105 protein-coding genes and 1 other annotated feature (1 of these 106 running past the window's edge) are annotated in these 115343 nt (G+C 53.2%); of the genes, 68 read left to right on the plus strand and 37 right to left on the minus strand.

Annotated elements, in window-relative coordinates; all coding sequences use genetic code 11:
- Positions 1 to 202: 202 nt before the first annotated feature.
- Positions 203 to 907 (plus strand): FadR/GntR family transcriptional regulator, encoded by a 705-nt coding sequence (locus OGW17_RS11380; RefSeq protein ID WP_012131112.1) that lies wholly within the window; start codon positions 203 to 205, stop codon positions 905 to 907.
- A gap of 11 nt (positions 908 to 918) precedes the next feature.
- Complete coding sequence (mdtD, locus tag OGW17_RS11385; RefSeq protein ID WP_058668330.1) at positions 919 to 2346, plus strand: multidrug transporter subunit MdtD; 1428 nt, start codon at positions 919 to 921, stop codon at positions 2344 to 2346.
- Here the strand turns inward: mdtD and rbsR are convergent.
- From rbsR to kup, 7 genes are all read right to left on the minus strand, one after another.
- Positions 2312 to 3310, minus strand: coding sequence for a ribose operon transcriptional repressor RbsR (gene rbsR / locus OGW17_RS11390; protein ID WP_080975464.1), 999 nt, complete (start codon positions 3308 to 3310; stop codon positions 2312 to 2314). The two genes, mdtD and rbsR, sit on opposite strands and share 35 nt — an antisense overlap.
- Before the next feature lie 3 nt (positions 3311 to 3313).
- A complete protein-coding gene (gene rbsK / locus OGW17_RS11395) occupies positions 3314 to 4243 on the minus strand; it encodes a ribokinase (protein WP_012131109.1) in 930 nt (309 codons plus the stop codon).
- Positions 4244 to 4383: 140 nt separating this feature from the next.
- A complete protein-coding gene (gene rbsB / locus OGW17_RS11400) occupies positions 4384 to 5274 on the minus strand; it encodes a ribose ABC transporter substrate-binding protein RbsB (protein WP_012131108.1) in 891 nt (296 codons plus the stop codon).
- A gap of 24 nt (positions 5275 to 5298) precedes the next feature.
- Positions 5299 to 6264, minus strand: coding sequence for a ribose ABC transporter permease (gene rbsC / locus OGW17_RS11405; RefSeq protein ID WP_012131107.1), 966 nt, complete (start codon positions 6262 to 6264; stop codon positions 5299 to 5301).
- A 5-nt stretch (positions 6265 to 6269) separates the two neighbouring features.
- Positions 6270 to 7775, minus strand: a complete 1506-nt coding sequence (gene rbsA, locus OGW17_RS11410) for a ribose ABC transporter ATP-binding protein RbsA (protein WP_012131106.1) — start codon at positions 7773 to 7775, stop codon at positions 6270 to 6272.
- 7 nt (positions 7776 to 7782) lie between these two features.
- Positions 7783 to 8202 carry a D-ribose pyranase gene (rbsD, locus tag OGW17_RS11415; RefSeq protein ID WP_058668327.1) on the minus strand — a complete coding sequence of 140 codons (420 nt, stop codon included), beginning with the start codon at positions 8200 to 8202 and terminating at the stop codon, positions 7783 to 7785.
- A 171-nt stretch (positions 8203 to 8373) separates the two neighbouring features.
- On the minus strand, positions 8374 to 10242 hold the full coding sequence (kup, locus tag OGW17_RS11420; protein WP_012131104.1) for a low affinity potassium transporter Kup: 1869 nt from the start codon (positions 10240 to 10242) through the stop codon (positions 8374 to 8376).
- A gap of 304 nt (positions 10243 to 10546) precedes the next feature.
- On the opposite strand from kup, the gene ravA reads away from it, so the two are divergent.
- Together ravA and viaA are read left to right on the plus strand one after the other, a co-directional pair.
- Positions 10547 to 12043, plus strand: a complete 1497-nt coding sequence (gene ravA / locus OGW17_RS11425) for an ATPase RavA (RefSeq protein ID WP_024130087.1) — start codon at positions 10547 to 10549, stop codon at positions 12041 to 12043.
- Positions 12037 to 13488 carry an ATPase RavA stimulator ViaA gene (viaA, locus tag OGW17_RS11430; RefSeq protein ID WP_071259078.1) on the plus strand — a complete coding sequence of 484 codons (1452 nt, stop codon included), beginning with the start codon at positions 12037 to 12039 and terminating at the stop codon, positions 13486 to 13488. The genes ravA and viaA overlap by 7 nt, the downstream gene beginning before the upstream one ends.
- A gap of 4 nt (positions 13489 to 13492) precedes the next feature.
- Here viaA and asnA read toward each other — a convergent pair whose 3' ends face one another.
- Positions 13493 to 14485, minus strand: a complete 993-nt coding sequence (gene asnA / locus OGW17_RS11435) for an aspartate--ammonia ligase (protein WP_024130086.1) — start codon at positions 14483 to 14485, stop codon at positions 13493 to 13495.
- 151 nt (positions 14486 to 14636) lie between these two features.
- Between asnA and asnC the strand changes: the two genes are divergently transcribed.
- The 20 genes from asnC (at position 14637) to phoU (ending at position 34853) form a co-directional block, all read left to right on the plus strand.
- Positions 14637 to 15095: a transcriptional regulator AsnC gene (asnC, locus tag OGW17_RS11440; protein ID WP_012131100.1), complete on the plus strand. Its 459-nt coding sequence runs from the start codon at positions 14637 to 14639 to the stop codon at positions 15093 to 15095.
- An 88-nt stretch (positions 15096 to 15183) separates the two neighbouring features.
- The gene (mioC, locus tag OGW17_RS11445; RefSeq protein WP_012131099.1) at positions 15184 to 15633 is read left to right on the plus strand and encodes an FMN-binding protein MioC; all 450 of its coding nucleotides are present in this window, start codon (positions 15184 to 15186) and stop codon (positions 15631 to 15633) included.
- Positions 15634 to 16005: 372 nt separating this feature from the next.
- Complete coding sequence (gene mnmG / locus OGW17_RS11450; protein ID WP_071259081.1) at positions 16006 to 17895, plus strand: tRNA uridine-5-carboxymethylaminomethyl(34) synthesis enzyme MnmG; 1890 nt, start codon at positions 16006 to 16008, stop codon at positions 17893 to 17895.
- Positions 17896 to 17997: 102 nt separating this feature from the next.
- Positions 17998 to 18621 carry a 16S rRNA (guanine(527)-N(7))-methyltransferase RsmG gene (gene rsmG, locus OGW17_RS11455; protein ID WP_047460080.1) on the plus strand — a complete coding sequence of 208 codons (624 nt, stop codon included), beginning with the start codon at positions 17998 to 18000 and terminating at the stop codon, positions 18619 to 18621.
- A 615-nt stretch (positions 18622 to 19236) separates the two neighbouring features.
- On the plus strand, positions 19237 to 19617 hold the full coding sequence (atpI, locus tag OGW17_RS11460) for a F0F1 ATP synthase subunit I (RefSeq protein ID WP_012131096.1): 381 nt from the start codon (positions 19237 to 19239) through the stop codon (positions 19615 to 19617).
- 8 nt (positions 19618 to 19625) lie between these two features.
- Complete coding sequence (atpB, locus tag OGW17_RS11465; RefSeq protein WP_047460083.1) at positions 19626 to 20441, plus strand: F0F1 ATP synthase subunit A; 816 nt, start codon at positions 19626 to 19628, stop codon at positions 20439 to 20441.
- A gap of 47 nt (positions 20442 to 20488) precedes the next feature.
- Entirely contained in the window at positions 20489 to 20728 is a 240-nt protein-coding gene (gene atpE, locus OGW17_RS11470; RefSeq protein WP_000429386.1) for a F0F1 ATP synthase subunit C, read from the plus strand.
- A 59-nt stretch (positions 20729 to 20787) separates the two neighbouring features.
- On the plus strand, positions 20788 to 21258 hold the full coding sequence (atpF, locus tag OGW17_RS11475) for a F0F1 ATP synthase subunit B (protein ID WP_003827022.1): 471 nt from the start codon (positions 20788 to 20790) through the stop codon (positions 21256 to 21258).
- Between the two features lie 14 nt (positions 21259 to 21272).
- A complete protein-coding gene (atpH, locus tag OGW17_RS11480) occupies positions 21273 to 21806 on the plus strand; it encodes a F0F1 ATP synthase subunit delta (RefSeq protein WP_012000833.1) in 534 nt (177 codons plus the stop codon).
- 12 nt (positions 21807 to 21818) lie between these two features.
- Positions 21819 to 23360 (plus strand): F0F1 ATP synthase subunit alpha, encoded by a 1542-nt coding sequence (gene atpA, locus OGW17_RS11485; protein ID WP_012000831.1) that lies wholly within the window; start codon positions 21819 to 21821, stop codon positions 23358 to 23360.
- Positions 23361 to 23410: 50 nt separating this feature from the next.
- On the plus strand, positions 23411 to 24274 hold the full coding sequence (gene atpG / locus OGW17_RS11490) for a F0F1 ATP synthase subunit gamma (protein ID WP_047460091.1): 864 nt from the start codon (positions 23411 to 23413) through the stop codon (positions 24272 to 24274).
- A 26-nt stretch (positions 24275 to 24300) separates the two neighbouring features.
- Positions 24301 to 25683, plus strand: coding sequence for a F0F1 ATP synthase subunit beta (gene atpD / locus OGW17_RS11495; protein ID WP_012000829.1), 1383 nt, complete (start codon positions 24301 to 24303; stop codon positions 25681 to 25683).
- A gap of 20 nt (positions 25684 to 25703) precedes the next feature.
- Complete coding sequence (locus OGW17_RS11500) at positions 25704 to 26123, plus strand: F0F1 ATP synthase subunit epsilon (protein WP_012000828.1); 420 nt, start codon at positions 25704 to 25706, stop codon at positions 26121 to 26123.
- Between the two features lie 312 nt (positions 26124 to 26435).
- Positions 26436 to 27806, plus strand: coding sequence for a bifunctional UDP-N-acetylglucosamine diphosphorylase/glucosamine-1-phosphate N-acetyltransferase GlmU (glmU, locus tag OGW17_RS11505; protein ID WP_058668322.1), 1371 nt, complete (start codon positions 26436 to 26438; stop codon positions 27804 to 27806).
- A gap of 240 nt (positions 27807 to 28046) precedes the next feature.
- Positions 28047 to 29876 carry a glutamine--fructose-6-phosphate transaminase (isomerizing) gene (gene glmS, locus OGW17_RS11510; RefSeq protein WP_071259083.1) on the plus strand — a complete coding sequence of 610 codons (1830 nt, stop codon included), beginning with the start codon at positions 28047 to 28049 and terminating at the stop codon, positions 29874 to 29876.
- A 319-nt stretch (positions 29877 to 30195) separates the two neighbouring features.
- Positions 30196 to 31236 (plus strand): phosphate ABC transporter substrate-binding protein PstS, encoded by a 1041-nt coding sequence (gene pstS / locus OGW17_RS11515; protein ID WP_024130085.1) that lies wholly within the window; start codon positions 30196 to 30198, stop codon positions 31234 to 31236.
- 144 nt (positions 31237 to 31380) lie between these two features.
- Positions 31381 to 32340, plus strand: a complete 960-nt coding sequence (gene pstC / locus OGW17_RS11520; protein ID WP_012000823.1) for a phosphate ABC transporter permease PstC — start codon at positions 31381 to 31383, stop codon at positions 32338 to 32340.
- Positions 32340 to 33230 carry a phosphate ABC transporter permease PstA gene (gene pstA / locus OGW17_RS11525; protein WP_012000822.1) on the plus strand — a complete coding sequence of 297 codons (891 nt, stop codon included), beginning with the start codon at positions 32340 to 32342 and terminating at the stop codon, positions 33228 to 33230. Before pstC ends, pstA begins: the two co-directional genes overlap by 1 nt.
- Positions 33231 to 33340: 110 nt before the next feature.
- Complete coding sequence (pstB, locus tag OGW17_RS11530) at positions 33341 to 34114, plus strand: phosphate ABC transporter ATP-binding protein PstB (protein ID WP_012000821.1); 774 nt, start codon at positions 33341 to 33343, stop codon at positions 34112 to 34114.
- 13 nt (positions 34115 to 34127) lie between these two features.
- A complete protein-coding gene (gene phoU, locus OGW17_RS11535; RefSeq protein ID WP_012000820.1) occupies positions 34128 to 34853 on the plus strand; it encodes a phosphate signaling complex protein PhoU in 726 nt (241 codons plus the stop codon).
- A 121-nt stretch (positions 34854 to 34974) separates the two neighbouring features.
- Here phoU and yieH read toward each other — a convergent pair whose 3' ends face one another.
- The gene (gene yieH / locus OGW17_RS11540; RefSeq protein WP_071259086.1) at positions 34975 to 35640 is read right to left on the minus strand and encodes a 6-phosphogluconate phosphatase; all 666 of its coding nucleotides are present in this window, start codon (positions 35638 to 35640) and stop codon (positions 34975 to 34977) included.
- A gap of 164 nt (positions 35641 to 35804) precedes the next feature.
- On the opposite strand from yieH, the gene adeP reads away from it, so the two are divergent.
- Complete coding sequence (gene adeP / locus OGW17_RS11545; RefSeq protein ID WP_012000818.1) at positions 35805 to 37142, plus strand: adenine permease AdeP; 1338 nt, start codon at positions 35805 to 35807, stop codon at positions 37140 to 37142.
- Positions 37143 to 37267: 125 nt separating this feature from the next.
- On the opposite strand, the gene OGW17_RS11550 is transcribed toward adeP, so the two are convergent.
- From OGW17_RS11550 to rpmH, 9 genes are all read right to left on the minus strand, one after another.
- Positions 37268 to 37834: an NADPH-dependent FMN reductase gene (locus OGW17_RS11550; RefSeq protein ID WP_071259089.1), complete on the minus strand. Its 567-nt coding sequence runs from the start codon at positions 37832 to 37834 to the stop codon at positions 37268 to 37270.
- Between the two features lie 40 nt (positions 37835 to 37874).
- Positions 37875 to 38627: a 4'-phosphopantetheinyl transferase family protein gene (locus OGW17_RS11555; RefSeq protein WP_071259092.1), complete on the minus strand. Its 753-nt coding sequence runs from the start codon at positions 38625 to 38627 to the stop codon at positions 37875 to 37877.
- Between the two features lie 147 nt (positions 38628 to 38774).
- Positions 38775 to 39734 (minus strand): HTH-type transcriptional regulator YidZ, encoded by a 960-nt coding sequence (gene yidZ, locus OGW17_RS11560; protein WP_012000814.1) that lies wholly within the window; start codon positions 39732 to 39734, stop codon positions 38775 to 38777.
- The gene (locus OGW17_RS11565; RefSeq protein ID WP_012000813.1) at positions 39703 to 40875 is read right to left on the minus strand and encodes an MFS transporter; all 1173 of its coding nucleotides are present in this window, start codon (positions 40873 to 40875) and stop codon (positions 39703 to 39705) included. Before OGW17_RS11565 ends, yidZ begins: the two co-directional genes overlap by 32 nt.
- Before the next feature lie 180 nt (positions 40876 to 41055).
- Positions 41056 to 42420 (minus strand): tRNA uridine-5-carboxymethylaminomethyl(34) synthesis GTPase MnmE, encoded by a 1365-nt coding sequence (gene mnmE / locus OGW17_RS11570; protein WP_024130083.1) that lies wholly within the window; start codon positions 42418 to 42420, stop codon positions 41056 to 41058.
- 101 nt (positions 42421 to 42521) lie between these two features.
- Positions 42522 to 44168: a membrane protein insertase YidC gene (yidC, locus tag OGW17_RS11575; RefSeq protein WP_012000810.1), complete on the minus strand. Its 1647-nt coding sequence runs from the start codon at positions 44166 to 44168 to the stop codon at positions 42522 to 42524.
- A gap of 2 nt (positions 44169 to 44170) precedes the next feature.
- Positions 44171 to 44428, minus strand: a complete 258-nt coding sequence (gene yidD / locus OGW17_RS11580) for a membrane protein insertion efficiency factor YidD (RefSeq protein ID WP_001307474.1) — start codon at positions 44426 to 44428, stop codon at positions 44171 to 44173.
- Entirely contained in the window at positions 44392 to 44751 is a 360-nt protein-coding gene (gene rnpA, locus OGW17_RS11585) for a ribonuclease P protein component (protein ID WP_012000809.1), read from the minus strand. The genes yidD and rnpA overlap by 37 nt, the downstream gene beginning before the upstream one ends.
- A gap of 17 nt (positions 44752 to 44768) precedes the next feature.
- Positions 44769 to 44909, minus strand: a complete 141-nt coding sequence (gene rpmH / locus OGW17_RS11590) for a 50S ribosomal protein L34 (protein ID WP_000831330.1) — start codon at positions 44907 to 44909, stop codon at positions 44769 to 44771.
- A gap of 608 nt (positions 44910 to 45517) precedes the next feature.
- On the opposite strand from rpmH, the gene dnaA reads away from it, so the two are divergent.
- The 5 genes from dnaA (at position 45518) to yidA (ending at position 52569) form a co-directional block, all read left to right on the plus strand.
- Entirely contained in the window at positions 45518 to 46921 is a 1404-nt protein-coding gene (gene dnaA / locus OGW17_RS11595; RefSeq protein WP_024130081.1) for a chromosomal replication initiator protein DnaA, read from the plus strand.
- 4 nt (positions 46922 to 46925) lie between these two features.
- Positions 46926 to 48026: a DNA polymerase III subunit beta gene (dnaN, locus tag OGW17_RS11600; RefSeq protein WP_012000806.1), complete on the plus strand. Its 1101-nt coding sequence runs from the start codon at positions 46926 to 46928 to the stop codon at positions 48024 to 48026.
- Positions 48026 to 49099, plus strand: a complete 1074-nt coding sequence (gene recF, locus OGW17_RS11605) for a DNA replication/repair protein RecF (RefSeq protein WP_012000805.1) — start codon at positions 48026 to 48028, stop codon at positions 49097 to 49099. The genes dnaN and recF overlap by 1 nt, the downstream gene beginning before the upstream one ends.
- A gap of 28 nt (positions 49100 to 49127) precedes the next feature.
- Positions 49128 to 51542 (plus strand): DNA topoisomerase (ATP-hydrolyzing) subunit B, encoded by a 2415-nt coding sequence (gyrB, locus tag OGW17_RS11610; protein WP_012000804.1) that lies wholly within the window; start codon positions 49128 to 49130, stop codon positions 51540 to 51542.
- A 214-nt stretch (positions 51543 to 51756) separates the two neighbouring features.
- Positions 51757 to 52569 (plus strand): sugar-phosphatase, encoded by an 813-nt coding sequence (gene yidA, locus OGW17_RS11615; protein WP_012000803.1) that lies wholly within the window; start codon positions 51757 to 51759, stop codon positions 52567 to 52569.
- A gap of 113 nt (positions 52570 to 52682) precedes the next feature.
- On the opposite strand, the gene senB is transcribed toward yidA, so the two are convergent.
- The 4 genes from senB to OGW17_RS11635 form a co-directional block, all read right to left on the minus strand.
- A complete protein-coding gene (senB, locus tag OGW17_RS11620) occupies positions 52683 to 53858 on the minus strand; it encodes an enterotoxin production-related protein TieB (RefSeq protein WP_024130080.1) in 1176 nt (391 codons plus the stop codon).
- A 68-nt stretch (positions 53859 to 53926) separates the two neighbouring features.
- Positions 53927 to 56188, minus strand: coding sequence for a TonB-dependent receptor domain-containing protein (locus OGW17_RS11625; RefSeq protein ID WP_058668315.1), 2262 nt, complete (start codon positions 56186 to 56188; stop codon positions 53927 to 53929).
- Between the two features lie 163 nt (positions 56189 to 56351).
- Positions 56352 to 57140 carry an energy transducer TonB family protein gene (locus OGW17_RS11630; RefSeq protein WP_071259094.1) on the minus strand — a complete coding sequence of 263 codons (789 nt, stop codon included), beginning with the start codon at positions 57138 to 57140 and terminating at the stop codon, positions 56352 to 56354.
- Between the two features lie 7 nt (positions 57141 to 57147).
- Positions 57148 to 58026: a ChaN family lipoprotein gene (locus tag OGW17_RS11635; protein ID WP_071259096.1), complete on the minus strand. Its 879-nt coding sequence runs from the start codon at positions 58024 to 58026 to the stop codon at positions 57148 to 57150.
- A gap of 335 nt (positions 58027 to 58361) precedes the next feature.
- Here OGW17_RS11635 and OGW17_RS11640 point away from each other — a divergent pair, with 335 nt between their 5' ends.
- Entirely contained in the window at positions 58362 to 59588 is a 1227-nt protein-coding gene (locus OGW17_RS11640; protein WP_071259097.1) for a YidR family protein, read from the plus strand.
- Between the two features lies 1 nt (position 59589).
- Here the strand turns inward: OGW17_RS11640 and OGW17_RS11645 are convergent, their stop codons facing one another.
- The gene (locus tag OGW17_RS11645) at positions 59590 to 59922 is read right to left on the minus strand and encodes a YceK/YidQ family lipoprotein (protein ID WP_058668313.1); all 333 of its coding nucleotides are present in this window, start codon (positions 59920 to 59922) and stop codon (positions 59590 to 59592) included.
- 240 nt (positions 59923 to 60162) lie between these two features.
- Positions 60163 to 60235 (plus strand) — a sequence feature (ROSE (Repression Of Heat Shock gene Expression) occurs in the 5'-region of heat shock genes and acts as an RNA thermometer to modulate expression.).
- On the opposite strand from OGW17_RS11645, the gene ibpA reads away from it, so the two are divergent.
- The 3 genes from ibpA to OGW17_RS11660 all read left to right on the plus strand — a co-directional run bounded on the left by ibpA (position 60229) and on the right by OGW17_RS11660 (position 63079).
- Positions 60229 to 60642 carry a small heat shock chaperone IbpA gene (gene ibpA / locus OGW17_RS11650; RefSeq protein WP_006687722.1) on the plus strand — a complete coding sequence of 138 codons (414 nt, stop codon included), beginning with the start codon at positions 60229 to 60231 and terminating at the stop codon, positions 60640 to 60642. It overlaps the preceding feature by 7 nt.
- A 112-nt stretch (positions 60643 to 60754) precedes the next feature.
- Positions 60755 to 61183 carry a small heat shock chaperone IbpB gene (gene ibpB / locus OGW17_RS11655; protein ID WP_071259100.1) on the plus strand — a complete coding sequence of 143 codons (429 nt, stop codon included), beginning with the start codon at positions 60755 to 60757 and terminating at the stop codon, positions 61181 to 61183.
- Between the two features lie 234 nt (positions 61184 to 61417).
- Positions 61418 to 63079, plus strand: a complete 1662-nt coding sequence (locus OGW17_RS11660; RefSeq protein WP_071259103.1) for a putative transporter — start codon at positions 61418 to 61420, stop codon at positions 63077 to 63079.
- On the opposite strand, the gene OGW17_RS11665 is transcribed toward OGW17_RS11660, so the two are convergent.
- Positions 63076 to 63798 (minus strand): GntR family transcriptional regulator, encoded by a 723-nt coding sequence (locus tag OGW17_RS11665; RefSeq protein ID WP_071259106.1) that lies wholly within the window; start codon positions 63796 to 63798, stop codon positions 63076 to 63078. The genes OGW17_RS11660 and OGW17_RS11665 overlap by 4 nt on opposite strands.
- Before the next feature lie 222 nt (positions 63799 to 64020).
- Here OGW17_RS11665 and OGW17_RS11670 point away from each other — a divergent pair, with 222 nt between their 5' ends.
- The gene (locus OGW17_RS11670) at positions 64021 to 65640 is read left to right on the plus strand and encodes an alpha-glucoside-specific PTS transporter subunit IIBC (protein ID WP_071259109.1); all 1620 of its coding nucleotides are present in this window, start codon (positions 64021 to 64023) and stop codon (positions 65638 to 65640) included.
- A complete protein-coding gene (locus OGW17_RS11675; RefSeq protein WP_047460135.1) occupies positions 65637 to 66959 on the plus strand; it encodes a 6-phospho-alpha-glucosidase in 1323 nt (440 codons plus the stop codon). The genes OGW17_RS11670 and OGW17_RS11675 overlap by 4 nt, the downstream gene beginning before the upstream one ends.
- Here the strand turns inward: OGW17_RS11675 and OGW17_RS11680 are convergent.
- Positions 66956 to 67849: a helix-turn-helix transcriptional regulator gene (locus tag OGW17_RS11680; protein WP_049008749.1), complete on the minus strand. Its 894-nt coding sequence runs from the start codon at positions 67847 to 67849 to the stop codon at positions 66956 to 66958. The two genes, OGW17_RS11675 and OGW17_RS11680, sit on opposite strands and share 4 nt — an antisense overlap.
- 167 nt (positions 67850 to 68016) lie before the next feature.
- Between OGW17_RS11680 and OGW17_RS11685 the strand changes: the two genes are divergently transcribed.
- The 5 genes from OGW17_RS11685 to OGW17_RS11705 all read left to right on the plus strand — a co-directional run bounded on the left by OGW17_RS11685 (position 68017) and on the right by OGW17_RS11705 (position 73493).
- The gene (locus tag OGW17_RS11685; RefSeq protein ID WP_071259403.1) at positions 68017 to 69732 is read left to right on the plus strand and encodes a solute:sodium symporter family transporter; all 1716 of its coding nucleotides are present in this window, start codon (positions 68017 to 68019) and stop codon (positions 69730 to 69732) included.
- Entirely contained in the window at positions 69729 to 71222 is a 1494-nt protein-coding gene (locus OGW17_RS11690) for a sulfatase-like hydrolase/transferase (RefSeq protein ID WP_071259111.1), read from the plus strand. The genes OGW17_RS11685 and OGW17_RS11690 overlap by 4 nt, the downstream gene beginning before the upstream one ends.
- 462 nt (positions 71223 to 71684) lie before the next feature.
- Positions 71685 to 72032: a YidH family protein gene (locus OGW17_RS11695; protein ID WP_012000784.1), complete on the plus strand. Its 348-nt coding sequence runs from the start codon at positions 71685 to 71687 to the stop codon at positions 72030 to 72032.
- Entirely contained in the window at positions 72022 to 72384 is a 363-nt protein-coding gene (locus OGW17_RS11700; RefSeq protein WP_071259114.1) for a DUF202 domain-containing protein, read from the plus strand. Before OGW17_RS11695 ends, OGW17_RS11700 begins: the two co-directional genes overlap by 11 nt.
- Complete coding sequence (locus OGW17_RS11705) at positions 72381 to 73493, plus strand: anaerobic sulfatase maturase (protein ID WP_165383398.1); 1113 nt, start codon at positions 72381 to 72383, stop codon at positions 73491 to 73493. Before OGW17_RS11700 ends, OGW17_RS11705 begins: the two co-directional genes overlap by 4 nt.
- A 12-nt stretch (positions 73494 to 73505) precedes the next feature.
- Here the strand turns inward: OGW17_RS11705 and dsdA are convergent, their stop codons facing one another.
- Positions 73506 to 74834, minus strand: a complete 1329-nt coding sequence (gene dsdA, locus OGW17_RS11710; protein ID WP_012000781.1) for a D-serine ammonia-lyase — start codon at positions 74832 to 74834, stop codon at positions 73506 to 73508.
- A gap of 17 nt (positions 74835 to 74851) precedes the next feature.
- Positions 74852 to 76189, minus strand: coding sequence for a D-serine transporter DsdX (dsdX, locus tag OGW17_RS11715; protein ID WP_047460149.1), 1338 nt, complete (start codon positions 76187 to 76189; stop codon positions 74852 to 74854).
- Between the two features lie 227 nt (positions 76190 to 76416).
- Between dsdX and dsdC the strand changes: the two genes are divergently transcribed.
- Positions 76417 to 77343 (plus strand): DNA-binding transcriptional regulator DsdC, encoded by a 927-nt coding sequence (gene dsdC / locus OGW17_RS11720; protein WP_024130072.1) that lies wholly within the window; start codon positions 76417 to 76419, stop codon positions 77341 to 77343.
- 89 nt (positions 77344 to 77432) lie between these two features.
- A complete protein-coding gene (locus OGW17_RS11725) occupies positions 77433 to 78494 on the plus strand; it encodes a cellulase family glycosylhydrolase (protein WP_225622034.1) in 1062 nt (353 codons plus the stop codon).
- Here the strand turns inward: OGW17_RS11725 and emrD are convergent.
- The 3 genes from emrD to tisB form a co-directional block, all read right to left on the minus strand.
- On the minus strand, positions 78421 to 79605 hold the full coding sequence (gene emrD, locus OGW17_RS11730; RefSeq protein ID WP_071259123.1) for a multidrug efflux MFS transporter EmrD: 1185 nt from the start codon (positions 79603 to 79605) through the stop codon (positions 78421 to 78423). The two genes, OGW17_RS11725 and emrD, sit on opposite strands and share 74 nt — an antisense overlap.
- 246 nt (positions 79606 to 79851) lie before the next feature.
- A complete protein-coding gene (locus OGW17_RS11735; RefSeq protein WP_071259126.1) occupies positions 79852 to 80685 on the minus strand; it encodes an EamA family transporter in 834 nt (277 codons plus the stop codon).
- A 119-nt stretch (positions 80686 to 80804) separates the two neighbouring features.
- A complete protein-coding gene (gene tisB / locus OGW17_RS11740) occupies positions 80805 to 80894 on the minus strand; it encodes a type I toxin-antitoxin system toxin TisB (protein WP_047460159.1) in 90 nt (29 codons plus the stop codon).
- 530 nt (positions 80895 to 81424) lie between these two features.
- Here tisB and ivbL point away from each other — a divergent pair.
- The 8 genes from ivbL (at position 81425) to uhpT (ending at position 90006) form a co-directional block, all read left to right on the plus strand.
- Positions 81425 to 81523 (plus strand): ilvB operon leader peptide IvbL, encoded by a 99-nt coding sequence (ivbL, locus tag OGW17_RS11745; protein ID WP_047460165.1) that lies wholly within the window; start codon positions 81425 to 81427, stop codon positions 81521 to 81523.
- Positions 81524 to 81630: 107 nt separating this feature from the next.
- Complete coding sequence (gene ilvB, locus OGW17_RS11750) at positions 81631 to 83325, plus strand: acetolactate synthase large subunit (RefSeq protein ID WP_071259129.1); 1695 nt, start codon at positions 81631 to 81633, stop codon at positions 83323 to 83325.
- 3 nt (positions 83326 to 83328) lie between these two features.
- Complete coding sequence (gene ilvN / locus OGW17_RS11755) at positions 83329 to 83619, plus strand: acetolactate synthase small subunit (RefSeq protein WP_012000771.1); 291 nt, start codon at positions 83329 to 83331, stop codon at positions 83617 to 83619.
- Between the two features lie 251 nt (positions 83620 to 83870).
- A complete protein-coding gene (locus OGW17_RS11760; protein ID WP_071259132.1) occupies positions 83871 to 84872 on the plus strand; it encodes a glycosyltransferase family 52 protein in 1002 nt (333 codons plus the stop codon).
- 167 nt (positions 84873 to 85039) lie between these two features.
- Positions 85040 to 85630 carry a response regulator transcription factor UhpA gene (gene uhpA, locus OGW17_RS11765; RefSeq protein ID WP_024130070.1) on the plus strand — a complete coding sequence of 197 codons (591 nt, stop codon included), beginning with the start codon at positions 85040 to 85042 and terminating at the stop codon, positions 85628 to 85630.
- Entirely contained in the window at positions 85630 to 87132 is a 1503-nt protein-coding gene (gene uhpB, locus OGW17_RS11770; protein ID WP_071259134.1) for a signal transduction histidine-protein kinase/phosphatase UhpB, read from the plus strand. Before uhpA ends, uhpB begins: the two co-directional genes overlap by 1 nt.
- Positions 87133 to 87141: 9 nt before the next feature.
- Positions 87142 to 88470 carry an MFS transporter gene (locus OGW17_RS11775; protein ID WP_071259136.1) on the plus strand — a complete coding sequence of 443 codons (1329 nt, stop codon included), beginning with the start codon at positions 87142 to 87144 and terminating at the stop codon, positions 88468 to 88470.
- Between the two features lie 144 nt (positions 88471 to 88614).
- Positions 88615 to 90006, plus strand: coding sequence for a hexose-6-phosphate:phosphate antiporter UhpT (gene uhpT, locus OGW17_RS11780; RefSeq protein WP_071259139.1), 1392 nt, complete (start codon positions 88615 to 88617; stop codon positions 90004 to 90006).
- A 43-nt stretch (positions 90007 to 90049) separates the two neighbouring features.
- Here the strand turns inward: uhpT and OGW17_RS11785 are convergent, their stop codons facing one another.
- From OGW17_RS11785 to OGW17_RS11805, 5 genes are all read right to left on the minus strand, one after another.
- Positions 90050 to 90664 carry a 2-dehydro-3-deoxy-6-phosphogalactonate aldolase gene (locus OGW17_RS11785; RefSeq protein ID WP_071259142.1) on the minus strand — a complete coding sequence of 205 codons (615 nt, stop codon included), beginning with the start codon at positions 90662 to 90664 and terminating at the stop codon, positions 90050 to 90052.
- Positions 90651 to 91553: a 2-dehydro-3-deoxygalactonokinase gene (locus OGW17_RS11790; RefSeq protein WP_049008034.1), complete on the minus strand. Its 903-nt coding sequence runs from the start codon at positions 91551 to 91553 to the stop codon at positions 90651 to 90653. Before OGW17_RS11790 ends, OGW17_RS11785 begins: the two co-directional genes overlap by 14 nt.
- A 54-nt stretch (positions 91554 to 91607) precedes the next feature.
- Positions 91608 to 92843: an MFS transporter gene (locus tag OGW17_RS11795; protein WP_230031916.1), complete on the minus strand. Its 1236-nt coding sequence runs from the start codon at positions 92841 to 92843 to the stop codon at positions 91608 to 91610.
- Between the two features lie 138 nt (positions 92844 to 92981).
- The gene (locus OGW17_RS11800; RefSeq protein WP_024130069.1) at positions 92982 to 94499 is read right to left on the minus strand and encodes a UxaA family hydrolase; all 1518 of its coding nucleotides are present in this window, start codon (positions 94497 to 94499) and stop codon (positions 92982 to 92984) included.
- Positions 94500 to 94520: 21 nt separating this feature from the next.
- Entirely contained in the window at positions 94521 to 95420 is a 900-nt protein-coding gene (locus OGW17_RS11805; protein WP_024131072.1) for a dihydrodipicolinate synthase family protein, read from the minus strand.
- Between the two features lie 243 nt (positions 95421 to 95663).
- Here OGW17_RS11805 and OGW17_RS11810 point away from each other — a divergent pair, with 243 nt between their 5' ends.
- From OGW17_RS11810 to nepI, 3 genes are all read left to right on the plus strand, one after another.
- Positions 95664 to 96419, plus strand: a complete 756-nt coding sequence (locus OGW17_RS11810) for an IclR family transcriptional regulator (RefSeq protein WP_012135815.1) — start codon at positions 95664 to 95666, stop codon at positions 96417 to 96419.
- Positions 96420 to 96430: 11 nt separating this feature from the next.
- The gene (locus OGW17_RS11815; protein ID WP_012135814.1) at positions 96431 to 96883 is read left to right on the plus strand and encodes a DUF1198 domain-containing protein; all 453 of its coding nucleotides are present in this window, start codon (positions 96431 to 96433) and stop codon (positions 96881 to 96883) included.
- 152 nt (positions 96884 to 97035) lie between these two features.
- Positions 97036 to 98229: a purine ribonucleoside efflux pump NepI gene (gene nepI, locus OGW17_RS11820; RefSeq protein ID WP_024131071.1), complete on the plus strand. Its 1194-nt coding sequence runs from the start codon at positions 97036 to 97038 to the stop codon at positions 98227 to 98229.
- 39 nt (positions 98230 to 98268) lie between these two features.
- Here the strand turns inward: nepI and OGW17_RS11825 are convergent, their stop codons facing one another.
- Positions 98269 to 98562: a YicS family protein gene (locus OGW17_RS11825; RefSeq protein ID WP_024131070.1), complete on the minus strand. Its 294-nt coding sequence runs from the start codon at positions 98560 to 98562 to the stop codon at positions 98269 to 98271.
- 188 nt (positions 98563 to 98750) lie between these two features.
- On the opposite strand from OGW17_RS11825, the gene dagR reads away from it, so the two are divergent.
- The 14 genes from dagR (at position 98751) to OGW17_RS11895 (ending at position 114453) form a co-directional block, all read left to right on the plus strand.
- Positions 98751 to 101549, plus strand: a complete 2799-nt coding sequence (gene dagR / locus OGW17_RS11830) for a transcriptional regulator DagR (protein ID WP_071259145.1) — start codon at positions 98751 to 98753, stop codon at positions 101547 to 101549.
- 259 nt (positions 101550 to 101808) lie between these two features.
- Positions 101809 to 102234 (plus strand): PTS sugar transporter subunit IIA, encoded by a 426-nt coding sequence (locus tag OGW17_RS11835; protein WP_024131069.1) that lies wholly within the window; start codon positions 101809 to 101811, stop codon positions 102232 to 102234.
- An 11-nt stretch (positions 102235 to 102245) separates the two neighbouring features.
- Positions 102246 to 102731: a PTS sugar transporter subunit IIB gene (locus OGW17_RS11840; RefSeq protein ID WP_042323421.1), complete on the plus strand. Its 486-nt coding sequence runs from the start codon at positions 102246 to 102248 to the stop codon at positions 102729 to 102731.
- Between the two features lie 23 nt (positions 102732 to 102754).
- Positions 102755 to 103504 carry a PTS mannose/fructose/sorbose/N-acetylgalactosamine transporter subunit IIC gene (locus OGW17_RS11845; RefSeq protein WP_012135807.1) on the plus strand — a complete coding sequence of 250 codons (750 nt, stop codon included), beginning with the start codon at positions 102755 to 102757 and terminating at the stop codon, positions 103502 to 103504.
- Positions 103501 to 104361 (plus strand): PTS system mannose/fructose/sorbose family transporter subunit IID, encoded by an 861-nt coding sequence (locus OGW17_RS11850; protein ID WP_012135806.1) that lies wholly within the window; start codon positions 103501 to 103503, stop codon positions 104359 to 104361. The genes OGW17_RS11845 and OGW17_RS11850 overlap by 4 nt, the downstream gene beginning before the upstream one ends.
- A gap of 3 nt (positions 104362 to 104364) precedes the next feature.
- A complete protein-coding gene (gene dgaE / locus OGW17_RS11855) occupies positions 104365 to 105474 on the plus strand; it encodes a D-glucosaminate-6-phosphate ammonia lyase (protein WP_071259148.1) in 1110 nt (369 codons plus the stop codon).
- Positions 105461 to 106204, plus strand: a complete 744-nt coding sequence (dagF, locus tag OGW17_RS11860; protein WP_071259151.1) for a 2-dehydro-3-deoxy-phosphogluconate aldolase — start codon at positions 105461 to 105463, stop codon at positions 106202 to 106204. Before dgaE ends, dagF begins: the two co-directional genes overlap by 14 nt.
- A gap of 160 nt (positions 106205 to 106364) precedes the next feature.
- The gene (nlpA, locus tag OGW17_RS11865; RefSeq protein WP_049008078.1) at positions 106365 to 107183 is read left to right on the plus strand and encodes a lipoprotein NlpA; all 819 of its coding nucleotides are present in this window, start codon (positions 106365 to 106367) and stop codon (positions 107181 to 107183) included.
- Positions 107184 to 108084: 901 nt separating this feature from the next.
- Entirely contained in the window at positions 108085 to 108642 is a 558-nt protein-coding gene (locus OGW17_RS11870) for a fimbrial protein (protein ID WP_012135801.1), read from the plus strand.
- Positions 108643 to 108694: 52 nt separating this feature from the next.
- Entirely contained in the window at positions 108695 to 109441 is a 747-nt protein-coding gene (locus tag OGW17_RS11875; protein ID WP_049008079.1) for a fimbria/pilus periplasmic chaperone, read from the plus strand.
- A 94-nt stretch (positions 109442 to 109535) separates the two neighbouring features.
- Positions 109536 to 111956: a fimbria/pilus outer membrane usher protein gene (locus OGW17_RS11880; protein ID WP_235424135.1), complete on the plus strand. Its 2421-nt coding sequence runs from the start codon at positions 109536 to 109538 to the stop codon at positions 111954 to 111956.
- A 14-nt stretch (positions 111957 to 111970) separates the two neighbouring features.
- Positions 111971 to 113056 carry a fimbrial protein gene (locus OGW17_RS11885; protein ID WP_081353210.1) on the plus strand — a complete coding sequence of 362 codons (1086 nt, stop codon included), beginning with the start codon at positions 111971 to 111973 and terminating at the stop codon, positions 113054 to 113056.
- A gap of 10 nt (positions 113057 to 113066) precedes the next feature.
- Positions 113067 to 113798 carry a fimbrial biogenesis chaperone gene (locus OGW17_RS11890; protein ID WP_012135797.1) on the plus strand — a complete coding sequence of 244 codons (732 nt, stop codon included), beginning with the start codon at positions 113067 to 113069 and terminating at the stop codon, positions 113796 to 113798.
- A gap of 16 nt (positions 113799 to 113814) precedes the next feature.
- Complete coding sequence (locus OGW17_RS11895; protein WP_012135796.1) at positions 113815 to 114453, plus strand: helix-turn-helix domain-containing protein; 639 nt, start codon at positions 113815 to 113817, stop codon at positions 114451 to 114453.
- A 44-nt stretch (positions 114454 to 114497) separates the two neighbouring features.
- Here the strand turns inward: OGW17_RS11895 and OGW17_RS11900 are convergent, their stop codons facing one another.
- A protein-coding gene (locus tag OGW17_RS11900) for a carboxylate/amino acid/amine transporter (protein WP_024131066.1) crosses the window boundary here: on the minus strand, positions 114498 to 115343 show its 3' portion. 57 nt of this gene lie beyond the right edge of the window; the window shows 846 of its 903 coding nt (coding positions 58-903); its start codon lies off the right edge, out of view; its stop codon occupies positions 114498 to 114500.

Consider the following 115343-nt stretch of genomic DNA (forward strand, 5'->3'; position numbering starts at 1 on the left):
TTGTTCCGTGTCAGTGGAGGCGCATTATAGGGAGTTATTCCGGCCTGACAAGGGGAAATTTAAAATTATTTTCCGACTGCTTTCTTTTTAAGCAAAACCACTATTAACATGCCATAAAATAAGCAATTTGCCGTTTTTACAACCTTAATCACACTTCCTGATGGCATACTAATGAATAAGAAAAGAGAAAGGACAAACATTTATGCCTTTAAGCGCACAACAGTTAGCTGCACAGAAAAATCTTTCCTACGTTCTGGCTGAGAAGCTGGCGCAGCGAATCTTAAAGGGTGAATACGCGCCCGGCACCATTCTTCCCGGAGAAATCGAACTGGGCGAGCAATTTGGCGTGAGTCGCACGGCGGTACGTGAGGCAGTGAAGACGCTAACAGCAAAAGGCATGGTGTTGCCCCGTCCTCGTATTGGTACGCGGGTTATGCCGCAGGCAAACTGGAACTTCCTCGATCAGGAACTGCTCACCTGGTGGATGACAGAAGAAAACTTCCATCAGGTTATTAATCATTTTCTGGTGATGCGTATCAGTCTCGAACCGCAGGCATGTTCACTGGCAGCGACGATCGGATCAGCGGAACAGAAAGCGCATCTGAATACCTTAATGGAAGAGATGGTGGCGTTGAAGAAGAACTTCAGACGCGAACGCTGGATTGAAGTCGATATGGCGTGGCATGAGCATATTTATGAAATGAGCGCGAATCCGTTCTTAATCTCTTTTGCCTCGCTGTTCCATTCGGTCTATCACACCTACTTCACCTCTATTACCTATAACGATGTGGTGAAGCTGGATTTACACCAGGCTATTGTAGATGCCATAGCCGACAGTGATGGCGATCGCGCCTTTAAAGCGTGCCAGGCATTGTTGATAGCGCCGAACGAACAACCGGACAAGTAACGGGATACCGAATGTCAGAGAAAAAAGCGCGCAGTATGGCCGGGTTGCCGTGGATAGCGGCTATGGCTTTTTTTATGCAGGCGCTGGATGCCACCATTCTTAATACCGCTCTACCCGCTATCGCGCACAGCCTCAACCGTTCTCCTCTTGCCATGCAGTCCGCTATTATCAGTTATACCCTGACGGTCGCGATGCTGATTCCGGTAAGCGGATGGCTGGCCGATCGCTTTGGCACCCGTCGCGTCTTTATTATTGCCGTCAGTCTGTTTACGCTCGGCTCGCTGGCATGCGCGCTTTCTGGCTCATTAGCTGAATTGGTTGTTTTCCGCGTGGTGCAGGGGATCGGCGGCGCAATGATGATGCCGGTCGCCCGTCTGGCATTATTACGCGCTTACCCCCGAAGTGAACTGCTTCCGGTTCTGAATTTTGTGACGATGCCAGGCCTGGTCGGCCCCATCCTCGGCCCGGTATTGGGGGGCATACTGGTGACATGGGCAAGCTGGCACTGGATCTTCCTGATTAATATTCCCATTGGCATTGTCGGTATCCTGTATGCCCGTAAGTACATGCCAAACTTCACCACGCCGCGACGCCGTTTCGACATGACCGGCTTCTTCCTCTTTGGTTTGAGTCTGGTGCTGTTCTCCAGCGGAATGGAGCTTTTCGGCGAGAAGATCGTCGCAACCTGGATAGCATTAACCATTATTCTGAGCAGTATCGTGCTGCTGCTGGCCTATATTCGCCATGCGCGTCGACACCCAACGCCGTTGATTTCACTTTCGCTGTTCAGAACGCGCACGTTCTCCGTTGGGATAGCTGGAAACCTCGCCACGCGTCTGGGAACGGGATGCGTTCCCTTCCTGATGCCGCTGATGATACAGGTAGGATTTGGATACCCGGCGCTGATAGCCGGCTGCATGATGGCCCCGACGGCGCTGGGTTCTATTCTGGCGAAATCAGCGGTCACTCAGGTGCTGCGCAAACTGGGGTACAAGACGACGCTGGTCGGTATTACGGTATTTATTGGCCTGATGATTGCGCAGTTCTCTTTGCAATCCCCCGCCATGCCGGTATGGATGTTGATTCTGCCGCTGTTTGTTCTGGGTATGGCGATGTCCACACAGTTTACCGCCATGAACACCATCACCCTTGCGGACCTGACCGATGATAACGCCAGCAGCGGCAACAGTCTGCTGGCCGTCACGCAGCAGCTTTCCATCAGTTTAGGGGTAGCGATCAGCGCCGCCGTATTGCGTCTCTATGAAGGGATTGAGGGAACCAATACGGTTGAACAGTTCCACTATACCTTTATTACGATGGGCGCTATTACGGTGGTATCCGCGCTGATGTTCATGTTGCTGAAAGCCAAAGATGGCCGCAATCTGATCAAAGAACGGCACAAACCTAAACCGACCCCCGCGCCATCAGAACAGGAGTAAGTTGCAGACGCTGCTGTTGTAGCGTGGGTTGTGCCATACGGTGAATCAACACGTCGATGGCCAACTCACCCAGTTCATCTTTCGGTTGATGAATCGTCGTCAGCGGCGGCGTCATGTAGCGCGCCAGTTCAATATCATCATAGCCAATCACCGCCATATCCTGCGGGATGCGCAACCCTACCTGATAAAGCGCCTGATACGCACCGACGGCCATTGCATCATTGCCGGCAAATACCGCCTGTGGGCGTTGTTTATGGGACAGCAGCATTTGCATGGTTTCAAATCCGCCGCCAAACTCGAAATCTCCTGTGATCTCATACCCTTCAGGAATTTCCAGCCCCGCGCGTTTCATGGCCTCCCGATACCCTTCCAGCCGCAAACGCGCGGGCGTTTTGTCCAGCGGGCCGGTAATGCAGGCTATTCGGGTAAAACCTTTATCAATCAGGTATTGCGTCGCTAAATCGCCGCCCAGAAGGGAGTTGTCCTGGATCAGATCGCAATCCCCTTCGTCATCAAAGGGCGACCAGTCCATCATCACGGTAGGAATAGAGGGATAACGCTGCATGATCTCCCGGGAGGGTTGATGCGTCTCCGTACAGAGCAGCAATAGGCCATCGACCCGCTTTTGCATCAACGTTTCCAGATTGCGGTTCATTCGCTGCTCATCGCCTTCGGTATTACACAATACCAGGCTGTAGCCCCGCTCAAAGCAGCTACGTTCAACGCCGCGCACCAGTTCTGAATAAAAAGGATTGGTACTGGCAGTGATCAGCATGCCGATTGTGCGGGTCTGATTTAATTTCAGGCTACGCGCCAACGCTGAAGGCGCGTAGTTTAACTCTTTAATCGCCGCTTCCACTTTCCCGGTGATAGCTTCACTGACAAAGCGATCTTTATTAATAACGTGCGAAACAGTTGAAGTGGAAACGCCCGCCAGACGGGCAACATCCTTCATTGTAGCCAAACGTTACCTCTGCTGACCTAAAAACGCCTCTATCTCTTCACGCCACGGAACAGAAGGTTGCGCACCTTTGCGTGTCACCGCAATCGCAGCAGCGGCATGGGCAAAGCGAATGGCCTCCGGCAGCGGCGTCTCTTCCAGTAAGGCGGTAACTAACGCACCATTAAAAGTATCCCCGGCGGCTATCGTATCAACGGCGTTCACTTTAAACCCCGGCACACGACGGCCTTCGCCCTTCACGCTGGCCCACACGCCGCGGCTGCCTAACGTAATCAGTACGGTATGAATGCCTTTATCATGCAGCACCTGCGCTGCTTTAGCGGCATCTTCATCACTTTCGACGCGAATTCCCGTGAGCTTTTCCGCTTCGGTTTCATTTGGCGTAATGATGTCCACCAGCGCCAGCAGCTCATCAGACAGTTCACGCGCCGGAGCCGGGTTAAGCGCAACGGTAGTGTTGTTCTGATGCGCAATTTTTGCCGCCGCCAGCACGCTTTCAATCGGCGACTCGAGCTGCATCAATAGCGCAGAAGCCCCGGCGATACGCTCGCGTTGCGCTTCCACCAGCGCTGGCGACAATGCGGCATTGGCGCCAGCATGAATGCCGATGACATTTTCCCCTTCGCCATTAACAAAAATCAGCGCGACTCCGGTAGATTCCCCGTTAATCACGCTGACCGGAACAATATCAATGTTATCGCTGGCTAACTGTTTACGCACGCTCTCGCCAATATCGTCATCGCCAGTACAGGCAATAAACGCGATATTTGCGCCGCTGCGCCCTGCGGCCACCGCCTGATTCGCGCCTTTACCGCCGAATGCCACCTGATATTGGGTGCCCGTTACGGTTTCGCCTGGCGCAGGAAAAGATTCGAGGTTGAGGATGTGATCGGCATTAATACTGCCAAGGACGACAAGGTTGCCTGCGGTTTTCATGTTCGGGATGTCCAGTAAAGTGCGCCACCGGGTTAGGGTGGCGCGTGCCCTGCTTTTCTTTTTACGCTTTCATCTTCAAACAACTCTCTGAGGATGGCGTATTTATGTCGCCATCAGACCGCGAACGGCCTGAGCCGTTATTACTGCTTGATGACAAGTTTCAGGTCAACCGGATATTTGGCCTGAACTTTCTCGCCTTTCAGTACTTTATCAGCGGTTTCAACGCCTTTAGCGCCAATCTGATCCGGCAACTGAGCGATAGTCGCAGCCAGTTTGCCATCATTTACCGCCTTCTCGCCATCCGGCGTACCATCAAATCCAACCACCATCACATCAGATTTACCTGCGGTTTGCAGAGCGCGCAGCGCACCCAGCGCCATTTCGTCGTTCTGTGCGAATACCGCCTGCACATCAGGATGCGCAGTCAGCAGGTTCTGCATGACGTTCAGACCTTTGGTGCGGTCAAAGTCAGCAGGCTGGCTGGCCAGTACATTAAATTTGTGTGCCGCAACGGCCTGCTGGAAGCCTTCGCCACGCTCACGCGCTGCGGATGTTCCGGCGATGCCTTGCAGTTCAATCACTTTCGCGCCTTCACCTGCTTTCTTCGCAATGTAATCACCGGCGATTTTGCCGCCCAGCACGTTATCGGAAGCAATGTGGCTGACAACGTCGCCTTTGGTTGCCTGGCGATCAAGGGTGATAACCGGAATCTTCGCCTGGTTAGCCATCTTAACCGCGTTGCCTACCGCGTCGGAATCGGTTGGGTTGATCAGCAGAATTTTAGTGCCGCGAACGGTTAAATCCTGAACGTTAGCCAGCTCTTTCGCCGGGTTGTTCTGGGAGTCCAGCACGACCAGGTTATAGCCCAGTTTATCCGCTTCTTTCTGCGCCCCCTCTTTCAGGGTGACAAAGAACGGGTTGTTGAGCGTGGAGATCACCAGAGCAATGGTGTCTTTCGCCATCGCATTCGCGCTCACGGTGGCGCTCAGCGCAACAGCAGAAACCAGGGTAGCCAGTTTTTTCATGTTCATATTTAAGATGTCCTGTAGTCGTTGTTACTGCTTTTTGTTGTCTACCAGTACCGCCAGCAAAATCACCACCGCTTTGACGATCATCTGGTAATAGGAGGAAACACCTAACAAATTCAAACCATTATTAAGGAAACCGAGAATCAATGCGCCGATCAATGTCCCAACAATGCGCCCTTTACCGCCCGCCAGGCTGGTGCCGCCTAACACAACCGCTGCGATGGCATCCAGCTCATAACCCGTACCCGCCGTTGGCTGCGCGGAGGAGAGACGAGCCACTTCGATGATGCCCGCCAGCGAGGCCAGCAGACCACAAAGCGAATAGACGATGATTTTGACTTTACTGACGCTGATACCCGACAGACGCGTTGCCGCTTCGTTGCCGCCCAGCGCATAGATATAGCGGCCCAGGCGAGTATGATGCAACATGTACCACGCCGCCAGGAAGACGATGCCCATAATCCAGACCGGCGTCGGAACGCCCAGCGGGCGGCCAATCCCGAACCAGCCGAAGAGATCGGCGTTATCCGTAAAGCCGGTATTCACCGGGCTTCCGTTGGTGTACACCATCGTGACGCCGCGCAGCAGAAGCATCATCACCAGCGTGGCGATAAACGCCTGTACGCGACCTTTCGCCACGATCACGCCGGTCACCGCGCCAATGGCGGCGCCTAACGCCAGCGCCGCCGCAACGGCCACCAGCGCATTCACTTCAATCCCTACAATTGAAGCGGCAACCGCGCCGGTAAGCGCCAGCAGGGAACCAACGGACAGATCGATGCCTGACGTCAGGATAACCAGCGTCATCCCGACGGCCATGATAGCGTTGACGGACGTTTGCTGGAGAATGTTAAACAGGTTATTAACGGTAAAAAAGTTGGGACTCATGGTAGAAACAATCGCGATCAGCACCAGCAGAGCGATGAGCGATTTCTGCTCCATCAGCCACGCTTTAGTGAAATAACGGCGACCAGAAACAGCCTGGATAGTCATCTTTTTTACTCCTGATTCACGCGATTAAGCTTGCCCACAGCGGCAGCCATTAACACTTCCTGGGTGGCCTGCTCGCGAGTGAATTCACCGCCGAGATGCCCTTCATGCATGACGATAATGCGATCGCTCATACCCAATACTTCTGGCATCTCAGATGAGACCAGAATGATGCTCAGGCCATCGGCCTTAAACTGGTTGATAAGCTGATAAATTTCTTTCTTCGCGCCAACGTCCACACCGCGGGTTGGCTCATCGAGGATCAGCACTTTGGGGCGGGTCATCAATCCACGCGCAATGGCGACTTTCTGCTGATTGCCGCCAGAGAGCAACCCGATAGCCTGCTCCATCGACGGCGTTTTCACATTGAACAGACGGATAAAGTCACTCACCGCCTGCTGTTCATCTTTATGTTTCAGGTTGCCGCCAGCGCGGCTGAAATAACGCAGCGCGGTGAGCGACATATTCTCTTTTACCGACATGCCGAGCACTAAGCCGTCACGTTTACGGTCTTCAGAGATATAAACAATACCGTTCGCCAGGCCATCCTGCGGTGAGCGGGTAATCACTTCATGCCCGTCGAGCGTGACGTAACCGCTGGTGCGCGGCAGCGCGCCGTACAGCACTTTCATCAGTTCTGTACGCCCGGCGCCCATCAAACCGGAGATCCCCAGAATTTCCCCTTTGCGCAGAGTAAAGGAGACATTATTAACGCCGGGACCGCACAGGTTATCGACTTTCAGGCGTACCTCGCCTGGCGCTTTATCCAGACGCGGGTACTGATCTTCAAGCTTACGTCCTACCATCATTTCAATCAGCGAATCTTCGGTCAGCGATGCCACTTCACGCTCGGCAATAAACTGCCCGTCGCGGAAAACCGTCACGTCATCGCAAATCTCGAAGATCTCTTTCATGCGGTGGGAGATATAGACAATGCCGCGCCCCTGCGATTTCAACTCGCGGATGACGCGGAACAGCGATTCCGTTTCGGTATCAGTGAGCGCATCCGTGGGTTCATCCATAATGATGACTCGGGATTCGAAGCTCAGTACCTTGGCGATTTCGACCATCTGCTGATCGCCGATAGAGAGTTCGCCCACCAGCCTGTCGCTTTTGAAGCGCAGGTTAAGTCTGGCAAGCAGAACATCCGCTTCGGCATACATCTTTTTCCAGTCGATTTTGCCAAAGCGATTTACAAACTCACGCCCCAGAAAGATATTCTCGGCAATCGTGAGCTGTGGGATCAGGTTCAGTTCCTGGTGAATGATGCCAATCCCGGCTTCCTGCGAGGATTTTGGGCCATTGAAGGTCGTTTCTTTACCCAGCCACAATAACGATCCCGCATCACGGGTATAGATACCAGTCAGGACTTTCATCATGGTGGATTTGCCCGCGCCATTTTCGCCCACCAGCGCCATTACGCGGCCTGGATAGACATTTAACGCGGCGCCAGATAGCGCTTTCACGCCCGGGAACGCTTTATCGATCCCTTTGAGTTGCAGTAATGCGTCCATGATGGCCTCAGAACGTGACGCCGGCACAGAGAATAATATTCGCATACGGGGAGCACTCCCCGCTGCGAATCACCGCCTGACTGTCTGCGGTTAGTTTTTTAAAATGTTCATGCGTGGTGTAACGAATTTCTATGGTGTTTCCCTGGTGTTGTTGCAGTTGCTCAATATGGCTGAGCAACGTTTCGTGGAGTTGCGGATTATGTTCTTTGATTTCCGTCGCGAGAATAGCCGCCTCAACCTGCATTTCACGGGTCACGACATCCAGTACCTGCATAAAAGAAGGTACGCCCTGGGTTAACGCCATATCGATACGCGTTGTACTGGATGGAACAGGTAAACCTGCGTCACACACTACCAGCGTATCAGTATGCCCCAGACGGGAGATGACCGATGAAATATCAGAATTAAGTACCGCGCCTTTCTTCATTTTCTTTCCCCACTAGCGAAACGTTTCGCTGGTAATAAGTTTACTCCCGGAAGTGAGCAGAAAACCATCATGACGTAACGGAATTGTGATCGGGGTCGAAACGTTTCGCTAAGTGAAATGCGATGGGAATAATTGCCCGGCGACGCTGCGCCGCCCGGCATTTTAAAAGGCTTAAATCTCGACCTGCGTTCCCAGTTCGATAACCCGGTTCGGCGGGATTTCAAACTGATCCGGCGCACGCAGCGCATTACGCTGCAACAGCAGATAGAGCTTGCCGCGCAAACGCAAATACCACGGGCGTTTGCCGAGGATCAGCGATTCATGCGACATAAAGAAAGAGGTTTCCATCATCCGGCAGCTCAGCCCTTCCAGCCCGCAGCGGTGGAACACTTCCTCAACGTTCGGCGTTTCGCGCCAACCGTAGCTGGCCACCACGCGCCAGAAGGTTGGCGACAGTTGCTCAATCTGCACCCGGCGAACATTGTGTACGTATGGCGCGTCTTCCGTGCGTAGCGTCAGCAGAATCACGCGTTCATGCAGCACCTTGTTGTGCTTGAGGTTATGCAGCAACGCAAACGGAATGACGTTCAGCGCGCGGGACATATACACCGCCGTACCGGGGACGCGTACCGGAGGCGATTTCTCCAGCGAGGCGATCAGGGCTTCCAGGGAGTTACCGTGCTCATGCATACGACGCAGCAGACGGAAACGCTCGCTCTTCCAGGTCGTCATAATGATGAACATCACGATCCCCAGCGTCAGCGGCAACCAGCCGCCCGACAGCAGCTTGTCGAGGTTTGCCGAGAACAGCGGAACATCAACGCACAGGAACGCCACCAGGATCAGCGCGACAAAATACTTATTCCAGTGCCAGTTTTTACGCGCCACGGTGGTAGAAAGAATCGAGGTCAGCACCATCGTACCGGTAACGGCAATACCGTATGCCGCCGCCAGGTTGCTGGAACGCTCAAAGCTGACAATAACAATAACCACCGCAAAATAGAGCATCCAGTTCACGAACGGAATATAGATCTGCCCGGACTCCATTTCGGAGGTGTGGATAATGCGCATGGGCGATAAATATCCCAGCCGCACCGCCTGGCGCGTCAGCGAGAAGACACCGGAAATCACCGCCTGAGAGGCGATAACCGTCGCCAGCGCGGCAAGAATCAGCAGCGGGATCAGCGCCCACTCCGGCGCCAGCAGGAAGAACGGGTTCTTAATCGCTTCCGGGTGTTTGAGCAGCAATGCGCCCTGACCAAAGTAGTTTAACGTTAATGAAGGAAGAACAACCGAGAACCAGGCCAGACGAATCGGCAGCTTGCCGAAATGCCCCATATCCGCATATAGCGCCTCAACCCCGGTAATCGAAAGCACCACGGCGCCCAGCGCAATAAACGACACCGTTTTGTACTCAAGGAAGAACTTCGCCGCCCACATGGGATTGAGGGCATGAAGCACATCCGGGTTAGCGATGATACTGCGCAGGCCGAGTCCGGCCAGAATCAAAAACCACGTCAGCATAATCGGCGCAAACAGCTTACCGACCATCCCCGTTCCGTGTTTCTGAATCATAAACAGCAGAGTAAGCACAATAATAGAAAGCGGGACGACCCAGGTATCCAGTTCCGGCGCCACAATTTCCAGACCTTCAATAGCCGACATGACTGAGATCGCGGGTGTAATTACCACTTCGCCGTAGAAGAAGCTACCGCCAATTAACCCCATAATGACCAGCGTGGACGTCATTCTCGCCGACGTATTACGCCCGGCTAGCGACATTAAGGTCAGAATCCCGCCCTCGCCGGCGTTATCTGCACGCATGACAAAAGTCAGATACTTGATGGAAACAACAAAGATCAGCAGCCAGAAAATCAGCGACAGAAAGCCAAATACGGCATCACGTTCAACACCAAAACCAAACTGACCGGACAAGCATTCACGAAGTGTATAAAGTGGGCTGGTACCAATATCACCATAGACAACCCCAATCGCTGCGAGAGTGATCGCAGACAATGATTGTTTATTATCAGTGCTCATAGACTCGTCTTTCGTTTATACATGGCATCTTTCAAACGACAAGGCTCCCGAGGATCCACTCCTTTGCCACCTTGATGCAGTTTGAATGATTTAGTGTATATATATGAAATGTGTGCGTAGTCCCTTGGCCCACAAAAAAGGCGCACAGTATGCACGATTAATCGCAAAATCGTACCCCTAATCGACGTCAGATTAACCTGGCGCAAAGAAAAAGAAACGATGCTTCAGTCTATTATTGCTTCGTGGCGAAACGTCTATACTCGCTGTTAACATGATACATCTGGCGGAAGGACGCCACCTTATTATGGCTCACCCACATTTATTAGCGGAAAGAATTTCCCGTCTGAGCAGCGCCCTGGAAAAGGGACTTTATGAACGTAGCCACGCCATTCGCCTTTGCCTGCTGGCAGCGTTGAGCGGTGAGAGCGTCTTTTTACTTGGCCCGCCAGGCATTGCCAAAAGCCTGATAGCCCGTCGTCTGAAGTTCGCCTTTCAGCACGCCCGCGCCTTTGAGTATCTGATGACGCGTTTCTCCACGCCCGAGGAGGTTTTTGGTCCTCTCTCCATTCAGGCGCTAAAAGATGAAGGTCGCTATGAGCGTCTGACCACGGGTTATCTTCCTGAAGCGGAAATCGTCTTTCTGGATGAGATCTGGAAAGCGGGCCCGGCAATCCTGAACACTCTGCTGACCGCCATTAACGAACGCCATTTCCGTAACGGCGCGCACGAAGAAAAAATTCCGATGCGCCTGCTGGTGGCGGCCTCAAACGAGCTTCCCGAAGCAGACAGCAGTCTGGAGGCGTTATACGACCGTATGCTCATTCGTCTGTGGCTGGATAAAGTACAGGATAAGGCGAATTTCCGCTCCATGCTGGTAAGCCAGCAGGACGAAAGCGACAACCCGGTGCCAGCCTCATTACAGGTGACTGATGAAGAGTATTATCAGTGGCAGAAGGATATTTCCGCCATTACGCTGCCCGATCATGTATTTGAACTGATTTTCACGCTGCGCCAGCAGCTTGATGCACTGCCGGACGCCCCCTATGTTTCCGACCGTCGCTGGAAAAAAGCCATTCGTCTGTTACAGGCCAGCGCGTTCTTTAGCGGACGCGACGCCGTTGCGCCAATCGATCTTATCCTGCTGAAAGATTGCCTGTGGTATGACGCGCAAAGCCTGAATCTGATGCAGCAACAGCTTGAAATATTGATGACCGGGCACGCCTGGCAGCAACAGGCAATGCTGACGCGCCTCGGCGGCATTGTGCAACGTCGCCTCCAGTTGCAACAGCAACAAAGCGATAAAACAGCCTTTACCGTTGTTCGTCAGGGTGGAATGTTCAGCCGCCGTCCCCATTACGATCTGCCGCCAGAGGCGAGCGCGCCAGTGCTAACCTTGCTTTTGCAACAACCGCTTAAACTGCATGATATGGAAGTCATTCATATCGCTTTTGAACGCAGCGCCCTTGAGCAGTGGCTGGCAAAAGGCGGAGAGATCCGCGGCAAACTCAACGGGATCGGTTTTGCCCAGACGCTGAATATGGAAGTTGATAGCGCTCAGCATCTGGTGGTGCGCGACGTCAGCCTACAGGGCAGCCGTCTGGCGCTACCGGGCAGTTCAGAAGAGGGAATGCCCGGCGAAATCAAACAGCAGCTTGAGGCGCTGGACAGCGAATGGCACCAGCAGCACAGCCGGTTCAGCGAACAGCAAAAATGTCTGTTTATCCATAGCGACTGGTTAGGTCGTATTGAAGCCAGCCTACAGGATGTTGGTGCGCAGATCCGCCAGGCGCAGCAATGCTGACACTGGACACGCTGAATGTCATGCTGGCGGTCAGTGAAGAGGGGATTATCGAAGAGATTATCCTCACTTTGCTGGCCTCCCCGCAGTTGGCTATCTTCTTCGAGAAATTTCCCCGATTAAAGAGAGCCATTTCCGACGATCTTCCCCGCTGGCGCGAAGCGCTGCGCAGCCGTCTTAAAGACGCGCGCGTGCCGCCGGAACTCACGGAAGAGGTGATGTGCTATCAACAAAGCCAGCTTCTCGGAACAACGCAGTTTATTGTGCAATTGCCGCAGATATTAGCGTTGCTGCACCGGCTACATTCGCCCTATGCCGGGCAAGCCCAGCAACTGGTGGACAGTAACGCCACTTTTACGCCAGCGCTGCACACGCTTTTTCTGCAACGCTGGCGTTTAAGCCTGATCGTGCAAACCACGGCCTTAAATCACCAGTTGCTGGAAGAGGAGCGCGAGCAGTTGCTGAGTGAAGTGCAGGAACGCATGACGCTCAGCGGGCAACTGGAGCCGGTCCTGGCGGAAAATGACCATGCAGCCGGCCGCCTGTGGGACATGAGCACAGGGCAACTCAAACGCGGCGATTATCAGCTGATCGTAAAATATGGCGACTTCCTGGCAGAACAACCCGAACTGAAACGCCTGGCGGAACAGTTAGGCCGCTCCAGGGAAGCCAAATCGGTGCCGCGCAAAGATGCGCCGATGGAGACGTTTCGTACGCTGGTGCGCGAGCCGGCGACCGTTCCAGAACAGGTTGACGGCATTCAGCAAAGCGACGACATTCTGCGCCTGCTGCCGCCTGAGCTGGCAACGCTCGGCATTACCGAACTGGAATATGAATTCTACCGACGGCTGGTGGAAAAACAGCTGCTCACGTACCGTCTGCACGGCGAAGCGTGGCGTGAGAAAGTGACTGAGCGCCCGGTCGTTCATCAGGATTTTGACGAACAGCCGCGCGGGCCATTCATTGTTTGCGTGGACACCTCCGGCTCAATGGGCGGATTTAACGAGCAGTGCGCAAAAGCCTTTTGCCTGGCGCTGATGCGCGTCGCGCTGGCGGATAACCGTCGCTGCTTCATCATGCTGTTTTCCACAGAGGTCGTGCGCTATGAACTGTCTGGTCCAGAAGGCATCGAGCAGGCCATCCGCTTTTTGAGCCAGCGCTTTCGCGGCGGCACGGATATCGCCAGCTGTTTTCGCGCCATCATTGAGCGGATGCAGGGGCGAGAATGGTTTGATGCGGATGCGGTAGTCATTTCAGATTTTATCGCCCAGCGCTTACCTGACGATGTTGTGAATAAAGTAGGGGAGTTACAGCGGGTACACCAGCACCGTTTTCATGCGGTGGCGATGTCGGCACATGGCAAACCCGGCATCATGCGCATTTTCGACCATATCTGGCGCTTTGATACCGGGATGCGAAGCCGCCTGCTACGACGCTGGCGGCGTTAGAGAATTACAGCAGGGAAGCGACGCTTTCACGAACCTGCGCAGGCCACACGCCGCACTGAACCTGACCAATGTGCGGCAGTTGCAGTAGCAGCATCGTCAGGCGAGACTGACCAATACCGCCGCCGATCGTTTGCGGCATCTCGCCGCGCAGCAGCGCCTGGTGCCACTCCAGACTCAGGCGATCTTCATCTCCGGTCAGAGCAAGCTGGCGTTTCAGCGCATCGGCGTCGACACGGATCCCCATTGAGGAAAGCTCAAACGCATCTTCCAGTACCGGGTTCCAGACCAGGATATCGCCGTTCAGACCAGCATGGCCCAGATCAGAAGCAGAACTCCAGTCATCATAATCCGGCGCACGCACGTCGTGGCGTTTACCGTCACTCAGCTTCCCGCCGATACCGACCAGGAAAACGGCGCCAAGCTCTTTCGCGATCGCGCGTTCGCGCCCTTTCGCATCCAGATCCGGGTAACGGGCCAGCAACTCCTGGCTGTGAACAAAGTGGATCTGCTCCGGCAGGAACGGCGCCAGACCAAATTCTTTGCTTACCGCGGCTTCGGTTGCCTTAATGCCTTCCCAGATAGCCTCTACCGTGCTTTTCAGGGTGGCGAATTGACGCTCACCGTCGCCCATAACGCGTTCCCAGTCCCACTGATCGACATAGACGGAGTGGAGCGGGGAGAGGCGGTCTTCGTCAGGGCGAAGGGCTTTCATGTGCGTGTACAGCCCTTCACCCGCGCTGAAGTCGTGTTGTCCCAGCGTCTGGCGTTTCCACTTTGCCAGTGAATGCACCACTTCAAACTGGGCATCCGGCAACGCTTTCACTTTTACCTGTACCGCTTTTTCACAGCCCGACAAGTTATCCTGCGTGCCATCTCCTACGCGGCTAAGGATCGGCGCCTGAACTTCAATCAGACCCAGACGCTCCTCCAGTTGACGAGAGAAGTGAGATTTCACGAAGCTAATTTGACGTTGTTTGGCGATGTAAGCGGTTTTCATTTTGTATACTCCTGCGTCCTGTTGCCTATGATTAAGCAACAGATTGAGGGTGATATTCAATAATCCACAAACAAAAAGCCGACTTCACTTTTGATTCGATAAAATAAGACGCTAAAATAGAGTGAATCACTAATCTACATAAGAAAAACCTATGGAAAATTATCAGATCGACAATCTGGATCGCGGCATCCTGGAAGCGTTAATGGCAAATGCGCGTACGGCATACGCTGAACTGGCCAAACAATTTAGCGTCAGCCCGGGGACGATTCACGTTCGCGTAGAAAAAATGAAGCAGGCGGGGATCATTACCGGCGCGCGGATTGACGTCAGTCCAAAACAGCTCGGATACGACGTCTGCTGCTTTATCGGCATTATTTTAAAAAGCGCGAAAGACTACCCATCCGCGCTGGCGAAGCTCGAAAGCCTGGACGAAGTGACCGAAGCGTATTACACCACCGGCCACTACAGCATCTTTATTAAGGTTATGTGTCGATCCATCGATGCCCTGCAACAGGTACTTATCAACAAGATCCAAACAATTGATGAAATTCAGTCCACCGAGACATTGATCTCCCTGCAAAACCCGATCATGCGTACTATCCGGCCGTGATCGGCTTTTTTAATCCCACATTTTTCCACAGGTAGATCCCAGCTCGCTCACAGCGTACAATAGCCCCTCTTTATAAGGATGGGTTCGTATGGCAGACATTACTCTTATCAGCGGCAGCACCCTTGGCGGTGCCGAATATGTTGCAGAACATCTGGCTGAAAAGCTGGAAGATGCAGGTTTTTCAACCGAAACCTTGCACGGTCCGCTATTAGAGGATCTGTCAGCGTCAGGAACCTGGCTGGTTATCAGTTCCACGCATGGCGCGGGCGATATCCCGGATAACCTTGCTCCTTTCTATGAAGCGCTTCAGTCGCAGAACCCCGATCTTTCTCAGGTTCGTTTCGGCGCCATCGGCATCGGAAGTCGTGAATATGACACATTCTGCGGCGCCATCGATAAAATAGAGGCCGCGCTCAAGACATCAGGCGCAAAACCGATCGGGGAAACCCTCAAGATCAACATCCTTGAACACGATATTCCTGAAGATCCGGCAGAGGTTTGGCTGGGATCCTGGATTAATTTACTCAAAATAGTGTAAAGATCGTGCGATCGAGTGTGGATAACTCTGGTAAGAAGCTTGGATTAACCAGTAGTTATCCAAAGAACAATCGGTGTTCAGTTTTTGAGTTGTGCATAACCCTTCATTCTGATCCCAGCTTATACGGGCCAGGATCACCGATCATTCACAGCTAATGATCCTCAACAACTTGTTGATCTTATTCAGCGGATCCTGGTTATCCACAGACAATCGCGATCCTAATAAGAGATCACAATAAAACAGATCTCTAAATAAAAAGATCTTCTTTTTAATACCCAGGATCCCGGGACTTTCTCCAGCGGCTAAAGTTGAGTAGAATCCACGACCCGGGCTTCAATCCACTTTCACACCGCCGTATGCGAGGCAATTACCATGTTTTATCCGGATCCTTTTGACGTCATCATCATTGGCGGGGGTCATGCAGGCACTGAGGCCGCAATGGCCGCAGCGCGTATGGGGCAACAGACCCTGCTTTTGACACACAATATCGACACGCTGGGGCAAATGAGCTGCAACCCGGCCATTGGCGGTATTGGGAAGGGACACCTGGTAAAAGAAGTGGATGCGCTCGGCGGGCTGATGGCGAAAGCGATCGACCAGGCGGGTATCCAGTTTAGGATACTAAACGCAAGCAAAGGTCCGGCCGTTCGTGCGACTCGCGCACAGGCGGATCGAGTGCTATATCGCCAGGCGGTGCGTACTGCGCTGGAGAATCAGCCGAACCTGATGATCTTCCAGCAGGCGGTTGAAGATCTGATTGTTGAAAACGATCGCGTCGTGGGCGCAGTTACCCAGATGGGCCTGAAATTCCGGGCTAAAGCGGTGGTTCTCACCGTCGGGACTTTCCTTGACGGCAAAATTCATATTGGTCTGGATAACTACAGCGGCGGCCGTGCAGGCGATCCGCCATCCATTCCACTGTCTCGCCGCCTGCGTGAACTTCCGCTGCGCGTCAGCCGTCTGAAAACCGGTACGCCGCCGCGTATTGATGCGCGCACCATTGATTTTAGCGTACTGGCGCAGCAGCACGGCGATAACCCGATGCCTGTGTTCTCGTTCATGGGCAACGCGTCCCAGCATCCGCAGCAGGTGCCGTGCTACATCACGCATACCAACGAAAAAACCCATGATGTGATCCGCAACAACCTCGATCGCAGTCCGATGTATGCCGGTGTGATCGAAGGGATCGGCCCGCGTTACTGCCCGTCGATCGAAGATAAAGTCATGCGCTTTGCCGATCGCAACCAGCATCAGATCTTCCTTGAACCGGAAGGACTGACCTCTAACGAAATTTACCCGAACGGTATCTCCACCAGCCTGCCGTTCGATGTGCAGATGCAGATCGTCCGCTCAATGCAGGGGATGGAAAACGCGAAAATCGTGCGTCCTGGTTATGCCATTGAGTACGATTTCTTCGATCCGCGCGACCTGAAACCAACGCTGGAGAGCAAATTTATCCAGGGATTGTTCTTCGCCGGGCAAATCAACGGGACGACAGGTTACGAAGAAGCGGCCGCGCAAGGTTTGCTCGCCGGTCTGAACGCCGCCCGTCTGTCTGCGGACAAAGAAGGCTGGGCGCCTGCGCGTTCTCAGGCTTACCTCGGCGTGCTGGTGGACGATCTTTGCACGCTGGGCACCAAAGAACCGTACCGCATGTTTACCTCCCGCGCGGAATACCGCCTGATGTTGCGTGAAGATAACGCCGACCTGCGTCTGACCGAAATGGGCCGCGAGCTGGGCCTGGTGGATGATGAGCGCTGGGCGCGCTTCAACGAGAAACTGGAGAATATCGAACGCGAACGTCAGCGTCTGAAATCCACCTGGGTAACGCCGTCGGCGGAATCGGCCGGCGAAGTGAACGCTCACCTGACTGCGCCGCTGTCGCGTGAAGCCAGCGGTGAAGATCTGCTGCGTCGCCCGGAAATGACCTACGCGCAGCTGACTTCGCTGACACCGTTCACTCCGGGTCTTGATGATGCGCAGGCCGCTGAGCAGGTTGAGATTCAGGTAAAATACGAAGGCTATATCGCCCGTCAGCAGGATGAGATCGAAAAACAGCTGCGTAACGAGAACACATTGCTGCCTGCAACGCTGGATTATCGCCAGGTTTCTGGTCTGTCGAATGAAGTTATCGCCAAGCTGAACGATCACAAACCGGTCTCTATCGGTCAGGCGTCGCGCATTTCCGGCGTTACGCCCGCGGCGATTTCAATTTTGCTGGTGTGGCTGAAGAAACAGGGAATGCTGCGTCGCAGCGCTTGATAACACTAATTTGGCGGGGGCGCTTCGCTTGCCCGCCCTACAAATTTGTAGGCCCGATAAGCGAAAGCGCATCGGGCATTTGATTATTAACAGGTAACGACCGTGCTTAACAAACTCTCCCGTCTGCTGGATGAAGCAGGCATTTCGCTTACCGATCACCAGAAAAATCAGCTGATTGCGTATGTCGATATGCTGCACAAATGGAACAAAGCCTACAACCTGACGTCGGTGCGGGATCCTAACGAGATGCTGGTACGCCATATTCTGGACAGCATCGTTGTGGCGCCGCACCTGCAAGGGGAGCGTTTTATTGACGTCGGTACGGGACCGGGGCTGCCGGGGATCCCGCTCTCCATTGTCCGTCCTGAATCGCATTTCACGCTGCTGGATAGCCTGGGCAAGCGGGTACGCTTTCTGCGCCAGGTTCAGCACGAACTCAAGCTGGAAAATATTACGCCAGTGCAGAGCCGCGTTGAAGAGTTCCCTTCTGAGCCGCCGTTTGATGGCGTGATCAGCCGTGCATTCGCCTCTCTCGATGACATGTTGAGCTGGTGTCGCCACCTGCCGGGGGAAAATGGCCGCTTTTATGCGTTAAAAGGTCAACTGCCGGAAGAGGAAATCGCCTCGCTGCCTGCGGCGTTCAGCGTCGAGTCCGTGGTTAAACTGCGTGTCCCGCAGCTGGAAGGCGAACGTCATTTGGTGGTCATTAAGCCAAACAAAATTTAATTTTTATCAAAAAAAATAGAAAAAAAACGGGCGCTCGCGTGTTAACAATCGCGAGGTAACGAATAGTTATACCTTGTTACTGTTAACCATGAGTTCACCGTTTTGTATCATTGCTACAACGTAGCTCTTTTTATTAAAAAATGAATTAATCAACATTGAAAATATCAGGTTGCTAAAAATTGAACCTAAGAATCACTCAGGTATGTTGAATTTTTATTATAAATGTCAATGAATGGTTTTTAGCTTGTAACCGGGTGTTTTTTAAATAGTGAGTGATTTTAGGCTTAAATATCAGAAAGATGAAAAGGCATCATTTGCCAAGTAAATAAATACTGCCGGGGCGAATATGCTCAATATGTGATCCGAAGCACGCTTTATCACCAGTATTTACGCGCCATTTGCAGTTTTGCATGATCGTTCACAGTTTGATGAAAAGTGATAAATGTGCACCAGGGAAAAATATTTAAACATTTATTCACCTTTTAGCTACTTATTGTTTGAAATCACGAGGGCGCACCGTATAATTTGACCGCTTTTTGATGCTTGACTCTAAGCCTTAAAGAACGTTTTATACGACACGCGGCATACCTCGAAGGGAGCAGGAGTAAAAACGTGATGTCTGTGTCGCTCTTGAGTCGAAACGTTGCTCGTAAGCTTCTGTTCATTCAGCTTCTGGCGGTAATAGCAAGTGGATTGCTGTTTAGCCTCAAAGACCCCTTCTGGGGCGCTTCCGCCTTATGCGGAGGCCTGGCAGTGTTGCTGCCTAACATGTTGTTTATGATATTTGCCTGGCGTCACCAGGCGCATACACCTGCGAAAGGCCGCGTGGCCTGGTCATTCGCCTTCGGCGAAGCCTTCAAGGTGTTAGCGATGCTGGTTCTACTGGTGGTGGCGTTGGCGGTTTTTAAGGCGGTATTTTTGCCGCTGATCGTTACGTGGGTTTTGGTGCTGGTGGTTCAGATACTGGCGCCGGCTGTAATTAACAACAAAGGGTAAAAGGCATCATGGCTTCAGAAAATATGACGCCGCAGGATTACATAGGACACCATCTGAACAACCTTCAGCTGGACCTGCGTACATTCTCGCTGGTGGATCCGCATAACCCCCCAGCCACCTTCTGGACGCTCAATATTGACTCCATGTTCTTCTCGGTGGTGCTGGGTCTGTTGTTCCTGCTTATGTTCCGCAGCGTAGCCAAAAAGGCGACCAGCGGCGTACCAGGTAAATTTCAGACCGCGATTGAGCTGGTCATCGGCTTTGTGCATGGTAGCGTGAAAGACATGTACCATGGCAAAAGCAAGCTGATTGCGCCGCTGGCCCTGACGATCTTCGTCTGGGTATTCCTGATGAACCTGATGGACTTACTGCCTATCGATCTGCTGCCGTATATCGGCGAGCATATCTTCGGTCTGCCGGCACTGCGTGTCGTTCCGTCCGCTGACGTGAACATCACCCTGTCGATGGCGCTGGGCGTATTTATCCTCATTCTGTTCTACAGCATCAAAATGAAAGGCATCGGCGGCTTCACGAAAGAGTTGACGCTACAGCCGTTCAATCACTGGGCGTTCATCCCTGTCAACTTAATCCTTGAAGGGGTAAGTCTGCTGTCCAAACCGGTATCACTCGGTCTGCGACTGTTCGGCAACATGTATGCCGGTGAGCTGATTTTCATTCTGATTGCTGGTCTGTTGCCGTGGTGGTCACAGTGGATTCTGAATGTGCCGTGGGCCATTTTCCACATCCTGATCATTACGCTGCAAGCCTTCATCTTCATGGTTCTGACGATTGTCTATCTGTCGATGGCGTCTGAAGAGCATTAATTTTACCAACACTACTACGTTTTAACTGAAACAAACTGGAGACTGTCATGGAAAACCTGAATATGGATCTGCTGTACATGGCTGCCGCTGTGATGATGGGTCTGGCGGCAATCGGTGCTGCGATCGGTATCGGCATCCTCGGGGGTAAATTCCTGGAAGGCGCAGCGCGTCAACCTGATCTGATTCCTCTGCTGCGTACTCAGTTCTTTATCGTTATGGGTCTGGTGGATGCTATCCCGATGATCGCTGTAGGTCTGGGTCTGTACGTGATGTTCGCTGTCGCGTAGTAAGCGTTGCTTGAATTAAGAGCAATATCAGAACGTTAACTAGATAGAGGCATTGTGCTGTGAATCTTAACGCAACAATCCTCGGCCAGGCCATCGCGTTTGTCCTGTTCGTTCTGTTCTGCATGAAGTACGTATGGCCGCCGTTAATGGCTGCCATCGAAAAACGTCAAAAAGAAATTGCTGACGGTCTTGCTTCCGCAGAACGAGCACATAAGGACCTTGACCTTGCAAAGGCCAGCGCGACCGACCAGCTGAAAAAAGCGAAGGCGGAAGCTCAGGTAATCATTGAGCAGGCGAACAAACGTCGCGCTCAGATCCTGGATGAAGCCAAAACTGAAGCAGAGCAGGAACGTACTAAAATCGTGGCCCAGGCGCAGGCGGAAATTGACGCCGAGCGTAAACGTGCCCGTGAAGAGCTGCGTAAGCAAGTTGCTATCCTGGCTGTTGCTGGCGCCGAGAAGATCATCGAACGTTCCGTGGATGAAGCTGCTAACAGCGACATCGTGGACAAACTTGTCGCTGAACTGTAAGGAGGGAGGGGCTGATGTCTGAATTTGTTACGGTAGCTCGCCCCTACGCCAAAGCAGCTTTTGACTTTGCCGTCGAACACCAAAGTGTAGAGCGCTGGCAGGACATGCTGGCGTTTGCCGCCGAGGTAACCAAGAACGAACAAATGGCAGAGCTTCTCTCTGGCGCGCTGGCGCCGGAAACGCTCGCTGAGTCGTTTATCGCAGTCTGCGGTGAGCAACTGGACGAAAACGGTCAGAACCTGATTCGGGTGATGGCTGAAAATAATCGTCTGAACGCGCTCCCGGATGTTCTGGAGCAGTTTATTCACCTGCGCGCCGCGAGTGAGTCCACCTCTGAAGTTGAGGTAACTTCCGCCACCGCATTGAGTGAAGAACAGCTTGCGAAAATTAGCGCTGCGATGGAAAAACGTCTGTCACGCAAAGTTAAGCTGAATTGCAAAATCGATAAGTCTGTAATGGCAGGCGTTATCATCCGAGCGGGTGATATGGTCATTGATGGCAGCGTACGCGGCCGTCTTGAACGCCTTGCAGACGTCTTGCAGTCTTAAGGGGACTGGAGCATGCAACTGAATTCCACCGAAATCAGCGAACTGATCAAGCAGCGCATTGCTCAGTTCAATGTTGTGAGTGAAGCTCACAACGAAGGTACTATTGTTTCTGTAAGTGACGGTGTTATCCGCATTCACGGCCTGGCCGATTGTATGCAGGGTGAAATGATCTCCCTGCCGGGTAACCGTTACGCTATCGCACTGAACCTGGAGCGCGACTCTGTAGGTGCGGTTGTGATGGGTCCGTACGCTGACCTTGCCGAAGGCATGAAGGTTAAATGTACTGGCCGTATCCTGGAAGTTCCGGTTGGCCGTGGCCTGCTGGGCCGTGTGGTTAACACCCTGGGCGCGCCAATCGACGGTAAAGGTCCGGTTGAGCACGACGGCTTCTCTGCTGTTGAAGCTATCGCGCCGGGCGTAATCGAACGTCAGTCCGTTGATCAGCCTGTTCAGACGGGTTATAAAGCCGTTGACTCCATGATCCCAATCGGTCGTGGCCAGCGTGAATTGATCATCGGTGACCGTCAGACCGGTAAAACCGCTCTGGCAATCGACGCCATCATCAACCAGCGTGATTCCGGCATCAAGTGCGTCTACGTGGCTATCGGCCAGAAAGCGTCCACCATCTCTAACGTGGTTCGTAAGCTGGAAGAACACGGCGCGCTGCAAAATACCATCGTTGTGGTTGCAACCGCATCTGAATCTGCCGCACTGCAATACCTGGCGCCGTATGCCGGTTGCGCAATGGGCGAATACTTCCGCGATCGCGGCGAAGATGCGCTGATCATCTACGATGACCTGTCCAAACAGGCTGTTGCTTATCGTCAGATCTCCCTGCTGCTCCGTCGTCCGCCAGGACGTGAAGCATTCCCGGGCGACGTATTCTACCTCCACTCTCGTCTGCTGGAGCGTGCTGCGCGTGTTAACGTTGAATACGTTGAAGCCTTCACTAAAGGTGAAGTGAAAGGGAAAACCGGTTCTCTGACTGCGCTGCCGATTATCGAAACCCAGGCGGGTGACGTTTCTGCGTTCGTTCCGACCAACGTAATTTCTATTACCGATGGTCAGATCTTCCTGGAAACCAACCTGTTTAACTCTGGTATTCGTCCTGCGGTTAACCCGGGTATCTCCGTATCCCGTGTTGGTGGTGCGGCGCAGACCAAGATCATGAAGAAACTGTCCGGTGGTATCCGTACCGCGCTGGCGCAGTATCGTGAACTGGCGGCGTTCTCCCAGTTTGCATCTGACCTTGACGATGCAACCCGTAAACAGCTTGACCACGGTCAGAAAGTGACTGAACTGCTGAAACAGAAACAGTATGCGCCGATGTCCGTTGCGCAGCAGTCTCTGGTTCTGTTCGCGGCAGAACGTGGTTATCTGGCGGATGTAGAACTGGCGAAAATCGGTAGCTTCGAAGCCGCTCTGCTGGCTTACGTCGACCGTGATCACGCTCCGTTGATGCAAGAGATCAACCAGTCCGGTGGCTATAACGACGAAATCGAAGGCAAGCTGAAAGGCATCCTCGATTCCTTCAAAGCAACCCAGTCCTGGTAACGTCTGGTGGCCTGCCTTAAGGCAGGCCGCAAGGCATTGAGGAGAAGCTCATGGCCGGCGCAAAAGAGATACGTAGTAAGATCGCAAGCGTCCAGAACACGCAAAAGATCACTAAAGCGATGGAGATGGTCGCCGCTTCCAAAATGCGTAAATCGCAGGATCGCATGGCGGCCAGCCGTCCTTATGCAGATACCATGCGCAAAGTGATTGGTCACCTTGCGAACGGTAATCTGGAATATAAGCACCCCTATCTGGAAGAACGCGACGTTAAGCGCGTGGGCTACCTGGTGGTGTCGACCGACCGTGGTCTGTGCGGTGGCTTGAACATTAACCTGTTCAAGAAACTGCTGGCGGATATGAAAGCATGGTCCGATAAAGGCGTTCAGTGCGACCTCGCAATGATCGGCTCTAAAGGCGTGTCTTTCTTTAGTTCCGTAGGTGGCAATGTTGTCGCCCAGGTGACGGGTATGGGGGATAACCCATCCCTGTCCGAACTGATCGGCCCGGTAAAAGTGATGTTGCAGGCCTATGATGAAGGCCGTCTGGACAAGCTTTACATTGTCAGCAACAAATTTATTAACACCATGTCTCAGGTTCCGACTATCACTCAGCTGCTGCCGTTACCGGCTTCAGAGGATGATGAACTGAAACGTAAAACCTGGGATTACCTGTACGAACCCGATCCGAAAGCGCTGCTGGATACCCTCCTGCGTCGCTATGTGGAATCTCAGGTTTATCAGGGCGTGGTAGAAAACCTGGCCAGCGAGCAGGCCGCACGTATGGTGGCGATGAAAGCCGCGACCGACAATGGCGGCAGCCTGATTAAAGAGTTGCAGTTGGTATACAACAAAGCTCGTCAGGCCAGCATTACTCAGGAACTCACCGAAATCGTCGGTGGTGCATCCGCGGTATAACCAGGTTAATTCGTAGAGGATTCAAGATGGCTACTGGAAAAATTGTCCAGGTAATCGGCGCCGTAGTTGACGTCGAGTTCCCTCAGGATGCCGTACCGCGCGTGTACGACGCCCTTGAGGTGCAGAATGGTAATGAACATCTGGTGCTGGAAGTTCAGCAGCAGCTCGGTGGCGGTATCGTACGTACCATCGCCATGGGTTCTTCCGACGGCCTGCGTCGTGGTCTGGATGTGAAAGACCTTGAGCACCCGATCGAAGTCCCGGTAGGTAAAGCAACGCTGGGTCGTATCATGAACGTACTGGGCGAACCAGTAGACATGAAAGGCGAGATCGGTGAAGAAGAGCGTTGGGCTATCCACCGTGCGGCACCGTCCTACGAAGAGTTGTCAAACTCTCAGGAACTGCTGGAAACCGGTATCAAAGTTATCGACCTGATGTGTCCGTTCGCGAAGGGCGGTAAAGTGGGTCTGTTCGGTGGTGCGGGTGTAGGTAAAACCGTAAACATGATGGAGCTGATCCGTAACATCGCGATCGAACACTCCGGTTACTCCGTGTTTGCAGGCGTAGGTGAACGTACTCGTGAGGGTAACGACTTCTACCACGAAATGACCGACTCCAACGTTATCGACAAAGTATCCCTGGTTTACGGCCAGATGAACGAGCCGCCGGGAAACCGTCTGCGCGTTGCGCTGACCGGCCTGACCATGGCGGAGAAATTCCGTGACGAAGGTCGTGACGTTCTGCTGTTCGTCGACAACATCTACCGTTACACCCTGGCCGGTACGGAAGTATCCGCACTGCTGGGTCGTATGCCTTCAGCGGTAGGTTACCAGCCGACCCTGGCGGAAGAGATGGGTGTTTTGCAGGAACGTATCACCTCCACCAAAACCGGTTCTATCACCTCCGTACAGGCGGTATACGTACCTGCGGATGACTTGACTGACCCGTCTCCAGCCACCACCTTTGCGCACCTTGACGCAACCGTGGTACTGAGCCGTCAGATCGCGTCTCTGGGTATCTACCCGGCCGTTGACCCGCTGGATTCCACCAGCCGTCAGCTGGACCCGTTGGTTGTTGGTCAGGAGCACTACGACACTGCGCGTGGCGTACAGTCTATCCTGCAACGTTACCAGGAACTGAAAGACATCATCGCCATCCTGGGTATGGATGAACTGTCTGAAGAAGACAAACTGGTGGTAGCTCGCGCACGTAAGATCCAGCGCTTCCTGTCCCAGCCGTTCTTCGTGGCAGAAGTATTTACCGGCTCTCCAGGTAAATATGTCTCCCTGAAAGACACCATCCGTGGCTTTAAAGGCATCATGGAAGGCGAATACGATCACCTGCCGGAGCAGGCGTTCTACATGGTCGGTTCCATCGACGAAGCCGTGGAAAAAGCCAAAAAACTTTAACGCCTTAATCGGAGGGTGATATGGCAATGACTTACCACCTGGACGTCGTCAGCGCAGAGCAACAAATGTTCTCTGGTCTGGTCGAAAAAATCCAGGTAACGGGTAGTGAAGGTGAACTGGGTATTTACCCGGGCCACGCGCCGCTGCTCACCGCCATTAAGCCTGGTATGATCCGCATCGTTAAACAGTTCGGTCATGAAGAGTTTATCTACCTGTCTGGCGGCATTCTTGAAGTGCAGCCTGGCAGCGTGACCGTACTGGCTGATACCGCGATTCGCGGCCAGGATCTCGACGAAGCGCGAGCTCTGGAAGCGAAACGTAAGGCTGAAGAGCGCATTAAGAGCTCTCATGGTGACGTGGATTACGCTCAGGCATCTGCGGAACTGGCCAAAGCGATCGCCAAACTGCGCGTTATCGAGTTGACCAAAAAAGCGATGTAACACCGGCTTGAAAGCATAAAAACCAGTCTGAAATCAGGCTGGTTTTTTTTTGCCTGAATGTTATTCCGTGCTCTTTCATCTTTATTCATGGGTCAAAAAAATAGCAAAAACATTAACCTAAGCCTTTAATGAAAGGTAAGTCTGACTTTTCTGAAGACAAAAGGCAGGGCGATGAACGAAAATATCCCATTAACAAGCGGTGAAAACCCCGCATTGAGCGTTTTCTCTTCTGCCCATTTCACGATGAAAAAAATGTAGTATTTTCAATGTGAAACGGTATAAATTCGTTCTCAAATTACAGTCAGGACGCGTATGTTGAATAGTGCTATGAGCGTAGTGATCCTTGCCGCAGGCAAAGGCACGCGTATGTATTCCGATCTTCCTAAAGTGCTGCATACCCTTGCGGGAAAAGCGATGGTTCAGCATGTCATTGATGCCGCTAATGAATTAGGCGCATCTCAGGTGCATCTGGTCTATGGCCACGGCGGCGATCTGCTTAAAAACACCCTTAAAAATGACAACCTGAACTGGGTTTTGCAGGCAGAGCAACTGGGAACGGGTCATGCGATGCAGCAGGCGGCGCCGTTCTTTAGCGATGACGAAGACATTTTAATGCTCTATGGCGATGTGCCGCTGATCTCTGTGGAAACCTTACAGCGTCTGCGTGACGCCAAACCGCAGGGCGGCATTGGTTTGTTAACCGTGAAGCTGGACGATCCGAGCGGTTACGGTCGTATTACGCGTGAGAACGGTAAAGTGACCGGCATCGTTGAGCATAAAGATGCCACCGACGAACAGCGTCAGATCCAGGAAATCAATACCGGTATCCTGATCGCTAATGGTGCGGACATGAAGCGCTGGCTGGCGAAACTGACCAACAATAATGCTCAGGGTGAATATTACATTACCGACATCATTGCGCTGGCATATCAGGAAGGCCGCGAAATCGCTGCTGTACACCCGGATCGTTTAAGCGAAGTGGAAGGCGTAAACAACCGTCTGCAACTCTCTCGTCTGGAACGCGTTTATCAGTCCGAGCAGGCCGAAAAGCTGCTGCTGGCCGGTGTGATGCTGCGCGATCCCGCGCGTTTTGACCTGCGCGGCGCTCTCACCCACGGGCGCGATGTTGAAATTGATACTAACGTTATCATCGAAGGCAACGTCACGCTGGGTCACCGCGTGAAGATTGGCGCGGGTTGCGTTATTAAAAACAGCGTGATTGGCGATGACTGTGACATCAGCCCGTACAGCGTGGTGGAAGATGCGCACCTGGAAGCGGCCTGTACTATTGGTCCGTTTGCCCGTCTGCGCCCTGGCGCAGAACTGCGGGAAGGCGCTCATGTCGGCAACTTCGTTGAAATGAAAAAAGCGCGTCTGGGGAAAGGTTCGAAAGCGGGCCACCTGAGCTATCTGGGTGATGCGGAAATTGGCGACAACGTGAATATCGGCGCGGGCACCATTACCTGCAACTACGATGGCGCAAATAAATTCAAAACGATTATTGGCGATGATGTGTTTGTCGGTTCTGATACTCAGTTGGTGGCGCCAGTTACCGTGGGTAAAGGTGCGACCATCGCCGCCGGCACAACCGTTACCCGCAATGTCGCGGATAACGAACTGGTGTTAAGCCGCGTGCCGCAGGTGCATAAGCAGGGCTGGCAGCGTCCGGTGAAGAAGAAGTAAGTCTTTTTGCCGGATGGCGGCTTTGCCTTATCCGGCCTACGTTCGATGACGTTCTGTAGGCCGGATAAGCGTAAGCGCCATCCGGCAGATGAGGGATGAGGCGATAAAGATATATCGCTCGCCCAAAAGCAGTACCTATAAAAATAACCCCACTCTCTACAAGGCTCGGGGCGCCCGAAAATACGGGTATACAGGTCGGCGACAACGACAGGCATAATGCCAAAATCGGAATTAAATACTATGTGTGGAATTGTTGGCGCTATCGCGCAACGTGATGTAGCTGAAATCCTTCTCGAAGGTTTACGTCGTCTGGAATACCGTGGTTATGACTCTGCCGGTCTGGCCGTGGTTGATGCGGAAGGTCACATGACCCGTCTGCGTCGCCTTGGTAAAGTACAGATGCTGGCCCAGGCAGCGGAAGACCATCCTCTGCATGGCGGCACCGGTATTGCTCACACCCGCTGGGCGACCCACGGAGAACCTTCGGAAGCAAACGCGCATCCGCATGTTTCTGACCACATTGTGGTGGTGCATAACGGCATCATCGAAAACCATGAACCACTGCGTGAAGAACTGAAAGCGCGTGGTTATACCTTCGTTTCTGAGACCGACACCGAAGTGATTGCTCACTTAGTGCACTGGGAGCTGGAACAGGGCGGGACGCTGCGTGAAGCGGTTATGCGTGCGATTCCGCAACTGCGCGGCGCGTACGGCACGGTAATCATGGATACCCGTCACCCGGATACGCTGCTGGCGGCGCGCTCTGGCAGCCCGCTGGTTATCGGTCTGGGTATGGGCGAAAACTTTATCGCTTCCGACCAGCTGGCGCTGCTGCCGGTAACCCGTCGCTTCATCTTCCTGGAAGAAGGCGATATTGCGGAAGTGACCCGTCGTTCGGTCTCCATTTTCGATAAATCCGGCGCGGAAGTGAAACGTCAGGATATCGAATCCAGTCTGCAATATGATGCGGGCGATAAAGGTATTTACCGCCACTACATGCAGAAAGAGATCTACGAACAGCCGAATGCGATTAAAAATACGCTGACCGGGCGTATCAGCCACGGTGAAGTGGATTTAAGCGAGCTGGGGCCAAAAGCGAATGAACTGCTGTCTCAGGTTGAACATATTCAGATTATCGCCTGCGGCACGTCGTATAACTCCGGTATGGTTTCTCGCTACTGGTTTGAATCGCTGGCCGGTATTCCGTGCGACGTCGAAATCGCCTCTGAATTCCGCTACCGCAAATCCGCCGTGCGTCGTAACAGCCTGATGATCACCCTGTCTCAGTCTGGCGAAACGGCAGATACCCTGGCTGGTCTGCGCTTGTCGAAAGAGCTGGGCTATCTGGGTTCTCTCGCCATCTGTAACGTTCCGGGTTCTTCTCTGGTGCGTGAATCCGATCTGGCGATGATGACCAACGCCGGGACGGAAATCGGCGTGGCCTCCACCAAAGCGTTTACCACTCAGCTGACCGTTCTGCTGATGCTGGTGGCGAAGCTGGCGCGTCTGAAAGGTCTGGATGCGTCTATCGAGCACGACATCGTTCACGGTTTGCAGGCGCTGCCGAGCCGTATTGAACAGATGCTGTCTCAGGACAAGCGTATCGAAGCGCTGGCGGAAGATTTCTCTGACAAACACCATGCCCTGTTCCTGGGCCGTGGCGATCAGTATCCGATTGCGCTGGAAGGCGCGCTGAAGCTGAAAGAGATCTCTTATATTCACGCAGAAGCGTATGCGGCAGGTGAGCTGAAACATGGCCCGCTGGCGCTGATCGACGCAGATATGCCGGTTATCGTGGTGGCGCCGAACAACGAACTGCTGGAAAAACTGAAATCCAACATCGAAGAAGTCCGCGCCCGTGGCGGCCAGTTGTACGTCTTCGCCGACCAGGATGCCGGTTTTGTCAGCAGCGACAACATGCACATCATTGAGATGCCGCATGTGGAAGAGGTGATTGCACCGGTCTTCTACACCGTTCCGCTGCAACTGCTGGCGTATCACGTTGCGCTGATCAAAGGCACCGATGTGGACCAGCCGCGTAACCTGGCGAAATCAGTTACCGTTGAGTAATCGTGACGATGCCCTGCGAAAGTGGGGCATTTTTTTCTGCGCTGTTCTGTTTTTAATCAATTCTCCCATCGTTTTAATGTGACAAACCGTCATCTTCAGCTACTGTTTTCAGTGTCATAAAAAGAAAATTTTCATGAAATCGCATTGTCATGAAGTGAATTAACTGATTGTTTATAAATTGTTTTTTCTGTGATTTATTTCATCAGTTTCCGTTGTCATAAAACTGTCATATTTCGTACATTTAACTGTCACCTGTTTGTCCTATTTTGCTCATCGTAGCCACTTAACAATGATTTACGAAAATCTTGCAGGAGACATTATGAAAGTCATGCGTACCACTGTCGCAACTGTTGTCGCCGCGACCTTATCCATGAGCGCGTTCTCTGCTTTCGCAGCAGCGAGCCTGACAGGTGCAGGTGCAACTTTCCCTGCGCCGGTGTATGCCAAATGGGCTGATACCTATCAGAAAGAGACCGGTAGCAAAGTAAACTACCAGGGTATCGGCTCCTCCGGTGGTGTAAAACAAATTACGGCTAACACCGTTGATTTCGGTGCATCCGACGCTCCGCTGTCTGACGAAAAACTGGAGCAGGAAGGTCTGTTCCAGTTCCCGACCGTCATTGGCGGCGTAGTGCTGGCGGTGAATATCCCGGGTCTGAAGTCTGGCGAACTGGTGCTGGATGGGAAAACCCTGGGTGACATCTACCTGGGTAAAATTAAGAAGTGGGATGATGAAGCCATCACCAAACTGAACCCGGGTCTGAAACTGCCTTCTCAGAACATCGCCGTTGTGCGTCGTGCAGATGGTTCCGGCACCTCCTTCGTTTTCACCAGCTACCTGGCGAAAGTGAACGAAGAGTGGAAATCTAAAGTCGGCGCTGGCTCTACCGTTAACTGGCCGACCGGTCTGGGCGGTAAAGGTAACGACGGTATTGCCGCATTCGTACAGCGTCTGCCGGGCTCTATCGGCTATGTTGAATACGCTTATGCGAAGCAGAACAACCTGGCTTACACCAAACTGATTTCAGCGGATGGTAAACCCGTAAGCCCGACCGAAGAGAGCTTTGCTAACGCCGCGAAAGGCGCTGACTGGAGCACCTCTTTCGCTCAGGATCTGACGAACCAGCAAGGTGACGATGCGTGGCCAATCACTTCCACCACCTTCATCCTGGTCCACAAAGAGCAGAAGAAACCTGAGCAGGGCGCTGAAGTGCTGAAGTTCTTCGACTGGGCATACAAAAATGGCGGCAAACAGGCGAATGACCTGGATTACGCCAGCCTGCCGGACAGCGTTGTTGAGCAGGTTCGTGCAGCATGGAAGACCAATGTGAAGGACAGTAGCGGTAAAGCGCTGTACTAATAGAATATCTTTAACGAACTGGCGGATGGCGCTACGCTTATCCGCCCTACAGTTCCGACTGTAGGCCCGATTTGTAGGCCGGATAAGCGTAGCGCCATCCGGCATGGGCAACTTCGTAAACGCGTTTAATGGAAAGAGTAATTTATGGCTGCAACCAAGCCTGCTTTTAACCCGCCGGGTAAAAAGGGTGACATGATATTCAGCGCGCTGGTAAAACTGGCTGCGCTGATTGTGCTATTGATGTTGGGTGGCATTATTGTCTCGCTGATTATCTCCTCCTGGCCAAGCATTGAGAAGTTTGGCTTCTCGTTCCTGTGGACTAAAGAGTGGGATGCGCCAAACGATATCTACGGCGCGCTGGTTCCCATTTATGGCACGCTGGTTACCTCGTTTATCGCTCTGCTGATCGCCGTTCCGGTGAGCTTCGGTATTGCCCTGTTTCTGACGGAACTGGCGCCGGGCTGGCTGCGTCGCCCGCTGGGCATCGCCATCGAACTGCTGGCGGCTATCCCCAGTATCGTCTACGGCATGTGGGGCCTGTTTATCTTCGCGCCGCTGTTTGCCACCTGGTTCCAGGAACCGGTCGGGAATATTCTTTCCAACATTCCGTTTGTTGGCGCACTGTTCTCCGGCCCGGCATTTGGTATCGGTATTCTGGCGGCGGGCGTCATTCTCGCCATTATGATCATTCCTTACATCGCGGCAGTTATGCGCGATGTCTTCGAACAAACCCCGGTGATGATGAAAGAGTCGGCCTACGGCATCGGCTGCACCACCTGGGAAGTTATCTGGCGTATCGTCCTTCCGTTCACCAAAAATGGGGTGATCGGCGGCGTTATGCTGGGACTGGGTCGTGCGCTGGGAGAAACCATGGCGGTGACCTTTATCATCGGTAACACCTACCAGCTCGACAGCGTTTCGCTGTACATGCCGGGCAACAGTATCACCTCTGCGCTGGCGAATGAATTTGCCGAAGCGGAGTCTGGTCTGCACGTTGCCGCGTTGATGGAACTGGGTCTGATTCTGTTTGTGATTACCTTCATTGTGCTGGCGATTTCTAAGCTGATGATTATGCGTCTGGCGAAGAATGAGGGGGCACGCTAATGGCTACGCTTGAAATGCAAACGACCGCAGAACTGGCGGAATCCCGCCGTAAAATGCAGGCTAAGCGCCGCACGAGAAACCGCATCGCATTGACGCTCTCAATGGCGACGATGGCGTTTGGGCTGTTCTGGCTCATCTGGATCCTGATGTCCACCATTACGCGTGGTTTCGACGGCATGTCGCTGGCGCTGTTTACTGAAATGACGCCGCCGCCGAATACCGCTGGCGGTGGTCTGGCGAACGCCCTGGCGGGGAGCGGACTGTTAATTTTGTGGGCGACGGTATTTGGTACGCCGCTTGGCATCATGGCGGGGATCTACCTGGCGGAATATGGCCGTAAATCCTGGCTTGCGGAAGTGATCCGTTTCATTAACGACATCCTGCTTTCCGCGCCGTCTATCGTGGTCGGTCTGTTTGTTTACACCATCGTGGTGGCGCAAATGGAGCACTTCTCCGGTTGGGCGGGCGTGATTGCGTTGGCGCTGCTACAGGTGCCTATCGTCATTCGTACCACAGAGAACATGCTGAAACTGGTGCCGGATAGCCTGCGTGAAGCGGCCTATGCGCTGGGGACGCCGAAATGGAAAATGATCTCGGCGATTACCCTGAAAGCCTCGATTTCCGGGATCATCACTGGCGTACTGCTGGCGGTTGCCCGTATTGCGGGTGAAACCGCGCCGCTGCTCTTTACTGCGCTTTCCAACCAGTTCTGGAGCACCGACATGATGCAGCCTATCGCTAACCTGCCGGTCACTATCTTTAAATTTGCGATGAGTCCGTTTGCGGAGTGGCAGCAACTGGCCTGGGCTGGGGTGTTGATCATTACCCTGTGCGTATTGTTGCTGAATATTCTGGCGCGCATCATTTTTGCGAAGAGTAAACACGGTTAATTTCAGGTGCCGGATGGCGGCGTAAACGCCTTATCTGGCCTACAGATGTGAACAGCGGTTAATTTTTTACGGCGCGGCCAACGGCGACGCCGAATGAGGAAGAGATTGAAATGAGTATGGTTGATACTGCTCCGGGTAAGATTCAGGTTCGTGATTTGAACTTCTACTACGGCAAATTCCATGCCCTGAAGGATATCAACCTGGATATCGCGAAGAACCAGGTCACGGCGTTTATTGGGCCGTCTGGCTGTGGTAAATCCACACTGCTGCGTACCTTTAACAAAATGTATTCGTTGTATCCAGAGCAGCGTGCGGAAGGCGAGATCCTGTTGGATGGCGATAATATCCTTACCAACACCCAGGATATCGCTCTACTGCGTGCCAAAGTGGGGATGGTGTTCCAGAAGCCGACGCCGTTCCCGATGTCTATCTATGACAACATCGCTTTTGGCGTGCGCCTGTTTGAGAAACTGTCTCGCGCCGATATGGACGAACGCGTTCAGTGGGCGTTGACCAAAGCCGCATTATGGAACGAAACCAAAGATAAATTGCACCAGAGCGGGTACTCTCTCTCGGGTGGTCAGCAGCAGCGTCTGTGCATTGCGCGTGGTATCGCCATTCGCCCGGAAGTTCTGTTGCTGGATGAGCCGTGTTCAGCGCTGGACCCGATTTCCACCGGGCGTATTGAAGAGCTGATCACTGAGCTGAAGCAGGACTACACCGTGGTGATCGTAACGCACAACATGCAGCAGGCTGCGCGTTGTTCCGACCACACGGCGTTTATGTATCTGGGTGAGTTGATTGAGTTCAGCAACACGGACGATCTGTTCACTAAGCCCGCTAAAAAGCAAACCGAAGATTATATTACTGGCCGCTACGGTTGATTTGGAGCTAACCATGGACAACCTAAACCTTAACAAACACATTTCCGGCCAGTTCAACGCAGAACTGGAAAGCATCCGCACCCAGGTGATGACCATGGGCGGCATGGTGGAGCAACAGCTTTCTGATGCGATCACCGCGATGCATAATCAGGATAGCGAACTGGCGAAACGCGTTATTGACGGCGATAAGCACGTCAACATGATGGAAGTGGCGATCGATGAAGCGTGCGTGCGCATCATTGCCAAACGCCAGCCGACAGCGAGCGACCTGCGCCTGGTGATGGCTATCATCAAAACCATCGCTGAACTGGAGCGCATTGGCGACGTGGCGGACAAAATTTGTCGCACCGCGCTGGAGAAATTCTCCCACCAGCACCAGCCGCTGCTGGTGAGCCTGGAGTCGCTGGGGCGTCACACCGTACAGATGCTGCATGATGTGCTGGACGCGTTCGCGCGAATGGATATTGACGAAGCGGTGCGTATCTACCGTGAAGACAAGAAAGTTGACCAGGAATACGAAGGTATCGTGCGTCAGCTGATGACCTACATGATGGAAGATTCGCGCACCATTCCAAGCGTGCTGACCGCGCTGTTCTGCGCACGCTCCATTGAGCGCATCGGTGATCGCTGCCAGAATATCTGCGAATACATCTTCTACTTCGTGAAGGGGCAAGACTTCCGTCACGTCGGCGGTGATGAACTGGATAAGCTGCTGGCGGGGAAAGATCCGAAGGAATAAGCGGCTTGTTGCGTTCGCCGGGATCCCCCGGCGTCGCTATTGTAGGCCGGATAAGGCGTTACGCCGCATCCGGCATTCTGCGCCATTCGCCTGATGGCGCTTTGCTTATCAGGCCTACGGTTTAATCGACGATATTCCAACCCCGCGCCTTCCACAATTCCGGCAACTGCGCCAGATCGGTAAACGTCGTTACTTTTGGATGATCGATCGGTTTGTTGTGCGGATCGGCGCAGAAGTAGAACACCTCCATTCCCGCATCGATTCCCGACCGGGCGCCGGCACTGGAATCATCCACCAGAATGCAATTCTCCACGTTAACGTTCATGGCTTTTGCCGCGTGGAACATCAGAGCCGGATCGGGCTTCCAGCGTTGAATGTCATAGCCGCTGAACAATTTTTCTGGAAAATGATGCAACATGCCCAGCTTGCCCAGTGAATGCTGCATTTTGCTGACCGGGCCGTTAGAGACGACGCACATCGGCACCGTCATGCTGTCCAGCAGCGCATTCGCCCCTGCGATCACCTCCAGTTCTGAGTCGAACAGGCGTGCGACCTCGGCGCGGTAAACGGGTTCTAAATCCGCTTTTGCTAACGACACACTCTGTTCCTCGTTAATGATATCGATGATTTCGTAGAGTTTTACGCCTTTAAAGCGTTTGAACACCTCTTCGAGATCGAGCGTGATGCCGAATTCCTGGAACATCGCGACATACGCGCGGGAGCAAATGACTTCACTGTCGACCAGCGTACCGTCGCAGTCGAAAAATACCGCTTGAATCTGGGACATGCTTTCTTTTCTCGCTAGTTTAACGTTTTCGTAATGCCTTATTGTGCGACGCAATCGTTGCCGTATAAGCAAATTCAATGAAAAAAGTGTCTCACAACTGCCCTTATTGTCGCATTTTGGTATAGGATAGCGACGAATTTTCCCTCCTTGTTCGGAAATAGATAATGAGTCAACAACACACCACCCAGACTTCTGGTCAGGGTATGCTGGAACGCGTGTTTAAACTGCGCGAACATGGCACGACGGCACGAACCGAAGTGATCGCCGGTTTTACCACCTTCCTGACGATGGTTTACATCGTTTTTGTTAACCCGCAGATTCTTGGCGTTGCTGGCATGGACACCAGCGCCGTCTTCGTTACCACCTGTCTTATCGCGGCGTTCGGCAGCATTCTGATGGGGCTGTTTGCTAATTTACCGGTCGCGCTGGCGCCGGCTATGGGTCTGAACGCGTTTTTCGCCTTCGTGGTCGTTGGCGCGATGGGGCTGTCCTGGCAGGTTGGTATGGGCGCAATCTTCTGGGGAGCGATCGGCCTGCTGCTGCTGACCATCTTCCGCGTGCGTTACTGGATGATTGCTAACATTCCGGTCAGTCTGCGCGTGGGCATCACCAGCGGTATCGGCCTGTTTATCGGCATGATGGGGCTGAAAAACGCAGGCGTTATCGTCGCGAACCCGGAAACCCTGGTGAGCATCGGTAATCTGACCTCCCACAGCGTACTGCTCGGCGTGCTGGGCTTCTTCATCATCGCTATTCTGGCATCACGTAACATTCATGCCGCCGTGCTGGTCTCTATTATTGTAACGACGCTGCTCGGCTGGATGATGGGTGATGTGCATTACAACGGCATTGTCTCTGCGCCGCCAAGCGTTAGCTCTGTGATCGGGCATGTGGATCTGGCGGGCTCGTTTAACATTGGTCTGGCTGGCGTGATTTTCTCCTTCATGCTGGTGAACCTGTTCGACTCCTCCGGTACGCTGATTGGCGTTACCGACAAAGCCGGTCTGGCTGATGAGAAAGGTAAATTCCCGCGGATGAAGCAGGCGCTGTTCGTCGATAGCGTCTCTTCTGTGACCGGGGCGTTTATTGGAACCTCGTCGGTTACCGCCTATATCGAGTCCTCATCCGGCGTATCCGTCGGCGGGCGCACGGGCCTGACCGCCGTTGTTGTCGGTCTGCTGTTCCTGCTGGTTATCTTCCTGTCGCCGCTGGCGGGAATGGTGCCGGGTTATGCCGCTGCCGGGGCGCTGATCTATGTTGGCGTACTGATGACTTCCAGTCTGGCGCGCGTGAAATGGCAGGACCTTACCGAGTCTGTTCCGGCGTTTATTACTGCCGTGATGATGCCGTTCAGCTTCTCGATTACCGAAGGTATCGCGCTGGGCTTTATCTCTTACTGTGTGATGAAAATCGGCACCGGACGTCTGCGTGAGCTGAGCCCTTGCGTGGTGGTTGTGGCGTTGTTGTTTGTGCTGAAGATTGTGTTTATCGACGCGCACTAATTGCCGCTGATACGGCGCTGCGCGAGGTGTCCTGGCCTGATAAGCGTAGCGCCATCAGGCAAATTTGATAGCCGGATGGCGGCCAAACGCCTTATCCGGCCTGCGGCTCTACGCGCGCGCTGTTATCACGCTTTAACGCGCTGAATGTAATCGCCAAACGCGGTTAGCTGGCCGGTAAGATGATCAATCGTGCTTTGATCAACCACTTCCCCGGTTTGCGGGTCAACTTTGTTCTGAATCACGCCGCCCATAAACTCCGGTTTGTTCATTACCATCGCATCAAGGAATACCAGAATCTGGCGCAGATGATACTGACAGCGAGCGCCGCCGATTGCCCCCATTGAGCTGGTCTGGATCAGCACCGGTTTCCCGGCTAACGGCTGTTCTGGCAGGCGGGACAGCCAGTCGATCGCGTTTTTCAGTCCGCCAGGCACCGAGTAGTTGTATTCCGGTGTGACGATGACGACGCCGTCCGCTTTACGGATTTGCTCCGCCAGCGCTTCAACGCTCGCCGGGAACCCCTCTTCCTGCTGCACGTCAGCGTCATACAGCGGAATATCGCCAATCGAAGGTAATGCGCTGACCTCCATGCCTGCCGGGGCAATTTTCGGCAGCGTGCAGGCGACCATACCGTTAAATGAACCTTTGCGCAGGCTCCCCAGTAACGTAACAACATTCAACGTTTCGGACATGATTACTCCTTTTCATCATGGCGGCCGGGACAGGGCCGAATCAGCTAAGTGTATAAGATGACTTTGCTGTGGATAATTGAGCGAATCGCATCAGGCGACCGGTGGGTTCATTCGCCCGGGTCTGGATATCGGCCAGGCTTTTCCATCCTTGCTTACTATCAAACTCCCAAACATTCAGTTTTTCAATGGCTGGCGTAACCGCCACCGACCAGACCAGAATATCTTCCGCGTCGCATATTGCCTCTACCTGCGTAACGTGGGCGCATTTCAGGCGGCCTGCGCCGGGAAGGAGCTGGAGTTCACGCGGATCGTCATTCAGTACGTCACCGGTTAGCTTTAGCACGCTCTGGCGTAAGGTGATCAGTTGCGCGCGCGCTTCGTTGGGATCGCTCTGATTGTTGATCCACAGATTTTCGTTGCTGGAGAACGCCGGACTCTCGGCTGAAAGTGGGCTATGGAAGCCTCGTATGGCTCGCTGTAATTCCATATCCAGGCCGCATTCCCCCTCCGTTGTCAGCGCTACGCCCACCATATTCCCGGCATATGAGATGGAGAACGCGGGCAGATTTTTATCGCGAAAGACAGGCTTCCCTTTGGCCTGAATAGCAATTTCCGGCAGCTCGCTGGTTCCGTAGAGCATAAACATCAGTTCAGCGAGTAAGCCGCGTGAAGCCAAAAAACGTGTCCGGCGGTGAGCGGGAAGGTTTCTGGCTTCGATGTGGCATGGAGAAGGCAGACGGACTGAAATCAGGTGTCCCTCCGTAAGAATCCCTCTGGCAAAATGTGTCGCCATTTTTCGCTCCGTGATTAATGGTCCGTGATTATTACGAGAGTAACATTTACGTAGATTATGGACAGGTTTTACTGGTCAAAAGTTCGACAAAAACAGCGGCGCTTACGCGACTTTTACATTTCTGACGCGGTCGTGGTTAATTTACCGTCAGGAGAGGTGGCTATAGAGTGTTTTAATGGTCTCTTTTAACCAGATAATTTTAGGGTTATGGCTGTTACGTTTATGCCAAAGGAGGGTAAAAGGCACCATCAGTTTTTCTCGCTGGGCGGCGTCAAAAGGGAGAGGACGCGCGACCAACGGGAGCTGGTGGAGCTGGTTATAACGCTGGCAGTAGAGAGGCGCGGTCGCCAGCAGCGAGTGGTTCGGCTGGGCGGCCATAAACAGCGATTGTTCAAACCCCGGTAAACTTAAGGCGATGTTGCGTTTGCGGCCCATCTCCTGCAATACATCATCCAGCGCCCAGGTGTCGCTTTGCTCCCAGCAAATGCTGATATGCGGATAGCGTAAAAATGTTTCCAGATTCCACTCTTCTTGTAGCGCCGGGTGATCTTCCCGCAGCCAGACCCAGGGGAGGTCGCTGAACAGGACTTCAAAATCGATAGACAGCGGCAGCAGGCTGAGAAGCTCCCGCGAACGGGGATGGCTCTCCCTTCCGGTAAAGCCGAGATCCACCTCGCCGCGTGTGATGGCATCCAGCGAGTCGTAATCCCAGTTACGCACCTTGATTGTGGCCTGCGGATAGCGCTGATAAATCTGCTGCGACAGAGAATTGAACATGATCATTACCAGCGGCGACTCTGCCGCCAGTTCAAATTTCAGGCCGCGTGGCGATTCGTGATGCGGTTTATCAAGCAGCTGATTGCTCATCTGCATCCAGTCCGCCAGGCTTTGCTCCATATTGACCATCAGCGGCGTCGGCGTCAGCCCCAGCGGCGTGTTCACAAACAGCGGGTCATCAAACCATGTTCGCAGCTTTGACAGCGACTTACTCACCGCCGAGGGCGTGACGTTCATCCGCTTCGCCGCTTTGGTGACGCTGCGCTCCTGCATCAGAAGCTGCAAACATAACAACAGATTAAGATCGAGACTGGTGATGGATTTTTTCATAATGCGCTGCGGGCTGTATGGTCATCAGTAACAGGATACAGACCATGCTACAGCCAATCAGAATCCCGATCAGCATATTCAGGGCGTTAAAGCCAATGACTGCCGCCAGCCATATCCACAGCGATGACCCGCAGACCTGTGCAATGCCGAGTACAGAGCTTGCGACGCCAGCACGCAGTGAGAATGGGCCTAATGCCTGGCTCATCGCCACGCCAAAGCCAACTGAAAAACCTGCGCAGATGAGCGTCAGGCCAAAGAGCGTGACGGCGTGAGAGGATGAGAGGCTGAGTACGATGCCCGCAGCCAGAAACAGCCCTTGCGACGTGAGCATCAGCGTGCGCGGTTTAAATACGCTCAGCGCAAAGGGCGTTGAGAACGACACCGCCATGCTGATGCCTGCCGTCAGCGCCATTGTGGTGGCGTATTCACCGCGATCAAAGCCCATCATTTCCATGAGCAACACCGGCGAGGTGTTTACAAATGTGAGGATCACCGACACGCTCAACGTAGTGATCGCCAGACGGCTGAGGAAAAAGCGGTTGAGCAGCGACTCTGCATTTTGCTGAGGGCGCGAGGTCGATGAGCATGTTGCCGGGCGCGTTTCTTTCAGGATAAACACCGAGAGCAGGCATACCGCGATACCCATCGCTATCATCGTGTAAAACAGACTTTGCCACGGGAATTTAAGCATAATCAAATGCCCTAACACTGGCGCTAATACCGGCACAATGCAGGTAATTCCGTTTAATAGCGATAACACCTTCGCCCGGCGGCGATCGTCCAGCGTGTCGCGCAAAATCGCAAACGCCACCACATAACAGCACCCCGCCCCGATGCCCTGAATAAAGCGCCCGGTCAGGAACAGCGACCCGTCCGTTGCTCGTGAGCAAAGCATGGAGGCGATGATGAATATCACCGCGCCCGCTATCGCCACCGGTTTGCGCCCTGACTGGTCTGCAACTTTACCCGCAAACAGCATTGCGGTAGCCATCCCGGCCAGGTATACCGAAAACGCGATGTGCAGCTGCGCCTCGCTGGCGTTCAGATCGGCGGCAATACGGGGTAAACCGACCAGATACATGTCGATACCGGCTGGGTAGAGTAAAACAAGGGCAAAACTACAGATTAGAAAGCGGGTCATAGCGTCCTCACAATAAGCGTGGCGCTAAGAATACGGGGAGCTTTTCAGTGACGCGAGTTGCCATTTGGACAACGGTGATTTCCTGTGAGGAAATTTATTATTGCCGGATGGCGGCTTTGCCTTATCCGGCCTACAGATTTAGTCGGCCCGGTAAGCGTAGCGCCACCGGGCAAAACAACATCACTTGCCAATACAGAAGCTGGAGAAAATACGGCCCAGCAGATCGTCGGAGGTAAACTCGCCGGTGATCTCACTCAGCGCCTGCTGCGCCAGACGCAGCTCCTCCGCCAGCAGTTCGCCAGCCCAGGCGCCAAGCAGCTGTGATTTGCCCTGCTGGAGATGTTCTGCGGCTTCTGCCAGCGCCTGAAGATGGCGACGGCGGGCAAGGAAGCCGCCTTCCATATTGGTGTCAAAGCCCATGCTTTGTTTGAGATGGTTACGCAACACATCCACGCCTTCGCCGGTACGGGCGGAAAGACGGACAAGTGAGTGACCATTCACCTCGCTGATACCCAGCGTCTCGCCAGTGATGTCAGCTTTGTTGCGCACAACGGTGATCGGCAGTTTCGCCGGTAAACGGGCGATAAAGTCCGGCCAGATTTCCGCCGGATCAACGGCATCGGTGGTTGTGCCATCCACCATAAACAGCACGCGGTCGGCCTGTTCTATCTCCTGCCAGGCGCGCTCAATCCCAATACGTTCCACTTCATCGCTGGCATCGCGCAGACCGGCGGTATCGATGATGTGCAGCGGCATTCCGTCGATGTGAATATGCTCGCGCAGCACGTCGCGGGTGGTGCCAGCGATATCGGTGACAATGGCGGCCTCACGGCCCGCCAGGGCGTTCAGCAGGCTCGATTTCCCGGCGTTAGGGCGTCCGGCAATGACCACCTTCATCCCTTCACGCAGCAGGCTGCCCTGACGCGCTTCGGCGCGTACCGCATCGAGATCGGCGATCACGCCGTTGAGCTGGGCTTCAATTTTGCCGTCGGAGAGGAAGTCGATCTCCTCGTCCGGGAAGTCAATGGCCGCTTCCACATAGATGCGCAGGTGAGTGAGTGCTTCCACAAGATGATTCACACGCGCGGAAAATGCCCCCTGTAGCGAGTTCAGCGCCGAGCGTGCCGCCTGCTCGGAACTGGCGTCGATCAGGTCGGCAATCGCTTCTGCCTGGGCTAAGTCGAGCTTGTCATTGAGGAACGCGCGCTCGGAGAACTCGCCCGGTCTGGCAATGCGCAGGCCGGGGAGCGTCAGAATACGTTTTAACAGTAGGTCGAGAATGACCGGGCCGCCATGCCCTTGCAGTTCCAGTACGTCTTCACCAGTGAACGAGTTCGGGCCGGGAAACCACAGCGCGATCCCCTGATCCAGCGCCGTGCCATCGGCATCTTTAAACGGCAGGTAATCGGCGTAACGCGGTTTTGGTAGCTTGCCCAATACGGCTTCGGCCACCTCGCGCGCCTTGAGGCCGGAAATGCGCAGGATACCGACGCCACCGCGTCCCGGTGGGGTAGCCTGGGCGACGATAGTGTCGTTATGGCTCATGATCTTCTCTTTTTTGCTAATAAAAAAGGCGGTCAATTGACCGCCCTGTCATCGCTGTTCTGATTGCCGGGTGGCGCTACGCTTACCCGGCCTACATGGAATCAGGAGCTTTTCTTCTCGCGGCTATGCAGGCCACGTTTCTCCAGACCACGGTAAATCAGCTGCTGCTGGATGATGGTTACTAGGTTGCTGACGATATAGTACAGCACCAGACCTGACGGGAACCACAGGAAGAATACCGTGAAGATGACCGGCATAAAGGTCATGATCTTCTGCTGCATCGGGTCGGTCACGGTAGTCGGAGACATCTTCTGGATGAAGAACATCGTCACGCCCATCAGGATCGGCAGGATGTAGTACGGGTCCTGTGCGGACAAGTCATGGATCCACAGTGCGAACGGCGCATGACGCAGTTCAATGGAGCCCATCAGCATGTAGTACAACGCCAGGAAGATAGGCATCTGGATGATCAGCGGGAAGCAGCCGCCCAGCGGGTTAACCTTCTCAGCTTTGTACAGGGCCATCATTTCCTGGCTCTGACGCTGTTTGTCATCGCCCAGACGCTCGCGCATAGCCTGAATCTTCGGCTGTAGCATACGCATCTTCGCCATGGAGGTGTACTGCGCTTTCGTCAGCGGGTACATGATGCCACGAACGATAAAGGTGATAACGATGATGGAGAAGCCCCAGTTACCCAGGAAGCTATGAATCCATTTCAGCAGTTTGAACAGCGGCTGAGAGATGAACCACAGCCAACCGTAATCAACGGTCAGATCCAGGTGCGGTGCAACGGCCGCCATTTTATCCTGAATTTCCGGGCCAACCCACAGGGTGCTGGTCATTGCGCCAGTCTGACCCGGCTGTACCAGAACCGGCTGAGATTTATAGCCGATAGCGGCAATGCCGTTACCCAGATTAGCGGTATAGAAGTTATTGGTGCCGTCGTTACGCGGAATCCATGCCGTTGCGAAGTACTGCTGCAACATGGCGACCCAACCGCCGTTGGAGCTGACGTTCAGGTTTTCGTTATCGGCAATGGTGTCGAATTTGTATTTTTCGTACTTCTCATCCGGCGTGGAGTACGCCGCGCCACGGAAGGTATGCAGTGCAAAGTTGCTGCTACCGGTGTCGCGATGAGACGGCAGATTGATGGATTGCTTCAACTGACCAAAGGTGGAGATCTCCAGCGGTTTCTCACCGGCGTTCTGCACGCTGTAGTTGACGTTGACCGCATATTCACCGCGTTTGAGGACAAACGTTTTGGTGAAGGTGTTGCCAGCGGCGTCAGTCCAGGTCATCGGAACATGCAGTTCGTTCTGGCCATCCGCGAGGACAAACGTGTCGTTATCGACGCTGTACAGCGGACGCGGGCCGTTAGCCGGGTTATCCGGGCCATCACGACCGGTCAGGCCGCTTTGCGCCTGGTAGATAAACTGCGGAGTCGTTTCCAGCAACTGGAACGGTTCTTTAGAACCCAGCTCTTTCGGGTAAGTTGGCAGCAAGGCCTGCTCAACATCACCGCCACGGGTGTTGATGGTCAGATCAAGCACGTCGGTCTTAACCGTAATCAGTTTCCCCTGGCCACTGGCCGGTACGCCCTGGTCGGCGGCGCTACCCGCTGCGGTGGTCGTTGTCTGCGTGGTCTGTTGGGTCTGAGGCTGCGGATTTTTATCCTGCTCCCAGGCTTGCCAGATCATGAAAGACACGAACAGCAAAGCGATGACTAAAAGATTGCGTTGCGAATCCATCGTTAGTGTTCTCTGGTATCAAATGGTCCGGGCGGGACGGGATCGTCACCACCAGGGTGTAAAGGGTGGCATTTTAATACGCGTTTCACCGTCAACCAACTGCCTTTTATCACTCCAAACCTGCGCAATGCCTCAATTCCGTAGCTTGAGCAGGTTGGCGTGAAACGGCAATGCGGCCCAAGCAGCGGACTGATCAGGCGTTGATAGACCCGTATAAGGGCTATCAGGACCCGCGAGCCAGGCGACAGTGGCGGCGCCATAATTTTTCCAACGCTTCCGAGAGAGCACGGTTATCGAGGTCGGCAACCCCTTTTTTCGCCACCACCACGAAATCCATTGCAGGGAGTTCATGTTGACGCAGACGGAAGCTTTCACGCGTCAGACGTTTAATCCGATTGCGTTCATGCGCGCGTCGAACGTTTTTCTTGGCGACGGTTAGACCGATGCGGGGATGCCCCAGCGAATTCAGGCGGCCGAGAATGGTGATTTGCGGCGTGCCAGCCCGTTGTGGCTGCTGGAAGACAAATGTGAAATGACTGGGAGTTAACAAACGTAACTCCCTGGGAAATGCGAGCTTAACCACTCAGGGGTTAGCTTTTATTACTTGGAAACGGTCAGACGAGCGCGGCCTTTAGCACGACGACGTGCCAGAACCTGACGACCATTTTTAGTAGCCATACGAGCACGGAAGCCGTGAGAACGGTTGCGCTTCAGTACAGACGGTTGAAAAGTGCGTTTCATGGCGATTTCTACCTAAACTTGAATAAATTCACTGACTTTTGCGTATACCCGAACGATTATCGAACGACTTACGCCTCAGCGTGGGTGATTAAAGAGGCCGGATTGTAATAATTGTACACTCCAGAGTCAATTCTCTTTCCTTAAAACCCTGCGTTTTTCCGCACCTTTTCGCGCGAAAAACAAGCAGCGCTAACGCCGTACGATGGGCATTGTACAACGGGTGGAGGATTATACGGACTGCCGGGCAAAGCGCAAGGATCGCACGGGATCTTTATTAGATCGTTTATGCAGTATAGCGTCTTTACTCATTAATTTTTTCAATATGCGCGCGAAATCGTGCAGCACTTCGCCTGGATCGTTTACACTTACCCGGTTCTGGATCATCCTGTGGATAAATCGGGAAGAATCTGTGAGAAACAGAAGATCTCTTGCTCAGTTTAGGCTATGATCCGCGGTCCTGATCGTTTCAACGGATCCTGATCGGGTAAAATTGCAGATAGCAATTCGCACGTCACCCTTTTATGCACAGGGTCTTTTCGACGTGCGTCAACAATCATGAATGTTTCAGCCTTTGTCATTTATCGACTTTTGTTCGAGTGGAGTCCGCCGTGTCACTTTCGCTTTGGCAGCAGTGTCTTGCCCGATTGCAGGATGAGTTACCAGCCACAGAATTCAGTATGTGGATACGCCCGTTGCAGGCGGAACTGAGCGATAACACGCTGGCTTTGTATGCGCCAAACCGTTTTGTGCTCGATTGGGTAAGAGACAAGTACCTCAATAATATCAATGGACTGCTGAATAATTTCTGCGGAGCGGATGCCCCACAACTGCGTTTTGAGGTCGGGACGAAGCCTGTCACTCAAACGCTCAAAACGCCGGTCAACAATGTTGTTGCGCCTGCGCAGGTCGCTCAGGCGCAGCCACAGCGTGCGGTGCCAGCCGCAGCGCGCCCGGGCTGGGATAACGTGCCGGCTCCGGCAGAACCGACCTACCGCTCTAACGTCAACGTGAAACACACGTTTGATAACTTCGTCGAAGGTAAATCCAACCAACTGGCGCGCGCGGCGGCGCGTCAGGTGGCGGACAACCCCGGCGGCGCCTACAATCCCTTGTTCCTCTACGGCGGCACCGGTCTGGGTAAAACTCACCTGTTGCATGCGGTGGGCAACGGTATTATGGCGCGCAAACCGAATGCGAAAGTGGTGTATATGCACTCCGAGCGCTTTGTGCAGGACATGGTTAAAGCCTTGCAAAACAACGCGATCGAAGAGTTTAAACGCTACTACCGTTCCGTTGACGCACTGCTTATTGATGACATTCAATTCTTCGCCAATAAAGAACGATCCCAGGAAGAGTTTTTCCACACCTTTAACGCCCTGTTAGAAGGTAATCAGCAGATCATTTTGACGTCGGATCGTTATCCAAAAGAGATCAACGGCGTTGAAGATCGTCTGAAATCCCGCTTCGGTTGGGGGTTGACGGTGGCGATCGAACCGCCTGAGCTGGAAACCCGCGTGGCGATCCTGATGAAAAAAGCGGACGAAAATGATATTCGTTTGCCTGGCGAGGTGGCGTTCTTTATTGCCAAGCGACTACGCTCTAACGTGCGTGAGCTGGAAGGGGCGCTGAACCGCGTGATCGCTAACGCTAACTTTACCGGACGCGCTATCACTATCGACTTTGTGCGTGAAGCGCTGCGCGATCTGCTGGCGTTGCAGGAAAAACTGGTCACCATCGACAATATCCAGAAGACGGTGGCGGAGTATTACAAAATTAAAATCGCGGATCTGCTTTCCAAGCGTCGATCTCGCTCGGTAGCGCGCCCGCGTCAGATGGCTATGGCGCTGGCAAAGGAGCTCACCAACCACAGTCTGCCGGAAATTGGCGACGCGTTTGGTGGACGTGACCACACTACCGTACTTCATGCCTGCCGTAAGATTGAGCAGTTGCGTGAAGAAAGCCATGATATTAAAGAAGATTTCTCAAACTTAATCAGAACATTATCTTCGTGACGCTATGAAATTTACCGTTGAACGTGAACATTTATTAAAACCGCTTCAGCAGGTCAGTGGCCCGCTGGGCGGTCGTCCTACGCTGCCCATTCTCGGTAACCTGCTGTTGCAGGTGGCTGACGGTACGCTGTCGCTGACGGGCACCGATCTTGAAATGGAAATGGTGGCGCGCGTTGCGTTGATTCAACCTCATGAACCAGGCGCAACTACCGTCCCGGCGCGGAAATTCTTTGATATCTGCCGTGGCTTGCCGGAAGGGGCTGAAATTGCCGTCCAGCTGGAAGGCGATCGGATGCTGGTGCGCTCCGGGCGTAGCCGTTTCTCGCTTTCCACGCTTCCTGCCGCCGATTTCCCTAATCTGGATGACTGGCAGAGCGAAGTCGAATTCACCCTGCCGCAGGCAACGATGAAGCGCCTGATTGAAGCCACCCAGTTCTCAATGGCGCATCAGGACGTTCGTTACTACTTAAACGGCATGCTGTTTGAGACTGAAGGTGAAGAGTTGCGTACCGTCGCGACCGACGGTCACCGTCTGGCGGTCTGCTCTATGCCGGTCGGGCAATCTCTGCCTAACCATTCGGTGATTGTGCCGCGTAAAGGCGTGATTGAGCTGATGCGTATGCTCGACGGCGGCGAAACCCCGCTGCGCGTACAGATCGGCAGTAACAACATCCGTGCCCACGTCGGTGATTTTATCTTTACGTCCAAGCTGGTTGATGGTCGTTTCCCGGATTATCGCCGCGTATTGCCGAAGAACCCGGACAAAACGCTGGAAGCGGGTTGCGATATTCTCAAGCAGGCGTTTGCCCGCGCGGCGATTCTCTCCAACGAGAAATTCCGTGGCGTACGCCTGTATGTGAGCGAAAACCAACTCAAAATCACCGCCAACAACCCGGAACAGGAAGAAGCGGAAGAGATTCTGGACGTCACCTACGGCGGTACTGAGATGGAGATCGGCTTTAACGTCAGCTACGTGCTTGATGTGCTGAACGCGCTGAAATGTGAAACCGTGCGTATTCTGCTGACAGACTCCGTTTCCAGCGTACAGATTGAAGATGCGGCGTCTCAAAGTGCTGCGTATGTTGTGATGCCAATGAGACTGTAATGTCGCTCACCCGCCTGTTGATCCGCGACTTTCGCAATATTGAAAATGCGGATCTCGCTTTATCCCCCGGCTTTAACTTCCTGGTTGGCGCAAACGGTAGCGGCAAAACCAGCGTGCTGGAGGCTATCTATACGCTCGGCCACGGCCGGGCGTTTCGCAGTTTGCAGATTGGCCGCGTCATTCGTCACGAGCAGGAGTCGTTTGTCCTCCACGGACGTTTGCAAGGGGAAGAGCGCGAAACCGCCATCGGCCTGACGAAAGACAAGCTGGGCGACAGCAAAGTGCGTATCGACGGCACCGACGGTCACAAAGTGGCGGAGCTGGCGCACCTGATGCCGATGCAGTTGATTACCCCTGAGGGGTTTACTTTACTCAACGGCGGCCCCAAATACAGAAGAGCGTTCCTTGACTGGGGATGCTTTCACAACGAAGTCGGTTTTTTTACCGCCTGGAGCAACCTGAAGCGGTTGCTCAAGCAGCGCAACGCGGCGCTGCGCCAGGTAAGCCGTTATGAACAATTGCGTCCGTGGGATAAGGAGTTGATTCCTCTCGCGGAACAAATCAGTACCTGGCGTGCTGAGTACAGTGCTGGTATTGCGCAGGATATGGCGGATACCTGCCAGCAATTTCTACCGGAGTTCTCCCTCACCTTCTCTTTTCAGCGCGGTTGGGAAAAAGAGACGGATTATGCCGAGGTGCTGGAGCGGAGCTTCGAACGCGATCGCATGTTGACCTACACCGCGCATGGCCCGCACAAAGCGGATTTCCGCATTCGTGCTGACGGTGCGCCGGTGGAAGATACCTTATCGCGTGGGCAGCTTAAACTGCTGATGTGCGCTTTACGACTGGCGCAAGGGGAGTTCCTCACCCGTGAAAGCGGGCGGCGGTGTCTCTACCTGATAGATGATTTTGCCTCTGAACTTGATGATGCGCGTCGCGGGCTGCTGGCCAGCCGCTTGAAAGCGACGCAATCACAGGTCTTTGTCAGCGCAATCAGCGCTGAACACGTTCTGGACATGTCGGACAAAAATTCGAAGATGTTCACCGTGGAAAAGGGTAAAATAACGGATTAACCCAAGATAAATTGAGCGAGAAACGTTGATGTCGAATTCTTATGACTCCTCCAGTATCAAAGTCCTGAAAGGGCTGGATGCGGTGCGTAAGCGCCCGGGTATGTATATCGGCGACACGGATGACGGCACCGGTCTGCACCACATGGTATTCGAGGTGGTAGATAACGCTATCGACGAAGCGCTCGCGGGTCACTGTAAAGACATTATCGTCACCATTCATGCCGATAACTCCGTATCCGTGCAGGATGACGGGCGTGGCATCCCGACCGGTATTCACCCGGAAGAGGGAGTTTCTGCTGCGGAAGTGATCATGACCGTGCTGCACGCGGGCGGTAAATTCGACGATAACTCCTATAAAGTGTCCGGCGGTCTGCACGGCGTGGGTGTTTCCGTGGTTAACGCCCTGTCCCAGAAACTGGAACTGGTTATCCAGCGCGATAACAAAATCCACCGTCAGATCTATGAACATGGCGTACCGCAGGCGCCGCTGGCGGTGACCGGTGAAACTGATAAAACCGGTACGATGGTGCGTTTCTGGCCGAGCCTGGAAACCTTCACCAACGTCACCGAATTTGAATACGAAATTCTGGCTAAGCGTCTGCGTGAGCTGTCCTTCCTGAACTCCGGCGTCTCTATTCGTCTGAAAGACAAGCGCGACGGCAAAGAAGACCATTTCCACTACGAAGGCGGCATCAAAGCGTTTGTTGAGTACCTCAACAAGAACAAAACGCCGATCCACCCGAATATCTTCTACTTCTCCACCGAAAAAGACGGTATCGGCGTGGAAGTGGCATTGCAGTGGAACGACGGTTTCCAGGAAAACATCTACTGCTTTACCAACAACATTCCGCAGCGTGACGGCGGTACGCACCTTGCAGGCTTCCGTGCGGCGATGACCCGTACCCTGAACGCCTATATGGATAAAGAAGGCTACAGCAAGAAAGCCAAAGTCAGCGCCACCGGCGACGATGCGCGTGAAGGCCTGATTGCCGTGGTTTCCGTGAAGGTGCCGGACCCGAAATTCTCCTCCCAGACCAAAGATAAACTGGTCTCTTCCGAGGTGAAATCGGCGGTGGAACAGCAGATGAACGAGCTGCTGAGCGAATACCTGCTGGAAAACCCGTCCGACGCCAAAATCGTGGTCGGCAAAATTATCGATGCGGCGCGTGCGCGTGAAGCCGCGCGTCGTGCGCGTGAAATGACGCGTCGTAAAGGCGCGCTGGATCTGGCGGGTCTGCCGGGTAAACTGGCGGATTGTCAGGAACGCGACCCGGCGCTGTCTGAACTGTACCTTGTGGAAGGGGACTCCGCGGGCGGCTCTGCTAAACAGGGTCGTAACCGCAAGAACCAGGCGATTCTGCCGCTGAAGGGTAAAATCCTCAACGTGGAGAAAGCGCGCTTTGACAAGATGCTCTCTTCCCAGGAAGTGGCGACGCTGATCACTGCACTGGGCTGCGGCATCGGTCGTGACGAGTACAACCCGGATAAACTGCGCTATCACAGCATTATCATCATGACCGATGCGGACGTCGATGGCTCGCACATCCGTACGCTGCTGTTGACCTTCTTCTATCGTCAGATGCCGGAAATCGTCGAGCGCGGTCACGTCTACATTGCGCAGCCGCCGCTGTACAAAGTGAAGAAAGGCAAGCAGGAACAGTACATTAAAGACGATGAAGCGATGGATCAGTACCAGATCTCCATCGCTCTGGATGGCGCAACGCTGCACACCAATGCCAGCGCACCGGCACTGGCGGGCGAAGCGTTAGAAAAACTGGTTTCTGATTACAACGCGACGCAGAAAATGATTGGCCGTATGGAGCGTCGCTTCCCGAAAGCGCTGCTGAAAGAGCTGGTTTATCAGCCGACACTGACGGAAGCCGATCTTAGCAACGAACAGGCTGTCACCCGTTGGGTGAACGCGCTGATTACCGAGCTGAACGAGAAAGAGCAGCACGGCAGCCAGTGGAAGTTTGACGTTCGCGAGAACGCCGAACAGCAGCAGTTCGAACCGATTGTTCGCGTGCGTACCCACGGCGTGGATACCGACTATCCGCTGGATCACGAGTTTGTTACCGGCGGCGAATACCGTCGCATCTGCACGCTCGGTGAGAAGCTGCGCGGTCTGATCGAAGACGATGCGTTCATTGAACGCGGCGAGCGCCGTCAGCCGGTTGCGAGCTTCGAGCAGGCGCTGGAGTGGCTGGTGAAAGAGTCCCGTCGTGGCCTGGCGATTCAGCGCTATAAAGGTCTGGGCGAGATGAACCCGGATCAGCTGTGGGAAACCACGATGGACCCGGAAAGCCGTCGTATGCTGCGCGTCACCGTGAAAGATGCGATTGCCGCCGACCAGCTGTTCACTACGCTGATGGGCGATGCCGTTGAACCGCGTCGCGCCTTTATCGAAGAGAACGCCCTGAAAGCGGCAAACATCGATATCTAATCAGCTTGTAGGCCTCTCCTGTAGGCCTGATAAGCGAAGCGCCATCAGGCAGTTCATCAGCCTAAGCTGCCGGATGGCGGCTTAGGCCTTATCCGGCCTACAACCGATCTGCAAAAGGGGAATCCCGGTTCCCCTTTCCATCCCCCTTTTCGTTGCTGTTTTTTGAGCGGAATCGCGTTAGCATGAGGACGGACTCATTTAATCCGGGGAACTCATGGCTATCAAACTCATTGCTATCGATATGGATGGCACCCTTTTGCTGCCCGATCACACCATTTCACCTGCGGTAAAAACGGCGATTGCCGCCGCGCGCGCCCGTGGCGTTAACGTGGTGCTGACCACTGGCCGTCCGTATGCGGGTGTCCATAGCTATCTGAAAGAGCTTCACATGGAACAACCCGGCGACTACTGCATCACCTACAATGGCGCGCTGGTGCAGAAAGCGGGCGATGGCAGTACCGTTGCGCAAACGGCGCTGAGCTATGACGATTACCGCTTTCTGGAGAAGTTGTCCCGCGAAGTCGGCTCACACTTCCACGCGCTGGATCGCAACACGCTGTACACCGCAAACCGTGATATCAGCTACTACACCGTACATGAATCCTATGTCGCCACCATTCCGCTGGTGTTCTGTGAAGCGGAGAAAATGGACCCGGCAACGCAGTTCCTGAAAGTGATGATGATTGATGAACCCGTCATCCTTGATCAGGCCATTGCGCGTATTCCGGCGGAAGTAAAAGAGAAATATACCGTGTTAAAAAGTGCGCCGTACTTCCTCGAAATCCTGGATAAACGCGTCAATAAAGGCACTGGCGTGAAGTCGCTGGCCGATGCGCTGGGGATCAAGCCGGAAGAAATCATGGCGATTGGCGATCAGGAAAACGACATCGCGATGATCGAATATGCAGGCATGGGTGTGGCGATGGACAACGCGATTCCGTCGGTGAAAGAGGTGGCTAATTTTGTCACCAAATCCAACCTGGAAGACGGCGTGGCATACGCAATTGAGAAATTTGTACTGAATTAAGTGGCTGGCCTGGATTAAGAGAAACCGCCATCCGGGAACCCACTGACGCGGCGGACTACAGTACTTCGCTGGTTTGCCGTTCCCCCGGCCAGTTTGACGGGGGAACGGTCCGATCACGACTTATTCAAATCAATGCTCAGAATGCGTTCTTTAGCCCCTTCTACAAACACATCTGGATCCCAGTCGCGGTTAAAGCCTTCTTTGATGCCAATGTAAAGGGTATCCATGTCGTCCGATAACACCATCTGGTTTGGGTAGACCGGCATGTTAAATTCACGGGTGATGCTGTATTTGGTGGCATCCACTACGCTGATGGTGCCGCTGGTGAAGTTGGTGACATACAGTTCGTTATATTTCGGATTGTATTTCACCGCGTTAGCTCCGGCTCCTGTGTGCACATAGCCAAGCTGTTTACCGTCGCGTAAGTCAAAAATATAGAGTCCATCTTTTGTACCGGAGCGATCGTCATGGTCGAATACCACCACAAAGGCACGGTCAGAAGCGGAGTCCACCGCCAGATTCTGCACACTTGTGATTTGTGGTCTCGGATCTTTCAACGGGATGGTACGCAGCAGCGTCTGATTTTTCGCATCAATTTCGTTGATGTAATCTCTTCCGCCAACGTAGATTTTCTGTGTTTTTTCATCCATCGTCAGACCATACGCTGTACCTTTGTAAGCATCCTTAACCTCGCCTTTTAAGGCAAGCGTCGTCCCGTCGAGCATTAACAGCTTATGCAGAGGCTTCATGCCCTCGGCCGTTTTCAGCATATTGCTATAACTCACAAACAGGGTATCGGAATCCTGGCTGTAAACCATATGGCGCAAATGCTCAAAACGCGAATCTGCAGCGTTTGCCGCTTTAAAACTTAACCTGTCACTGGTTCTTACCAGTTTGCCGGTTGAGGTGTCAAACATACTGATACGCAGGGACGCTGACTGGGTGTGTCCGATATAGAGCTGATGTTTATCCTGATTTATCGCCAGCGAAAATGCCCGGTATGGCATCGTGTATTTATTTTCGACTTTCAGCGAATCTGAATTAAACGAATACAGATAGCCTTTATTGGCTTCACGATTTACACGATCGGTGACTGCTGCAAACACCTTTTTACTGGCATTATCAAACGCCAGTTCATAGACGCCTTCATCAGGGGACTGAAGGTAATTCGTTTTCAGGGCAAATCGCGAAAGTTCGCGTTCAGGTGGATCGATAGCCATGGCCATCGTGGGTAAAAATAGTGAAATTAACAGGTATAGCGGTGCTTTGGATAAAGTGAAAATATTCATTTTTCGTTCCTGCAATAAAATTGACATAAGAGAGAAAACGTACTGTCTGAACCTCGCGGAAATTGTCATCAGAAACGAATGTCCCCGCCAAATATCCATGTTCTGCCACGCGCGGAATTGGCCGGGTGGGTCTCGTCACCAAGACCCGGCATCATGTTGAGCTTATTCAGCGCCTCCGAATAATCTCTGTTCATCAGGTTTTGTACCGAAAGTTTCAGTGTCAGATTGCGGTTGTACTCGTAAGTACCATAGAGATCGATAATCGTTGGAATCTGCGGCAAATCCTGTTTGATTATTGCGCCGGTATGTTCGTCCTGCTCAAAATCAGGCGACAGGCGACGAGCTTTGCCTGTGTATTTTATGATAGTGCCCAGGGTCAACGCGTTATCGAAGAAGCGAACACCGGTATCCAGCGTCATGTATTTTCTGGGCAGTTCGGTCATATCCCCTGCGCCAAAGTAGGTGCTGGCGATGGAGGTTGGCTGGTCTGTTTGCTGCTGGCTGAAAGAGAGTCGGCCAAAGGCAAAACCTGCATCATAATCCATCTCCAGTTCGAAGCCCTTTGCGATAACGTCGCTTGCCGAGTTAACGTAGATGTACATATTGTCGCTGTATTCATCGCTCATGCCCTCCCAGTCATTGCCAATCACCTCAGCCATACTGCATTTACGACCTCCAGAACAAACCAGATAAGACTCGCTGTAGATGTAGTTCTGGATCCTGCTGCGGTACGCCAGAGCCTTAAAGCGCAGGGCATCCTGTTCGACCAGTAAATCTCTGGTATCAATGTTAAAACCCGCCTGCCAGGTTTCTGCACGTTCAGGCTTCAGGAATGGGTTCATGGATGCGCCTCCTGAATTAGAGAAGAACATCTCCTGGATGTTCGGGGCGCGCATGGATTTGCTGTAGCCAATGAACGGCTGAAGCCATGGTGTTACCTGAGCAGAAAGCTGAACTGAAGGGTTGAAGCCACCCTCCTTATCGTCAATATCGTAGCTACCCTGTGGCACGCAGATAACGCGTGAATCGCAGGCGGGCTTGTACCCTGTGATCCTGTTACGTGTGTAGTTGAGATTGAAATCTGCCTCCCAGATGCCGCGCGTAACCTTCAGCCCGGTATACAGCGCTGAAATATCCTGCTGACCGGAGGGTGCGAACGGATTGTTCTCGATCGCTTCCTGATTCGCTTTCGGGTCGCCCGCCGCTGAGTGAATGGTTCGGTCATAGCGGGTACGCATCAGTTTGCTGCCCAGCATAAACTCCAGGTCATTGTCCGCGACAGTGAACCGGCTGGTATTGTTGATATCCAGCGCGTCAGAACGATTTTGCGCTGAGGTTTTGTAGAAAGTATACAGCGAGCCATCACGATACTTTTGATTACCGCGGCTGGTACTGGCCGTTACGTTAAAGTCAATTAATTCAGAAAAAGGGGTGTAATGATATTTAATGTAATAGTCGTCACTGGTTATATCACGACGTGTAAATTTATTTTCATAGGTTCGAGCGGAAAGTTCGAAGCTGTTAAATTCGTCTGGTCTGATATCCATTTTATACAGTTGGGATTTTGGGTTCTGCTTCATATATTTATCATAACCAAACTCTTTGCTGTTAATTCCAGAGCCATTTGAGAAATTAGAGTAAACAGAACTGCCGCTCACAGCGGCCATAACGCCAACGCTGCCTGTATCCGTAAAAGCGTCGGTTTTTCCACCGACGGCGATCATTCCGCTGCGCCCAAGCCCATTGCTGCCAACTGAGAAACGTGAACGAAGGCCATATGTATTACCGTTAAATATCACATCGTCAACGCCAATAGTACGCATGTTTGCACTACCGGCCAGGGCGTTGACTCCTGCCGGGCCACTGCTGTCGCCGCGCGTAACATCAACTGCTACCAGAAAATTAGGGTCGATAAGTACGCCAGCCATATTGTTGGTTGAGCCATGTGCAGTGGTACCGGAGGTTGAGGAGCCGTAAAAACTTTGGGTGATACCGTCCACCATAGTGTTTACGCGGCCAAATCCGCTCATGCCGCGAATATTCACACTTACTGCTCCCTGGCCTGGATCGATTTGGGTATAAGTACCGGGCATGCTGCGCAGCGTTGCGTCGAGTGATTGCAGGTTTTTGTCCGTTGTCCGGGAACTGGTCGCGCCTGTTTTCTCAAGAGCCTCCTGCTCACTGGTCGTCTTCCCGATAGAAACGTTGAGCGGGCTGAATTCTGCCGCTCCTTTTTTATCGGTACCTGTTTTTTCACTGATGGATTGTGCGTAAGCGCCGCAGCTGAGCAATAATATGCCTGAGCCGATGGCCAGTTTAATAACGTTCATAAATATCCTTAGAAGTATCGTAATAAATAAAAGATCCAGATCTTTGTTTATTTTTTAATAAAACTTCTCTGACGTTTTCTTGATTTTTTCGACAGCAGTGAAGTCTGATAAAATGTTCAGCATAAAAATGAATATCAAATTTCAGTTAAGCGAACCAGAGTCGCTAATTTTCCCTTAACTCCGTCAGATCAAAGGTAATCGGCATTTTTACTTTAAAGAAGCCTCCCTCTAATATTTCAGCTGGTGGTCTGGGAAGTGGTTGAGCGCGTTCTAAAACGGCAACAGCTTCGCGATCGAGAGAGAGGGTTCCCGAAGACGTTGCCAGAGAATTACTGACAACGGTGCCTTCCGCGTTAACGGTAAAAGTCACTATGGCTGTGCCGGTTCGTGCGCGTTTTCTGGCATCGCCTGGGTAACGTTTATAACGGTTAAGGTGGCCTTTCACTCTGCTTTCCCAGGATGCACCGGAATTGTCTCGCTTCGCTGAGTCACTGTTGAAAGGCGCAGCAATACGGGATGATTCGACCGGGGCCTGAGGCGCGGCATTACTGGAAACGGCTGCGTGGCTGCTGTCGCTGGTTTGATCCTTTATCTTACGTGGCGGACGTGGCTTTTTCTTTTCCCCGTCGGATGCCTTTTTCTTCCTGGTTATTTCAATGGTCGCATCCCTGTCTTCAGTGACAGGACGCTGCTGCCTGTCCTCAGCCTGCTGCTTTTCTTCTGCCGCTGCGGATTCCTGCTGAGCGATTCCCACCGGAAGCGGAAGAGGAGAAGAAGGAGCCTCGATATTATCGGCCCATTGCAGCATTATCGCCGGGGCAGGAGGCGTGGCGGGCTGTATGTCGGAAAACCGCCAGACAAACGCAAGGAAAAGCAGTCCATGAAGCAGCAGTGAACAGATAAACCAGCCGCTCCATTTTGCCGGTCGTGGAAGGTAGAGAATATTCATCATCCATGGTTTACCGTTTTGCAGTGTCTGGCGTCACGAACCACACGTAGTCAGCATGATCTACGGTGATGTTCATCCCTTTTTCTGCGAGCATCAGTACCACAGGCTGGGTGCCGGGGGCGAGATCTTCTATGTGTAACGGTACGCCGATGCTTTTTGACGCGTGATAACCTCCTGCAATCAACAACGACGGAGCCGGGGCATCCAGAAGCTGGCGGGCCATGTAGCGATCCCGCTGTTGCTGAACAGAGAGCATTGACGCCAGTTGCTGGCCTTCAATGTTGCCTTCATGCATGGCTATGATGGTTTCGCGCAGAGCTTCTTGTACCGCAGGTGCTGTGGATTTTTTCCCTTCAGGAAATTCGTTTTTTTTGTACAGCGCCATTACCCGATCCCGGTCAATGTTGGCATTGAGCAGAGGGTAAGGCGCACGTAATGCCTGCATGACTATGTCGCCATACATCTCCCAGGGCCACCCTTTTTGCCAGTTAAGCAGTTCCTGAATACGGCCATCCCGGACCACGGGATCATCTTTCAGCCAGCGTTTAACCTGGTTAACGCGGGGCTGCTGGTCTGCCGTCAGCATCTCAAGCAGCACACTCCCCTGTGGTCGCCGGGTGGGCAGGTTTTGAATAAGCCAGAGCTCAATCTGATGATGTCCGGCATTATCGTGTTTTTCGCCAATAATAAGCTGCCGGGCAACGGCAAGCTCAGCCAAAAGCTCTTGTTTGGTAATGGTTTTATTGCTTTTTAAATCAACTATTTGCCCGTCAGAAACACGGGCTGTTTGTAATGGTTTATTCTGGTTTATTGATGCAGGCTGGCTACAGGAGCTCAGGCTCAGACTGGCTAACGCTATCAAAGAAGTCAGGATTATTTTTTTTCGCATATTTCTGCCTGGAAGAGGCCTTCACTGGCCATTTTATTGATGCAGACTGGTTTATAACAGGCAGGTATGTTAACAAACCATAATCGCGAATGAAACTCATTATCACCTACATTATCATTAGCAGCATCCTGAATTCACTTTTTGTTGCCAACATTTTAGTTAAATATCGCAATAACATGACTGTTAGTAAGTTAATATTCTGAGTTTTTAAAAGCGGTAGCTACCCTCCCCAAATGGAGCTCTCTTATATCCTGCTGGTCGGCGACGTTAAACGGGTAGGCTAATTTCTTCCAATGCTATACCCTGATGCGAAAACCGCGCATCAGGGTATCTCCATGAAACAAATCACTTTCGCTTTGCGTCATCATCAGCTTACGAATACCAACACCTGGACGGCGGACAGCCAGTGGCTGGTTTTTGATGTGCGTCCGTCAGGCGCCTCGTTTACCGGTGAGACGATTGAGCGCGTCAACGTACAGACTGGCGAGGTTGAGGTCATTTATCGCGCTACGCAGGGCGCGCACGTTGGCGTGGTGACCGTTCATCCACAAGACGATCGCTATGTGTTCATTCATGGCCCGGAGAACCCGGACGAGACGTGGCGTTATGATTTCCACCATCGTCGCGGCGTGATAGCGGCGCAAAACCGCGTGACGAATCTGGATGCAATGGACATCACCGTGCCGTATACGCCCGGCGCGCTGCGCGGCGGCAGCCATGTGCATGTGTTCAGTCCGAACGGCGAGCGTGTCAGCTTCACCTATAACGACCATGTACTGCGTGAGCGCGATCCGGCGCTGGACTTGCGTAACGTCGGCGTTGCGGTGCCGTATGGCCCGGTTACGGTAGCGGTTCAGCATCCTCGGGAGTACAGCGGCAGCCACTGGTGCGTGTTGGTGAGCCAGACCACGCCGGCGCCACGGCCGGGCAGCGATGACATTAACCGCGCCTACGAAGAGGGGTGGGTGGGCGATCATGCGTTGGCGTTTATTGGCGATACCTTGTCGGCGAAGGGTGAAAAAGTGCCGGAGCTGTTTCTGGTGGCGTTGCCGCAGGATGAAAAAGGCTGGAAACAGGCAGGCGATATGCCGCTGACCGGAACAGAATCAACGCTGCCAGCGCCGCCTGCGGGCGTTGTTCAGCGCCGTCTGACCTTTACGCACGATCGCGCTTTCCCTGGGCTGGTAAACGTTCCGCGCCATTGGGTGCGGAGTAACCCGCAAGCCACGGACATTGCGTTTTTGATGCGCGATGATCGCGGTATTGTCCAGCTCTGGCTGATCCCGGCGCAGGGGGGAGAGCCGCGCCAGCTTACGCATAACGCGACCGATATTCAGTCAGCGTTCAACTGGCACCCGTCAGGCCAGTGGTTGGGGTTTGTGCTGGAAAACCGCATTGCCTGCTGCGACGCGCAGAGCGGGGCAATCGCCTTTTTAACGGAGAGTCATGACAGCCAGCCTTCAGCGGACGCCGTTGTTTTTTCGCCGGATGGAGCGTTAATCGCGTGGATGGAAGAGGTTGACGGTTTCCGCCAGCTTTGGGTGACGGAAACCGAACGATAAATCAGTGAGCGGGCATTTTTGCCGGGGGGATAACGGCGTTGGTCATCTTCGTTTTCTCCTCGCTCTTTTCCACTCGCGACTTCACTGAGCTGTCTGTGCGGAAGAAGTCCCACGGCAAGAGTATCGTATCCATGACGGCGGTAAAGGGCATATCCAGGATTGCCAGCGATTTGGTGCCCCAGTTTGTATCACTGCTGCCGATCATTTCGGCGCTGGCGCGTGTGCCGGGGTAGGTCCCCTCTTTGCCGCCGGTATGTGACATTACGCTGGAGCAGCCACCCAGTAAAACCAATCCACTGCACATCATCAGCGTTAACAACACATTTTTTATCATGATTTATTCATCTGTTGATTATCGGTGTTTGCATGATGAGTTATAGCGATCCGTCGCGAAAAATAACATCACCATCACGTCGCACTGTGGCGCTTATCGCACTTTAACAATGTGTGCTGTTCACCCAGTCTATGCGATAGACAACAAACTGCAAAAAAAGTCCCCTGCAAGCGCTTGAAAAGTTCATTTCCAGACCCATTTTTAGGGTGTAGGCAAATAAAGAGCACGCCTGATGGGTGTTCTGGCTACCTGACCTGTCCATGATGGAAGGTCAACTATTCTCGCTGATTTCAGGATCTATTCATTATGCGTAACTTTGACTTATCCCCGCTGTACCGTTCTGCCATTGGTTTTGATCGTCTGTTTAACCTCTTAGAAAACAACCAGAGCCAGAGTAATGGCGGTTATCCTCCGTATAACGTCGAGCTGGTGGATGAAAACCATTACCGCATTGCGATTGCCGTTGCAGGCTTTGCGGAAAGCGAACTGGAAATTACTGCTCAGGATAATCTGCTGGTGGTAAAAGGCGCTCATGCGGATGAGCAAAAAGAACGTACCTATCTCTACCAGGGCATCGCAGAGCGTAACTTTGAACGCAAATTCCAGTTAGCAGAGAATATTCATGTTCGCGGCGCTAACCTGGTGAACGGTCTGCTGTATATCGACCTGGAGCGCGTGATTCCAGAAGCGAACAAACCGCGCCGTATCGAAATTAACTGATTCAGTCAGGTCGCCGCCGGCGGCCTGTTATCCCCATGCTCGCCGTCAGGGAGCATATGCGAATCTGAGGATTCGCTGGGTATTACTCGCTTCTTAGAAGGAGATTATTATCATGCGTAATTACGATTTATCCCCACTGCTGCGTCAATGGATCGGTTTTGACAAACTGGCCAACGCCCTGCAAAACACCGGTGAAAGCCAGGGCTTCCCGCCCTATAACATTGAAAAAAGCGATGACAACCACTACCGCATTACCCTCGCGTTAGCCGGTTTCCGTCAGGAAGATCTGGATATTCAACTGGAAGGCACGCGCCTGACCGTAAAAGGCACGCCAGCGCAGCCGGAAAAAGAAACCAAATGGTTGCATCAGGGCCTGGTGACACAGCCATTCAGTCTGAGTTTTACTCTGGCAGAAAATATGGAGGTCAGCGGCGCGACCTTCACCAATGGGTTATTGCACATTGATTTAACCCGCAACGAGCCGGAAACCATCGCTCCGCAGCGTATCGCTATTAGCGAACGTCCCGCGTTAAATAGCTAGTCCAGGACTACCTGTAGGCCGGATAAAGCGTAGCCGCCATCCGGCAAATCGCCCGGTGCGCTATGCTTACCGGGCCTACAAAGCGACGCAGAACCTATAGGTCCGGCATCATGCTTTTCAACAAACCGCCCCGCCAGCAATGACGGGGCATTTTTGTGCTTTACCACCCATACATACCGCTTGTACTCTGCGAGAATCCATTTAATTAATAATGTTATTCACAGGGAAAAGAAGATGAGTGATATAGCATTGACGGTCAGCGTTCTGGCGTTGGTGGCGGTTGTCGGGTTGTGGATCGGCAATATCAAGGTGCGGGGTGTCGGTTTTGGCATTGGCGGCGTACTGTTCGGCGGGATTATCGTCGGCCACTTTGTCGATCAGGCCGGGATGACGCTGAGCAGTGACATGCTGCATTTTATCCAGGAATTCGGCCTGATACTCTTCGTTTACACCATTGGTATTCAGGTGGGGCCGGGGTTCTTTGCCTCTCTGCGCGTCTCAGGGTTGCGCCTTAATCTCTTTGCCATCCTGATTGTCATTATCGGTGGGCTGGTTACCGCCATTCTGCATAAAATCTTCGCTATCCCGCTACCGGTGGTGCTGGGGATTTTCTCCGGCGCGGTCACCAATACGCCTGCGCTGGGGGCCGGGCAGCAAATTCTGCGCGATCTGGGAACGCCAATGGAAGCGGTGGACCAGATGGGGATGAGCTATGCGATGGCCTATCCTTTCGGGATTTGCGGCATTTTGCTCACCATGTGGCTGATGCGGATGATTTTTCGCGTCAACGTGGAGGCGGAAGCGAAGCAGCATGAAGACACGCTTAGCAATGGACACTCGTTAATCCAGACCATGAATATCCGTGTTGAGAACCCGAATCTCAACAATATGGCGATCCAGGATGTGCCCATCCTGAACAGCGATAAAATCATCTGTTCGCGTCTGAAACGCGACGAGACGCTGATGGTGCCTTCACCGGGAACGATCATCCAGTCGGGCGACCTGCTGCATCTGGTGGGACAGCCCGCCGATCTGCATAACGCGCAGCTGGTCATTGGTCAGGAGGTGGACACCTCGCTCTCAACGCGAGGGACGGATTTGCGCGTTGAACGCGTCGTGGTCACTAACGAAAAGGTGCTCGGAAAACGCATTCGCGACCTCCATTTTAAAGAACGCTATGACGTGGTGATCTCCCGTCTGAACCGTGCGGGCGTAGAGCTGGTGGCCAGTAACGACGCCAGCCTGCAATTCGGTGACATCCTCAATCTGGTTGGCCGTCCTTCTTCAATTGATGCGGTGGCCAATGTTGTGGGGAACGCCCAGCAAAAACTGCAACAGGTGCAGATGTTACCGGTGTTTATCGGTATTGGTCTGGGCGTGTTGTTGGGGTCGATTCCGTTGTTTGTCCCTGGATTCCCGGTAGCGTTAAAGCTGGGACTGGCGGGCGGGCCGCTGATCATGGCGCTGATTCTGGGACGTATCGGCAGCATCGGCAAGCTGTACTGGTTTATGCCGCCAAGCGCCAACCTGGCGCTGCGTGAGCTGGGGATCGTGCTGTTTCTCGCGGTGGTCGGGCTGAAGTCTGGCGGTGACTTTATTGATACGTTGACTCAGGGTGATGGTCTGAGCTGGATTGGTTACGGCATCTTTATTACTGCCATTCCGCTGATTACCGTCGGTCTTCTGGCGCGTATCTTTGCCAAAATGAACTACCTGACGCTATGCGGGATGCTGGCGGGGTCAATGACCGATCCGCCTGCACTGGCGTTTGCTAACAACCTGCATGCCACCAGCGGTGCGGCGGCGCTCTCCTACGCCACCGTTTATCCACTGGTAATGTTCCTGCGGATTATCACCCCGCAACTGCTGGCGGTGCTTTTCTGGGGGTTAGGCTAGGTCAGGTTTGCATCCGGGTGGACGCGCCGTAAATGGTAGTCCACCTGGTATTCGCTGGCATTTCTGAACATGACCGAATAATTCAAAAACTCCCCGCTGTCGCTGTAAGAAAGCGATGTGATCCGCAGTAGCGGCGTTTGCTCGGGGACGTTCATTTGCGCGGAGAGCTGTTTATCGGCCAGTACGGGCGTCAGGCTTTCATAGTTGCCACTGATGGTGATGCCGCACTCTTTCTCAATATAATCAAATTTCGACCCTTCCAGGTGGATCAGCGAGAGGTTACGGAACAGCCTGACGGGCATATAGCTGTCCTCCAGCATCAGCGGTTTGCCATCCACATAGCGCACGCGGCGGGAAAAGTAGATACGTTCGTTGATCTGAATCCGCAACTGGCTGGCAATGGCGGGGGGCGCAGGCATCACTTCGAACACCAGCACCTGGCTGGTGACCTCTTTTCCCTGACGCCGCAGCACTTCCGCCAGTCCGGTCAGGTTGGTGGTTTCATGATGAAGGTCTTTACGCGCCACGTATGTGCCGCTCCCGTGCCGCCGCACCACCAGTCCCCACCCCACCAGCATATCGACGGCTTTGCGGATGGTCATTCGTGACACAGCAAACTCTTCCGCCAGCTTTTTTTCACCAGGCAACGGGCTACCGATGTTGTAATCAGATGAGTTGAGCCGGATTCTTAGTCGTTCCGCTATCGATTTGTAGATCACTACCAGACCTCTTTTTCCCTTTAATTTCCGCGCTACGAACCTTTTGATGTCTAACTTTTATGTAAAAAGTAGACATTATTGACTGAATTAAAACCATGAATGCGATCACGAATCGAAGCGGCGCGTCATGTTCTCAGAATCGCAACTACCTATTCTCGTATCAGGCCAGCAATCACTACAAAAAAGGCCTCTCCCTACTGGTTGTTATATGAGGATGTAAAAATGCTCAGTCAAATACAACGCTTTGGCGGCGCTATGTTTACCCCGGTACTGTTGTTCCCGTTCGCCGGTATCGTCGTGGGTATCGCTATCATGCTGCGCAACCCGCTTTTTGTTGGCGAAGCGCTGACCGATCCCAACAGTTTATTCGCGCAAATCGTTCATATTATTGAAGAAGGCGGCTGGACGGTTTTCCGTAATATGCCGCTGATTTTCGCCGTCGGCTTGCCGATTGGCCTGGCTAAACAGGCGCAAGGCCGAGCTTGTCTGGCGGTGCTGGTCAGCTTCCTGACATGGAACTATTTCATTAATGCCATGGGCATGACCTGGGGTCATTTTTTCGGCGTGGACTTCAGCGTAGACCCGACGGCAGGCAGCGGTCTGACGATGATGGCCGGAATAAAAACGCTCGATACCAGCATTATCGGCGCCATTATGATTTCGGGCATCGTCACCGCGCTGCACAACCGCTATTTCGATAAGCCGTTGCCCGTGTTCCTCGGTATTTTTCAGGGCACGTCGTTTGTGGTGATTATCGCGTTCCTGGTGATGATCCCCTGCGCCTGGCTGACGCTGCTCGGCTGGCCAAAAGTGCAGATGGGCATTGAATCTCTACAGGCTTTCCTGCGTTCAGCGGGCGCGCTGGGCGTGTGGGTCTACACCTTCCTCGAACGTATTCTGATCCCGACAGGGCTGCACCACTTCGTCTATGGCCCCTTCATTTTTGGCCCGGCGGCGGTAGAAGGTGGCATTCAGGTTTACTGGGCGCAACACATGCAGGCGTTCAGCCAGAGCACGGAATCGCTGAAGACGTTATTCCCGGAAGGCGGTTTTGCCCTGCACGGTAACTCAAAAATCTTTGGCTCCGTCGGGATTGCGCTGGCGCTCTATTACACCGCATCGCCAGAAAACCGGGTGAAGGTCGCCGGTTTGCTGATCCCCGCCACGTTAACCGCTGTACTGGTGGGCATCACGGAACCGCTGGAATTCACTTTCCTGTTTATCTCTCCGCTGCTGTTTGCCGTACACGCGGTACTGGCGGCCTCAATGGCGACGGTGATGTATATCTGTGGCGTGGTAGGAAATATGGGCGGCGGACTGCTGGATCAGTTCTTACCGCAAAACTGGATCCCGATGTTCCACAACCATGCCGGAATGATGTTTACCCAGATAGGCATCGGGCTGGCATTCACCGCCCTCTATTTTGTGGTTTTCCGCACCCTGATCCTGCGCTTCAATCTGAAAACGCCGGGTCGTGAAGAGAGTGAAGTCAGACTCTACAGCAAAGCGGATTACAAGGCCGCGCGTGGACAGACAACGGCGCCCGCGCCGGACGCAAAACTTGGGCAGGCAGCCGGGTTCCTCCAGGCGCTGGGCGGCGCGGGCAATATTGAAAGCATTAATAACTGCGCCACGCGCTTACGTATCGCGCTCCACGATATGGCGCAGACCCAGAGTGATGACGTCTTTAAAGCGCTGGGCGCGCACGGCGTGGTTCGCCGTGGCAATGGCATCCAGGTGATTGTCGGCCTGCATGTGCCCCAGGTGCGTGACCAGCTTGAAACGCTAATGAAATCCCCCTTATCGACCGAACAAATCCCCATGACGGAGGCAGTATCATGAAAAAATTCTCAGTGGTTATCGCAGGCGGCGGCAGCACATTTACGCCGGGCATCGTATTGATGTTGCTGGCAAACCAGGACCGTTTTCCGCTTCGCGCGCTGAAATTCTATGACAACGACGGCGCTCGCCAGGAAGTGATTGCCGAAGCGTGCAAAATCATCCTTAAAGAGCAGGCGCCGGAGATTGAGTTTAGTTACACCACCGATCCCGAAGCAGCGTTTACCGATGTTGATTTCGTGATGGCGCATATCCGCGTGGGCAAATACCCGATGCGGGAAAAAGACGAAAAAATCCCGCTGCGCCACGGCGTATTAGGCCAGGAAACCTGTGGCCCGGGCGGGATTGCGTATGGGATGCGTTCTATTGGCGGCGTGCTGGAGCTGGTGGATTACATGGAGAAATACTCCCCGAACGCGTGGATGCTGAACTACTCCAACCCGGCGGCGATAGTGGCCGAGGCGACGCGACGTCTGCGCCCGAACGCCAAAATCCTCAATATCTGTGATATGCCGATCGGCATTGAAGGGCGGATGGCGCAGATTGTCGGCCTGCAAGATCGTAAGCAAATGCGCGTGCGTTATTACGGGCTGAACCACTTTGGCTGGTGGACGTCGATTGAGGACTTGCAGGGTAACGACCTGATGCCGAAACTGCGGGAATACGTCGCGAAACACGGTTATGTTCCGCCATCTAACGATCCGCATACTGAAGCGAGCTGGAATGATACGTTCGCCAAAGCGAAGGATGTGCAGGCGCTGGACCCGGACACCATGCCGAATACCTATCTGAAATACTATCTGTTCCCGGACTATGTGGTACAGCACTCGAACCCGGCGCGCACGCGTGCTAATGAGGTGATGGATCACCGTGAAAAACAGGTATTTGGCTCCTGCCGCGCGATTATTGAAGCAGGCCACTCCTCCGCTGGCGAGCTGGAAATTGATGAACATGCGTCTTATATCGTCGATCTGGCAACGGCAATCGCCTTTAATACGCAGGAACGGATGCTGCTGATTGTGCCAAACAACGGGGCGATTCATAACTTTGATGATGAAGCGATGGTGGAGATCCCTTGCCTGGTGGGGCATAACGGGCCGGAACCTCTGACGGTTGGCGATATTCCGCAGTTCCAGAAAGGGCTGATGAGCCAGCAGGTGGCCGTCGAGAAACTGGTGGTCGATGCCTGGGAGCATCGCTCCTATCAGCGTCTGTGGCAGGCGATTACGCTCTCCAAAACCGTGCCGAGCGCGTCTGTCGCCAAAGCGATTCTTGATGATCTGATTGAAGCCAACAAAGAATACTGGCCTGAACTGCACTAATCTTGTTGACCGGCATCCAGCGGGTGCCGGTCAGGATGTTTCAACACCGCCGACGGCGCGTAGCCAAATTTATGCTTAAATGCTTTGCTGAAATGAAATGAGTCAAAGAAGTTGAGCATATCCGCTACCTGACCCACCGAATTCCCTTCCTGTTTTAACAGCGATAATGCCAGTTCCAGTCGGGCGTCCAGATAATATTCTTTCGGTGTTTTCCCGGTATAGCGTAAAAACAGACGACGCAGCCAGGCTTCGCTACAGGGGATCGTGGCCGCCATATCCGCTACGCTCCAGCGGCGTTGCAGGCTGGCATGTAACGCTGCAATTAACTTTTCAACCTGTATGCGTTGTGGGTCTTTTTTCCCGTTTGAGTCAATAAGACAAATCCACTGATAAATAATTTTCGTGAGAAACGCGACGGCGAGATTATTTTTAATCGGTTCCGGGCGGGTAATTAATTGTGAAACTTCGGCCAGTTCCTGATTATAAACGTCACCGTTATAAATAACGCTTTGTTGTCGGATAGGAATATCCATAATACTGGTTGGGGTAAACTCCATCCAGTATTGCTCCCACAATAAACCTTCGCAATGGTAAGACTGTATATCAGTGGGTTTTAAAAAGATAATGCAGTTGCCGTTTAATGTAATTTGCTCGCCGTCTTTCAGCAGGATTTTCCCGCACCCCTGTACGGTATAGACCGCGACCCACGAATTGGCGATTAGCGGCTTTTTCTTATCTCGCGGCCATATAACACGGTAATTTTCGTCAGCGTAGGTATGCCACAGCGAGATCAATGAAATTCCGCTGGAGATCACATTTTCATTAATCAGCAGGGGAATATTGTACGTAGTTTCGTTTTTTACATGCGAACTTAGCAAGTTTCCATTCATTTTATTTTCTCGCCGGAGAATGATGCCCACAACCTGAACATAACAGAAAGTGAATGCTTCAGGGAGGCGATGTTTGTAATTAAGAAATCTGACTGCCTGACCCGGCACGCTTTACCTCGTGTTGACCCTACCGCTGCCGGGACATAATGAAAAACAAGGGCTATGAGATGAATACGCTACAAATTTTGAGCTTTGTTGGTTTTACGCTACTGGTGGCGGTTATCACCTGGTGGAAGTTACGAAAAGCGGATACCGGTTCGCAGCAGGGATATTTTCTGGCGGGACGTTCGTTAAAAGCACCGGTTATTGCCGCCTCGCTGATGTTAACTAACCTCTCAACGGAACAACTGGTGGGATTAACCGGCCAGGCTTATCGCAGCGGTATGTCGGTAATGGCATGGGAAGTCATCTCCGCAATTCCGCTTATTTTTCTGGCGCTGATCTTTCTGCCACGCTATCTGCAACGCGGCATTGCAACGATCCCGGATTTTATTGAAGAGCGCTATGACAAAACCACCCGCATCATTATCGATTGCTGTTTTTTGATTGCGACGGGAATCTGTTTTTTACCCATCATTCTGTATTCCGGCGCGCTTGCCTTTAACAGCATGTTTCATGTCACTGAAACCTTTGGTATTTCACAACATACGGCGATTTGGCTGATGGCTGTCGTGCTGGGGATTAGCGGCATCCTGTATGCTGTCGTCGGCGGGATGCGGGCGATTGCCATTGCCGATGTGATTAACGGTATCGGTCTGGTGATTGGCGGCCTGATGGTGCCGCTGTTTGGTCTGATGGCGATGGGGAAAGGCAGTCTGAGCGAAGGTATTACGCGCTTAACCCAGGATCACAGCCAGATGCTGAACTCGATTGGCGGCAGCAACGACCCGGTGCCGATTGGCGCGGCGTTGACCGGGCTTATCCTGGTCAATACGTTCTACTGGTGCACCAACCAGGGGATCGTTCAGCGTACGCTGGCATCAAAAAGTTTATCGGAAGGGCAAAAAGGGGCGCTGCTTACGGCGGTGTTGAAGATGCTGGACCCGCTGATTCTGGTGCTGCCGGGCGTTATCGCTTTTCATCTCTTTCAGGATCTACCGAAAGCAGACATGGCCTACCCGGCGCTGGTGAACAAAGTGATGCCGCTGCCGCTGATTGGCTTTTTTAGCGCGGTGCTGTTTGGCGCGATTATCAGCGCATTCTGCGGTTTTTTGAACAGTGCTTCGACCCTGTTTAGCCTCGGTATCTATCGCCGACTGATTAATGAACAGGCCAGCCCCGATAAACTGGTCACTGTTGGTCGTCGCTTTGGCTTTATTGTGGCCGTGATCTCCGTACTGGTGGCGCCGTGGATCGCCTATGCGCCGCAAGGGCTCTACAGTTGGATGAAACAGCTCAACGGGATTTATAACGTGCCGTTGGTGACCATTGTTATTATGGGCTTCTTCTTCCCGCGTATTCCGGCGCTGGCTGCGAAGGTCGCAATGGGACTCGGTATTGTCAGTTACATCACCATCAACTACCTGGTGAAATTTGATTTTCATTTCCTCTATGTGCTGGCCTGTACCTTCTGTATCAACGTCGTGGTGATGCTGCTCATTGGCGTGATTAAGCCGCGTGCAACGCCGTTTAAATTTCATGATGCGTTTGCGGTTGACATGAAACCGTGGAAAAACGTGAAGATCGCCGCCGTTGGCGTCATGTTCGCGATGATTGGCGTCTATTCTGGTCTGGCGCAGTTCGGTGGCTATCAGACCCGGTGGCTGACCATTCTCAGCTACGCCATCACCGCTGCGGTGGTTGTTTACCTGATTTACAGCTCATGGCAGACGCGCCATTCCGCGCCTGTGGTTTATGTTTCTGACGCTAAGGATAAAGCATGACCCGTCCGAATTTTCTGTTCATTATGACCGATACACAGGCGACCAATATGGTGGGCTGCTATAGCGGTAAGCCGCTGAACACGCAGCATATTGACAGCCTGGCCGCTGAAGGGATTCGCTTTAACTCCGCGTATACCTGCTCGCCGGTGTGTACGCCAGCCCGCGCGGGGCTTTTTACCGGTATTTATGCCAATCAGTCCGGCCCGTGGACGAACAACGTCGCGCCGGGGAAGAACATCTCCACGATGGGGCGTTATTTTAAGGATGCAGGCTATCACACCTGCTATATCGGTAAATGGCACCTCGACGGGCACGATTACTTTGGCACCGGCGAGTGCCCGCCTGAGTGGGATGCCGACTACTGGTATGACGGCGCAAACTACCTTTCTGAACTGACGGAGAATGAAATCAGCCTGTGGCGTAACGGACTGAACAGTATTGAGGATTTGCAGACCAATAATATTGATGAGACCTTTACCTGGGCGTATCGCATCAGCAACCGGGCGGTTGATTTTCTCCATCAGCCAGCGAGAGATGACGAACCGTTCCTGATGGTGGTCTCTTATGATGAGCCGCATCATCCGTTTACCTGTCCGGTTGAGTATCTGGAGAAGTATCAGGATTTTTATTATGACCTGGGCGCGAAGGCGCAGGATTCGCTGAGTAATAAACCTGAGCACCATCGGCTATGGGCGCAGGCGATGCCGTCCCCGGTGGGCGATGATGGCTGTTATCATCATCCGCTCTACTTTGCCTGCAATGACTTTGTTGACGATCAGATTGGGCGGGTGATCAATGCGTTAACCCCGGAACAACGTGAGAATACCTGGGTGATTTATACCTCCGATCACGGTGAAATGATGGGGGCGCACAAACTCATCAGCAAAGGGGCGGCAATGTATGATGACATTACCCGCATCCCGCTGATTATGCGCCCGCCGCAGGGAGCGCCGCTGCAGATCGATACGCCGGTCAGCCATATTGACCTGCTGCCTACGATGATGGCGCTGGCGGGGATTGATAAGCCCGATATTCTTCCGGGTGAAAACATCCTGGCCGTTGAAGCGCCGCGCGGGGTGATGGTGGAGTTCAACCGCTATGAGATCGAGCATGACAGCTTTGGCGGCTTTATTCCGGTGCGCTGCTGGGTGACGGATAACTGGAAGCTGGTGCTGAACCTGTTTACCAGCGATGAGCTGTACGACAGGCGTAATGACCCGGATGAACTGCATAATCTGATTGCTGCGCCGGAATTTGCCGGTGTTCGCAGTCAGATGCACGACGCGCTGCTGGATTACATGGATAAAATCCGCGACCCGTTCCGTACGTACCAGTGGATCCTGCGTCCGTGGCGTAAAGATGCCCGGCCGCGCTGGATGGGGGCATTCCGCCCACGCCCACAAGACGGTTATTCTCCGGTGGTACGTGATTACGATACCGGTTTGCCCACGCAAGGCGTGAAAGTAGAAGAGAAAAAGCAGAAGTTTTGATGCGTTATGCCCGGTGGCGCTGTGCTTACCGGGCCTACAAAAAGCGCAATACCGTAGGCCGGATAAGGCGTTTACGCCGCCATCCGGCAATAATGATGCCCGGTGGCGCTGTGCTTACCGGGCCTACAAAAAGCGCAACACCGTAGGCCGGATAAGGCGTTTACGCCGCCATCCGGCAATAATAATGCCCGGTGGCGCTGCGCTTACCGGGCCTACAAAAGCGTAATACCGTAGGCCGGATAAGGCGCTTACGCCGCCATCCGGCAATAATGATGCCCGGTGGCGCTGCGCTTACCGGGCCTACAAAAGCGTAATACCGTAGGCCGGATAAGGCATTTACGCCGCCATCCGGCAATAATAATGCCCGGTGGCGCTGCGCTTACCGGGCCTACAAAAAGCGCAACACCGTAGGCCGGATAAGGCATTTACGCCGCCATCCGGCAATAATTTAAAGGAGCCGTCATGAAGATTTCCCGCCTCGGAGAAGCGCCGGATTACCGCTTCTCGCTGGCAAATGAGCGTACCTTTTTGGCGTGGATTCGCACCGCGCTGGGGTTTCTGGCGGCGGGCGTCGGGCTTGACCAACTCGCGCCGGACTTCGCCACGCCGGTGATTCGCGAACTGCTGGCACTGCTGCTGTGTCTCTTTGCGGGCGGCCTGGCGATTTATGGCTATCTGCGCTGGCTACGCAACGAAAAAGCGATGCGTCTGAAAGAAGACCTGCCGTACACCCATAGCCTGATGATAATCAGCCTGATGCTGATGATTGTTGCGGTGATTGTCATGGCGCTGGTGTTGTATGCCGGATAGCCGCAAAGCCCGCCGTCAGGTTGATCCCGGTCTACAGCCGGAGCGCACGTCGCTGGCCTGGTTTCGTACCCTGTTAGGCTATGGCGCATTGATGGCGCTGGCGCTGAAACATAACTGGCATCAGGCGGGGTTTCTGTTCTGGGTTTCTATTGGCGTGCTGGCGATTGTCGCGCTCATTCTCTGGCGCTATACCCGCAGCCGTAACCTGATGGATGTGGCGCACAGTGATTTTTCCGAATCTCGCGCCGTGCGTGACAAATTTTTGATCTCTCTCGCGGTGTTGTCCCTCGCAATACTGTTTGCTGTAACGCATATTCGTCAACTTATCGTCTTTATTAGGGATTTTGCATGACAGGATGTCAGGTCATGGCTAAACCGGCCAGCTCACGTTGTAACCTTGATTGTCATTACTGTTTTTATATCGATAAACCCTCTCAACCCGTTATGGATGACGCGACCTTAGAGGCTTTTATTTGCCAGCATATTGCCGCGCAGTCGGTTGATGATGTGCTGTTTGCCTGGCAGGGCGGAGAGCCGACGCTGTGTGGACTCGATTTTTTTCACCGCGTGGTCGCGTTGCAAAAACGCTATGGAGAGGGGAAACGCATCCAGAATACCTTCCAGACTAACGGCATTTTACTCAGTGACGAGTGGTGCCGATTCTTACGCGATAATGGCTGGCTGGTCGGTATCTCACTGGATGGCCCCGCCGATTTACATGATGCTTATCGCGTTAGCCGTAGTGGAAAACCAACGCATCATAAGGTGGTGGAAGCGATAGCAAGGCTGGCTGCCCATCGCGTGGACTTCAACCTGCTGGTGGTGGTGAATCGGCTGAACAGCCAGCAGCCTGCGCGTATGTATCGCTATCTTCGCCAGCTTGGCACGCCTTTTCTTCAGTTCATTCCGTTGGTTGAACGTGACGATCGCGGCAAACTGACCGCTGATTCCGTGACGTCGGAAGACTGGGGGCATTTTCTCAATGATGTGTTTGATCTCTGGGTTCGGGAAGATATTGGGCGCGTTTTTGTACAACTGTTTGATTCGATGCTGGGCGTGTGGAGTGGGCATCCGGCACAAATGTGCGCGCTTAGCGAAACCTGCGGTCACGCGTTCGCCCTGGAAGCAAACGGCGATCTCTATCAGTGCGATCACTATGTCTACCCGGCGTTCCGGCTGGGTAATATCCATCAAACGCCACTACATATGCTGAATGCCAGCCCGCAGGCGAGTGAATTTGGACAGCAGAAAAAATCAACGCTGGGGGCGGATTGCCTGGACTGCGCCTTATTGCGATTCTGCAACGGTGATTGTCCAAAGCATCGGGATTTAAGCGGGAAAAGCGTGCTGTGCGGCGGGTATAAAGCGTTTATTAACCACACGTCGCCGCATATGCGCGTCATGCGGGATCTAATTAAACAGCATCGCTCACCGATGGAGCTGATGGCGATGCTGCGTTAAGGTCAGTGACGTTTAGCGCCCTTTCGCCAGGTACTGCGCCATCTCTTCTTCCGGCACCATACCGCCGCCGGTCGCCCACACCAGATGCGTGGCGTGATTAAGCTGCTCAGCGCTGAAGGCGTGCATCTGCTGGTAATCCGTCGAACGGCAAACACGCTGCGGCCCGGCCATTCCCGCCAGTGCGGACGGCTCCAGGCGAATACCTTCTTCCTGCGCCAGCCAACCCAGCATGTCGTACATCGTCCGATCGTCGAGGGTGTACAGCCCGTCCAGCAGACGTTCCATTGCCCGCCCTACAAACCCGGATGCGCGCCCCACCGCCAGACCGTCTGCCGCCGTCAGGTTATCGACGCCAATCTCCTGGACGGAAATGGCATCATGCAGACCGGTATATACGCCCAGTAACATGCACGGAGAGTGGGTTGGTTCGGCGAAGAAGCAGTGGACGTTGTCGCCAAATGCCAGTTTCAGACCAAAAGCCACGCCGCCAGGGCCGCCGCCAACGCCGCACGGCAGGTAGACAAACAGCGGATGGTCGGCATCCACCACGCGCCCCTGCTGCGCAAACTGAGCCTTCAGGCGCTGCCCGGCCACCGCATAGCCCAAAAACAGCGTGCGGGAGTTTTCATCGTCAATGAAGAAACAGTTTGGATCGGACTGTGCCGCTTTGCGTCCTTGCTCAACCGCTACGCCGTAATCCTCTTCGTATTCCACTACCGTTACGCCGTGGCTGCGCAGTTTGGCTTTCTTCCAGGCGCGGGCGTCGGCGGACATATGCACCGTCACCTTAAAGCCGATACAGGCGCTCATAATGCCAATCGACAGCCCCAGATTACCGGTTGAACCCACGGCAATGCTGTACTGGCTGAAGAACTGCCTGAACTCCGGTGAAAGCATTACGCTGTAGTCATCTTCGGTCGTCAGCAGACCCGCCTCCAGCGCCAGTTTTTCCGCGTGGGCCAGCACTTCATAAATCCCGCCACGGGCTTTTATCGAGCCGGAAATCGGTAAGTGACTGTCTTTTTTCAGCAGAAGTTCGCCGCTGATTTTCTGTCCGTACTCTTTTTCCAGCCGCTGCTGCATTGCGGGGATGATCGCCAGTTCAGACTCAATAATCCCGCCGGTTGCGGCGGTTTCCGGGAAGGCTTTTGCCAGATACGGCGCGAAACGGGCCAGGCGGGCATGCGCATCCTGTACATCCTGCGCTGTCAGACCAACATAGGGTAAACCTTCCGCAAGAGAGGTGGTGCCTGGGTTAAACCAGGTCGTTTCTTTGAGGGCGATCAGATCCTCTACCAGAGGATACTGAGCGATGAGTGAAGTCATTTTAGCGTTTTCCATAATACGTCTCTTTGCGCTTAGATGATAAAGGAAAGCAGGAATGTGCCCGCCAGAGCAACAACCGACGCGATAAATGTCGCGGTTGTATAGTACTTAAATGTTTCATTCAGGGTGGCGCCGCAGTATTGCTTCACCAGCCAGAAGAGGGAATCGGTCACGATCGTGCAGCCAATCGCGCCGGAACCGATGGCAATGGCGATGATCTCCGGGCTGACGTTGGGGTAGAGCGGCAGCATCGGCGCGACAATCGCCGTCGCGCCCATCATCGCAACCGTTGCGGAACCCACTGCGGCGTGCAGAATCAGCGCCACCAGCCAGGCCAGCAGAATCGGGTGCATGTGCATATTGGAGAGGATCACCGCCAGCGTATCCGCCAGACCGCTGCTTTTGAGGATAGCGTTGAACGCGCCGCCTGCACCGATAATCAGCAGGATGTTAGCAATCGAGCCAAAGCCGTTTTCGGTATGGGTCAGCAACGTACCCATACCGATATGCTGACGCAGGCCGAGAATGTAATAGGCCACGAAAACGGCGATAAACATTGCGGTGATCGGGTTGCCGATAAACTCCAGCAGCGTATACAGCGTGCCGCCCTGCGTCATGTTCAGTTCGGCAACGGTTTTTACCAGCATCAGGCCAATCGGCAGCAGGACGGTAAACAGCGTCGCGCGTAAAGAAGGCAGCGTATTTTCATCGCGCACTTCGAGATCCGCAAACTCCGTCGGCACCGGCTTAAACGGCAGGCGGTTGCCGAGGAACTTCAGGAATAGCGGCCCGCCGACCAGCGACGCCACCAGCCCAACCAGCAAACCGTAGACGATAACGGAACCGATATCTGCACCCAGCTTATTCGCCACAAACAGCGCAGCCGGATGCGGCGGCACCACGCAATGCACGGCCATTAGCGCGGTACACAGCGGAATAGCCAGCTTCAGCAGCGACGTGTTGGTTTTCTTCGCTATCGAAAATGCCAGTGGGATGAGCAGTACCACACCCACTTCCACAAACAGCGTGATGCCGCAAATCAGCCCCACCAGCACCATGATCACATCAGCGGAAAGCCAGCGGCAACGCTGGAGCGTCAGGCCGATCCGTTCTGCCGCGCCGGACACTTCCATCATTTTGCCGAGAATGGTTCCGAGACCGATGACGGCGGCGAGGAAGCCTAACGTGCCGCCAATACCGCTTTCAATCGCATTGACCATCTCCAGCGGCCCCATGCCCATCATCGCGCCCACAAAGAAACTGGCCAGCAGCAGTGCCAGAAACGGGTGGAATCTGAATTTCACGATGGTCAGCACGATTAGCACGATGCTTACCAGCAGCGTGCTCACAACCCAAATTTGAGAGTGCATATCTCACCTTACCCTGTGATTAACATAGGCGTATTGGACGAAAAAACGGCACTTGCTGACAAACGATATAAATTGCCCTTCGCATGAGCCAAATTGAATCAAAAGGGTGATTTGCATCCAATAATGGTCTGTTTATGCGATATGGTTCACTTTGATTCATCTTTGCGCTGATTTTCCAGGCGCATTTTTTTACACTGCAAAGCCAAAAAGAGGTCACAGAGGCGGCGATGGAACCCTTACGCGACGGCAGAAACCGTTTACTCAACGGCTGGCAATTATCAAAGCTGTACACCTTTGAAGTGGCGGCCAGGCATCAGTCTTTTGCGCTGGCGGCGGATGAGCTGTCGCTAAGTCCCAGCGCGGTCAGCCATCGAATTAATCAACTGGAAGAGGAGCTGGGGATTCAGCTCTTTGTCCGTTCGCACCGCAAAGTGGAACTCACCCATGAGGGCAAGCGGGTATTCTGGGCGTTGAAATCGTCGCTGGATACGCTGAATCAGGAAATCCTCGATATTAAAAATCAGGAGTTGTCAGGGACGCTGACCGTCTATTCGCGGCCTTCGATTGCTCAGTGCTGGCTGGTGCCTGCGCTGGGAGATTTTACTCGCCGCTATCCGTCCATCTCGCTGACCATGTTGACCGGTAATGACAACGTGAATCTCCAGCGGGCAGGGATTGATTTAGCGATCTATTTTGATGATGCGCCCTCGGCGCAGCTGACGCATCACTTCCTGATGGATGAGGCCATTCTGCCGGTGTGCAGCCCCGAATATGCCCGTCATCATGACTTAACGAATGCGCGGGTTAACCTGCGCCACTGTACGCTCCTGCATGACCGACAGGCATGGAGCAACGACTCCGGCACTGATGAATGGCACAGTTGGGCGCAGCATTTTGGCGTGAATCTGCCGACATCGTCGGGTATTGGCTTCGATCGTTCCGATTTAGCCGTTATTGCGGCAATGAACCATATCGGTGTGGCGATGGGGCGTAAACGGCTGGTGCAAAAGCGTCTTGATAGCGGCGAACTGATTGCGCCTTTCGGCGAGATGACGCTGAAATGCCACCAGCACTATTATGTAACCACGCTGCCTGGCAGACAGTGGCCGAAAATCGAGGCGTTTATCGGCTGGTTGCAGGAGCAGGCGACGTAGCGTTTGCCACGCGAAGATTTATTGCATGTAAAGCCAGAAAGCGTGCTAAATACGTGATATGACTCCTGATGATTTGCTTAAGGACAATCGTGTTAAAGCCGCTTGCTTCTCTCTTCCTGCTCGTCAGCGCCACGGTGTGCGCGGCTCAGCCGCCGTTGACCGCTTCGCGCTATGCGCAGCAGCTTGGTGTGGGGATGGACGTTGACTGGGCGCGCACCGAACGGGGTATCCGGGAGTTTGATCCTCTGGTGGTGCGTGATTTTCAGGCGAAGGGATTTAAGCATGTGCGCATACGCGTCGCGGGAGAGCCGACGGAAGCGCGACTCATCCACCTGCGAAAACTGGTGGAGGCGTGTGAGCAGTATGGCGTGATTCCAATCATTGCTTATCAGGCCGATGAGTATAAAAACGACCCCAGTCCCGGCAATGAACAAGAGGTGATCAACTGGTGGGTGGCCGTCGCGCACTATTTTGCGCAACGTTCGCCGCTGCTGGGGTTTGACCTGATTTATGAACCGGCGGAGAAACTCAACCACAGCCAGGCTTCCCTGAACCGGGTATATGACAAAACCATCCGCACCCTTCACGCGATTGACCCCCAACGCATGATTTTTGTCGCGCCTCGTCTGCGCGCCGCGCCGGAAGCGTTGTCGGCCCTAAAACTGCCCCCGCAAAGCCAGAATTACGTGCTGGCGGAGTGGCATATCTTTCCGTGGGGGCCGTTGAAAAATAACGGTAAATACCCGTGGACGTCGGGCACGGCGGCAGAGAAAGCGGCGATTCGCGCGCGAATTAACGCCGCCGTGCGCTGGCAGCAAAAAACCGGCCATGTCAGTTGGGTTGGCGGCTGGGCGCCGGGCGAATCAATCAAAAATAGCCCTTCCGCTTCGCAGCTCGCGTTTGCCCGATTTATGGCGTGCGAGTTGCAAAGGGTGAATATTCCGTATGCGATTAACGCGGATACGCAGTTTTATGACGGGGAAGAAGGGGCGTGGCGCCCGGCGCTGGAGCCGCTCCTGACCACGATGATTTCGCCGGTATGTGAAAAGCCCGGCGGGAAACCGGGCCATCATTCGATTAAATCGTCTGCCCCTGATGCGGCACACGCGACGCCAGCGGCAGCCAGCACAGTAAAATCAGCAGCCCCATAAGCGTCATCAAAAAGCCGAGGCTACCCTGCCCGGTTTGCGGCAGCATCGCGGAGAGCCACGCCAGCACGCCGGAGCCGATGTTTTGCAGGCCGCCCACCAGCGCGCCAGCCGTTCCGGCGAGAAACGGGAAAGGTTCCATCGCGCCGCTGGTCGCCAGTGGGAACAGCATTCCGGCGCCGAAGAAGAACAGCGCGGCGGGGATCAGCAGCGTCCAGACGTTCATCACGCCAAACAGACCTGGGACCCACATCATGACGCCCGCCAACAGGCAACTAAATACCGACTGCCACATCAGCGTTGAGAAGCGCTTATTCGGGCGACCCGCAAACCATGCGCCGAAAAACGCCGCCGGAATTGGCAGAATAAACAGGATGCTCACCACCATGCTGCTCAGACCCAGTACCGCTCCCATCAGCACGCCGGAGCAGGCTTCAAAGACGGCGATTCCCGCCAGTCCGCCAATCAGCATCAGCAGATAACAGGTAAATGCGCCGTTGCCGAATAATGTTTTGTAGCTGGCGATCAGGCGGGTACGTGGTGCGCCTGTGGGGCGCGTCTCCGGCATCCAGCGCGCCATACTGAAGGTGACGCCTGCGCAGAGAACCAGCAGGAAAACGTAACAGGCGCGCCAGTTCCAGACGGTATCCAGCAGTCCGCCAATCAGCGGCGCCAGCAACGGACTCACCAGAATCCCCATATTCAACAGGCTGTTAGCGTGGCGTAACTGCGTGCCTTCATACAGATCGCGCGGCAGCGTACGCGCCATCACGCCGCCGACGCCAGTGCCCATGCCCTGTAACGCGCTGGCGGCAATCAATACCGTCAGGCTGTGGGTGGTAATCGCGACCAGCGTAGCCAGCATAAAAATGGACATCCCGACGAGGATCACCGGGCGGCGCCCTACCCGATCGGAAAGCGGGCCGTAAAACAGTTGCGATACGCCGTAGGTGAGCAGGTAAGCGGCCATGACGCTTTGTACTGCCCCTTCACGAACGTTCAGTTCACGCGCCATATCGGCAATGGCGGGGATATAAATGGTTTGCGCCATCTGCCCGACGGCCACCAGTAATACCAACATCAACAACAAATTGACGCTTCTCTGCCTTTTCATTTCGCTGATTACTTTTAAAAAAAGAAAAAAATAAGAATAAGGTGCTACGCATTCCCATAAATGCGAGTGGAATCTACCACACTAAAAAAAGAAGGCCATATTCACGGCGGGAATAGCGCGGGAGCCGAACGGCAGGATATGTAAACAAAAAGCGGCAACAATTGTTGCCGAGAGATTATTTTACCGCAGTTTGATGGTGCCCGGCGGCTCCCGTAGGCCGGATAAGGCGTAGCCGCCATCCGGCAATCAGGATAAACGCAGCAATATCGCCCCGGCGGCAATCCCGCCAGCCGCGACCAACCGTAGCCCGGCGACTTTCTCATTGAGCAGCAGCCAGGCAATCAGCGCGCCGAACAGAATGGATGTTTCACGCAGTGCGGCCACCACGGCCAGCGGCGCCTGAGTCATCGCCCACAGCGCCAGCCCATAGGAACCCATCGTGCCGATACCGCCAAAAACGCCTTTCTTCCAGTGCTGCGCCAGATAGCGCGAGGCTTCCCGCCGCCGGGCAATCATCGCCCAGCCAAGCAGACAGGTACCGTTCAACAAGAAGGTCCACAGCGTATAACCCAGCGCGGTTTCCGACACCCGCACGCCCGTACCGTCCACCAGCGTATAGCCAGCGATAAAGCAGGCGTTGATCAGCGCCAGCGTGATACCCCGCCGGGAGCGGGCACGATCGTTACAGGCCATGCCGAGAATCGCCAGGCAAATTACCGCGATGCCGAGCCAGGCCATTGTGGAAAGGCTATCGCCAAGAAACAGGACGCTAATTATCGCCACCAGCAGCGGTGCGGTGCCGCGCATCAGGGGATAGGTCTGGCTCATATCCGAAACCTGATAGGTTTTGGCGACCAGCACGGTATAAACCACCTGTAAGGCGGTGGAGGCGGCTAAAAAAGGGATGCTGGCGGCGGGAAGGGGCGGGGCGAAGGGCAGACACGCCAGCGCCATCAACGCTGCGGAACCACTGACGCTGATTGCGGAGTAAAGTTTGTCATTTCCCGCCTTCACGATGGCGTTCCAGCTGGCATGCAGCAGCGCGGCGAACAGTAAAATGCAGAAAATGGAAAGGGTCATGGTTCAGGTATCGTCAGTGGTTGTCATAAAAACGTAACATATCGACGATGGACAAGCACCAGGCAGATGATGAAAGGGGAGCGGTTGCCCGCTCCCCTTCGGTGCGGCTTGAATCTGAATTACCGGAGGTATTTCAGAACGGCATCAAGCAGTTGCAGTGCAGCAACAATGAGTTTCAGGATAAGAATAGCGATATCCACGAGGCTCATACGCTCTCCTTCTGGTAAAAGGAGCACGGTGCTGACGTACCTCTCCGCCGCCTGTTGTCAGCACCTTTTGTTGACATAACACAGTGTGCTCACACGGGGGTTAAGGCGCTGACGGCACCACCCGTTTCAGCCAGGACTTTGTTGCGCCGGTTACGATGCGGCCCCCTATAACACATTGCGTACAGTGATATTATAGATAAATACTGTATGAATGAACAGTATTTTGTGGACGGATCGCGACTTCTGATCCATACTCAAATGCGTCAAAATTCGTGCCGAAATTGCGTGTTCTTCGCGGAACGCGTATACTTCTGATGTTGATATAACACAGTGTGCTTTGCGGCAACCAACCGCATAACGCTGATAAAAACCTCGCTCCGGCGGGGTTTTTTGTTTTGCAGGCCAGCGTCGGCATCTGGCAAAGCGTGATCGTCGACGCATTTTTGTGCAGATGAAAAATTTTCCGTTGTCATGCCTGAAAAGCTGTGCTTGTATAAAACCTGTTAATCCATAAACAGACAAGGTCCCTAATGAACCCTTCCATGCTGACTGCGACCCTACTAAAAACTGCGCAACCTGCCGCAGTGGTCGTCGTGCGTGTGGTGGTGGTCGTCGGCAATGCGCCGTAGGGACTGGAACAACACACGATTCCAAAACCCCGCCGGCGCAAACCGGGCGGGGTTTTTCGTTTAAGACACCTTCCCGGCAAGTCGGCCCAGAATAAAAGGACTGGAGCATGGCAAGTTCGGGCACAACATCAACATCCCCGCGTACGCGCTTTACGGGCGCAGAGTTTATCGTTCATTTTCTGGAACGTCAGGGCATTAAAATCGTCACTGGCATTCCGGGCGGTTCGATTCTCCCCGTTTACGACGCCTTAAGCCAAAGTACGCAAATTCGCCACATCCTGGCGCGCCATGAACAGGGGGCGGGGTTTATCGCTCAGGGGATGGCGCGAACCGACGGTAAACCCGCGGTATGTATGGCCTGTAGCGGGCCGGGCGCGACTAACCTGGTCACCGCCATTGCCGACGCGCGTCTCGACTCCATTCCGTTGGTATGCATCACCGGTCAGGTTCCGGCCTCGATGATCGGCACCGATGCGTTTCAGGAAGTCGACACCTACGGCATCTCTATCCCCATCACAAAACATAACTATCTGGTCAGAGATATCAATGAGTTGCCACAGGTAATGTGCGATGCGTTTCGCCTTGCCCAGTCCGGGCGCCCTGGGCCGGTGTGGATAGACATTCCTAAGGATATACAGACGGCGGTGTTTGACATTGAAGCGTTGCCTGCTCCGGCTGAAAAAATGGCGACGCCGGAATTCAGCGCTGAGAGCATTCGTGATGCGGCGGCGATGATCAACGCCGCGAAGCGCCCGGTGCTGTATCTTGGCGGCGGCGTGATTAACGCGCCTGCGCGCGTGCGTGAACTGGCGGAAAAAGCCAGACTGCCCACCACTATGACTCTGATGGCGCTGGGCATACTGCCGAAGGCGCATCCGCTTTCTCTGGGGATGCTGGGCATGCATGGCGCGCGCAGCACAAACTATATTCTGCAAGAGGCGGATCTGCTGGTGGTTCTGGGGGCGCGTTTTGATGACCGGGCGATTGGCAAAACCGAACAGTTCTGCCCGAATGCCAAAATCATCCATGTGGATATCGATCGCGCGGAGCTGGGTAAAATTAAACAACCGCACGTTGCCATTCAGGCTGATGTTGATGACGTTCTGGCGCAGTTGATTCCGCACATTGAGGCTCAGCCACGCGAAGAGTGGCATCAACTGGTGGCGGATTTGCAGCGCGAGTTCCCGTGCGCGATCCCTGAAGCCAGCGATCCGCTCAGCCATTACGGGCTGATTAATGCCGTTGCCGCCTGCGTGGATGACAGCGCGATTATCACGACCGATGTAGGCCAGCACCAGATGTGGGCCGCACAGGCTTATCCGCTCAACCGTCCGCGTCAGTGGCTGACTTCCGGCGGGCTGGGGACGATGGGTTTTGGCTTGCCTGCGGCGATTGGCGCGGCGCTGGCGAACCCGGACAAGAAAGTGTTGTGCTTCTCCGGCGACGGCAGCCTGATGATGAATATTCAGGAGATGGCGACCGCCAGCGAAAACCAACTGGATGTAAAAATTATCCTGATGAATAACGAAGCGTTGGGGCTGGTGCATCAGCAACAAAGCCTGTTCTACAAGCAGGGCGTGTTTGCTGCCACCTATCCAGGGATGATCAACTTTATGCAGATTGCTGCGGGTTTTGGTCTGGAAACCTGTGATTTAAATAATGAAGCCGATCCGCAAGCGGCGCTGCGGGAAATCATCAGCCGCCCAGGACCGGCGCTGATCCATGTACGTATTGATGCAGAAGAAAAAGTTTATCCGATGGTGCCGCCGGGTGCGGCCAATACTGAGATGGTGGGGGAATAAACCATGCAGAAACAATCACATGAGAACGTTATCCTGGAACTCACCGTCCGTAACCACCCTGGCGTCATGACGCACGTTTGTGGGCTGTTCGCCCGTCGCGCTTTCAACGTGGAAGGGATTCTTTGTCTACCCATCCAGAGCAGCGACCAGAGCCGCATCTGGCTACTGGTCAACGACGATCAGCGTCTGGAGCAGATGATTAGTCAGATCGATAAACTGGAAGATGTGGTGAAAGTGGCGCGCAATCAGTCCGATCCGTCAATGTTTAATAAAATCTCGGTTTTCTTTGAGTAGTAATGGCTACCTGAACAAGGGGAAACCCTTGTTCAGGTTAATTATTTGAGAGTGTTATATAACTATAAGTAATATTTTCGGACGTGACGTGTCTTTATTATCCGGTTTATGAACTGTCTTATTTGCAGTATAGAAAGTATCTTTTCGGACAAAGTGACCAATACTCGCCTGAGCGTCTGGGGCGCTTCTTTACGATGTCATATTGCAATGATATTATGTGCCGGGTTGCTGTGATTCAGAGCGAATAACTAATGGAAATCGTTGAGCATCTTTTTATTGTTTGCTCCCCGCTTCAGCTCAGAATTGTTTCTAAGATTAAAGCGAGGTATAGACACGCGCGTTTTCATATCATCTACCTTAAAACAAAGGTAGAGTTAAAGTCCTATATATATGAAACGGTTAATAATGAATTCTCTTCTGGCTTAGTCGCCAGTATGGATTATGGCTTTATTAACATGCTGAAAATCAATCGCTTTCTTTCTCATAAGACAATCCATTATGTCTATATGGCAAATATCAGCCATCTTTCAGTGCAATACATTCTAAAAATGTTGTCTGATGACGTTAAGATTAGAACGTTTGATGATGGCATTCTGAGTATCAACTCCGCAGGCTATCTTGATAAACAAATAAAACTACGAAAAGGCCCCGGTCGTAAGTTGACGCGGATGTGGCTTGGTCAGCATTATAATATCAGGGATATCGCGAAAAGAAGTGAACTGCATTTCTCTATCGTAAAGCATAAAAGCAAAAGTAGAAATGTAGACTGCGATATTGTTTATATTGATGTTCTCTCAGAGGAGAAACAGCGCTTGCATACTGAGCGCAGTGCGCCTGTCTATGCCGGGGAGATCAATGTCTTTGTGGGCTCGAAATTTAAAGATATCCTTGATGTGAAAAATGATTCCAACCTTATTGCGTTGATTCATAAGATAGAGACGCTCGCAGCGCACTATCCTTCACTCCAGTACCTCAGGCACCCAAGAGAGTACAGCCAGCAGGTGTTTGGCATGACGGAAATTACGCTGAACGCCATTTCTGAAGATTATATTTGCCAGTTATCTTCGGCTTACCAGCGAGTGAATGTCTTTGGTTTTGCAAGCACTTGCCAGCTTAATGTGATGAAATTAGAGAATGTCTACATCACACTGCTAAAAACCACCCTGATCCGGCCCGATATTCGGGATTCCTTTGCGCTTTTTTCTGATTGCGACAAAGTGCGTATCTGCGACCTGGACAGTATGGAACCATAACGGAGTCGTACGCCCGCCAGACGCATTGAATACTGCTCACGGCTTGAACAGCCATGCGCTTATCGTTAAGGTAAGCGCTTTGTTGGATGGCCGGCCTACAACGGCTCCCGCCCGTAGGCCTGATAAGCGCAGCGCCATCAGGCACTTTCAAGTACCAGGACAGAACCATGATCACCATCGCCCTTATTGACGATCACCTTATCGTCCGCTCCGGCTTTGCGCAGCTGCTGGGGCTGGAACCTGATTTACAGGTTGTGGCCGAGTTTGGCTCGGGGCAGGAGGCGCTGGCGGGATTACCGGGGCGCGGCGTGCAGGTCTGCATCTGCGATATCTCCATGCCGGATATCTCCGGGCTGGAGTTATTAAGTCAGCTTCCTAAAGGGATGGCGACGATAATGCTGTCGGTACATGACAGTCCGGCGCTGGTGGAACAGGCGCTGAACGCCGGTGCGCGCGGCTTCCTTTCCAAGCGCTGTAGCCCTGACGAGCTGATTGCCGCGGTACACACGGTGGCGACGGGCGGCTGTTACCTGACGCCGGATATCGCCGTTAAACTGGCGGCCGGACGGCAGGACCCGCTGACCAGACGTGAACGCCAGGTGGCGGAAAAGCTGGCGCAGGGAATGGCGGTGAAAGAGATCGCCGCCGAGCTGGGGCTGTCGCCAAAAACGGTACACGTACATCGCGCCAATCTTCTGGAAAAGCTGGGCGTCAGCAACGATGTTGAACTGGCGCGCCGCATGTTTGATGGCTGGTGATGAAAACCATCCTTTCCCGGTTAATTACCGTTATTGCCTGCTTTTTTATCTTCTCCGCCGCGTGGTTTTGCCTGTGGAGCATCAGCCTGCACCTGGTTGAGCGCCCGGAGCTGGCGGTACTGCTGTTCCCGTTCGGTTTACGCCTGGGGCTGATGTTGCAGTGTCCGCGCAGCTACTGGCCGGTATTGCTGGGCGCAGAATGGCTGCTGGTCTGGTGGCTGGCGCAGGAAGTGGCACTGGCGCATCTACCGCTTTTGATGATCGGAAGCCTGTTGACGCTGTTGCCTGTGGCATTAATCTCCCGCTATCGCCATCAGCGCGACTGGCGCACCCTGCTGTTACAGGGCGCGGCCTTGACGGCGGCGGCATTGTTACAGTCTCTGCCCTGGTTAGGCCAGGGGGAAGAGACGTTAAACGCGCTGCTGCTGACGCTTACCGGCGGGTTGACGCTGGCGCCCATCTGTCTGGTGTTCTGGCATTACCTGACCAGCACCACCTGGTTACCGCTCGGCCCGGCGCTGGTCTCGCAGCCGGTGAACTGGCGCGGGCGGCATCTGGTCTGGTATCTGCTGCTGTTCACCGTCAGCCTGTGGCTACAACTGGGTCTACCGGCTGAGCTGTCACGTTTTACGCCGTTCTGCCTTGCGCTACCGATCATTGCGCTCGCCTGGCATTATGGCTGGCAAGGGGCGCTGATCGCGACGTTGATGAACGCCATCGCGCTGATTGCCAGCCAGACCTGGCACGATCATCCCGTTGATTTACTGCTTTCTCTGCTGGCGCAAAGCCTGACAGGGCTGCTGCTTGGCGCGGGGATTCAGCGCCTGCGCGAACTCAACCAGTCGCTGCAAAATGAGCTGGCGCGCAACCATCGTCTGGCGGAACGCCTGCTGGAAACGGAAGAGAGCGTGCGGCGCGACGTAGCGCGGGAACTGCATGACGACATCGGTCAGACCATCACCGCCATTCGCACTCAGGCGGGAATTGTACAGCGGCTGGCGGCGGATAATGGCGGCGTAAAACAGAGCGGGGCGCACATTGAGCAACTGTCGCTGGGCGTGTATGACGCGGTGCGTCGCCTGCTGGGGCGCTTGCGTCCACGCCAGTTGGATGACCTGACGCTGGAACAGGCTATCCGTTCGCTGATGCGGGAAATGGAGCTGGAAAGTCGCGGCATTATCAGCCATCTCGACTGGCGAATAGATGAGTCTGCGCTCAGCGAAAGCCAGCGGGTAACGCTGTTTCGCGTCTGTCAGGAAGGGCTGAACAACATTGTGAAACATGCTAATGCCAGCGCGGTTACGCTACAGGGCTGGCAGCAGGATGAGCGGCTGATGCTGGTGATTGAAGACGATGGCAGCGGCCTGCCGCCGGATTCCGGCCAGCAAGGCTTTGGTCTGACCGGGATGCGCGAGCGCGTGACGGCGCTTGGCGGCGTGCTGGCCATCTCCTGTACGCACGGCACGCGCGTTAGCGTGTCGTTGCCTCTGCGTTACGTTTAAGGAGCGGCGATGCTGACGTTTCTGAAAGCTCCGGCAAATGCGCCGTTGATAACCGATAAACACGAAGTCGATGCGCGTTACCGCTACTGGCGGCGACAGATCTTACTTACCATCTGGCTTGGCTACGCGCTGTTCTATTTCACCCGTAAAAGTTTTAATGCCGCCGTGCCGGAGATCCTCGTCAGCGGCGTGCTGACCCGCAGTGATATCGGCCTGCTGGCGACGCTGTTTTACATCACCTATGGCCTGTCGAAGTTTGTCTCCGGCATCGTCAGCGACCGTTCCAACGCCCGTTATTTTATGGGCATTGGGCTGATCGCCACCGGCGTGGTGAATATCCTGTTCGGTTTCTCCACGTCGCTGTGGGCCTTTGCATTACTGTGGGCGTTGAATGCCTTCTTCCAGGGCTGGGGAGCGCCGGTGTGCGCCCGTCTGCTGACGTCCTGGTACTCGCGTAATGAGCGTGGCGGGTGGTGGGCTATCTGGAATACCGCGCATAACGTCGGTGGGGCGCTGATTCCGATCGTCATGGCTGCTGCCGCTCTGCATTATGGCTGGCGCGCCGGGATGATGATTGCCGGAACGCTGGCGATTATCGTCGGTATTTTTCTCTGCTGGCGGCTACGCGACAGGCCACAGGCTATCGGTTTGCCAGCGGTCGGGGACTGGCGGCATGATGAGCTGGAAATCGCTCAGCAGCAGGAGGGGGCGGGGCTGACCCGCAAAGAGATCCTGACCAAATACGTGCTGTTGAATCCCTATATCTGGCTGCTCTCGCTATGCTATGTGTTGGTGTATGTGGTACGCGCGGCGATCAACGACTGGGGCAACCTGTATATGTCGGAGACGCTGGGTGTCGATCTGGTCACCGCCAACATGGCGGTCACGATGTTCGAGCTGGGCGGGTTTATCGGCGCGCTGGTGGCTGGCTGGGGTTCAGATAAACTGTTCAACGGCAACCGTGGGCCAATGAACCTGATTTTCGCTGCCGGAATACTGCTCTCTGTCGGTTCGTTATGGCTGATGCCGTTCGCCAGTTACGTGATGCAGGCGGCGTGCTTCTTCACCACCGGCTTTTTTGTCTTTGGCCCGCAGATGCTGATCGGCATGGCGGCTGCGGAATGTTCGCACAAAGAGGCGGCGGGGGCGGCAACCGGTTTTGTCGGTCTGTTTGCCTATCTTGGCGCATCGCTCTCCGGCTGGCCGCTGGCACAGGTGATGGAAACCTGGCACTGGACCGGGTTCTTTGTGGTGATTGCCATTGCGGCGGGCATTTCCGCCCTGCTGCTGCTGCCGTTTTTGAACGCGCAGGCGCCGCGCGAGGCCAGCATTACGTGACGGACTTCACCTTTTTACCCCGAGTGGGGCAAAACTAAGAAATTTTCCCGGTTTCGCCTGGACGCTGTCTCAGGCTGGTTGGGCGGCTGATTTTTACAATGCCTGCAATAAAGCAGGCTTAAAAAATCAGGAGATACCCGTCCCATGCTGAACTTCTTAAACCAGGTGCGTAAGCCGACCCTGGATCTGCCGCTCGATGTACGGCGCAAAATGTGGTTCAAACCGTTCATGCAGTCCTATCTGGTGGTCTTTATCGGCTACCTGACCATGTACCTGATCCGCAAAAACTTCAACATCGCCCAGAACGACATGATCTCCACTTACGGGCTGAGCATGACGCAACTGGGGATGATTGGTCTGGGCTTCTCGATCACCTATGGCGTAGGCAAAACGCTGGTTTCCTACTATGCCGACGGCAAAAACACCAAGCAGTTCCTGCCGTTTATGCTGATTCTTTCCGCTATCTGTATGCTGGGCTTCAGCGCCAGCATGGGGAGCGGTTCCGTTAGCCTGCTCCTGATGATCGCCTTCTACGCGCTGAGCGGTTTCTTCCAGAGTACCGGCGGGTCGTGCAGTTACTCCACCATCACCAAATGGACGCCCCGTCGTAAGCGCGGCACCTTCCTCGGCTTCTGGAATATCTCCCACAACCTCGGCGGCGCTGGCGCGGCAGGCGTGGCGCTGTTCGGCGCGAACTACCTGTTCGACGGCCATGTGATCGGCATGTTTATCTTCCCGTCGATCATCGCGCTGATTGTGGGCTTCATCGGCCTGCGCTTTGGCAGCGACTCCCCGGAATCTTATGGTCTTGGTAAGGCGGAAGAGCTGTTCGGCGAAGAGATCAGCGAAGAGGACAAAGAGACCGAAGAAAATGAGATGACCAAGTGGCAGATCTTTGTGGAATACGTCCTGAAAAACAAAGTGATCTGGCTGCTGTGCTTCTCCAACATCTTCCTGTACGTGGTGCGTATTGGTATCGACCAGTGGTCTACCGTTTACGCATTCCAGGAACTGAAACTTTCTAAAGAAGTGGCGATTCAGGGCTTTACCCTGTTTGAAGTGGGCGCGCTGGTCGGCACGCTGCTGTGGGGCTGGCTGTCGGATCTGGCGAACGGTCGTCGCGCGCTGGTGGCCTGCGTTGCGCTGGCGCTGATTATCGCCACCCTCGGCGTTTACCAGCATGCCAGCAACCAGTACGTCTACCTGGCGTCCCTGTTCGCGCTCGGTTTCCTGGTGTTTGGCCCGCAGTTGCTGATCGGCGTGGCGGCAGTCGGCTTCGTTCCGAAAAAAGCGATCGGCGCGGCGGACGGCATTAAAGGCACCTTCGCTTACCTGATCGGCGACAGCTTCGCCAAGCTGGGGCTGGGGATGATTGCCGACGGTACGCCAGTCTTTGGTCTGACCGGTTGGGCGGGTACCTTCGCCGCGCTGGATGCCGCTGCCATTAGCTGCATCTGCCTGATGGCGATGGTCGCGGTGCTGGAAGAACGCAAAATTCGCCGCGAGAAAAAAATACAGCAACTGAAAGTCGCTTAAGTGTGTATTGGTAACGTTTTGCCCGGCCTGGCGCCGGGCTTTTTTATTGCTGCTTACAGGCGTTCCACGCCTCGATAAAGGCCTGGGCATTTCTTGCCGTCTGGTTTACGGTTTGTCCGGCGCGGTACAGATCGCTGCCTAATCCTGCGCCAATGCATCCTGCATTCAGATAGTCAGCCAGATTGTCGGGACGGATGCCACCGACGGCATAGAGTGGAATATGCGTCGGTAGAACGGCTTTTAATGCGCGGATGTATCCTGGCCCCAGTTCGCCTGCCGGGAAAATTTTTAATGCGCTGGCGCCGTGATGGATCGCGACAAACGCTTCGCTGGCGGTATGACAGCCGATACAGGTCGTCATTCCGGCATCTCGTGCCGCGTCAATAACTGACGGGTCGGTATTCGGCGTCAAAATAAACGAGCACTTGAATGCGGATAACAGGTTAACTTCGCTAACGGCGGTCACGGTTCCTGCGCCGATATGTATCGTCTGACCATAGTGTGCAACGGCTATGGCGATACTGGTTTGCCAGTCGGGGGAATTCAGCGGAATTTCTACGGTGGTAAAACCTGCTGTTGCGAGTACATCAATATGCGCCAGAACTTCATCGGGCGTTATACCTCGTAGTATTGCGACCAAAGGATTACGGATGTTCATGTAAAACACTCCTGATGCCGTTAATGAATGCTGTTTCACCGTTGAGGAGGCGACAGCGCTGGCCAAAAAGCTGGAATACGGTCTGGTAGCGGACGAGCAGCTCGTCGCTGCCGACCAGTACAATTTCTTCGTGTGCAGGGATTGCGTAATGTTGCAGCATTTGTGCGATTTCATGGCCGATCAGCAGACCGGATAAGGCATCAAAAAGCGCGTCCTGAGGAAGGATATGACTTAGTGTTCGTGCTCTGAGATCAAAGACGCCGCGAGAAAGGCAGTTTTCATGTTGACCACGTTTTGCGCCCGCTAAAAAAGCATCGACATTGTGCTGTTGTACCGTTGCGTGTTTTCCCACGATGGAGTGTCGGGTCAGCAGGTGGAAAAATTCGCCGGTCATGATGGTTTGAAAATCACGGACCGTATCGTTCTCCATGCGTACCCATTTACTGTGGGTGCCAGGGAAGGCATACCAGCTATTTTCTGATAACGCGCCAAGAAGCTGTGTTTCTTCACCGCGCATCACGTTACAGGTTTCAGATCCCGCTAACTGCAAACCAGGAATGATGAATACAGGGAGATGGCCCGCGTCATGAACTTGAGTGAGATGCTGCGACAGGGTTTGCAGGGAAACCGGACAGAGTAAATAGTGACTGTCTACCCAGCCAATATTGCTGCCAATCATGCCGCTCATGATAACCGTCGTATTATCTGCCAGAGTGTGTGGGCACTGTTCGAGCAATGTCAGCCAAATATCTTTGAACTGCCCTGCATGGTGATTGATCACCCCATCATGACTGGCGTGACGCCAGACACAGCTCCCCTTCTGGTAAACCCACAGGCGTAGGTTGCTGGAGCCCCAGTCGACGGCAATAAAGTTCTCTGAATTGAACATACTTCGTTCCTGATGCCATAAAAAATGGCCCGCGAGCGGGCCGGAGACGGGTAATTACTTTTCAGCAATATCCATTTTTTTATCGAAGTTAATGAGCAGCGAGCAGATGAGGTAACCCACTGCGGCCAGCGCAAAGAACATCATCGCGGCATAGTAATTACCGGTAGATTGCACCAGGAAGCCGATAAAAATAGGCAAAATGGCAGCGAACAGGTTACTGGTAAAGTTCATGGTGCCACAGATAGTCCCTGCTACCGATTGTGCTCCCAGCAGACCCGGTATTGACCAGTAGACACTGGCCCAACGTAACGGGAAGAGCGCGATTGTCAGCAACGTAATCGCAATGGCTGGTGTTGAACTTTGGGCGCACAGAAAAATCCCTACCCCTGCGGTAGTGGCGGAAATTGCCAACATGGTATGCATAACGCGGCTGGTTTTTGCGCCTTTACTGCGCCATTTATCCATGATGTAACCGCCTGTGAGCTGACCAATAAAGCACAGCAGGAAGATCAGCGCCATCGCGCCACCCATCGACTTAATATCAAAGCCATAAGTGGCCTGGAAATAGAGTGGCAGCCAGGTCATCAGGCCATAGAACACAAAGCTGTAGCATACCCATCCGCCGATCAACGCAAGCACATTGCGCTGCTTGAGGTAAGGTTTGATATCAGCGAGACGGTATTTTTTACTGTTGGTGGCTGGGCCGTTTGCCGCGGTGATATGGTCCAGTTCCGCCTGGTTAATACGTGGGTGTTCTGACGGATAAGTACGGATATACCACCATGCCAGTAAACCGACGAGCATCGTGCCAACCCCCGCGACAACAAATGCCATACGCCACGAGTCGAAAAAGGCAATCAACCCGGCGATGATGACCGCACCCAGCGCGGTTCCTAATGGCGCGCCGCCATCGAGCAACATTGAGCCGCGCCCACGCTCAGTTGGCGTTAACCATGTCCCCATTAATTTTGCGCCTGCGGGCATGATAGGGGATTCTGTGACGCCCAGACCAAGACGGGAAAGTGAAAGCGTGAAAATGGAGTGACATAAGGCGGCAACGGCCTGGAATGCTCCCCATAAGATGGTAGCCAGTGCGATAATATTTCTGGCTTTGAACTTATCTGCAATTACGCCGCTGGGAATTTGCATCAGCGCATAAGCCCAGAAGAAAGCGCTATGGATAACACCGACAACCCGGGTATCAGTAATGCCAAATTCATCGGTAATATAGGGCATGGCAATAGAAAGCGATGTGCGATCAATATAATTAATCGCACCCAACAAAAGCATAATAATAAATATTCGCCATCTTACTGTTGTAGCCTTTAATTTTTCTTCTTCAGTATTTACGTTAACAATAGACATAGGAACTCCTTGCCATGCTCATAGTGAGCATGGCGGTACGAGGTATTGTTATATTGTGGAGCGTTACATTATGGAGCCAATTGTCCAGGGGACAAATTCCTGACTACCATAGCCAAATTCTTCACTTTTTGTTTTTTTGCCGGATGCCATATCAAGGATCATTTGATAAATACGTTCACCGACTTCTGCGATCGTCTCTTCACCTTCGACAATGGTGCCGCAGTTAATGTCCATATCTTCCTGTTGGCGCAGCCAGAGCGCGTTGTTGGTAGCCAGTTTCAGGCTGGGCGTTGGTTTGGATCCAAATGCCGAACCCCGGCCAGTGGTGAAGCAAAGCAGATTCGCGCCGCCTGCGATTTGCCCGGTAACGGCAATAGGGTCATAGCCGGGGGTATCCATAAAGACGAACCCTTTTGCTGTAACTGGTTCTGCGTATTCATAAACCTCTGTCAGATTAGTGGTTCCGGCTTTGGCAATACCGCCGAGGGATTTCTCCAGAATCGTGGTAAGTCCGCCAACCTTATTACCTGCTGAAGGGTTGTTATTCATTTCGCTTCCGCTGCGACGACAGTAGTCTTCCCACCAGTGAATCCGCGCAATCAGTTTTTCGCCAACCTCGCGCGAGACAGCGCGGCGGGTCAATAAATGTTCTGCGCCATAAATTTCTGATGTTTCAGACAGAATGGCCGTGCCACCCTGCTGTACCAGCTTATCCACCGCATAGCCGAGCGCTGGATTGGCGGAAATACCGGAATAGCTGTCAGAGCCACCGCATTCCAGCGCCAGAATAATTTCCGAGGCGGGAATGGGTTCGCGGATGACCCGGTTCGCGAGGGGAAGCATTTGATTTACCAGATCAATCCCTTTCTGAATGGCATGCCGTGTTCCGCCAACGTCCTGGATAGTATAGCTGTGCATCATTGGACCATCTTCCAACCCATGGGCATTCATCATGTCTTTGATTTGGCTGGACTCACAACCCAGCCCAATAATAATGACGCCAGCAAAGTTGGCGTGTGTGGCGTAACCTGCCATCGTGCGCCGCATGACCGCCATGGACTCACTTTTAGAGCCAATCGCGCAACCAAAACTTTGTGGAAGCGACACCACGCCATCGACATTTGGGTAATCGGCCAGACCGTGTAGACGAAAATGATCCTCAATCGCTCTGACGACCGTCGCGCTACAGTTAACCGAACTTAAAATGCCAATATAGTTACGCGTGGCGGCACGCCCGTCAGCGCGACGAATTCCCTGAAATATATCCTGATGTTCGGCGGGTGTGGGGGAATGCCGATCCACGCCCCAGGCGTAATCACGCTCAAAATCGCCCATGCCCAGGTTGTGCATATGTATATGCTCGCCGGCTTGAATAGGTTGGGTAGCGAAACCGATAATCTGCCCATACCGTTTCACTGCCTCTCCGATGTTTAGTGAGCGTAGGGCAATTTTATGTCCTGCGGGAATGTCGCTGATAACTGTAATTTGTTCTTCTTCAAGCCAGGTGCCAGCGGGAACACACTGTCTTGCGATAACCACATCATCTTTTGGATTGAGTTTTAGTACAGGGTTGATGTTCATTATCATTGCTCTCATGCTGATTTACAGAGTAATACGGGCCAGAATATTTCGAACAAGGGCTGTTTTTTCCTCATTGAGTGGTAAGGCTGGTGGAACTACGGCAGTTGAAATATCCACTCCAGTTAATTTGATAGCTGTCTTGATGACGCCAAAAAAAGGCTGTTCTAATGCATACAGAGGAGAAAGCGTTGCCAGTTGCTGCTGTAGTGCTTTAGCCGTAGTGAGGTCTTCACGAATAAATGCCTGATATATGCCTCTGGTAATGTGTGGGGCAAAGTTAAATGTTGCAGGGATTCCACCGTGACCGCCCAACAATAGCGTATCAAGCAAATATTCGTCATAACCGCTAAAGACAATAAACTCCGGGCGGAATGGGTGGACGCGATTAATAATTTCCCGGGTGTGGCTGATGTTATCAATGGTGTCTTTAATTCCTACAATATTAGGCACTTCACGGGCGAGTCGGGTGATCACGTCCAGACCGATATCCTGGCCAGTTAACTCAGGGAAGTTATACAAAAAGACAGGTATACTGAGTGCTTCGGCAATGCGTTTGTAATGCGTAAAACGCGCGTCATCACTGAGTTTCGCATAGTAAGGATTCACCACCAGTACGCCCGTAGCGCCTGCGTTTTGTGCGTGTTCACCTAACTGGATGGTTTCTGCGGTGCTGGCGCAGGCAATACCAATTAACACCGGTACTCTTCCTGCAACATATTGCAGACTGAATTCGGCGATCTGTTTTCTCTGCTCAGTGGAAAAATGTGAAAACTCACCGCCGCTGCCCAGAATCAGCATTCCGTCAGCCCTGTTGTTAATGACATGGTCAATCATGGTGGCCATTCCGGCGCGATCTAATTCGCCATGATTGTCAACAATGGTTGGGACTGGCGGAAAGATACCTTTAAATACGTTCGACATTGCTACCTCTTGTTCAGTATATGGAACTAATGTTCTGTATATTGAAATTAGTACAGCAAATATCCAAATCATTCGTCAATGATTTTTGCAGAACAAATGAACAATTGTGATAGCGATCTGATTTAGGCGGTTAACATTTCAGGAATTGCCTGTGCTTCCTCTATGCGCAAAAAAGCCGCATTCCTGAGGAAAGTGATTGCGGTATACTGAGAGGAGTCTATGAATAGAAAAGATTAATTTCGTATGAGCCAGGATATTACGACCTCTGTTCCCGCACTGGATAAGACGGTAAAAATCTGTAATTACCTCTTCAATACACCAGGGGCGACGTTCAGCCAGATCCAACAAGATTTAGCATTACCTAAAAGCAGCACGTCATCATTGTTAAACGCATTGGTCGAACATCACCTTTTGCGTCTGGAAAAGGGGCGCTTTTTCCTGGGCCTGAAATTGTACGAATGGGGTAATCGTTCGCTGGAGCAATTTGATATCCGCAACGTTGCTCTGCCTGTTCTGGAGAAATTGCGTGAGCAAACCGATCTGACCTGCCATCTGGGTATCCTGGATGAAGTCGCGCCCATTTACCTGATGAAGCTTGAGAACACTCAGCCAATCGGTATTCGTACCTGGGTCGGTAAAAAGCTGCCGATGCACAGTTCCGGCGTGGGGAAAGCGCTTTGTGCCTGGTTACCGCAGGACAAAATGGACGAACTTTTGCCGGATGAGCAGTTACCGCAATACACTGAGACCACCATCACCAGTAAGAAAGCCTTGCTAAAGGAGTTTGCCAGAATCCGTGAGCAAGGATGGGTCTTTGATAACGCGGAAGATTCCCCAGGTATTTATTGTATCGCTGCGCCGGTGTTTAATCGTAATCATGAGGTGATTGCTGCGATCAGTATCAGCGGTGTTGAATTGCAAATGCCAAAAGAGTGCATTCCACAATATTCTCAGTGGGTTCGTGAAGCCTGTCAGGCGCTTTCTGCAAAGTTGGTTTAACAGGGCAGGTTATGATTTGGATTATGCTGGCCACGCTGGTCGTGGTGTTTATTGTTGGCTTCAGGGTGCTCACCTCGGGGGCCCGGCGTGCGATTCGTCGGTTAAGCGAGCGTCTGGGCATCAGCGTGGTGCCAGTGGAATCAATGATCGACCAGATGGGCAAAGCGCCTGGAGAGGCGTTTTTACAGTACCTGCATCGTCCTGATGAATCACATCTGCAAAATGCCGCCCAGATATTGCTAATCTGGCAGATCGTGATTGTGGATGGCAGCGATCAGAACCTGCAACAGTGGTATCGTCAGCTGCAAAAAACGCGTCTGGCCGCGCCAATTACTGACGCGCAGGTACGCCTGGCGCTGGGGTTTCTGCGCGAAATAGAACCGGATATGCAAGAGATTAACGCCTTCCAGATACGCTACAACGCCCTTTTTCAACCTGAAGATGGCGTGCACTGGTTGCATTGAGGTCGTCCATTCCCGCAGGCACGATGAATCTGTAGGCCGGATAAGCGTCAGCGCCATCCGGCTATTAATATAGTTGCTAAAACGTTAAATGCGTCACACTTTAGGTGTTACACTGCACGGCTTTTCTGGCAGAGAAAGACGCAGGTAACGAAATGAGTGCAAGAATCGAAGAACAATCCCATGCTGAGACGATTATCCGGCCAAACTGGTCGGCTGTTTTCGCTGTGGCGTTCTGTGTTGCCTGCCTGATCACCGTTGAGTTTTTGCCCGTCAGCCTGCTGACGCCGATGGCGCAGGACCTCGGAATCTCTGAAGGCGTCGCCGGGCAGTCGGTAACGGTAACGGCGTTTGTCGCCATGTTTGCCAGCCTGTTTATCACCCAAATTATTCAGGCGACCGATCGTCGCTATGTGGTGATCCTGTTTGCCGTTTTATTAACGCTTTCCTGTCTGCTGGTCTCGTTTGCAACTTCCTTCACGCTGCTGTTGGCCGGGCGTGCCTGCCTGGGGCTGGCGTTGGGGGGATTCTGGGCGATGTCGGCTTCGTTGACGATGCGCCTGGTGCCGCCGCGTACCGTGCCTAAAGCGTTGTCGGTTATTTTTGGCGCGGTCTCCATCGCGCTGGTGATCGCCGCGCCGCTGGGCAGTTTTTTAGGTGGGATTATTGGCTGGCGTCATGTTTTTAACGCGGCGGCGGTGATGGGCGTACTGTGTGTTATTTGGGTAGTGAAATCGTTACCTTCGCTGCCTGGCGAACCGTCTCACCAAAAACAAAATATCTTCAGTCTGTTGCAACGTCCCGGCGTAATGGCGGGGATGATTGCCATCTTTATGTCCTTTGCCGGACAGTTCGCGTTCTTTACCTACATCCGCCCGGTGTATATGAATCTGGCGGGCTTTGATGTCGATGGCCTGACGCTGGTACTGTTGAGCTTTGGCATTGCCAGTTTTGTGGGAACGTCGCTCTCCTCTTTTATTCTTAAACGCTCGGTCAAACTGGCGCTGGCAGGCGCGCCGTTGGTTCTGGCCGTCAGCGCGCTGGTGCTGACGTTGTGGGGAAGCGAAAAAGTGGTGGCGGCAGGGATCGCGATTGTCTGGGGGCTGTCGTTTGCGCTGGTGCCGGTAGGGTGGTCAACGTGGATCACCCGTACGCTTGCCGATCAGGCGGAAAAAGCCGGGTCCGTTCAGGTTGCGGTGATCCAGCTTGCCAATACCTGCGGTGCGGCTGTTGGCGGCTATGCGCTTGATAACCTTGGTCTGCTGTCGCCGCTGGCGCTCTCCGGCAGCCTGATGTTGCTGACGGCGCTGCTGGTGACGGTAAAAGTTCGCATACAAACGACGCGATAATACGTCAAAAGGGGTGACGATTCGGTCACCCATGACGTTTTACATATCCGGGCATTCGACTTTGCCGAGCGCTTCCCAGTAGTTATTCTGGTTGTTCCTTTCTATCGCCACGATCGCCTCGCGGATGTGCTGTTGATTACTCTCATTCGACATGATCATTTTCTCCCATGCCTCATCCGACAGCGATGCCTGCGGCGTACACATTTTGCGTAGCTCTTTCAGGACGGTGCTTTTTTCGTTAGCGGTCTGAAGCGAGCTATAAGGCGAGTTAGCCAACGCAATGCCTGGCAGCGCGAGAAGGGCGGTAAAGAGCAGCAGAGCGGTTTGTTTCATCGTCATCATCCAGTATTCAAAGTTTAAGCATAAGTATAGACAGAACACGACTCTCTCAGCGGTCCGCATTACTTCGCAAAACCGTCTCGTCTGTAAGTTGTAGGCGGATTCTCCCCGCTCTCTCACTTTCTTGCGCAGCAGAATAGTGTATGTTCTGAACAATCATTTATTTCTTAAGCGGTAAAGAGATGAGACGGATTGAGGTAATACTGGGGGAACTCGAACGGCTGACGCGCGGGCTGAATCTTGCCGATCTGGCGCAGGAGACGGCATTTACGGCGGAAGCCATTGGCTTTAACCTCGGGCTGGCGCGCAACTCGGTCAGTAAAGATCTCAATCAACTCTGCAATGATGGTCTGGCGATCAAAAGCCGGGGCCGCCCGGTGTTTTTCCTGCACCGTCAGGCGCTGGAAACGCTGCTGGGGCGTAAGCTGGATGACGCCGAACGTGAAGTACGTACGATTGCCGATCTGTTGCCGCGTCAGGAAGGGCACACAATCGACGATCCTTTTACCGGTCTGATTGGCTACGATCGCAGCCTGCGCGATGCAGTAGAAAAAGGCCGCGCCGCAGTGCTTTACCCCCACGGGTTGCATGTGTTGCTGACCGGACCTTCCGGCGTTGGCAAAACCTTCTTTGCTGAACTGATGCACCGCTTTGCCTGCGAGCACGCCGCAGGCTCCCCGCCGCCGCTGGTCTATTTTAACTGTGCGGAATATGCCCATAACCCGGAACTGCTCTCTTCGCACCTGTTTGGTCATCGACAGGGGGCGTTTACCGGAGCGAGCGAGAATAAACCTGGCCTGGTGGAGCAGGCGGACGGCGGCTATCTGCTGCTGGATGAGGTACACCGTCTGCCATATGAAGGGCAGGAAAAGCTGTTCTCCATTCTCGATAAAGGTGAATACCGTCCGCTGGGGGCAAGCAGCAAGGCGCGTTCGATATCGGTACGCCTGATTTGCGCGACGACAGAACCGGTAAGTTCGGCGTTGTTGCGTACTTTCCAGCGGCGTATTCAGGTCTGTATCGATCTGCCGGGCATTCGCCAGCGTTCAATCGAAGAACAGGTGGAGCTGATTGTCGGCTTTCTGCAACGTGAAAGTCGCAAAATTGAGCGCACGGTGAGTATCGACAAGACGCTGTTGCTCTGGCTGCTGAATAAGCCGCTGGAAGGCAACATCGGCCAGCTCAAGAGTGATATCCAGTTCCTCTGCGCTCAGGCGTGGGCGTCGGGGATGACGGAGCATAACGATACGCTGCAACTGGATAAACGGCTGGCGGAAATGCCGTTTAACGCCACGCCGGAGCAACGTCTGCTGGTGGACACGCTGTTTGATGGCAAAGAGCGCTTGAACGTTGACGCGCGCACGTTGCCCGCCTTGAAAACGTCGCTGGCGACGGGCGCCGAGATTGAAGAGAGCGATCTCTTTTACAGCTTCCTGACCCGCGAATACGTCAATCTGCGCAACAGTAACGTGCCTCCGGCGGAAACGCTGGCGATCCTGAAAAATAAGCTCAGCTCGATTTTTGAATATGGCCTCTACAGTCGCGACAATATTGCGCATCCGCCGCGTTATGGCGACCAGATTGAGGAACGCGTGACGCTGCTTATTGGCTGCGTGGAGCAGGTGCTTACGTTTACGTTGCCGGAGAACCTGGTAAATCCGCTGCGTAAACATTTTCTGGCGCTGATTGGCTACGTTCAGCGCGGCCTGATTCCGCAGCTTTATTCTTCCAGCCTGATCCTCGATCGTTGCAAAGATGAGTACGACAACGCCACATTGTTGTGCCGAAAAATCAATGAATTGCTGCATATTCAGTGTCCGGCGACGGAAGTGGTCTGGCTGTGTCTGTTCCTCAAAGAGTGTCGTCATTATCGTCAGCGTATCGACGCCAGCCCGGACTGCGGGGTGATCCTGATTGCTCACGGCGCAACAACGGCCACAAGCATGGCGCAGTATGTGAATCGGGTGCTGGAGCGCGAGTTGTTCAGTGCTATTGATATGCCGTTTGAGCAGTCGGTGCATGACACGCTGGAAACCCTGACCCAGATGATTCAGACCCGACGTTATCAGCGGCTGATCCTGATGGTGGACATCGGCTCGCTGGTACATTTTGGCAGTACGATCAGCAAATTATTCCAGATTGACGTTCTGCTGATGCCAAATATAACCCTGACCAGCCTGCTGGAGGTGGGGTTGGATCTAAGCTATGAAACCAGCGACCTGCCGCAGCTGGCGGCGTTAATGCAGGGGAAAAGCATCCCCTGCCAGCTTTGTACGCCACAGCAGGAAAACGGCGGCAAAGTGCTGGTTATCTCCTGTATTACCGGCATGGGCACGGCGGAAAAAATCAAAAAGGTGCTGGAGGAGAGTTTTGGCGAGCTGATGTCGCAAGACACGCGGATGGTGATCCTCGATTACAACGATGTTCGCAGCCTGGAGCGCGTCCAGCAGTCGCTGCATGCCAGTGAACGACTGGCGGGTATTGTTGGCACCTTCCAGCCGGGGCTGCCGGATATTCCATTCATTTCGCTGGAGGAATTGTTCTCTGAGCAGGGGCCGGAACTGGTGTTGAGCCTGTTAACGCCGGACCTCACCAGCGCTGAACGCCGCCTGGAAATGGAACGCAGCGCAATGCGCTTTATCAGCGCGCTGACGATGGAGAGCATCATCAACCATATTTCAGTGCTTAACCCGCAGCGCATTCTGAAAGAAATGGAAGGGGTGCTTAACCATCTGACCACCGCGCTTTCGCTGAAACCAAGCCGCCAGGTGACACTGCGCTTCCTGATCCACTGCTGCTGTATGGTCGAGCGTATCGTGATTAACCGAAAACCGTTACAGATGGCGCTGGAAAACAAACCGGATCTGGATGCCCGCGCGTTTAGTGTCATCAAATCGGCTTTCCTGCCGATTGAAGAGGCTTATGCCATCCGTTTATCGGACGCGGAATATTTTTATATCTACGAATTACTCTATAGCTGATCCCTTATCTGGCGTGGCGCTGCGCCTCGCCAGACCTCTCTTCTCCCCCGTGTGACACAAATCCTGGCACAGCCTTTGCTCTTACTCTGATGAGTTTTGCCGGATGGCGTTTGCTATTCGTAGGCCCGGTTCGTAGGCCCGGTAAGCGTAGCGCCACCGGGCAATGTGTGCCGGATGGCGGCGTAAACGCCTTATCCGGCCTACGGCGGTGACGCTATCGGGCATTGTCAGTCTCATGTAATCGAGCCAGGAGGCCATTTTGACTACCACTGAATCCTTGCCCCAGATCCTGCTGCTGACGCATGGCGGCTGGGGACAACAGCTCTGCAACAGCCTTCGCATGGTGATGGGGGAAATTAAAGGCGTAACAGAAATTGCGCTCATGCCCGTGGATACGCTGGGCGAGTTTTATCAACGTGTCGAAGCCGTGGTGAAAACCATGCCGGAAGGCTCACTTATTCTGACCGATTTTGTTGGCGGCACGACCTCCAATGTGGCGGCACGACTGAGTGCGGATTATCCGGTGGCGGTGGTTTCCGGGCTGAACGCCTCGCTGCTGCTGGAGGCGCTGGATCGGCGCGAACACGGCCCGCTTACCGCCTGCGTGAGCGGTCTGGTGGAAGCCGGGCGCAGCAGTTGTCTGGATGTCGTCGCCCATGTTCGTCAATTACAACAATCACAATAAGGAAAATCATTATGGCAAACATCGTGTTATGTCGCATCGACAGCCGTCTGATTCATGGGCAGGTTGTGACGAAGTGGGTCGGACAATCCCAGGCGAACCGGATTGCCGTGGTCAGTGACGAACTGGACGCCGATCCGTTTATGAAAAACATCTACCTGATGGCCGCGCCGCCAAACATCAAAGTGGATTGCTACAGCAACCAGAGCTTTGCGGCATCGTGGAAAGAAAACCAACTCGGCGACGGCAATGTGCTGGTGTTGTTCCCGTCTCTGGCGGCTATTCAACAGGCCGTGCAGCAGGGATTTGATGTCACCACCATTCAGGTTGGGGGCTTAGGCGGTGGGCCAAACCGCAAAGCGGTTTTCCAGAACATTACGCTCGATGAAAAAGACGTTGGCATTCTTAACGACCTGAAAAGTCGTGGGATTCAGGTGTTCTTCCAGACTATCCCGGAAGATAAACCACAGTCGCTGGACGATATCCTGAAAAAATTCTAACCCTCTGATAATGGGATAACACTATGGATACTTTAGTCTTTGCAAGCCTGATGGGGTTGTATTACTGGTTTGCCCGATTACGCCTTGGCTACACCTTCTCCGCCATGCTGCTTCAGCCGGTGGTTGTCGCGGTCTTTGTGGGGCTGCTGCTCGGGAATATGCAGACGGCGATGATTATCGGGGCGGGTATGCAGCTCGTCTATCTGGGCGTGACCTCGACGCCGGGCGGTAACGTGCCGTCAGATCCGGCGCTGGCGGCCTGTATCTCGATCCCTATTGCGGTTAAAGCCGGAATGGACCCCAACCTGGCGATTGCGCTGGCGATTCCGTTTGGCGTGATCGGCGTATTCCTCGACCAGCTACGCCGTACGCTGAACGCCGCCTGGGTACATATGGCCGACAAACACGCGGAAACGGCAAATATGGCGGGCATTATGCGCTGCGCTTTCCTTTACCCGGCGTTACTCGGTCTGGCGCTGCGTTTCCCGGTGGTGTTCGCCGCCAACTATTTCGGCCAGAACGTAGTAGAAAGCTTCCTCAAGCTGATGCCGCACTGGCTGACCCACTCCTTTGAAATTATGGGCGGGATTCTCCCGGCGCTGGGCTTCGCCATCACCATTATGGTGATCGGCAAAAAGAGTCTGCTGCCGTGGTTTATCGGTGGATTCTTCGCGGTGCTGTACCTCAAGGTCGACATCATGGCGATGGCAATCTTCGGCACCTGTGTGGCCTTCCTGATTAAAGGTCTGGCGAAAAATGAAGGAGCAGCATGATGAGCAGCGACGTAATGCAACATGAACTGGTTGAGCGTGCGCGGGAAACCGGAGCGCTGACCAAAGCGGACATCACCAGGGCGTGGTTTATCTACTGGCTGGGCGCGGAGGTTTCTAACTCCTATGAACGTTTACAGAGCCTGATTTTCTGCGCCTCGATGACGCCGATCATCAAAAAACTCTACCCGCAAAAAGAGGAACAGGTGGAAGCGCTGAAGCGCCATCTGAACTTCTTTAACTCAGAACAGACCTTTGGCGCGGTGATCCAGGGCATCTCCATCGCTATGGAAGAGCAGAAAACGCGTGGTGAACCGATCAGCGACGCCTCCATCACCGGGATTAAAACCGGTCTGATGGGGCCGCTGGCCGGGATGGGCGATTCCATCGTCTGGGCGGCGGTGATGCCGCTGTTGATTGCGATTTTTATTCCGTTCGCCGCCAATGGCAGCGCATTCGGGGGTATTGCGCCGCTGATTCTCTATCCGGCCATTACGCTGGCGATCAGCTACGGCCTGATTCACAAAGGCTATACGCTGGGGCGTGATTCCATCGTTGGGCTGTTGCAAGGGGGGCGAATCAAGGAACTGATCTACGGCGCTAACGTGCTGGGGCTGATCATGATGGGGGCGCTGTCGGCGAGCTACGTCAAGATCACCACCCCGCTGAAAATCAGCGCCCTGAAAGGTTCTGAAGTGGTGGTTCAGCAGATCCTCGATTCGATTGCGCCTGGCCTGCTGCCGCTGGCGGCAGTGTTTGCCATCTATATCTTTCTGGTGAAGAAGGGGCCGCGTTATACCACCATTCTGCTGTCGATTGTGGCGCTTAGCGTGGTCTGCTCGCTGCTGGGAGTGTTGTAAGCCATGACACAGAATATCTATCAACAGCTGGGGCTAAAGCAGGTGATTAACGCCTGCGGCAAGATGACGATTCTTGGCGTCTCCAGCGTCGCGCCGGAGGTGATGCACGCCACGGCGCGTGCGGCCTCCGCTTTTGTCGAGATCGACAAGCTGGTGGAAAAAACCGGTGAGCGGGTCTCCCGCTATACCGGCGCGGAAGACAGTTATGTCACCTCATGCGCCTCGGCGGGAATTGCGATTGCCGTTGCCGCCGCTATTACCCGTGGCGATCGGGCCCGGGTCACGCAGATGCCGGACAGTTCCGGTATGGCCAATGAAGTGGTGATGCTGCGTGGGCATAATGTGGATTACGGCGCGCCGATCACCAGCGCGATCCGTCTGGGTGGCGGGCGCGTAGTGGAAGTAGGGTCGAGCAACCTGGCCGCGCGCTGGCAACTGGAGAGTGCGATTACCGATGACACCGCCGCCCTGCTGTATGTGAAATCACATCACTGCGTGCAGAAGGGGATGTTGGGCATTGAGGACTTCGTCCAGGTGGCGCAGATTCACAACCTGCCGTTAATTGTTGATGCCGCTGCCGAGGAGGATTTGCACGTCTGGGTGGCGAGCGGCGCGGATATGGTTGTCTACAGCGGCGCGAAAGCCTTCAATGCGCCAACCTCTGGATTTATCACCGGCAAGAAACCGTGGATCGCCGCCTGCAAAGCGCAGCATCACGGCATCGCCAGAGCGATGAAGATCGGTAAGGAGAATATGGTCGGGTTGGTGTATGCGCTGGAGAATTATCACCAGGGGCAGACGGTAGTCACCGCCGAACAGCTTCAGCCGGTAGCCGACGCCATTTCAGCGATTCGTGGGTTGAGTGCGGATATCGAGCAGGATGAGGCCGGGCGCGCGATCTGGCGTATTCGTATTCGGGTGAATGCCCGTGAACTGGGGCGGGATGCCCGCGAAGTCGAAGCTCAGCTGCGCGGCGGCGATATCGCCATTTATGCCCGTCGCTATAACCTCCACCAGGGCGTTTTCAGCCTCGACCCGCGAACGGTCGCAGAAGGGGAAATGGCGTTAATCGTGGCGCGACTGAAGGAGATTGCCGACCATGCAGCAGATTAATTTTTATCGTAATCGTGTGGCGATTAACGTACTGGCGAAAGATATCGCCAATGCCAGGGAAATCTATGATGCTGCCGAAGGCCATGCGGCGATCGGCGTCCTCTCCGCACAGTTTGCCTCAGTGGAAGACGGTGTTCAGGAGGTAAAACGCTGGATGGCGGAGGTGCCGTGCATCTCCGTGGGGCTGGGAGCGGGCGATCCGGCGCAATACTATAAGGCGGCGATGATTGCTGCAAAGGTACACCCGGCGCACGTCAACCAGACCTTTACCGGATGTGGTTTTGCCGCTGGCGCGCTGGCGGCAACGGGCGGCGAAAAAACGCATATCAACGCGCTGGTCAGCCCGACAGGTACGCCGGGCGAGGTGCTTATCTCCACTGGCGTTCGCAGCAGCCAGGGGACGCCGGCCCGCGTTTCCTGCGATGCAGCGGTACGCATGATGCAGGATATGGGGGCGCACGCGGCGAAGTTTTTTCCGATGGGCGGCGAGACGTCGTTACCGGAGCTGTATGTGCTGGCAACCAGCGCAGCCCGCAACGGGATGACGCTGATCGAACCGACCGGCGGCATTTCCCTGGAAAATTTCGGCGTTATTTTGCAAACCTGTCTGGAGGCGGGCGTGCCGCGCGTGATGCCGCATGTTTACAGCTCGATTATCGATCCGCAAACCGGAAACACCCGGCCTGACGATATCGTCAGGTTAATGGAGATCGTGAAAGCGCTGGTTTGATGGCGTAGTTTACGTAGGCCCGGCAAGCGTTCGCGCCACCGGGCTTTTTGTATATGCCTTTTTCTTCTTGCTGATGCCTTTTCGTTTTTTAAACCGCAGCGGCCTTCCCGCTATAGTCATTTCATTACCCATCAGATGGTTATTTAATAAGGATAAAAACGTGAAATTGACGATATCTCATTTACGGGCAGGGGCGGCGGTACTGTTGGCGGGCATATTGCTGGCGGGGTGCGATCAGCAAAGCAGCGACGCGAAACACATCAAAGTCGGCGTGATTAACGGCGCCGAGCAGGATGTGGCGGAAGTCGCGAAGAAAGTTGCCAAAGAGAAGTACGGTCTTGATGTGGAACTGGTAGGATTCAGCGGTTCATTGCTGCCTAACGATGCGACCAATCACGGCGAACTGGACGCCAACGTGTTCCAGCATCGACCGTTCCTCGAACAAGATAACAAAGCCCATAACTACACGCTGGTAGCGGTAGGCAACACCTTTGTTTTCCCGATGGCGGGCTACTCGAAAAAAATTAAAACGGTTGATCAACTGAAAGACGGGGCGACGATCGCCATTCCTAACGATCCGACTAACCTCGGGCGTGCGCTCCTGCTGCTGCAAAAAGAGAAGTTGATTACCCTGAAAGAGGGGAAAGGTCTGTTACCAACGGCGCTGGATATCACTGACAACCCACGTCATCTGAATATTATGGAACTGGAAGGCGCGCAGCTGCCGCGCGTACTGGACGATGCGAAAGTGGATGTGGCGATCATTAGCACCACCTACATCCAGCAAACCGGACTTTCGCCGGTGCATGACAGCGTCTTTATCGAAGATAAAAACTCGCCGTATGTGAACATACTGGTGGCGCGGGAAGACAACAAAGATGCTGAAAATGTGAAAGCGTTTTTACAGTCTTATCAGTCGCCGGAAGTTGCGAAAGCCGCAGAGACTATCTTTAACGGTGGCGCGGTGCCGGGGTGGTGATCGGTAACGCTTTAAGTTAAATGAACTTTATCGCCAGAGACTCTTTTCTGGCGATAACATGCAGCATGGTATTTCCCGCTTAACGACAATAGCGAAATTTCTCTTCTTTTTTCCCCGTTCGGAGTTTTCAACAAACTTTCCCCTTCCATTCTTTTTTGTGCTCAAAAAAGCCGATTCTAATAGTGGATTGTCCTTTTTTGTAAGGTTGTGGTAAGCAATCTTTAGATTTTTATACTGAGAAATAGTAGGTGATTAAAAGAAAAGATCGTTCCGGTAAAATTCCTGGAAATGGTATGTATTGTAACCTTAGCTTAACAATAGTTACGTTTAGAATCTAAATAGGATTATTCTTGTAAAAAATTAAAAAAATGATTTGTTTGTAATAACTCATTAATTATTAATAAATTATATAAAATACTTTAGTCGTATTGTCAGGATTATTCTCGTAATTCTAAAAGTGGTGTTTTCTGGCTAATAATGCAGCAATAAATGTAATCGTTTTGTTTTTGTTTGTTTGATATTTGGTTTTTATTGTGTTTTTTATATGTTTAAATTTCGACTGTTTTGGGTTGTGCAGTGATCTGGATCAATTTATTTGATTTATAAAATTTTATCTTTTTTTAACTGATACTGTCTTATAAAAACCTGGTTATCGATATATTTTGCATGGTGAATAGCGCAGATATTATGCGGTACTTTATTTTCCTGTAAGCATTTGGATTTGATTTCTTTTGGTTGAAAAATCCTAATATTGCGGATGAAAGTTTTGCGTATATTATGTCAATGGAACCGGAAGGTGTTATTCAGTACTCATTTTTGATAATGGGATGAGGTTTGTTTTGCCTTAATAACACATTCAATACGTAGTTCATTTATATCAACAACACCAGGGGAATTTATTATGCGTAAATATAATTATGCGTTATCCGCGTTAGCAATGGTTATCACTTCCGCATTTACTGCTTCAGCATTTGCGGTGGATGGAACTATTACAATTAACGGACAAATTACTGATACAACTTGTACTATTTCTGTCGACGGTGGCAGTAATGATGCAACGGTAACGCTGCCAACCGTTTCGTCTACTACGCTCGGCGCAGCAGGCGCAACGGCAGGTGCTACGCCGTTCACTATCTCGCTGAGTAACTGCTCAGGAACATCTTTAAATACCGCCAGCACCTACTTCGAACCTGGCGCTTATGTTGATAGCACAACCGGTCGTCTGAACATTGATTCAGCAGCGGCAGATGCAGCGACTAACGTGCAGGTTCAATTATTAAACGCCGATCGTGACGCCATTGTTGCAGGGGCTTCAGTAGCGAATGGTCAGAATGATATCCCTGTCGATATCTCTTCTGGAAACGGTACGCTGAATTACTTTGCGCAATATTATGCTACTGGCGCATCTACTGCGGGCTCTGTAACGACTCAGGTCGATTACACCATGGTTTACGAGTAATAAAGACAGGAGTAAAGGCGGCGTCCTTTACTCCTGATTATGAGGTGATGAGATGTTAAAGATATTATCTTCCGGGCTGGTATTGTTATTTTCGGCGTTCTCACTGAATGCTATGGCTGACGTTGTGATTAACGGAACACGCATTGTATTTAATGCAAAAGACAAGGAATCAACGGTACAGTTAAAAAACCGGGGGAATAATCCTTATCTTTTACAAATATGGATGGATGATGGTAACCCAAATGCAAAGCCTGGGGAGATCACGGTTCCGTTCCTCATTGCTCCTCCCGTTGTTCGCATTGATCCGGCGAAAGGGCAAGCTGTGCGAATCATGGCGACGAACCCGTCATTGCCGCAGGACAGGGAGTCCTTGTTTTGGTTCAACATGCTGGAAATTCCGCCAAAAGCACAGGATTCAACGTCGGGCAAAACGCATATGCAGTTGGCATTTCGTACCCGAATAAAATTATTCTATCGCCCGGATAATCTGCAACCAACACCATTACAGTCTTATAAAGAATTAAAAATATACCAACAAGGGAACAACATAAAAGTAGTAAACGACTCTCCCTATTACATCACTTTCAGCAAGGTTGAGATTCGTCGAACAACAGGGTCAGCTGTATTAGCTGCTGTAGAAAACTTCCCCCAACGTATGGTGAAGCCGAAAAGCGAAATAGTATTCCCGCTCGCTAATAAAAAATCGACGCAATTGAGCGGTGCTTCAGTTTTTTACAGTGTAATAAATGATTATGGTGGAGAAACAACAAATGAGCAAAAATTACAAAGTAGCCCATAACGTTATTTCTTGTCCTCTGAGATTAACCCGCATTGCTCAATTCGTTGTTTTATCTTTTATTTCTTTTCAGGTTGCCTTCGCTGAAAATGATGAAGTGCAATTTAATAGCGATTTTTTACGCTCAGCGATTGATGTTAGCAACTATTCTCAGGGAAACCCGGTTCCGCAGGGACAATATAATGTCGATCTGTATGTGAACGACAAATGGCGAGGGCGTGGTGAAGTTAAGTTCGAAAATGATAAAAGCAATGCCGTGGTAGCCAAACCGTGTTTTACGCTGAAGCTGATATCAACGCTGGGAATCGATATTGATAAAATTGATCCAATGCTGCGCCAGTCGTTAAAGAATAATGAAAGTTGTGTGCGTATTGGTGATATATCTTCTGATTTAACAGCTTATTACGATGTGACGACACAGCGCATCAATGTGCAGGCGCCTCAGATATGGCTGCTTCGCCAGGTTCGCGGCTATGTTAGTCCTGAATTATGGGATAACGGTATTCCTGCTGCGACGTTGCAATATGATTACAACGCATGGCATGCAGAGATGTCTGGAACGGACTCTATGTCATCTCAGTATCTGAGCCTGATGGGAGGGCTCAATTGGGATGCCTGGCGCTTACGCTATCGCGGTGTTTTCAACTGGAACAACGATCAGGGTTGGCATTATGACTCAACCAGCACTTATCTTGAGCGCGGCATTATTCCGCTGCGCAGCAAACTGGTGATGGGTGATTCCACTACGGATGGCCAGGTCTTCGACAGCGTTGGTTTTCGGGGCGTAATGCTGACTTCTGACGATCGTATGTATGAGGATTCCCAGCGAGGCTATGCGCCAGTTATTACCGGTGTTGCGAACACCAACGCACTCGTCAGCGTGAGTCAGCGCGGCGCGCGTATCTATCAAACGACGGTTCCGCCAGGCGCGTTCCGTATTGATGACCTGTACCCCAATGGCACCGGCGGCGATCTGCTGGTAACGATTAAAGAGGCAGATGGGAGTGAGCACAGTTTTACCGTGACCTATGCTTCCATCGCTGAACTGCTCCGTCCGGGAACCAGTCGCTATTCGCTGATGGCGGGGCGCTATCGGAATACCTCCGTGAATGAGAAACCACAGATTGCGATGGGGACATTCCGTCATGGTTTTACTAACTTACTGACCACTTACACCGGTGCGATGGGCGGGGAGGATTATCAATCGGTCGCAGGTGGCGTCGCGCTCAATACGCTCATTGGCGCGCTTTCTGCTGACATAACGCATGCGCGAACGACGCTTGCGGATAACAGTAAACGTGAAGGCCAGAGCATCCGCTTTTCATTTGCCAGGATTCTGCCCGTCGTTGATACCAATATCACCCTGGCGAGCTATCGCTATTCCAGCTCCGGTTATTACGATATTGACGATGCGATGTTGATGCGTGATTTAGAGCGGACACATAAAGGGGCTTATTCCAGCAGCATTAACCGCAAGAATCGTCTGCAACTCAGCGCAACGCAAACTATTTCCGAGACGCTTGGGAGCATTAATCTCAGTGCCAGCACTCAGGATTACTGGAACAAAAGCGGGCGTGATACCGAGTATCAGTTGGGTTACACCAATGCGTTCAAGTGGTTCAATTTTAACCTCAACGCCAGCCGTACCCGCGATTTAGTGAAAGACAAATGGGATAACAAAATCGCGATAGGGATTTCCCTGCCGTTAGGGAACAGCGCGCGCTCGGCTTATCTCAGTACCACCTATGTTCAGGAAAGCGGACATCGGGGGCTGCAAAACTCAATCGCCGGCACCTCCGGGGAGAACCGTCAGTATAACTGGGGCGCGTTCGTCAATCAGGATGACTACGACCATAGCAGCAATAAAACCACGGGCGGCGTCAGTGGTAACTGGACTTCGCCGTGGACCAGCATGGGTGGCAGTTTCTCAGCAGGCCAGGGCTACCAGCAATACGGCATGAACCTCTCTGGCGGTGTTGTCGCCTGGCAAAATGGCGTTGTGCTGACGCCGATCATGGGGGACACCATGGCGGTCATTGAAGCGGAACATGCGGGAGGCGCAAAGGTGGCAAACAACAGCAGCCTTAGCCTTAACCGCAATGGTAATGCCGCAGTGCCTTACCTCTCACCCTATCGTCAGAACACGATTGAGCTCGATCCCCGGGGGTTATCGAATGATATCTCCCTGGACGTCACCAGCCAGAACAGCGTCCCTACCGCAGGCGCCGTGGTGTTGATGAAATACGCCACGGATACAGGGTATTCCGTGCTTTTCACTCTCCGCCATGCCGGTGATGTGCTGCCTTTTGGCGCCGATGTGGTCGATGAGAGCGGCAATACTGTCGGTTACATCGCCCAGGGCGGGCAAAGTTTTGCGCGCGTTAAGAATCTGGTGGGCAAATTGCGCGTGAAATGGGGAAGTGGATCGGGTCAGGAGTGCCAGTTCAGTTACCGCTTATCAGAGCAGAAAAGCGCAGATGTCGCCGACTTACGTCGGGCTGATGCGGTATGCCAGTAATTAAGGAGTGAAAGATGAAAACTATCGTAACGGGCGTTGCCCTCTCTTTTCTGGCACTGGCGGCGATGTGCGGCGTGGCGCGAGCGGACGGGACGTGGGTGAACTGTGAGCGTACCAATGGCTACTACCAGTACTTTGACTCTACGACCGTACAGGTGGGTAAAGATGCTGCCGTCGGTGATTTATTAGGTACCTGGGCGACCTCTTACAACCCGACGGCATGGACCTGCTCTCATCGTACTAATTATCAAAGCTACGCCATCCCGATGGCGGTACAGGGGTATCCCCCCTACACCGTTTGGGGAACTACCCAGGTCGATGGGCAAACGTATACTGTCTATGACACGACGGTAAAAACCGGGTTGGGGTATATCGCTCGCTGGCGCTATACGGTAAAAGGGCAAACCAGCGACTGGTATCCTCTTACCATTGCGACCGGAGGGCAGCAGACGCCTTCGCAGTTATTTACGGTGACAGGCGATGGAAGTTCATGGAATCTCGGCGTGGATGTCCAAATCCGTTTTGTAAAAACCTCGACATCGTTAACCGCAGGCAGCACTTCCGTCTTTGACCCGATGTATATGCGACACTACCAGACATACGGGGGCAGTACGTCTGTTGGCAGCGGCACCTATATGATCGCTGATTTTCTGGCGGGAGGGCTGATCATATCCACCACCGGGGGAACCTGTACGACATCGGATGTCACGGTTAATTTACCGGCTGTTAGCCGAACTGATTTTAGTGGCATAGGTTATACCGCCGCGCGTACTGATTTTAATCTGAACTTTACAAAATGCCCGGCAGGGTTATCGAGCATCAGCTATTTGTTTACGCCGACCACGGCCATTATTGATAACGCCAACGGTGTTTTTGCGCTGGCGAGCACCTCAACGGCGAGTGGCGTGGGTATTCAGTTGTTGGACGATCAGAATATCCCTCTGTCGTTTAATACGGCATATCTCCTGACGGATTATGATCCGGCTCAGGACAATGCGAATTATACCGTGCCACTACGTGCCGGTTTATATCAGACTGCGGCAAATGTCTCTTCTGGCGATGTCAGAGGTGCAGTGACATTCACCCTTGTCTATAAATAGAGGAGGGGGCATGGCGAAACGGCTAAAATATGTTCTGAACCACTTCCTGATTTTACTTTTATTGCCGTCATCGGCTATGTCGGCAACGTATATTAATTACACGCGAGTGATAATTAATGAAAAGGCGCGCGAAACATCATTTACTATTTACAATGAAGGGCTGAAACCCGTTTTATTGCAGTTGTGGACTGAAAAAGACAATATTTTTGATCGTCCCGAGGAGATTAAAACACCGTTTATCATTTTACCTCCGATTTTTCGGCTTGAAGGAAAAACATCCCGGGCGGTGCGGGTGCAGTTTACTGGCGACCAGCATACATTACCTGCTGACAGAGAATCTTTATTCTGGCTGAACACGCTGGAAGTCCCTCCTGTGGCTGATAGTAAAGCGGAGAAGGGCGCGCTACAGGTCGCTTTTCGTACTCGGGTGAAGTTATTCTGGCGGCCCACTGCACTGGCAGCAATCACCCTTGAGGAAAGTATAAAAGAATTACACATCTCTTTATCTGATTGTGGAGGAAAACGCTGCCTGTTAGTAAAGAATAACTCACCTTTGTACGTAACATTAATGGATCTTACGTTGAATGACGGTACAGAAATAAAGCAATTACCTGATGATGGTCTTTGGGCACCATTGTCAACTAAAACGGTTGTTTTACCCAAAAACACAAAAGGGGAGGGCACAGTCAAAACACTCTCATGGATTGATGATTATGGCGTGGTCAATACCTATAACTACTAATGCGAAGGATAACGTTATGCTTAATTTTAACCCTTCATCCTTACGTTTTAAATTTATTTACCTGACAAAAAATATTTATGATGGTATTGCCATTCATACACTTTTTGAAGATGCCCTGCATGAATCAGGATTGAAAATGGGGCTTAATGAAGATATACCCTTTCACCTGATCGATAAGTACAGTAATTTTATTCCGTTTTCATTGCGGTTTGATGCGACGTATAAACAACGCAGTCGCACGCTCGAACACGATATTACCCTCTCGGCAAAAGGGGAAGAGATAAAGCGAATGCGTTTTAATCATATACTCTTTTTTGTCGATATGTATAACCCTGACCATACCTCTTTTCTTTCGGTTGCCGGACTGCATGGCCTTACGGCGGTCAGGGAGCGCATGGATGCTTTCATGGTGCATTGTAATGCGGTGATTAATGGTAATAGAAAATGCCGTTCAAGTAGTTTCTTGTTCACGCTGCGTGAGCAGCAAATTGTGTTTCATCTCTTACAAGGCATGTCGGTTAAAGAAATCGCACTGGAATTAAATGTGAGCGATAAACTGGTTTATCGGGAGCGCTGGGCGCTGACGCGTAAGCTTATCGACCAGAAAAATTGCAGATTATACAAAAGGCTAATAAACATTAACGCGACATTATAAGCGATAAAAGAGTGGACCAGATTATTGGAGCCCACTCTTTTGCCTTATGCCGCCCGGGCGCGACGGCGGGAATCCATTGAAATCAGCACCACCGACGAGAGGATCAGCAACGTACCAAGCCAGTCCGGCAGGGTGAAGCTGATGCCCAGCAACAGCAGCGATAACAACGCGCTGCTTAGCGGTTCCGCGCAGCTCAGAATGCTCGCTTTCGGCCCGCCAATCATTTGCGCCCCTTTCAGATACAGGCTGAAAGTCAGCGATGTGCCGATGACCACCAGATAGAAAAACGCCAGAATCAGGCTGCCGCTGACCACAAAATCCGTTCCCTGCCCGGCATAGAAGGGCAGCAATATCACGCCGCCGATCAACATGCTCCAGCCAACGACAGGAAGCGTGCCGTAACGCGCGATCAGCGTAGAGGGCCAGGTCGTATAAAACGCTGCGGCAAACGCGGAGGCAATCCCCCAGAATAGCGCGGCAGGCGAGATAGACAGCGATGTCGGATTACCGTGTGTTACCAGTAAAAAGGTGCCAATAAGAGAGGTGAGAATGGCCGTCAGCACCAGAATGCCGGGGCGCGCTTTCCGTACCAGCGAGAACCACGCCACGATAATCGTCGGCGATAAAAATTGCAGCACCGTTGCGGTGGCGGCATTGGATTTCTCAATGGTGAGCAGGAAGGTGAGCTGTACGGTAAGCGCCCCCATGATGGAAAAGAACAGCAGGCTTAGGGCGTCCTGGCGGTTTTTGAAAATGGAGAATACTTTGTCGCCGTGAACAAACGAGAGCATCAGCAGAATCAACCCGGCGAATATTAGACGCGTCATGGTCAGAAACTGCGACGACATCTGGCTTTGTTCCATAATGTACTGCGCGCAAACCCCTGAACT

The organism is Citrobacter sp. CK181 (genome assembly GCF_030333595.1).
In the GTDB taxonomy this organism is placed as follows: domain Bacteria; phylum Pseudomonadota; class Gammaproteobacteria; order Enterobacterales; family Enterobacteriaceae; genus Citrobacter_B; species Citrobacter_B koseri.

Coding starts and splice junctions, on each gene's coding strand:
- OGW17_RS11380 (WP_012131112.1), top strand. CDS start 203: ATGCCTTTAAGCGCACAACAGTTAGCTGCACAGAAAAATCTTTCCTAC.
- mdtD (WP_058668330.1), top strand. CDS start 919: ATGTCAGAGAAAAAAGCGCGCAGTATGGCCGGGTTGCCGTGGATAGCG.
- rbsK (WP_012131109.1), bottom strand. CDS start 4,243: ATGAAAACCGCAGGCAACCTTGTCGTCCTTGGCAGTATTAATGCCGAT.
- rbsB (WP_012131108.1), bottom strand. CDS start 5,274: ATGAACATGAAAAAACTGGCTACCCTGGTTTCTGCTGTTGCGCTGAGC.
- rbsC (WP_012131107.1), bottom strand. CDS start 6,264: ATGACTATCCAGGCTGTTTCTGGTCGCCGTTATTTCACTAAAGCGTGG.
- rbsA (WP_012131106.1), bottom strand. CDS start 7,775: ATGGACGCATTACTGCAACTCAAAGGGATCGATAAAGCGTTCCCGGGC.
- rbsD (WP_058668327.1), bottom strand. CDS start 8,202: ATGAAGAAAGGCGCGGTACTTAATTCTGATATTTCATCGGTCATCTCC.
- kup (WP_012131104.1), bottom strand. CDS start 10,242: ATGAGCACTGATAATAAACAATCATTGTCTGCGATCACTCTCGCAGCG.
- ravA (WP_024130087.1), top strand. CDS start 10,547: ATGGCTCACCCACATTTATTAGCGGAAAGAATTTCCCGTCTGAGCAGC.
- viaA (WP_071259078.1), top strand. CDS start 12,037: ATGCTGACACTGGACACGCTGAATGTCATGCTGGCGGTCAGTGAAGAG.
- asnA (WP_024130086.1), bottom strand. CDS start 14,485: ATGAAAACCGCTTACATCGCCAAACAACGTCAAATTAGCTTCGTGAAA.
- asnC (WP_012131100.1), top strand. CDS start 14,637: ATGGAAAATTATCAGATCGACAATCTGGATCGCGGCATCCTGGAAGCG.
- mioC (WP_012131099.1), top strand. CDS start 15,184: ATGGCAGACATTACTCTTATCAGCGGCAGCACCCTTGGCGGTGCCGAA.
- mnmG (WP_071259081.1), top strand. CDS start 16,006: ATGTTTTATCCGGATCCTTTTGACGTCATCATCATTGGCGGGGGTCAT.
- atpI (WP_012131096.1), top strand. CDS start 19,237: ATGTCTGTGTCGCTCTTGAGTCGAAACGTTGCTCGTAAGCTTCTGTTC.
- atpB (WP_047460083.1), top strand. CDS start 19,626: ATGGCTTCAGAAAATATGACGCCGCAGGATTACATAGGACACCATCTG.
- atpE (WP_000429386.1), top strand. CDS start 20,489: ATGGAAAACCTGAATATGGATCTGCTGTACATGGCTGCCGCTGTGATG.
- atpH (WP_012000833.1), top strand. CDS start 21,273: ATGTCTGAATTTGTTACGGTAGCTCGCCCCTACGCCAAAGCAGCTTTT.
- atpA (WP_012000831.1), top strand. CDS start 21,819: ATGCAACTGAATTCCACCGAAATCAGCGAACTGATCAAGCAGCGCATT.
- atpG (WP_047460091.1), top strand. CDS start 23,411: ATGGCCGGCGCAAAAGAGATACGTAGTAAGATCGCAAGCGTCCAGAAC.
- atpD (WP_012000829.1), top strand. CDS start 24,301: ATGGCTACTGGAAAAATTGTCCAGGTAATCGGCGCCGTAGTTGACGTC.
- OGW17_RS11500 (WP_012000828.1), top strand. CDS start 25,704: ATGGCAATGACTTACCACCTGGACGTCGTCAGCGCAGAGCAACAAATG.
- glmU (WP_058668322.1), top strand. CDS start 26,436: ATGTTGAATAGTGCTATGAGCGTAGTGATCCTTGCCGCAGGCAAAGGC.
- glmS (WP_071259083.1), top strand. CDS start 28,047: ATGTGTGGAATTGTTGGCGCTATCGCGCAACGTGATGTAGCTGAAATC.
- pstS (WP_024130085.1), top strand. CDS start 30,196: ATGAAAGTCATGCGTACCACTGTCGCAACTGTTGTCGCCGCGACCTTA.
- pstC (WP_012000823.1), top strand. CDS start 31,381: ATGGCTGCAACCAAGCCTGCTTTTAACCCGCCGGGTAAAAAGGGTGAC.
- pstA (WP_012000822.1), top strand. CDS start 32,340: ATGGCTACGCTTGAAATGCAAACGACCGCAGAACTGGCGGAATCCCGC.
- pstB (WP_012000821.1), top strand. CDS start 33,341: ATGAGTATGGTTGATACTGCTCCGGGTAAGATTCAGGTTCGTGATTTG.
- phoU (WP_012000820.1), top strand. CDS start 34,128: ATGGACAACCTAAACCTTAACAAACACATTTCCGGCCAGTTCAACGCA.
- yieH (WP_071259086.1), bottom strand. CDS start 35,640: ATGTCCCAGATTCAAGCGGTATTTTTCGACTGCGACGGTACGCTGGTC.
- adeP (WP_012000818.1), top strand. CDS start 35,805: ATGAGTCAACAACACACCACCCAGACTTCTGGTCAGGGTATGCTGGAA.
- OGW17_RS11550 (WP_071259089.1), bottom strand. CDS start 37,834: ATGTCCGAAACGTTGAATGTTGTTACGTTACTGGGGAGCCTGCGCAAA.
- OGW17_RS11555 (WP_071259092.1), bottom strand. CDS start 38,627: ATGGCGACACATTTTGCCAGAGGGATTCTTACGGAGGGACACCTGATT.
- yidZ (WP_012000814.1), bottom strand. CDS start 39,734: ATGAAAAAATCCATCACCAGTCTCGATCTTAATCTGTTGTTATGTTTG.
- OGW17_RS11565 (WP_012000813.1), bottom strand. CDS start 40,875: ATGACCCGCTTTCTAATCTGTAGTTTTGCCCTTGTTTTACTCTACCCA.
- mnmE (WP_024130083.1), bottom strand. CDS start 42,420: ATGAGCCATAACGACACTATCGTCGCCCAGGCTACCCCACCGGGACGC.
- yidC (WP_012000810.1), bottom strand. CDS start 44,168: ATGGATTCGCAACGCAATCTTTTAGTCATCGCTTTGCTGTTCGTGTCT.
- yidD (WP_001307474.1), bottom strand. CDS start 44,428: ATGGCGCCGCCACTGTCGCCTGGCTCGCGGGTCCTGATAGCCCTTATA.
- rpmH (WP_000831330.1), bottom strand. CDS start 44,909: ATGAAACGCACTTTTCAACCGTCTGTACTGAAGCGCAACCGTTCTCAC.
- dnaN (WP_012000806.1), top strand. CDS start 46,926: ATGAAATTTACCGTTGAACGTGAACATTTATTAAAACCGCTTCAGCAG.
- recF (WP_012000805.1), top strand. CDS start 48,026: ATGTCGCTCACCCGCCTGTTGATCCGCGACTTTCGCAATATTGAAAAT.
- gyrB (WP_012000804.1), top strand. CDS start 49,128: ATGTCGAATTCTTATGACTCCTCCAGTATCAAAGTCCTGAAAGGGCTG.
- yidA (WP_012000803.1), top strand. CDS start 51,757: ATGGCTATCAAACTCATTGCTATCGATATGGATGGCACCCTTTTGCTG.
- senB (WP_024130080.1), bottom strand. CDS start 53,858: ATGAATATTTTCACTTTATCCAAAGCACCGCTATACCTGTTAATTTCA.
- OGW17_RS11625 (WP_058668315.1), bottom strand. CDS start 56,188: ATGAACGTTATTAAACTGGCCATCGGCTCAGGCATATTATTGCTCAGC.
- OGW17_RS11630 (WP_071259094.1), bottom strand. CDS start 57,140: ATGATGAATATTCTCTACCTTCCACGACCGGCAAAATGGAGCGGCTGG.
- OGW17_RS11635 (WP_071259096.1), bottom strand. CDS start 58,026: ATGCGAAAAAAAATAATCCTGACTTCTTTGATAGCGTTAGCCAGTCTG.
- OGW17_RS11640 (WP_071259097.1), top strand. CDS start 58,362: ATGAAACAAATCACTTTCGCTTTGCGTCATCATCAGCTTACGAATACC.
- OGW17_RS11645 (WP_058668313.1), bottom strand. CDS start 59,922: ATGATAAAAAATGTGTTGTTAACGCTGATGATGTGCAGTGGATTGGTT.
- ibpA (WP_006687722.1), top strand. CDS start 60,229: ATGCGTAACTTTGACTTATCCCCGCTGTACCGTTCTGCCATTGGTTTT.
- ibpB (WP_071259100.1), top strand. CDS start 60,755: ATGCGTAATTACGATTTATCCCCACTGCTGCGTCAATGGATCGGTTTT.
- OGW17_RS11660 (WP_071259103.1), top strand. CDS start 61,418: ATGAGTGATATAGCATTGACGGTCAGCGTTCTGGCGTTGGTGGCGGTT.
- OGW17_RS11670 (WP_071259109.1), top strand. CDS start 64,021: ATGCTCAGTCAAATACAACGCTTTGGCGGCGCTATGTTTACCCCGGTA.
- OGW17_RS11675 (WP_047460135.1), top strand. CDS start 65,637: ATGAAAAAATTCTCAGTGGTTATCGCAGGCGGCGGCAGCACATTTACG.
- OGW17_RS11680 (WP_049008749.1), bottom strand. CDS start 67,849: ATGAATGGAAACTTGCTAAGTTCGCATGTAAAAAACGAAACTACGTAC.
- OGW17_RS11685 (WP_071259403.1), top strand. CDS start 68,017: ATGAATACGCTACAAATTTTGAGCTTTGTTGGTTTTACGCTACTGGTG.
- OGW17_RS11690 (WP_071259111.1), top strand. CDS start 69,729: ATGACCCGTCCGAATTTTCTGTTCATTATGACCGATACACAGGCGACC.
- OGW17_RS11695 (WP_012000784.1), top strand. CDS start 71,685: ATGAAGATTTCCCGCCTCGGAGAAGCGCCGGATTACCGCTTCTCGCTG.
- OGW17_RS11700 (WP_071259114.1), top strand. CDS start 72,022: ATGCCGGATAGCCGCAAAGCCCGCCGTCAGGTTGATCCCGGTCTACAG.
- OGW17_RS11705 (WP_165383398.1), top strand. CDS start 72,381: ATGACAGGATGTCAGGTCATGGCTAAACCGGCCAGCTCACGTTGTAAC.
- dsdA (WP_012000781.1), bottom strand. CDS start 74,834: ATGGAAAACGCTAAAATGACTTCACTCATCGCTCAGTATCCTCTGGTA.
- dsdX (WP_047460149.1), bottom strand. CDS start 76,189: ATGCACTCTCAAATTTGGGTTGTGAGCACGCTGCTGGTAAGCATCGTG.
- dsdC (WP_024130072.1), top strand. CDS start 76,417: ATGGAACCCTTACGCGACGGCAGAAACCGTTTACTCAACGGCTGGCAA.
- emrD (WP_071259123.1), bottom strand. CDS start 79,605: ATGAAAAGGCAGAGAAGCGTCAATTTGTTGTTGATGTTGGTATTACTG.
- OGW17_RS11735 (WP_071259126.1), bottom strand. CDS start 80,685: ATGACCCTTTCCATTTTCTGCATTTTACTGTTCGCCGCGCTGCTGCAT.
- tisB (WP_047460159.1), bottom strand. CDS start 80,894: ATGAGCCTCGTGGATATCGCTATTCTTATCCTGAAACTCATTGTTGCT.
- ivbL (WP_047460165.1), top strand. CDS start 81,425: ATGAACCCTTCCATGCTGACTGCGACCCTACTAAAAACTGCGCAACCT.
- ilvB (WP_071259129.1), top strand. CDS start 81,631: ATGGCAAGTTCGGGCACAACATCAACATCCCCGCGTACGCGCTTTACG.
- ilvN (WP_012000771.1), top strand. CDS start 83,329: ATGCAGAAACAATCACATGAGAACGTTATCCTGGAACTCACCGTCCGT.
- OGW17_RS11760 (WP_071259132.1), top strand. CDS start 83,871: ATGGAAATCGTTGAGCATCTTTTTATTGTTTGCTCCCCGCTTCAGCTC.
- uhpA (WP_024130070.1), top strand. CDS start 85,040: ATGATCACCATCGCCCTTATTGACGATCACCTTATCGTCCGCTCCGGC.
- uhpB (WP_071259134.1), top strand. CDS start 85,630: ATGAAAACCATCCTTTCCCGGTTAATTACCGTTATTGCCTGCTTTTTT.
- OGW17_RS11775 (WP_071259136.1), top strand. CDS start 87,142: ATGCTGACGTTTCTGAAAGCTCCGGCAAATGCGCCGTTGATAACCGAT.
- uhpT (WP_071259139.1), top strand. CDS start 88,615: ATGCTGAACTTCTTAAACCAGGTGCGTAAGCCGACCCTGGATCTGCCG.
- OGW17_RS11785 (WP_071259142.1), bottom strand. CDS start 90,664: ATGAACATCCGTAATCCTTTGGTCGCAATACTACGAGGTATAACGCCC.
- OGW17_RS11790 (WP_049008034.1), bottom strand. CDS start 91,553: ATGTTCAATTCAGAGAACTTTATTGCCGTCGACTGGGGCTCCAGCAAC.
- OGW17_RS11795 (WP_230031916.1), bottom strand. CDS start 92,843: ATGCTTTTGTTGGGTGCGATTAATTATATTGATCGCACATCGCTTTCT.
- OGW17_RS11800 (WP_024130069.1), bottom strand. CDS start 94,499: ATGAACATCAACCCTGTACTAAAACTCAATCCAAAAGATGATGTGGTT.
- OGW17_RS11805 (WP_024131072.1), bottom strand. CDS start 95,420: ATGTCGAACGTATTTAAAGGTATCTTTCCGCCAGTCCCAACCATTGTT.
- OGW17_RS11810 (WP_012135815.1), top strand. CDS start 95,664: ATGAGCCAGGATATTACGACCTCTGTTCCCGCACTGGATAAGACGGTA.
- OGW17_RS11815 (WP_012135814.1), top strand. CDS start 96,431: ATGATTTGGATTATGCTGGCCACGCTGGTCGTGGTGTTTATTGTTGGC.
- nepI (WP_024131071.1), top strand. CDS start 97,036: ATGAGTGCAAGAATCGAAGAACAATCCCATGCTGAGACGATTATCCGG.
- OGW17_RS11825 (WP_024131070.1), bottom strand. CDS start 98,562: ATGAAACAAACCGCTCTGCTGCTCTTTACCGCCCTTCTCGCGCTGCCA.
- dagR (WP_071259145.1), top strand. CDS start 98,751: ATGAGACGGATTGAGGTAATACTGGGGGAACTCGAACGGCTGACGCGC.
- OGW17_RS11840 (WP_042323421.1), top strand. CDS start 102,246: ATGGCAAACATCGTGTTATGTCGCATCGACAGCCGTCTGATTCATGGG.
- OGW17_RS11845 (WP_012135807.1), top strand. CDS start 102,755: ATGGATACTTTAGTCTTTGCAAGCCTGATGGGGTTGTATTACTGGTTT.
- OGW17_RS11850 (WP_012135806.1), top strand. CDS start 103,501: ATGATGAGCAGCGACGTAATGCAACATGAACTGGTTGAGCGTGCGCGG.
- dgaE (WP_071259148.1), top strand. CDS start 104,365: ATGACACAGAATATCTATCAACAGCTGGGGCTAAAGCAGGTGATTAAC.
- dagF (WP_071259151.1), top strand. CDS start 105,461: ATGCAGCAGATTAATTTTTATCGTAATCGTGTGGCGATTAACGTACTG.
- OGW17_RS11870 (WP_012135801.1), top strand. CDS start 108,085: ATGCGTAAATATAATTATGCGTTATCCGCGTTAGCAATGGTTATCACT.
- OGW17_RS11875 (WP_049008079.1), top strand. CDS start 108,695: ATGTTAAAGATATTATCTTCCGGGCTGGTATTGTTATTTTCGGCGTTC.
- OGW17_RS11885 (WP_081353210.1), top strand. CDS start 111,971: ATGAAAACTATCGTAACGGGCGTTGCCCTCTCTTTTCTGGCACTGGCG.
- OGW17_RS11890 (WP_012135797.1), top strand. CDS start 113,067: ATGGCGAAACGGCTAAAATATGTTCTGAACCACTTCCTGATTTTACTT.
- OGW17_RS11895 (WP_012135796.1), top strand. CDS start 113,815: ATGCTTAATTTTAACCCTTCATCCTTACGTTTTAAATTTATTTACCTG.